This window comes from Microbacterium sp. LjRoot45 (assembly GCF_964253325.1).
In the GTDB taxonomy this organism is placed as follows: Bacteria; Actinomycetota; Actinomycetes; order Actinomycetales; family Microbacteriaceae; genus Microbacterium.
Genome location: NZ_CAXUQM020000001.1, coordinates 1,132,207 through 1,245,414, shown reverse-complemented (window position 1 = coordinate 1,245,414; position 113,208 = coordinate 1,132,207). Strand labels below are relative to the sequence as shown.

Below are 113,208 nucleotides of genomic sequence, written 5' to 3'. Positions count from 1 at the left end.
TCGAGGTGAGCTTCCACGACGTGACCGTCTTGCCGTCGCGTGACACCTTGACGGAGCCCGTGACCGGGATGGTCGCGCCCGTCGTGGTCGACGTCCGGACGGCGATCTTCGTCGCATCCTTGTAGCCGTCCTTCGACGGATAGATGGTGGCCAGCGAGACGGAGACCTTCGTCGCGGTGACCGCCGTGGTGCGGACGGTCAGCGGGACGGCAGCACTCGCGACCACGTCGGAGCCCGCACCCGTCACGAGCGCCCGCGCGGATCCGCTGCCTGCGGCGAGTTTGGAGCCGGTGACGGTCGCGGTGGCGGCGGAGCCGGTCGACGAGGCGACGCTGACGGTCTGCGTCTTACCACCCACCGACGCGACGACAGAACCGGTGAACGGAACCGCCAATGCCGTCTCATCCACCGCGACCACGGTGGCGGTCGTCTTGGGGCGGCCGCTTCCGGACCACGAGAAGATCGACGAGGCACCGAGCGACAGCGCGACGGATGCCGGGCGGCCCGAGCCGACGGTGAGCGCCACCGATACGGGGTCGCCGACGGCCGGTGTCGCCCGCACCGACAGGGTGCCGGCGGGGAGGTCGGTCACGGGCACCGCGATCGACGTGCTCAGCGCGTCCGCGGGGAGGGCGACGCTCTGCGTACGCAGGATGCCGATGCCGTCGGCGGCCAGCACGTCCACGGTGACGTCGGTGGCGACGTCGGAGGACAACGCCAGCGTCGCCTCGTCGCGGACGCCGTCGTCGTCGGGCAGGGTCAGCAGCGTGGACGGAGCACCGAGGATCAGCGTCGCGGTCTCGTCGACCGGCAGGGGCTCTTCCTCTCCGTCGACAGCAAGAGCGGGCGCGGCGGTGGCCACGAGGGCAAAGGACAGCAGGACCGCGCTCGCGCGCGACATCGCCGGCCTCATGGATTCGGGTTTCATGAGTTCCTCACAGGTAGATGAGAGAACTCTAATCTGGCATCGGCGGCAGAGAGAAGCCTTCGCGGAAAGAATCCCGCGGGACCGAATCAGGCGCGCACGAGTCCCCGATTGATCTGCCGCGCCCAGAACGGACCGCGGTAGATGAAGCCGGTGTATCCCTGAACGAGGTCTGCGCCCGCGTCGAGGCGATCCTGCACATCCCGCGCCGACTCCACTCCCCCGGCGGCGATGACGCAGAATCCAGGGGGCACAGCGCCTCGCACGATCCGCAGCACCTCCAGCGCGCGCTCCCGCAACGGCGCACCCGACAGGCCGCCGGCACCCGCCGCGTCGACCTTCGCGGCATCCGTCCGAAGCCCTTCGCGGGCCACCGTCGTGTTCGTGGCGACGAGTCCCGCCAGGCCGGCATCGACCGCGAGCCCGGCGATGGCCGACACCTCCTCGTCGGCGAGATCCGGTGCGATCTTGACCAGCAGAGGCGTCTCTCCCGCGGCTGCGCGCACGGCTTCGAGCAGAGGGCGGAGGGTCTCGACGGCCTGGAGTCCACGCAGACCGGGAGTATTCGGGGACGACACATTCACCACGAGGTAGTCCGCGACGGGCGCGACCAGCTCGGTGCTGCGTACGTAGTCGCCGACGGCATCCGCGACGTCGACGACACGACTCTTGCCGATGTTCGCCCCGATGATGGGGCGACGGGTTCGGCGGCGAGCCCGCGCCAGTCGATTCGCGGCCGACGCCGCACCCGCGTTGTTGAAGCCCATGCGGTTGATCAGCGCGCGGTCCTCCACGAGGCGGAAGAGTCGCGGGCGGGGGTTCCCGTCCTGCGGGATCGCCGTGACCGTGCCGATCTCGACGTGACCGAAGCCGAGCGCGTGCAGGCCCGAGATCATGACGGCGTTCTTGTCGAATCCGGCCGCCACGCCGAACGGCGAGTCGAAGACGAGCCCGAGCGCCTCGGTACGCAGGCGCGGATCAGGGCGCGTCATCGCTCGCACGGCCCAGGCGATGGGACGCCATCCGGAAACGCGGATGACCGGGATCACGAGGTGATGAGCGAACTCGGGGTCCATGCGCGCGAAGAACGTGCGGAAGATGAAGGGATACATCGGGACCAGCCTAGGACCCGCGCGAGGGACCCCTCGCGACGGGTGGCCGGGAGTAAGCGTCGTCAGTCGCCCGTCGATGCCGCAGCAGCATGATCGGCGCGCAACTGCGCGATCGACGACTCGAAGTCATCGAGCGAGTCGAACGCCTGGTACACGCTGGCGAAGCGCAGGTACGCGACTTCGTCGAGGTCGCGGAGAGGTCCGAGGATCGCGAGGCCGATCTCATTCGTGTCGATCTGGGATGATCCGGTCTGTCGCACGGCCTCCTCGACCGCCTGCGCGAGCACGGCGAGGTCGGAGTCGGTGACCGGGCGGCCCTGACAGGCCTTCCTCACCCCGGACATGACCTTCTCGCGGCTGAACGGCTCGATCACGCCGGAGCGCTTGATGACGTTGAGGCTGGCCGTCTCGATCGTCGAGAAGCGGCCTCCGCACTCGGGGCACTGACGGCGGCGGCGAATGCTCAAGCCGTCATCGCTCGTGCGGGAGTCGATGACGCGGGAGTCGGCGTGGCGGCAGAACGGGCAGTGCATGGTGACTCCAGACTACGTCGCGGACCGATCCGCGAAGCGCGCGGTGACCGCCTCGCCGTGGGCAGGCAGCGCCTCGGCATCCGCGAGCGCCACGATCCCGTCGTGAACGGCCTCGAGCGCGGCACGATCGTAGACGATGACCTGCTGCGGACGCAGGAACGTGGATGCCGAGAGCCCGGCGGCATACCTCGCCTGGCCCCCCGTGGGCAGCACGTGATTGCTTCCGGCGAGGTAGTCGCCGAGACTGACCGGTGAGTGCTCGCCCACGAAGACGGCGCCGGCGTTCACGAAGTCGTCCACCCGGGGGTCGGCGAGGTGCAGCTCGAGATGCTCCGGGGCGTAGGCGTTGCTGAAGGCGGTCGCCGCCTCGACATCGTCGACCAGTACGATCGCCGACTGCGGACCGATGAGTGCCTCGCGGATGCGCGCGGAGTGCCGAGTGGCTCCGGCACGCAACATGACCTCCGATGCGACCCTCTCGGCGAGAGCGGGAGATGTCGTCACGAGCACCGCCGCCGCCTGCTCGTCGTGTTCGGCCTGACTCACGAGGTCTGCCGCCACGAGGGTCGCGTCTGCCGAGGCGTCGGCGACGATGAGGATCTCCGTCGCGCCCGCCTCGGAGTCGGTGCCGACCATGCCCGCGACGACCCGCTTGGCCAGGGCGACGAAGTTGTTGCCCGGCCCCGAGATCACGTCGACCGCGTGGAGACCCAGCGAGGGCACGCCGTGGGCGTACGCGCCGATAGCACCGGCGCCGCCCATCGCATACACCTCGGAGACGCCGAGCAGCTTCGCCGCCGCCAGGATCACGGGGTGTACCCGTCCGCCGAAATCGCGCTGCGGCGGCGAGGCGAGTGCGACTTCCGACACGCCGGCAACCTGAGCGGGGACGACGTTCATCACGACGCTCGACGGATACACGGCCTTGCCACCGGGCACGTACACACCGACGCGCTGCACCGGACGCCACCGCTGCTCCACCCTGGCCCCTGGACCGAGCTCGGTGACCAGGGGCGGGGGAACCTGAGCCGCGGACGCGAGTCGGACGCGGGCGATGGCCTCCTCGAGCGCGCGTCTCACGTCGGGATCGAGCGATGACAGCGCTTCGTCGAGGTGGGCGGCCGGGACGCGGATGTCATGGCCTTCCGCGCCGTCGAAGCGCGCGGCCTGCTCGCGGAGGGCCTCCTCGCCTCGGACGGACACGTCGTGGACGATCTGAGCCGCCGTGTTCAGAGCCTCGTCCCGCGCGGCGGTGGCTCGAGGAACGGCGGCCAGAAGCTCGGCCGGCGAGAGGACGCGGCCGCGCAGATCGATCGTGCGAAGCATCCCTCCAGCGTACTGGCGACGCCGCGCCACCTCGGACGCGTTCGGCTCCCTCGTGGGCTCAGCCGCGAGTCACTCCCGAGACATCGGTGAGATAGCCGACGCGTCCATCCTCGTGGCGGATCACGAAACGATCGCCCCGATCCTCGATCACGAGCGCCCATGCCGTGGGTCCGACGGTGAAGACCGGGAAGCCGTTCTCGTCGACGACGTCACGTTCGACGGGAGAAAGAGCCCAGAACGCCTGGCTGGCCGCGGGGGCGGCGGCAGCCGGCTCCTCTTCGACGGCGAACGGGAACGCCGCGGTCGCGTCGTCGGACGCCGCCTCGACGCCGACCTGCTCGCCGACGGGTTCTGCGGCGCGCGGCGCATACGCCGGCTCCGGGGCCTCGCCGTAGGGAGATGCCTCGGGCGCGGCCGCTGCGGGGCGGGGACGGGGAGTGGTCGGCCGCGGCGTCACGGGTCGGACGGGACGCGCGTTGCGGTGCGCGAGCACCTGCTCTTCACGGAGGAAATCCTCGTCGAAGGGTCGGATGAAGGGAGCGAGCACCGTGAGGAACACGCCGGCGACCATGAGGAAGAACTCGAGCCACACGACCCAGCTGCTCAGCCAGAGTCCCGTCTGGATGCCGCGGGCCACGTTGGTCCAGAGCACTCCGAGCCAGACCACGGCCGAGACCGAGAAGGCCACCGACGCGAACTGATCGACCGCGAGCGAACCGACCCGTCGGATGCCGTCGGGCGAGAAACGCCGCAGCACGATGAGGAAGACCGCGACGGTCGGTACACCGATCGTCAGCACCCAGTCGATTCCCGAGCTCCACACCGAGCCCAGGTCGAGCAACGCTGAGGACCCCGGGCCGTCGACCCAGATCGAGAAGAAGGAGACGATGAAGGCGAGCAGCCACACACCGAGCAGCGACACTTCCCGAATCGTGAAAGGCCCGACCCCGTACTGGACGGAGCCTCGCTGGTCTGCGGGCGGAGCCGCCGTCTCCTGCGACGTGTGGTCGGCGAACGGGGTGGTGTCGTACTCGTCACTCACGAGGGTGTCCTTTCGGCGTCGGGAGATCGCTCCGGAAAGCCTACCCGCCTCACCCTCGCCTCACCCGAGCCTCACCCGAAGGACGATCTGGAGTGCGGAGAACGCCTCACCCCAGACACTGCGGCCCGAGCAGGCCCTTGAGCTCGCCGTACAGGTCCACGGTGATCGCCACCGGGTGCGGCACCTCGAAGACCTTCGCCACAGAACCCTTGTGAAGCTTGAGGGTCACTTCGGTGGCCCCCGGATGACGCCCCAGCACCTCCGCGAGTTGCGACACGGTCGATTCGGTGGCGCGGTGCTCAGGGATCATCAGCACGAGCGGACCGGAGGCGTCGACGGAACCCAGATCGGGCGCGAAAGCCGACTGCCCGTGCAGGTTCAAGCCGTCGTCGCGGCGCGACACACGTCCGCGGACGACGAGGATGGCATCCTGCTGCAGCATCGACTGGAACTCGGTGTAGGTCTTGCCCATGAACATGACCGTGACCTCGCCGTCGAAGTCTTCGATCGTGATCATGCCGTAGGGGTTGCCGCTCTGCTTCGCTACCCGGTGCTGGACGCTCGTGACGAGCCCGGCGACGATCACCTGGTCGCCATCCTGCACGTCCTCGGAGGCCAGGAGATCGTGGATCGAGGTCGAAGCGTGCTTCGCGAGCGGCATCTCAAGACCGGCGAGGGGATGATCGGAGACGTACAGCCCCAACATCTCCCGCTCGAAGGCGAGCTTGTCCTTCTTCGTCCACTCGGGGCGCGGCGGCACCTTCGGCGGGACCGCCTCTTCTGCGGCGTCGTACAGGCTGTCGAAGTCGAAACCGATCGCCCCCTGCGCCTCGTTCCGCTTGCGGTCGACGGCCGCTTCGGTGGCGTCTTCGTGGATCTCCAGAAGTGCGCGGCGCGTGTCGCCCATGGAGTCGAACGCGCCGGCCTTGATGAGCGACTCGACGGTGCGCTTGTTGGCCACGTGCATCGGCACTTTCGCGAGGAAGTCGTGGAACGACGTGAAGGCGCCGTCGCCCCGCGCCTGGACGATGCCGTCGACGACGTTGGACCCCACGTTGCGCACGGCACCGAGACCGAAGCGGATGTCCTCGCCGACGGCTGCGAAGTAGCGGATCGACTCCCCCACGTCGGGCGGCAGCACCCGGATGCCCATTCGGCGGCATTCGTTGAGGTACACAGCCATCTTGTCCTTGGAGTCACCCACGCTCGTCAGCAGCGCGGCCATGTACTCCGCGGGGTAGTGCGCCTTCAGGTACGCCGTCCAATACGACACCAACCCGTAGGCGGCGGAGTGCGCCTTGTTGAACGCGTAGTCGGAGAACGGGAGCAGGATGTCCCAGAGGGCCTTGATCGCGGCGTCTCCGAAGCCGCGCTCCTTCATGCCGCCCGAGAAGCCCTCGTACTGCTTGTCGAGCTCGGACTTCTTCTTCTTGCCCATCGCGCGCCGCAGGATGTCGGCTTGACCGAGCGAGAAGCCGGCGACCTTCTGCGCGATCGCCATGACCTGCTCCTGATAGATGATCAGGCCGTAGCTGATGTCGAGGATGTCGCGGAGAGGCTCCTCGAGCTCCGGATGGATCGGGGTCACCTCCTGCTGACCGTTCTTCCGCAGGGCGTAGTTGATGTGGGAGTTCGCCCCCATCGGCCCCGGGCGGTAGAGCGCGATGACGGCGGACACGTCTTCGAAGTTGTCGGGCTTCATGAGCCGCAGCAGCGATCGCATGGGGCCGCCGTCGAGCTGGAAGACCCCGAGGGTGTCACCGCGGGTGAGCAGTTCGTAGGCCGCGCGGTCGTCGAGGGCGAGGTGCTCGAGGTCGAGCTCCTCGCCACGGTTCATGCGGATGTTGTCGAGCGCGTCGGAGATGATCGTGAGGTTGCGAAGCCCCAGGAAGTCCATCTTGATGAGGCCGAGGGTCTCGCACGACGGATAGTCGAACTGCGTGACGATCTGACCGTCCTGCTCGCGTCGCATGATGGGGATGATGTCGAGCAGCGGCTCGCTCGACATGATCACGCCGGCCGCGTGGACGCCCCATTGCCGCTTCAGCCCCTCGAGTCCGAGGGCACGATCGAAGACGGTCTTCGCATCGGGATCGGTGTCGACCAGCGCGCGGAACTCGCTCGCTTCCTTGAAGCGAGGATGCTGAGCGTCGAACATGCCGCCCAGCTCCATGTCCTTGCCCATGACCGCCGGAGGCATCGCCTTCGTGAGCTTCTCGCCCATGCTGAAGGGGAAGCCGAGAACGCGACCGGCATCCTTCAGCGCCTGCTTGGACTTGATCGTTCCGTAGGTGACGATCTGCGCGACGCGTTCAGAGCCGTACTTCTCGGTGACGTAATCGATGACCTCGCCGCGGCGGCGGTCGTCGAAGTCGACGTCGAAGTCGGGCATCGAGACACGATCGGGGTTGAGGAAGCGCTCGAAGATGAGGCCGTGCTCGAGCGGATCGAGATCGGTGATCCGCATGGCGTACGCGACCATCGAACCGGCACCGGAACCACGGCCCGGCCCGACGCGGATGCCGTTGTCCTTCGCCCAGTTGATGAAGTCGGCGACGACGAGGAAGTAGCCGGGGAATCCCATCTGAAGGATGATCCCGGTCTCGTACTCGGCCTGAGCGCGAACCTTGTCGGGGATGCCCTCGGGGTAGCGGTAGTGCAGGCCCTTCTCGACCTCCTTGATCAGCCAGCTGTCCTCGGTTTCACCGTCGGGCACGGGGAAGCGCGGCATGTAGTTCGCCGAGGTGTTGAACTCGACGTTGCACCGCTCGGCGATCAGGAGCGTGTTGTCGCACGCCTCCGGGTGATCGCGGAAGAGCTGCCGCATCTCGGCCGCCGTCTTGATGTAGTAGCCGTCGCCGTCGAACTTGAAGCGGTTCGGGTCGTCGAGGGTCGACCCGGACTGCACGCACAGCAGGGCCGCATGGGCGTCGGCCTCGTGCTGGTGCGTGTAGTGGGAGTCGTTCGTGCCGACCAGCGGGATGCCGAGATCCTTCGCGAGGCGGATGAGGTCGGTCATCACGCGACGCTCGATCGACAGACCGTGGTCCATGATCTCGGCGAAGTAGTTGTCCTTGCCGAAGATGTCCTGGAACTCGGCCGCCGCCGCCCGGGCGGCGTCGTACTGCCCGAGTCGCAGCCGCGTCTGCACTTCTCCCGAGGGGCACCCGGTCGTCGCGATGAGTCCCTTGCCGTACGTCTGCAGCAGCTCACGGTCCATCCGCGGCTTGAAGTAGTAGCCCTCCATGCTCGAGAGCGAGCTCAGCCGGAAGAGGTTGTGCATGCCCTCCGTGCTCTCGCTCCACATCGTCATGTGGGTATAGGCGCCCGACCCCGAGACGTCGTCGCTCTTCTGATCGGGGGAACCCCACGCGACACGCGACTTGTCCGTGCGGTGCGTGCCCGGGGTGACGTATGCCTCCAGGCCGATGATCGGCTTGATCCCGGCCGACTGCGCTGCGCGGTAGAACTCGAACGCGGCGAAGGTGTTCCCGTGGTCGGTGACCGCGATCGCCGGCATCCCGTAGTCGGCTGCGGCCTGCGTCATCGCGCCGATTTTGGCGGCGCCGTCGAGCATCGAGTATTCGCTGTGGACATGCAGATGAACGAAGGAGTCGGTTGCCACGGATCGAGTCTACGTTCCTGCGCCGACATCGCTCCGGGAGCCCGGATCTAGGCTGGACGCCATGGGCACCCCCGAATTCGTCACCGCGCTGCGCGCACACGTCGGCCACGCACCGCTCCCCCTCGTCGGGGTCACGGCGGTCGTCTTCAAGGATGAGAGGGTGCTGCTGGGGCGCCGCGCGGACAACGGTGCGTGGCAGTGCGTCTCCGGGATCGTCGACCCGGGCGAAGAGCCCGCCGATGCCGCAGTCCGCGAGTGCCTCGAGGAGGCGGGCATCGTCGTGAAGGCGACGCGTCTGGCGCTCGTGCAGCAGCTGCCCCGCGTGACCTACGCCAACGGAGATCAGGTCGACTACCTCGATCTCGTGTTCCGCTGCGACTGGGTGTCGGGCGACCCTTATCCCGCCGATGGAGAGCTGACCGAGGTCGGCTGGTACGGCCTCGGCGAACTCGTCGATGTCGAGCAGTTCCACGTGCGCAAGATCGCGCTGGCCCTCGCCGAGGATGATCCTGCGGTGTTCACGGGCGGCCGTTGATCCCGGACCACGCGCCCTAGCGGAGATCCTTGCGCATGAGGAGCCGGGGGAAGCCGTTGATCACGGAGTCGGTCACCGTCTCGACGCGGAATCCCGCTCGCTCGAACAGCGCGCGCGTGCCGACGTAAGCCATCGTCAGATCGACCTTGCGCCCGTCGTTGTCCACCGGATATCCCTCGATCGCAGGGGCGCCCTGGCTCCGCGCGTACTCCACCGCCCCCGCCAGCAGCGCGTGGGAGATCCCGTGGCCGCGGTGACCCGGCCGCACCCGGATGCACCACACGCTCCACACGTCGAGGTCATCGATGTGAGGGATCTTGCGGTTCGTCGCGAACGTGGTGTCCGCGCGCGGGTGCACAGCAGCCCAGCCGACCACGACATCACCCTCGTACGCGAGGACACCGGGCGGACCCTCCCCGAGGAGCCGGCGCACGCGCTCCCCTCGAGCAGGTCCCGACAAGGCGCGATTCTCTGCTCCCGGAATCCGGTAGCTCAAGCACCAGCAGACGTTGGAGTTCGGGTTCTTCGGCCCCACCATCACCGCGACGTCGTCGAACTCCGTCGCCGGACGCACTTCGATGCTCATGTCGTCAGGATGCCGCGGACCACCGACATCCGACAACCGTCTCACTCGCCGCGCAGAACGTCCAACGCGTGCGCCAGGTCGGCGGGGTACGGCGAAACGTTGGTCGTCCACTCGCCGGTGACCGGGTGGGCGAAGGACAGCTGATGCGCGTGCAACCATTGGCGCGTGAGCCCCAGCCGGGCCGACAGCGTCGGGTCGGCACCATAGAGAGGATCGCCCGCGCACGGATGCCGGTGGGCGGCCATGTGCACGCGGATCTGGTGGGTACGGCCGGTCTCGAGGTGGATCTCGAGCAGTGACGCGCGAGGGAACGCCTCCAGCGTCTCGTAGTGCGTGACCGAGTCCTTGCCGTCGGGCGTGACGGCGAACTTCCACGAGTGGGACGGGTGGCGTCCGATGGGGGCGTCGATCGTGCCGCTGAGCGGATCCGGATGCCCCTGCACGACGGCGTGGTAGATCTTCTCGACCTCCCGCTCCTTGAAGGCACGCTTGAGAGCGGTGTAGGCGCGCTCGCTCTTGGCGACGACCATGAGCCCGCTCGTACCGACGTCGAGGCGGTGGACGATCCCCTGACGCTCGGCGGCGCCCGTCGTCGCGATGCGGAAGCCCGCCGCCTTGAGTGCGCCGAGGACCGTGGGCCCCTCCCAGCCGACGGAGGGGTGTGCGGCGACACCCGAGGGCTTGTCGATCACGACGATGTCATCGTCGTCGTACACGATGCCGAGGTCGGGCACGGCGAGGGGAACGATCTCCGGCTCGCGGCGCGGCTCCCACCGCACGTCGAGCCACCCACCGGCCCTCAGGCGGTCGGACTTGCCGAGATCACGTCCGTCGAGACTGACACCGCCGGCATCCGCCACTTCTGCCGCGAAGGTGCGGGAGAAGCCGAGCATCTTGGCGAGAGCGGCATCGACGCGCACCCCATCCAAACCGTCGGGTACAGGAAGAGAGCGGGCCTCCACGTCAGTCCCGTGGTCCGGCCGACGCATCCGCATCGAGCTCGTCGCCAGCACCCTCGCGGCGCGCCTCCCTGCTTCCGTCGAGTCGTCGGCCGAGCAGCACCAGGAGCGCGACGGCGATCATCATCGACACGATGAAGATATCGGCGACGTTGTAGATCGCGGGCATCATCCACGGCGTGTGGATGAAGTCGACGACGTGACCCACGGGAAAGCCCGGTGCGCGGAACAGCCGGTCGGTCAAGTTGCCGAGGATGCCCCCCAGCAGCAGACCGAGAACCACGGCCCACAGCAACGAGCGGACGCGACGGAGAGTGAGGAACACCACCGCGACCGCGGCGCCGGCCAGCACCAGCGTGAACACCCACGTGACGTTCTCGCCGAGCGAGAAAGCCGCACCGGGATTGAACGTCAGATAGAACTGCAAGAAGTCGCCCCACACGGGAACCGGTGTGCGTTCGGGAAGCGTGGCGAGTGCGAGATTCTTGGTGAACTGATCGGCCGTCAGCACCGCTCCCGCCAGCAGAACGACGAGAACGGTGGACAGCGCGGCGCGGCCCGCCGAGGATCTCTCCCCGGCGGGCCGCGAGTGCGAACCTGTCAAAGGCGCGGCCTAGAGACCGGCGGACGACACGGCGGACGCGCCCGAAGACGTGCCGGTGACATCGAGGTCGCGAAGCTTCTCCTCGATGAAGCCGCGCAGCTGCGTGCGGTAGTCACGCTCGAACGTGCGGAGCTCGCTGATGCGCGACTCGAGCGTGGCGCGCTCGCTCTCGAGGCGGGACAGTTCGTCGCGACCCTTGGCCTCGGCCTCCGCGACGATGGCCGCGGCCTGCGCCTGCGCCTCGGAGATGAGCTTGTCCTTCTGAGCCTGGCCCTCGGCCACGTGCTCGTCGTGCAGGCGCTGGGCCAGCTCGATGATGCCGGCGGACGCTGCCGCGGGGGCGGCGTCGGCGGCGGGAGCCTCGGCGACGACGGGCTCCGGAGCGGCCTCGACGACGGGCTCCTCAGCAACCGGCGCCGGAGCGGGCGCGGCCTCGGCGGGAGCCGAACCGGACTCGTACGCGGCAAGCTTCGCCTTGAGCTCTTCGTTCTCGGCGATGGTCTTGCGCCACTCGACGACGATCTCGTCGAGGAAGTCATCGACCTCGTCCGGGTCGAAGCCCTCCTTGAAACGGACGTGCTGGAACTGCTTGGTGACGACGTCTTCGGGAGTGAGAGCCATGGTTGTTGTCCTCATTTCAGAGCTTCACGACGGAGCCGTTACGGGGGACCCGCGGTCGGCGAGCCGTATCCGAACAGCATAGTGCGACCTCCACGAGGTCGCGAGAAAGGGTGATGTATGCGCAGTGGGCACCACGTCACGACCGCAGGATGACTCCGGTGATCGACAGGAGCACGAAGCAACACAGCATCGTGATCGGAAAAGCGAGATCGATCGCGATCGCGCCGAGCCGCAGCGGAGGAATGAACCGGCGGAAGAACCGCAGGGGCGGATCGGTGAGCGTGAAGACGACCTCTGCCACGACGAGGAGCGCGCCTTTCGGACGCCACTCGCGATTGAACAGCGGGATGTACTCGAGGATCACCCGGGCCAGCAAGACCAGGATGTACAGCACCAGCACCGTGTTCACGATGCCGGCGATGAGACGAACGGCCTCCACGACTACGGGACGAAGGGAGCGGCCTCGGGGTCGGCCTGCACCAGAGCGCCGTCACCGGACACCGCGATGTTCTCGGGCGAGAGCAGGAAGACCTTGCTCGTCACGCGCTCGATCCGTCCGAACAGTCCGAGCGACAGGCCGCTCGCGAAGTCGACGAGACGCCTCGCGTCGGCGTCGCTCATCTGCGACAGGTTGATGATGACCGGGATGCCGTCACGGAACGCCTCCGCGATCCCCTGAGCGTCGCGGTACTGCTTGGGGTGCACGGTCAGGATCTCGCTGACAGCACCAGCCGCGGGCTGGCGCACGACCGCAGGACGGTGCAGCGGAGTCACGGGCGCGGTCTTCTCGACCGGCTTCTCACGACGGGGGGTGGCAGCGGCAGCAGGCTGCTCCTCGTAGATCTCTTCCTCGTCGGCTAGGCCCAGGTAGACCATGGTCTTCTTCAGCGGATTCGACATCGCATTCCTCCGTTTGCTCGTCTGTTTCGAGGTTAACCGGGCACCGCGCGCGGACCCGTGATTGCCGTCCCGATCCGCAGGTGTGTCGCGCCCGCCGCGATCGCTTCGGCGAAATCGCCCGACATACCCGCCGAGATCCACCCGGCATCCGGGACGACCCCGCGTACCGCATCGGCCGCAGCGGCGAGCCGCGCGAACGCCTCCGCGGGAGCCTCGCTGAGCGGGGCGACCGCCATGACTCCGCGGACGCGAAGCGACGAGCACTGCGCGGCGATGTGCTCGGCCAAGGGGGCCATGGCATCCGGAGCGGCGCCCCCGCGCAGGGGATCGTCGGTGAGATTGACCTGCAGGAGCACGTCGAGCGGAATGGCCGCGTCGGGGTCGGCAGCGTGCAGAGCGTCGGCGAGGCGATCGCGATCGACGGAGTGGACCACGGATGCCGCCGCACGGATGGCGCGTGCCTTCTTGGTCTGCGCCTGCCCGATGAAGTGCCAGACGAGGCCGTCGAGCGGGGGCAGCGAGGCGCGCTTCGCCGTGAGCTCCTGCTGTCGGTTCTCGCCCACATCGCGCACCCCGAGCGCGTGCAGACTCGTCACCAGCTCGGCGGGGTGGAACTTCGTGACGACGATCCGTGTGAGCGCCGCCGGGTCGCGGCCCGCCGCCCTCGCCGCATCAGCGATGCGAGCGTCGAGGGCGGCGAGCCGCTCCGCGAGATCCACTTACTTCAGGAAGTCGGGGACGTCGAGATCGTCGTCGCCGAAGACCGACTCGTTCGAGGCCGACGCGACGGACACCGGCACCGCGGGCTTCTCGTCGACCTCGGCGAGGTCGCGCGCCGCCTCGTCGGCCGGCACCGCGGGGACGACCGGGGCGCTGAGCTGCGCAGCGATCGGCTCGATCCTCGTCTGAGGCTCGCCGCCGTCGAATCCGGCCGCGATGACCGTGACGCGCACCTCGTCGCCGAGCGTGTCGTCGATGACGGTTCCGAAGATGATGTTGGCCTCGGGGTGCGCCGCCTCCTTCACGAGCTGCGCCGCGTCGTTGATCTCGAAGATGCCGAGGTTCGAGCCGCCCTGGATCGACAGCAGGACGCCGTGTGCGCCCTCGATCGAGGCTTCCAGGAGCGGCGACTCGACGGCGAGCTCGGCGGCCTTGATGGCGCGATCCGCGCCCCGCGCGGAACCGATGCCCATGAGGGCGGAGCCGGCTCCCTGCATGACCGACTTCACGTCGGCGAAGTCGAGGTTGATGAGACCCGGCGTCGTGATGAGGTCGGTGATGCCCTGCACACCGGCGAGGAGCACCTGGTCGGCCGTCGCGAACGCCTCGATCATCGAGATGCCGCGGTCGCTGATCTCGAGGAGACGATCGTTCGGCACCACGATGAGGGTGTCGACCTCTTCCTTGAGCTTCGCGACGCCGGCCTCCGCCTGGCTCTGGCGGCGGCGCCCTTCGAAGGAGAACGGCTTCGTGACGACACCGATCGTGAGCGCTCCGATGGACTTCGCGATGCGAGCCACCACGGGTGCGCCACCGGTGCCGGTGCCGCCGCCCTCGCCCGCCGTCACGAACACCATGTCGGCTCCCGCGAGAGCCTCCTCGATCTCCTCGGCGTGGTCTTCGGCGGCGCGGCGACCCACCTCGGGGTCTGCGCCGGCACCGAGGCCGCGCGTCAGCTCGCGTCCCACGTCGAGCTTCACGTCGGCGTCGCTCATGAGCAGTGCCTGAGCGTCGGTGTTGACGGCGATGAACTCCACGCCGCGCAGACCGAGCTCGATCATCCGGTTGACGGCGTTCACGCCGCCGCCACCCACACCGACGACCTTGATCACCGCGAGGTAGTTCTGGTTCTGGCTCATGCCGGCCTCCGTATCGTCCCGAACCACGTCTCTCGACGTACTGTCTAAACCTTCAACCTCAACAAGAGGTTTAAAGAATTGCCGAGTATGCAATTCCCGATCTCGAAGGTAAGCGCGCAGAAGGCGCACACCCCCCAGGCGGCGGGCGTGTCGCGGATCGCGTGTCGGAAGTCGGCCGAATCAGCGCACGACGACGGCGCCGGGCGAGGACACGTCGTAGCGCGAGACCTTCGACGGCGGCCGGGAGACCATGATCGACGCCAGCACGACGGCCTTCCGAGCCGACTCCGAGGCATCGCCCCAGACGATGTCCGTGTCCGTCTTGCCGAGGGTCAGCGTGACGTCGTTGGCCGTCGTGGCGCGCATCGCGGTGACCTGATCCCGGATGTCGCTCGGCAGCGACCGGTAGACCGTCCCGAGCGCCGTGAACGCCTTCGACGATACGCCCGTCAGCCCGCCGGGGACCGTGATCGCGGGGAACCCGCCCGGACGCTTCGGCGTGGTGGCCAGAGCCACACCCGCGGCATCCACGAGCGTGTAGCCGGCGCGCGACTTCACGGTGCCGATGGGCGTGCGCTCCACGATCCGCACGACGAGCTCGTGCGGAGGGCGAGCCTCCAGCGTGTACGACTCGACCAGCGGGAACGCGACGAGCGCGGCCTTGACCTCACTCGAGTCCACGAGAGGCAACGGGCGGCCCACCTGACCCGCCAGCGCCGTAGCGACGTCATCCGCGGAGAGCTGGTCAGTCCCCACGACACGCACCCGCTCCACCGCCAGCAGAGGGCTGTACGCGGCCCCGACCGACCCGAGCACGAGAAGCAGGACGGCGGACAGCGACGCGATCCACACCGTCCGTCGATGCCGCTGCCTCGCCGTGAAGCGGCGCACTTCCGCGCGCAGCGCGCGACGCCGCGCGCGCGCCGCCGCCCACACGTCTCGCGCCTGAAGCGGCGTCGTGCCGTCGTCCTCCGCCCCGGAGTCCGACGGCGAGACCTCGTCGGTGGAGGGCTCGCGCGGCAGGGTCAACGGCAGGATCGGGGCCGTCTCCCCCTCCGCGTCGTGCGCCGTCACTCGATCGCCGGAGACGGCCACGGCATCCGCATCGTCGACGGGCCTCCCCGACGACGGAGCCACCGGCAACCGGACCTCGAGCTCTTCGCCGGACGTGCCTTCGTCTCGTGCGGGCGGCGGCGGGAGCGGCGACGGGCGGCGCACGGTCAGTCCTGCTCGGCGGGCGGTGACGACTCGAGGGCGTCGAGCACCTGCGGAATGATCAGGTACACGTTGCCGCAGCCGAGCGTGATCACGAAGTCGCCGTCTCGGGCCACGGATGCCGTGTAGTCCGCGGCCTGCTGCCAGTCGGCGACGAAGGCGACCTTCGAGGCATCGTCGAACGCCCCGGAGACGAGCTCGCCGGTCACGCCCGGCACGGGGTCTTCCCGCGCGCCGTAGACGTCGAGCACGACCGTGTGGTCGGCGCGCGACTCGAGCACCTCGGCGAACTCACGGAACATCTCCTGCGTGCGCGAGTAGGTGTGCGGCTGATGGACCGCGATGAGCCGGCCGTCGCCGACGACCGTGCGGGCGGCATCCAGCGCTGCGGCCACCTCCGTCGGGTGATGGGCGTAATCGTCGTACACGCTCACTCCCCGGGCCGAGCCGTGGAGTTCGAAGCGCCGGACCGTGCCGCCGAAGCCCTCGACGGCGCGCACAGCGGGCTCCAACGCGTACCCCAGGGTGAGCAGCACGGCAACGGCCCCCGCGGCATTGATGGCGTTGTGCGCGCCGGGCACCGCCAGCTGCGCGGCGACGCTCTCGGAGCCGCGGACGATCGTGAACGCCACGGGCCCGTCAGTGGTGATGTCCACGACGCGCACGTCGGCATCTTCCGCCTCACCGAAGCTCACCACCGTGCGGTGGGAGAGCGCGTCGGCAACCCGACGCGCCCCGGCGTCATCGGAGGAGATGACCACCGCCTCGCGGGCGGCATCGGCGAACCGCACGAAACCGTCGTAGAAGGCGTCCCGGCTGCCCCAATGGTCCAGGTGATCGGGGTCGACGTTCGTGATCAGTGCGATCGACGTGTCGTACAGGAGGAACGTGCCGTCGGACTCGTCGGCCTCGATGACGAACAACTCGTCGGAGCCGGTGGCGCTGGAGACGCCGAGATCGGCGATCACTCCCCCGTTGACGAAGGTCGGCGCGCTGCCCAGCGCACGAAGGACCGTGACGATCATGCCCGTCGAGGTGGTCTTGCCGTGCGCGCCCGCGACCGACACCAGTCGGCGACTCCCGATCAGCCACGACAGCGCCTGCGACCGGTGGATCACGGCGAGGCCGCGCTCCTTCGCCAGGACGAACTCGGGATTCTCCGGCCAGATCGCGCCGGTGTGGATCACGGTGTCGACATCGACCGGGAGGTGCGAGGCGTCGTGTCCGACGTAGACGGTCGCGCCCCGCGCGGCCAGCGCACGGAGGGCGGCGCTGTCAGCGCGATCGGAACCCGACACGCGGATGCCTCGGTCGAGGAACATGCCGGCGAGGCCGGACATGCCCGATCCGCCGATCCCGATGAAGTGGGCAGCGGTGATGTCCTCGGGAATCGGGAGGCTCAGGTCGGGTCGAATCATGGCCCGTCAAGTCTAGGTCGCGCGAGATGGGCGGTCGCTGCGGCACGCTGCGCGACCGACTCCCCGACGCGCGACACGGTCGCGGCTCCGGATGGTGCGCCGCGTCAGCGACCCAGGGCCGCGTCGATCATCGAGATGACGTTCTCGGTGCCGCGGAGCGTTCCCACGCCCGCCGCGCGATCGCGCATCCGTCCGAGGGCCTCCGGATCCCGCAGGAGGGGCACGACGCTGTCACGCAGCCGCTCCGCGCTGAAGTCGGCATCCGGGATCAGCTTCGCCGCCCCCGCGCGGACTGCGGCGGCGGCATTGAGCGCCTGCTCGCCGTTGCCGACGGCGTACGGAACGTACACCGCGGGGATGCCGAGAGCGCTGATCTCGCTCACCGTCGCCGCGCCGGCCCGCGAGACGATCGCGTCGGCGACCGCGAACGCGTCGGCCATCCGGTCGAGGTACGGCACGACGTGATAGTCGGGATGTCTCGGATCGACGATCTCGTTGCGCTCCCCCGCCGCGTGGAGGATCTGCCAGCCCGCGTCGGTCACCGCCGACCACCCGCCGGCCACAGCCTCGTTGATCCGCCGCGCTCCGAGCGACCCGCCGAAGACGAGGAGAACGGGGCGAGAGGGATCGAGGCCGAACGATGCGGCGGCCGCCTCCCGCCGTGCGGCGCGATCGAGGTCGACGATCTCGCGGCGCAACGGCATCCCCACCACCCTCGATCGGCGCAGCGGGGTGCCCTCGAACACGGTCCCCACGCCGGCAGCCGTGCGGGCGCCGAGGATGTTCGCGAGCCCCGGCTTGGCGTTGGCCTCGTGGACGACGAACGGGATGCGTTCGCGGCGTGCAGCGACATACGCGGGCGCGGACGCGTACCCCCCGAAGCCCACCAGCACGTCCACTCCGCGCTCACGGATGTGCCCGCGGACCTGCGCGATCGCGCGGCGGAAGCGGGCGGGGAACTGGGCCGCGGCGGCATCGGGCCGGCGCGGGAACGGCACCTTGTCGACGAAGAGGAGCTCGTAGCCCCGATCGGGCACGAGACGCGTCTCGAGGCCCTCGCGGGTTCCGAGCACGAGGACGTCCGCAGCCGGGTCGCGCCGTCGCAGGCCGTCGGCGACGGCGAGCAGCGGATTGACGTGACCGGCGGTGCCACCGCCGGCGAGGAGATAGGTCGGCGCGGAGTTCGGATCGCTCACCGGATCGAGCCTACCGGCCACCCGCCGCGGGACTCGTGCGATGGGCCGGTCGTGAGACGGTCACGGGCGTCTGCAGCGCGCGAGACTCCGGAAGCGTGCGGGCGAACGACAGCAGCACCCCGCAGGCCATGAGCACCGACAGGAGCGACGTGCCGCCCTGGGACATGAACGGCAGCGGGACACCCAGGACGGGGAACACCCGGAGCACGACCCCGATGTTGACGAGGGCCTGGCCGACGATCCACACCGTGATGCCGCCGGCCGCGATGCGGATGAACGGGTCGTGGGTCTTGCGGATGACGTGGAAGGCGCCCACCGCGAAGAGCGTGAACAGTCCGAGCACCACGATGCAGCCGATCAGCCCGAGCTCCTCGCCCACGATGGCGAAGATGTAGTCGTGTTCGGCGGCGGGAAGCCAGTCATACTTCTCTCGCGAGTTCCCGAGGCCGAGGCCGAAGATGCCGCCGCCGGCGAGACCCCAGACGCCGTGCAGCGCCTGGTAGCAGTCGCCCGTCGCCGCGAGATAGCAGTCGGACGAGTCCACGTTGAGGAAGCTCATGATGCGCCGCATGCGGTTGGGACTCGTGATCGCGAAGACGCCCGCCGCCACCACGACGCCCAGGAGAGGCAGGAGGAAGATGCGGAGCTTCACTCCCGAGAAGAACAGGCATCCGAGCAGCACGGCCATCAGCACCAGGCCGGTGCCCAGGTCTCCACTGCCGACCGCCACGAGCCCGATCACGAGCGCACCCACCGGCACCACCGGGATGAAGACGTGACGCCAGAGTCCGAGGAGCGTCTGCTTCCGGTACAGCACATAGGCGAGCCACAGTGCGAGGGTGAGCTTGAGGAACTCGGACGGCTGCATCTGCACACCGGCGATAGAGATCCAGTTCGTGTTCCCGTCGTTCTCGACGCCGAGGCCGGGCACGAAGACGAGCATCTGCAGGGCGATGGCGGCGATGAGCCCCGGCCACGCGATCCGCTTCCAGAACGAGACCGAGAAGCGGCTGAGCACGAACATGAGCGGCACCCCGAGCAGCGCGAACAGCGATTGCTTGAGAACGACCTCGAACGGGCTGTCCCCCCGGGCGACGGACGCCGCCATCGTCGCCGAGAGCACCATCACGAGACCGAAGAGAGTGAGAATCAGCGCCGTCGACGCGATGAGCAGGAATTCGCTCGGCACGGGGGCGAAGACGCGCCCCAGCGAGACACGCGCCGCGAACCCGTGGCCCTGAGGAGTGACGTCGTCAGGCCCCGGCGTGCGGGGTCGGTCGGTGGTGGTCATCACCGCTGCCCCTCTCGATCCGGTCTCGCACGGCGTCCGCGAAGCGCGTTCCCCGGTCGGCGTAGGACGCGAACTGATCGAAGGATGCCGCTGCCGGAGCCAGGAGGACCGTGTCTCCGTCACGCGCGACACTCGCCGCCAGTTCTACGGCCACCGCCATGACGTCTTCAGTCTGAGCGTGGTCGACCTCGAAGATCGGAACCGAGGGCGCGTGTCGTGCGAACGCCGCCACGATCTCCGCCCGATCCACGCCGATGACGACCGCCGCCTTCGCCCTGTTGCCGCGCGCGGCGACGAGGTCCGCGATGTCCACGCCCTTGAGCAGACCGCCCACGACCCACACCGCCCCCGGGTAGGCCGCGAGCGACGATGCCGCGGCGTGGGGGTTCGTCGCCTTGGAGTCGTCGACCCACGTGACACCGCCTGCCACCGCGACGACCTCGATGCGATGCGGATCCAGCCGGAACCTCTGCAGCGCATCGCGGATGTTCTCGGGGGCGACACCGAGAGACCGCGCCAATGCGGCGGCGGCGAGGATGTTCGCCACGACATGCGGAGCGCTCAGGCCGCGCTGGGCGAGCTCGGCGAGCGTCGTCAGCTCCAGCGCGCTGTGATGACGGTCGTCGTGGAACGCCCGGTCGACCAGGATCCCGTCGACGATGCCGAGATCGCTGGGCCCGGGTACGCCGAGATCGAAGCCGATCGCTCGGCATCCTTCGACGACCTCCGCCTCCTCGACCATCTCGCGCGTCGCCACGTCGGACTTGTTGTAGACGCACGCGATCCGCGTGTTCTCGTAGACGAGGGCTTTCGCATCACGGTACGCCGCGCGCGAGCCGTGCCACTCGAGATGGTCGTCGGCGAGGTTGAGGCAGACACTGGCGTGCGGCGAGAGTCGATCCGACCCGCGCTGCTGACCCAGGTACCACAGCTGATGGCTGGACACCTCGACGACGAGCACATCGAAGCCCGCCGGGTCTCGCACGGCATCCAGGACGGGGACGCCGATGTTCCCGCAGGGCGCCGCCCGCAGGCCGCTCTCGGCGAGCATCGTGGCAGTCAGCTGCGTCGTCGTGGTCTTGCCGTTGGTGCCGGTGATCAGCACCCAGTCGGCGGGGTTTCCGTCGGCGCGGGTCACCTTGTCGCGCACACGCCAGGCGAGTTCGATGTCGCCCCAGAGCGCCGCGCCGCCGGAGGTGGCCCACGAGATGACCGGATGATGCGGGGGGAACCCCGGCGAAGCCACCACGACATCGGGCGTGAAGGCGAGGAGCTCGGCCGGCACCGCGGCGAGCGAGCCGGTCCACAGGCGCGCACCGATGACCGGCAGCAGCCGGGCGTACTCCTCGTCGGCCGATTCGGTCACGACCAGGACGTCCGCCCCGAGCTCCGCGAGGGTGTCGGCGACGGAGAAGCCGGTGACGGACAGGCCGAGCACGGCCACCCGCAGCCCCTTCCAGTCGGCGTGCCAGCTGGTGAGGGTGTCCAGACGCGAGCCGCTCATAGCGCGGCGAGCCAGGCGACGTAGAACAGGCCGACGCCGGTGACGGCGAGCATGCCCGCGATGATCCACATCCGCACGACGATCGTGATCTCGGGCCAACCGCGCATCTCGAGGTGATGGTGGAAGGGACTCATCAGGAAGAGCCGCTTCCCGCCGGTCGCCTTGAAGTAGTAGCGCTGCAGAATCACCGACCCGGGACCGATGATGAAGACGCCCGCGATGATGACCGCGAGGATCTCGGTGCGCGAGAGCACGGCCATCGCGACGACGACGCCGCCGATGGACATGGAGCCCACGTCGCCCATGAACACCTTCGCCTTCGGCGCGTTCCACCAGAGGAACCCGACGAGCGCGCCCACGAACGATGCGGCGATGATCGTGAGCCCCATCGGATCGCGCGTCGGGTAGCACGCGTTCGCGTACGCGTCGACGAGAGCAGTCGTGTGACAGCGCTGCTGGAACTGCCAGAACGTGACGAGGCTGTAGGCGGAGACGGTGAAGATGCCGGCACCCGTCGCCAGTCCGTCGAGCCCGTCGGTGAGGTTCGTCGCGTTCGACCACGCCACCGACATGAAGGTGATCCAGACGAGGTAGAGGATCCAGCCGATCACCGCGCCGAGCGCCATGAAGGACAGCGCCGGGATGTCGCGGAAGAAGGAGACGTAGGGAGAGGCAGGGGTCTCGCCGTACGAGTTGGGGAAGTTCAGCGCCAGCACGGCGAACGGCACGGCCACCGCGATCTGTCCGACCACCTTGCGCCACCCCGACAGCCCGAGGCTGCGCTGTTGACGGACCTTCATGAAGTCGTCGATGAAGCCCACGGCGCCGAGCCCGACCATCATCCAGATGACGAGCAGCCCGGAAGTCGTGGGAGGGGTTCCACCCGCGTAGCTGCCCACGAAGTACCCCACGAGGGAGCCCACGATGAAGACGATTCCGCCCATCGTCGGCGTGCCGCGCTTGGTGTGGTGGTTCGGGTTGTGCTGGTCTTCGGGCGTGCGGATGACCTGACCCCAGCCCAGCTTCTCGAAGAGCCGGATGAACAACGGTGTCAGGAACAGGGTGAATGCGAGCGAGATCGTCGCAGCAGCCAGCAGGGATCTCACGAGAACGATTCTCCCAGACGATCGCCCAGATGACGGAGTCCCGCCGAATTCGACGACTTCACCAGTACGCGGTCTCCGTCGCGCAGCTCGTCCACGAGGTAGTCGTACGCCTCGTCGGCGGTTTCGAAGAAGACCGCTTCGCCGTCCCAGGACCCCTCCCCGATCGCGGCGAGATACAGGCGGCGTGCGGCGGTACCCACCACGACGATGCGCTCGAAGCGCAACCGCACCGCGAGAAGGCCGACACGGTCGTGCTCCTCGCCCGCGTACTCGCCGAGCTCGCTCATCGCGCCCAGGACGGCGACTTTGCGCTGCCCCGGTTCGGCGATCTGGGCGATCGTACGCAGGGCGGCGGCCATCGAGTCCGGGCTCGCGTTGTACGCGTCGTTGATGATCCGCACGCGGTCGGAGCCGAGCGGCTGCATGCGCCAGCGCTCCGCGATCTCGAGCGTCTCAACCCGCGAGACCGCGTCCGGGATCGACACTCCGAGGCTCTCGGCGACGGTGATCGCGGCCAGCGCGTTCATCACGTGGTGCTCTCCCAGCACGCGGAGCCGGAGCGGGGTCCGTTCGCCGCCGACGACGATCGTGCAGGTGGTGCCGGATGCCGTGACCTCGACGTCCTCGGCGCGCACCTCCGCCGCGCGAGAGCGCCCGAACCAGCGAACGGCGACACCCCGCTCCGCGGCGATCTCCGCCATCGCCGCCACCCGCGGGTCGTCGGCGTTCAGCACGGCGACACCGCCCGGGCGAACGGATGCCACGAGCTCCGACTTCGCCTTCTGCGTCTCCTCGACGCCACCGAAGCCGCCGGCGTGGGCGAGCCCCACCATCAGTACGGCGCCGACGTCGGGGTGGACCAGGCCCGCGAGCTCGGCGATGCGGCCGATGCGGGAAGCGCCGAACTCGCTCACGAGGTAGCGCGTGCTCTCCGTCACCCGCAGCATCGTGACGGGCGCGCCCACCTCGTTGTTGAAGGAGTCTCGCGGAGCGACGGTCTCACCCTCGTCCTGCAGGATGCGCGCGAGCATGTTCTTGGTGGTCGTCTTGCCGTTCGACCCGGTGATGCCGACGATCTGCAGCGGGCCGACAGCGCGGACACGCGCGATCACCTCGCGCGCCAGGTCGGCAAGGGCCTGAACGGCATCCGCGACGACGATCTGCGTCACCGGCACGTCGACCGTCCGCTCGACGAGGGCGACGACGGCGCCGGATGCCACGGCGGCATCCACGAAGTGGTGACCGTCGGTGATCTCACCGGGCTTGGCCACGAAGACCCCGCCCGGGCCCATCGCGCGCGAGTCGGTGTCGACGACGCCGGAGACGATCGTCTCGCCCGTGTCGTCACCGTGGGTGTGCAGTGTCCCCGAGACGGTGTGTGCCATCTCAGCGAGCGTCATCCGGATCATGGCGTGGCTCTCCTCGTGCGCGCTCGCGTCACTGGGTCAACGGAAGCAGGGGGGTCTCCGACTCGGAGGGCATGATCCGGTAGTGCTTCAGCACCTGGGTCATCGCCTTCTTGAACACCGAGCGGTTGGCCGACGACATGCGCTGCTTCTTGGGCTCGTCGAAGACCGTCAATACAACGTACTGCGGATCCTCCGCGGGGGCGTACCCGACCAGCGACGTGAAATACAGGTTCTTCTTGTACCCGCCCTTGCCGTCGCTGATCTGCGCCGTACCCGTCTTGCCCGCCATGCGGTATCCGTCGATCCGGATGTCGTCGGCGAGCGTGCCCTGCGCGAAGACGTTCTCGAGCATCAGGCTCACCTCGTCGGCGGTCGACTCCTTGATGACGCGAACGGGTTCGGGGAGATCGGGCGTGACGACCGTGCCATCGGACTTCGTGCACGACTCCACCAGCTGGGCCGGCATGCGGACGCCGCCGTTGGCGATCGTCTGATAGACGCTCGCCACCTGCGTGGCGGTGACCGTGAACGCCTGACCGAACGTCGTCGTGTAGAACGTCTGGTTGTCCCAGTCCTGCGGCTCGAGCGAGAAGCCGGTGTGGGGCTCCCCCGACCAATTCAAAGCCGTCTTCTGCCCCACGCCGAACTTCGTCAGATAGTCGTAGCGTGTCTGCGCGTCGACGAGCGACCCGAACTCGCTCATCGCGACGTTCGACGAGCGGACGAGGCCGCCGGTCAAGGTCATCTGCTCCGTCGCATGCTGCTCGGAGTCGTTGATGACGGCGCCGTTGTCGAACACCTTGCGCGACGGGACGAGCACCGACGAGAGGTGGGTCGCACCGCCCTTCTCGATGACCGTCGCCGCCGTCACGGGCTTGTAGGTCGATCCCGGCTCGTACGAGAACCGCGCGAGCCGCGAGCCGCGATCGGCCGAGTCCGAGGCGCCGGGATCGTTGGGGTCGACGGCATCCGTCTCGGCGAACGCGCGGATCTTCCCGGTCGCGACCTCCATGACGATGATGCCGCCCCAGTCGGCGCCGTAGCGCGTGGACTCCTCCGAGATGAGCTGCTGCATGTACCACTGCAGGTCGCTGTCGATCGTGAGTTGCAGCGTGCCGCCGTCGACGGCCGGCTTCTCGGTCTCGGTTCCGGGGATGATGACCCCGTCCCGGCCTCGCAGATAGCGCAGTTCGCCCGACGTCGCCTGCAGGCACGAGTTCTGCAACTGCTCCACGCCCTCGAGCGCATCGCCGTCGGAGTTCAGGAAGCCGAGCACGTTGCCGGCGACGGCCCCGTCCGGATAGGTGCGAGAAGGGACCGCTTCGAAAGTGAGGAACGGCAGACCGAGTGCCGCGAGCTCCCGATAGGTCTCGGTCGACACGTAGCGCTTGACACGTGCCCACCGCGAACCGGGGTCGGCCGCGACGGCATCCTCGACGATGGCGATGACATCGTCGACGGACTGACCCGTGACGGGCGCGATACGCGCGGCGAGCTCGGGCCACGCGATCATCTCGGGCTTCCCGTCGGCACCGCGGACGACCTTGCCCGCCGCGTCGGTCTTCTTGAGTCCCTGGGCGGCGAGCTGCGGGTCGATGTTCACGTCGTAGACGAGCGTGCTCGTCGCCAGCACACTGCCGTCGGTGTCGACGATGTCTCCGCGCGTGCCCTGCAACGGAATCTTCGTGCCGTTGGCGAGCTTCGACTGCTCGGCGATGTGGTCGCTCGCGTTCACGATCTGGATGTCGACGAGTCGCACGACGAACCCGCCGATGACGGCCAGCACGACCATCAACGCGATCACAGTGCGGCGGCGGGGGCTGCGGGTGGCGCGTGTCGTCATGGTGTCAGTGCGTCTTCGGGGTCGGGAGCGCGTCGGCGACGGCGGGGGGTACGGGTGAGTTGACGACCTGCTCGCCGCCGGAGGCAGCGCCGGCGCCGAGGCTCACGTCGGGGTCGGTCACGAGAGGCTTGTCCTCGACGAGAGAGTTGGGGACAGCCGGCTTCTTCAGCGCGTCGATGCTCGAGGCCGCCGTGGCTGCGGAGCCCTTGCCCATCACCGCACCGTCGCTCAGCCGCAGGTAGCGGGGCGCGGCACCCGTGACCATGCCGAGGTCCGCCGCGTTGGCGGCGAGGTACTGCGGCGAGCTGAGTCCCGCGACATCGTCTTGGAGGATCTGCTTCTGCCACTCCGCTTCGCGCTGCTGCGCCGTGAGCTCCTTGAGCTCGTACGACCCCTGCGTCGTGAGGATCGACAGCCCCATCTGCGCGCCCGCGATGGCGAGGGCGCCCGCCACCGCCAGCAGGCCGTACATCAACTTCGGTCGTCGGGCGGGGGCCGGGAGGTCGACGGCGTGCAGCCGGCGGTCCTCCGTCGTGCGAGGGGCGGGCGCGGACAGCGGGTGCACGGACACGAACGGGTCGAGGTCGAGCGCGGTGGTGCTCATGCGTCCTCCCTGATTCGCTCCGCCGCACGCAGACGCACGGGGGTCGCCCGCGGGTTGCGCGCGCGTTCTTCTTCCGACGCCAGCTCGGCGCCGCGCACGAGGAGACGGAACCGCGGCGCATGCTCCGGAAGCTCGAACGGCAGCCCGGCCGGAGCGGTCGAGGATGTGGCATCCACGAAGGCACGCTTGACGAGACGGTCCTCCAGCGACTGGTACGACATGACGACGATCCGGCCACCCACGGGCAGAAGTCCCATGGCGGCGGGGATGGCGGTGTCGAGGACGGCGAGTTCCCGGTTCACCTCGATGCGCAGAGCCTGGAAGACCCGCTTGGCCGGGTGCCCGGAGCGCTCGCGCTGCACCGCGGCGGGCGTGGCAGCGACGAGGACATCGACCAGCTGGGCCGAACGTGTCAACGGCGCCTCCTGGCGGGCGGCGATGATCGCGCGCGCATAGCGCCCCGCGAGCTTCTCCTCGCCGAAGCGCTCGAAGATGCGGCGGAGGTCTCCCTCGCCGTAGGTGGCGACGATGTCCGCGGCGGTGGTTCCCGTCGTCTGATCCATCCGCATGTCGAGGGGTGCGTCCTGCGAGTACGCGAAACCACGCTCCGCCTCATCGAGCTGAAGCGAGGAGACACCCAGATCGAAGAGGATGCCGTCGACGCGATCCCGGCCCGTCGAGGCGACCGCCTCGACGATCCCGTCGTACACGGTGTGCACGAGCGTGACGCGGTCGCCGAAACGAGCGAGCCGCTCCCCCGCGATCCGAAGGGCGTCGGTGTCGCGATCGAGACCGATGAGGTGCACGTGCGGGAACCGCTCGAGGAGCGCCTCCGAGTGCCCGCCCATGCCTTCGGTGGCGTCGACCAGCACCGCGTCGTCTCGCTCGAGGGCAGGTGCCAGCAACTCGACGCAACGGTCGAGCATCACGGGGGTGTGGATGTCGCGGAGGTTCATGATGTGCGGCCGGGTGATCCGGGGTCCTGATCCCCATCCGCCCCGACCTGACACCGGGGAAGTGTGTCAGGGCGTGCGGCTGGGAGTCAGGATCACGGCTCAGAAGAGACCGGGGATCACCTCCTGCTCCATGTCCGAGTAGGCGTCTTCGTTGCCCTGGGAGTAGGCCTCCCAAGCTTCGGCATCCCAGATCTCCGCGTGCGCGCCGACGCCGGTCACGACGAGCTCACGCCCGAGGTTCGCGTACGTGCGCAGGTGCGGCGGGACGGTGATGCGGCTTTGGCTGTCGGGCTTCTCGTCGCTCGCTCCCGAGAGGAACATGCGCTGGAAGTCGCGGGCCTGCTTGTTGGTGAGCGGCGCCTCGCGGATGCGCTCGTAGATGCGCTCGAACTCCTTGGTGCTGAAGACGTAGAGGCAGCGCTCCTGCCCGCGGGTGACGACGACACCGTCGCCCAGATCGGTGCGGAACTTCGCGGGAAGGATGACGCGACCTTTGTCGTCGAGCTTCGGGGTGTAGGTGCCCAACAACATCGCACGCCACCCCCTTCTCTGCCCGGCCGCCTGAAGTTGTCGCCACTTTACTCCACTTTCCTCCACTTCACTATGAGAAATGCGGCATTGCCTCCCCCAGCGCTCCCCCAACGCAAAAAAGCACCGACCCGAAGGTCGGTGCTTTTTGGTATGTGCGGGGCGCTACCCCATGGCGTTACTCACTCGCGGTCTTGACGGCGGTCCCAACGATCGTTCATCCGATCCATGAAGGAGCCTCCCGCGGCGGCGCGGGGGGATGTGCCCGGAGCCGTCTTGCGGGTGCCTTCGGAACGGCGAGTGCCGGCCCCTCCCCGAGTGGGCGTGACCGCCAGGACGACACCGGCCACCATGAGGAGGAACGCGATGACGCCGACGACGATGAGCGAGGTCGAGACTCCGACGACCAACCCGGCGAGACCGAGGAGGACGAGGACGCTGCCGTAGACGATGTTGCGATAGCTGAGCGACTGACCCTCACGGGGCGCGCTGACGACATCGGCGTCGTTGCGCATGAGATGGCGTTCCATCTCGTCCAGCAGACGCTGCTCCTGTTCTGACAGTGGCATGCATCCCCCTCTTGAGGTGTCGAGTGCTCCAAGTGTACGCGGGAGCGTCGGAACTAGGCTAGGCCCGTGAGACCTTCCGCAGACATGATCGCGTCAGTTTCCCAGCGGATGGAGAGGTTCGTCGAGGAGCGCCTCGCAGACGCCGGTGATCTCGGGGCCGACGCCGTGGCGTTCACTCGCGCGGCGGCATCGACCCTCGACGGAGGCAAGCGACTGCGCGCACGTTTCTGCCTCACGGGGTGGCAGGCCGTCGCCGACGCGGAGAGCGGAGGTCGGGACGCTGACCATGACGGAGTCATCGCTGCCGCCGGCGCTCTGGAGATCTTCCATGCCGCAGCTCTCGTGCACGACGACATCATCGACAACTCGGATACCCGGCGAGGCCGCCCCGCCGCACATCGCGCGCTCGAGCAGCACCACACCGACGCCGGCTGGTCGGCGAACCCCGCCACGTTCGGCCGCTCGGCAGCGATCCTCTTGGGTGACCTGCTCGTCGCGTGGAGCGACGACCTCCTGGAGGGAGGGCTTCGCCAAGCGCCCCATGCCGCGGCCGCTCGCGTCGAGTACGCGCGCATGCGTCGGGACGTCACGCTCGGTCAGTACCTCGACATCGTGGAGGAAGTGGCTGCCGCAACGGTCCCCAATGCGGACCACGCCGACCGCGCACTGCGCGTCGCGACCTACAAGTCCGCCCGTTACAGCGTTCAACAGCCTCTCCTCATCGGTGCGGCTCTCGCCGGAGCGGATGCCGCTCAGCTTGCCGCCCTGGAGGCGTTCGGGCTGCCGGTCGGGCTCGCGTTCCAGCTCCGCGACGACGTGCTGGGCGTGTTCGGCGACACCGCCGTAACCGGCAAGCCTTCCGGTGACGATCTGCGCGAGGGCAAGCGCACCCTTCTCATCGCCTACGCCCGCGAGGCTCTCCCCCAGGGAGCGAGGCGCGCGATGGACGAACTCTTGGGCGATCCGGACCTCGACGACGAGCAGGTCGCGTTCCTGCAGCGAACGATCACCGATTCGGGCGCGCTCGCACGCGTGGAGGATCTCATCGCCGACTACGCAACGGAAGCCGACCGCGCGCTGCGCGCCGTCCACCTCGACAACGCCGCGGTGGGTTCGCTCCGCGACCTTGCGCGAGCCGCGGTGGCGCGAGCGTCCTGAGGGCGGTCCCGGATCAGGCGAGCGCCTGAGCGACCCGCCGCACTTCGCTCTTGCGGCCGGCGCGGAGCGCCTCGATGGGGGCCATCCCGATGGACTCCTCGGTCGCCATCAGCCAGTCGATCGCCTCGTCGTCGGAGAACCCGGCATCCTGCAGCACGATCACCGTGCCGCGCAGAGTGGTGACGGGCCGCCCGTCGAGGAGGAACGCCGCGGGAACCCGGAAGGCGCCATCACGACGCGAGCCGATCAGCTGCTTGTCGTCGAGAAGCCGACGGACGCGCCCGAGCGGCTCGCCGGTCAGCTCGACGAGGTCGGGAAGCGACAACCACTCGGTCGGAAAGGAGGAATGAGGTGCACCGGTCACGCCTCCACTATTCCACTCCCGCCCCGCTGTGACGCGCGTGCCGAGACCCGGAACGCGCAGCCTCGACGGCTCGTTGTTCACATCTTTCACTTCAGTCACTCTGGTTGACACCTGTTTACTTCCGTGGCACGGTGTCGGAGGTCGACTCAGAGGGGGAACTCGTGAGACACAAGCCCGTATTCACCGCCACCGCGCCCGTCGCGGTGATCGGAACGATCGCGCTGTCGTTGACGGCAGCCCCCGCCCACGCGGGCGCGACGACCGAACGCGACGCGCCGGGGTCGATGACCCCGTCCCTCACCGCGCGCGATGCCGCCGCCGCTCGCACGGCTGCCGTGCTCGCTGCCGCACAGGAGTACGCCGCCGCACGCAAGCGTGCCACGCACACCGTGGTGCGCGGAGACACGATCAGCGGCATCGCCGCACGCCACGGCCTGCGCACGGCCGACGTGCTGGCTTGGAACGACCTGGGCTGGAAGTCGATCATCCACCCCGGCGATGTCATCCGGCTCTCCGCCTCGAGCACCGCCGCCACCGCCCAGCGCACGTCCAACACCTCGGCCGCACCAACGTCATCGGGATCAGAATCGTCGAGCGGAACACGCACGCATACGGTCGTTCGCGGCGACACGCTCTGGACCATCGCGCAGCGCTCGGGCATCAGCCTCGCGCGCCTGCTGCGAGCCAACGACCTCACCTCGGCCTCGATCATCTACCCCGGCGAAAAGCTCCGCATCCCGGGCGCGGGGACGTCTGCATCCGCCGACACGGCGACGTCGTCCTCGAAGAAATCACGCAGCGACGGCGGAAAGAAGGCCGCGGCATCCAGCGCCACGGTAAGCCTGGATGCCGAGCAGATCCGCGGTGTGAAGACGATCATCACGATCGGCCGCGACCTCGGCGTCCCCAAGAAGGGCATCGCGATCGCGCTCGCGACGGCGATGGTCGAGTCGTGGATCCGCAACGTCGACTACGGCACCCACGACTCTCTCGGACTCTTCCAACAGCGGCCGAGCATGGGTTGGGGCACCGCCGAGCAGGTGCAAGACCCCCATCACGCGACGCGTGCCTTCTTCGGCGGCAACAGCGACCCGAACGGCACGGCGACGCGAGGGCTCCTCGACATCGACGGGTGGCGCGACATGGAGTTCGGTGCTGCCGCGCAAGCCGTGCAGGTGTCGGCATTCCCGCACCGTTACGGTCAGTGGGAAGAGCAGGCCTACGCCTGGATCGAGGCCTACGGCTGACCGTCCTCCCGCCGCGCGCCCGGTGGTCGTGCCACGGATTCCGGCTGCGTAACGGTGTCGCGATGAGGGTGAGCCGCTCCCCGGGCGCACCGTCCGCGCTCCGTAGACTCGTCGCGTGAGCACGAACCCGCAGACCGACCCGCTGATCGGCCGTTTGGTCGACGGCCGGTACCGGGTGCGTGCTCGCATCGCGCGTGGCGGAATGGCGACCGTCTACGTCGCCACCGACCTGCGCCTCGAGCGTCGCGTCGCGCTCAAGGTGATGCACGGACACCTCTCCGACGACACCGTCTTCCAGAGCCGCTTCATCCAGGAGGCACGCGCGGCCGCGCGGCTGGCCGACCCGCACGTCGTGAACGTGTTCGACCAGGGCCAGGACGGCGAGATGGCGTACCTCGTCATGGAGTACCTGCCCGGCATCACGCTGCGCGAGCTTCTGCGCGAGCAGCGTCGGCTCAGCATCCCGCAGACGATCACCATCATGGATGCCGTCCTGTCCGGGCTCGCGGCGGCCCACCGCGCGGGCATCGTCCATCGCGATGTGAAGCCCGAGAACGTGCTGCTCGCCGAGGACGGGCGCATCAAGATCGGCGACTTCGGGCTCGCCCGAGCGACGAGCGCCAACACGGCGACGGGTCAGATGCTCCTGGGGACGATCGCCTACCTCGCCCCCGAGCTCGTCACCCGCGGCACCGCCGATGCCCGCAGCGACATCTACGCGCTCGGCATCATGCTGTACGAGATGCTCACGGGAGAGCAGCCGTACAAGGGCGAGCAGCCCATGCAGATCGCGTATCAGCATGCGACCGACTCCGTGCCGCGGCCCAGCGCGAAGAACCCCGGAGTGCCCGAGCCGCTCGACGAACTCGTGCTGTGGGCCACGGAGCGCCAGCCGGACGACCGCCCCGACGATGCGCGCGCGATGCTCGATCGCCTGCGAGAGATCGAGAAGGAGCTCGGCGTTCACCCGCACGTCGTGCGTCCTGCGCCAGCCGGGATCGTCGTCGGAGACTCCGGCGTCGACTCCGGCGAACTGACGAAGGTCCTCCCGGGCACCTTCACCGCTCCCGTCGTCTCTGAAGAGGTCGACAACGCGACGAAGCTGCGACGCCGCGCCCGACGCAACAGCGCGAAGGGCGCCTGGCTCCTGATCCTCGTGCTGCTGATGGCCGGCGCGGCCGGTGGCACCGGTTGGTGGTTCGGATCCGGCCCGGGATCGCTCGTCGCCGTTCCCGGCCTCGCCGGAGCGACGTTCTCGGACGCGGAGTCGACCTTGGCGGACCTCGACCTCGTGGCGGTGAAGGGTGGGGAGCACTCGCTCGACGTCGCGGAGGGCCGCACGATCCGCACCGACCCTGGCGAGGGCACCCGTCTCCCGAAGAGTGCGGACGTCGAGGTGATCCTCTCGCTGGGTCCGGCGACCGCCACTCTCCCCGCCCTGCAGGACCGCACCGTCGACGAGGTCACCGCGTTGCTGGCCGACGCGAACATCGAGGTGACGGCATCCGACCCGTACTTCACGTCGTTCGGCGAGAACCGGGTCGTGCGGGTCTATGTGACCCAGAGCGAGGATGCCGAGCCCATCGCGTGCGCCGACGGATGCGAGGTGCTCGAGGGTTCGACCGCCGAGATCCGCTACTCGCTCGGACCGGTGCCCGACGTGGTCGGCGACAAGATCGCCGACGCGGAGGCGACTCTGAAGGACGTGGGACTCGATGTCGACACCGTCGAGGACTTCAGCGACTCCGTCGACGAGGGTCGCGTCATCCGTATGCGCGAGCGCGAAGGCGGGGGTTCCTTCCGTCCCGGTGAGACGGTGACCCTCGTCGTGTCGAAGGGCCCCCAGCTGTTCGAGGTGCCGAGCGTCGTCGGGATGACGCGCGACGGGGCGGTGCAGACACTGCGCGACGCAGGGTTCGAGGTCGCCGGCGTCGTCTTCCCCTGGAACATCGCTATCAACGACCTCACCGAGGTCGTCGGTCAGGATCCGAGCGCGGGCTCGTTGCAGCGCGCCGGCACCACGGTGACGATTTCGATCGACGTCCGCGAGGACTGATCGATCCGCGAAGCGGATCGGCCTCAGCGCTTCTCGAGCTCCTCGGCGACCAGGAACGCGAGCTCGAGCGACTGCATGTGGTTCAGACGCGGGTCGCACAGGCTCTCGTAGCGCGTCGCCAGCGTCGCCTCGTCGATCATCTCCGAACCGCCCAGGCACTCCGTGACGTCGTCGCCGGTGAGCTCGACGTGGATGCCACCCGGGAACGTTCCGACGGCGCGGTGGGCCTCGAAGAACCCGCGCACCTCGTCGACGACGTCGTCGAAACGACGCGTCTTGTAGCCGGTCGGCGTCGTGATGCCGTTGCCGTGCATCGGATCGGTCACCCACAGCGGGGTCGCCCCGGCATCCTTCACGGCCTCCAGCAGCGGCGGCAGCGCGTCGCGGATCTTGCCCGCGCCCATCCGGGTGATGAACGTGAGCCGTCCGGGCTCGCGCTCCGGATCGAGCTTGTCGATGAGCGCGAGGGCTGTGTCGGTCGAGGTCGTGGGGCCGAGCTTCACGCCGATCGGGTTGCGGATCTTCGAGAAGTAGTCGACGTGTGCGCCGTCGAGATCACGCGTGCGCTCCCCGATCCACAGGAAGTGCGCCGACGTGTTGTACGGCGTGTGCGTGCGCGAATCGATGCGCGTCATGGGTCGCTCGTAGTCCATGAGCAGACCCTCGTGGCCCGTGTAGAACTCGACGCCGCGGAGCTCGTCGAAGTTCGCCCCCGCCGCTTCCATGAACTTGATGGCGCGATCGATCTCGCTCGCGAGGCGCTCGTACCGAACGTTCGCGGGGTTCTTCGCGAAGCCCTGGTTCCAGCTGTGCACTTCGCGAAGGTCGGCGAAGCCACCCTGCGTGAAGGCCCGGATGAGGTTCAGGGTGGACGCCGCCGTGTGGTAGCCCTTCAGCAGGCGGCGCGGGTCGGCGGCGCGGGAGGCCTCGGTGAAGTCGTAGCCGTTGACGATGTCGCCGCGGTATGCCGGCAGCGTCACGTCGCCGCGCGTCTCGGTGTCGCTCGATCGCGGCTTCGCGAACTGACCGGCCATCCGGCCCATCTTCACGACCGGCATCGACGCGCCGTAGGTCAGGACGACCGCCATCTGCAGCACCGTCTTGATGCGGTTGCGGATCTGCTCCGCCGTCGCTCCGGCGAAGGTCTCCGCACAGTCGCCGCCCTGCAGCAGGAATGCGCGACCGCTCGCGGCACGCGCGAGCCGGTCCCGCAGGTTGTCCACTTCACCGGCGAACACCAACGGCGGGAGTGTGGCGATCTCGGCGGAGACGGCGGCGACCGCATCGAGGTCGTTCCAGAGGGGCTGCTGCTTGATGGGAAGCGAACGCCACGAGTCGAGGGCGTCGAGCGGTGCGGGCATCCGTTCAGTCTAGTGGCGCGGGGTGACGCCTCGGATCGATGTGACGCTCCCGGGAACGCCCGCTCACGTCACGCTCGGGACGCGGTCCTTCACCGTGGAGGCGTACACGTCGTCGTACTCCTGCTCCCCCAGCCGCTGCAGCGCGACCATGATCTCGTCGGTCACCGAGCGCAGCACGTAGCGGTCGCTCTCCATCCCCTGGAAACGCCGGAAATCGAGCGGCTCCCCGATCACCATGCCCACCCGTCCGATGCGGGGAATGGAACGACCGATGGGCATGATCGTCCCGGTGTCGACCATGACGACGGGGATGACCGGCACTCGCGCCTCCAGGGCCATTCGCGCGAGGCCCGTGCGTCCTCGGTACAGCTTGCCGTCGGGGCTGCGCGTCCCCTCCGGGTAGATCCCGAGAAGATCACCCCGACCCAGCACCTGCAGTCCCGTGTTGAGCGAGTCTTCGGATGCCTTGCCGCCCGTGCGGTCGATCGGGATCTGCCCCGTCGCCTTCATGAACATGCGCGTGGCCCAGCCTTTGATCCCTTTGCCGGTGAAGTAGTCGCTCTTGGCGAGGAACGACATGGGCCGGTCGATCATCAGCGGGAGGAAGATCGAGTCGCTCACCGAGAGGTGATTGCTCGCGAGGATGGCGGCGCCCGACGACGGGATGTTGCTGCGGCCCACGATCCATGGCCGGAAGATCGCCTTGACGATCGGCCCGATGACCACGTACTTCATGAACCAGTAGAACATCGTCAGCCCCGGATCCTCGCGAGGTCTGCCACACCGATGAGCCCGGCGTCGTTGCCGAGCGTCGCGATCGCGAAGCTCGCGACCGGCCGGTCGCCGTAGCCGGGGAGCGAGGTCTCATACGCGAGGCGGACGGGCGCGAGGAGCGCATCGCCCAGGTCGGCCACTCCGCCCCCGATGACGAACAGTTCGGGGTCCAAGACCGCCTGAAACTCACCGCACGCCTCACCGAGGGCCGTCGCCACCCGGTTGAGAGCCTCGAGAGCCCCCGGGTCCGCCGCCGTCACGAGGCGCGCCATGTCCGCTCCGTGGACGATTCCACGTTCGTCCTGCGCCGCCGCCATCGCGGCGCCGATACCACCGGCATCCGCGATGTCGGCGATCTCCCGCTGCAGCGCGCGTCCCGACGCGTACTGCTCCAGGCATCCGTTCTGCCCGCAGCCGCAGGGACGCCCGCCGCGGATGAAGCGGATGTGCCCCAACTCGCCGCCGATGCCGTTGCCGCCGACCAGCAGCTTGCCGTCGATGATGACCGCTCCTCCGACGCCGGTGCCGAGCGTGAGCATGACGAGATTGGCGCACCCCTGACCGGCACCGAAGCGGTACTCGCCCCAGCCGGCTGCGTTCGCGTCGTTCTCCAGCGTCACCGAGCGGCCGATTCGGGCCTCCAGCTCGGCTCGCAAGGGCTCGTCGTGCCAGTCGATGTTGGGTGCGTGGACGATCACCGAACGGGTGGCGTCGATGAAGCCGGCCGCGGCGACACCGACCGTGCGCACGTCGTGGCGGGAGGCGAGGTCGAGCACCATCGCGGCGACGGCGTCGGCGAGCTCGGCGGGCGCCTCGGGTGTCACGACGCGAAGTCGTTCGACGATCGAGCCGTCTTCCGCGACGACGCCCCCGGCGATCTTCGTCCCGCCGATATCGATGCCGACGCTGTGCACGCTGCTCCTCCCACGCCGGCGCGGCGCGCGCGGCATCCGCAGAAGTCTAGTCCGCTCCCTTCGCCGCACGCGGGCCGGTGGACCGGGTATTGCCACCGGCTAGACTCAGTGCCAACCCGTCACTTCCGACGCTGTACCGGTACCGAAGGAGTTGCCGCCCATGAGCGCCGTCCAATTCGAAGTCCCCGCGGTCGTCCCCGCCGACCCTCAGGCCAACGTCAGCGACCTGTTGGTCGAGCGCGTCAAGGCCACGCCATCGCTCGCTCTGTTCGCCGTACCCGAGGGCGACGGCTGGCGCGACATCACCGCCGCCGAGTTCCAGCGCGAGGTGGTCGCCCTGGCCAAGGGCTTCGCCGCCGTCGGCGTACAGCCGGGCGACAAGGTGGGTTTCATCGCCCGCACGACGTACGAGTGGACACTCGTCGACTTCGCCCTCTTCTTCGCCGGGGCCGTCATGGTGCCCATCTACGAGACCAGCTCCGCATCGCAGGTCAGTTGGATCCTCTCCGACTCCGGCGCCGTGGCCGTCATCGCGGAGTCCGCCGATCACGCCAGCCGCGTCGCGGAGATCCGCTCGGAGGTACCGCTCGTCCGGGACGTCTGGACGATGGCCTCGGGCGACCTCGACGAGTTGCGCGCGAAGGGCACGGACGTATCGGACGATGAGATCGAGCGGCGACGCAACCTCGCCGTCGGCGCAGACATCGCGACCCTCATCTACACGTCCGGCTCGACCGGACGCCCGAAGGGCTGCGTGCTGACCCACAGCAACTTCGTCGAGCTCTCCCGGAACTCGGCGAAGGCACTGTCGGAGGTCGTGAACACCCCGGGCGCCTCGACGCTGCTGTTCATCACGACGGCTCACGTCTTCGCACGGTTCATCTCGATCCTCGACATCCACGCGGGAGTGAAGACGGGCCACCAGCCCGATACGAAGCAGCTCCTCCCCGCGCTCGGCTCGTTCCAGCCCACGTTCCTGCTGGCCGTCCCGCGCGTCTTCGAGAAGGTCTACAACTCGGCGGAGCAGAAGGCCGAAGCCGGCGGCAAGGGCAAGATCTTCCGCGCCGCCGCCCACACCGCGATCGAGCACTCGCGGCTCCTCCAGGAGGGGAAGAAGGTTCCGCTGGGCACGAAGATCAAGTTCGCCCTCTTCGACAAGCTCGTGTACAGCAAGCTGCGCGCCGCCATGGGCGGTCGCGTCACGTATGCGGTCTCGGGGTCGGCACCGCTCGGAGCCCGCCTGGGTCACTTCTTCCACAGCCTCGGCGTGACGATCCTCGAAGGCTACGGCCTCACCGAGACGACAGCCCCCGCCACCGTCAACCTCGCGAAGAAGTCGAAGATCGGCACGGTCGGTCCGGTGCTCCCCGGTGTCGGCGTGCGCCTGGCCGACGACGGCGAGATCGAGGTGCGCGGCATCAACGTCTTCAAGGAGTACTGGCGCAATCCCGAAGCCACCGCCGACGCTTTCGACGACGGCTGGTTCAAGACGGGCGACATCGGGTCGTTCGACGAGGAGGGCTTCCTCACGATCACCGGTCGCAAGAAGGAGATCATCGTCACCGCGGGCGGAAAGAACGTCGCGCCGGCCGCCCTGGAGGACCCGATCCGCGCGAACCCGATCGTCGGTCAGGTCGTCGTCGTCGGAGACCAGAAGCCCTTCATCTCCGCGCTGGTCACCCTCGACCCGGAGATGCTGCCGGCGTGGCTGAGCAACAACGAGCTTCCGGCCGACATGTCGCTGGCGGATGCGGCGAAGAACCCGAAGGTGCGCGCAGAGGTGCAGCGTGCGATCGACATCGCCAACAAGGGGGTCTCGCGCGCCGAGTCCATCCGCAAGTTCGAGATCCTCGATTCGGAGTGGACCGAGGCCAGCGGCCACCTCACCCCGAAGATGAGCATCAAGCGCAACGTCATCATGAGCGACTTCGCGAAGCAGATCGAGGACCTCTACGCGGTTCCGGTGACCACGACGAACGTGTCGCTCGGCTGATCGGGGGCGCGGGTCCGACGGGTGTCAGAACCAGTCGGACTCGCGCACCTCGCGCATCGCGACCTTGCGCGTGGCGGGGTCGAGCCGTTCGAGATAGAGCATGCCGTCGAGGTGGTCGGTCTCGTGCTGCAGCGCCTGTGCGAACAGACCGTCGCCCTCCAGCACGAGTTCGTTGCCGTCGAGGTCGATGCCCACGACCTTTGCATGCGGGTAACGGATAGCGTCGTGCCAGAGTCCCGGCACCGAGAGGCATCCTTCGCCTGTCGGCTGCGGCTCACCCGACAGCTCGACGATGACCGGGTTGAGCACATAGCCGATGACGCCGTCGACGTTGTAGCTGAAAGCGCGAACGCCGACCCCGATCTGCGGCGCGGCCACCCCCGCGCGTCCCGGGAGCTCCACGGTGTCGAGCAGATCCTGGACGAGCGCTCGCACCCCGTCGTCGATCGATTCCACGGGTGCGGAGGGGGCGCGCAGCACGGGGTCGCCGAAGAGGCGAATGGGACGGACGGCCATCAGGCGGATGCCAGGATGCGCAGGCCCTCGACGACCGTCGCGGCCAGTTCGCGTGCCGCCTGACGGGTCGCGGGCTGCAGGTCACGGAAGGAGACGGCGCTGCCCGCGGCCAGGTGCGGGTCGTACGGCATCCGCACGACCGTGCGCACCCGGGTGCCGAAGTGCGCTTCCAGTTCCGACGCGCGCACGAGCGGCGTGCCGGGTCGGGCGGTGTTGAGTACCACCACCGCGTTGCGAACCTGGTCTTCGTAGCCGTTCGTCTCGAGCCACGTGAGCGTCTCGGATGCCAGCCGCGCCTCGTCGACGCTGAGCCCCGCCACCACGACGAGCACATCGGCGAGCTGGAGGGTGGCCTCCATCACCGAGTGCACGATGCCGGTGCCCGTGTCGGTGAGGACGATCGAGTAGTAATGGGCGGCGACGGATGCAACGTCGTGATAATCGCGGTCGTTGAACGCCTCGGACACGCGCGGATCGGCGTCGGACGCGAGCACGTCGAGTCGCGTCTCGTCGCGGGCCACGATGGAGGAGAGATCGTTGAAGCCGACCACTTCCCCGCGCACGCGCACGAGATCACGGACGGTCTTGCCGCTGACGCGGCCGATGCGATCGGCGAGCGTGCCGCGATCGGGGTTGGCGTCGATCGCGATGACGCGGTCGTCGCGCGCATCGGCCAGGGCCATACCCAGGAGCGTGGAGACGGTCGTCTTTCCGACGCCTCCCTTGCGGGAGAGGATCGGCACGAACTTGGCTCCGCCTCCCAACGGCGCTGCGATGCGGCGGTCGAGCTCCTTGCGGGCGCGGGCACGCTTGCCGTCTCCCAGGTTCACCCGGTGGCCCGTGACCGAATACACGAAGTGCTGCCACCCGCCCTCGGGCTCGGGGCGCACGACGTGAGCGGGGTCGAGCAGGCGATCGGCGGTGAGAAGATCGGAGCTCTCGCGTCCGCCCTCGAACTCGCCCAACCGGCGTGACTGCAGGGGAACATCCGCCGTACGGGTGTGGACCCGCTCGACGGCGTGCTTGGCGTCGTGGTCGCCGAGGTGATGCGCTTCGCGTCGGCTGATCGGCTGCGGTCCCGTGCCGGCGTCGACGACGAGCTCCGCATCGACGGTGTCCTCCGGGTGGTTGCTCGGCCGGTCGCCGAGCAGGTCGTCGGCCTCCGCGAGCAGCTCCTCCTCGGTCAGGAGATCGTCCTCGTCGGCCGTCAGGGACGGCAGGTCGACGTCGACCTGCGCGGTCGAACCGCCGATCAGGCCGATACCGGCGGTGTCGATGCTGCCTGCGGTCAGCACCCCGTTTTCGAGCTCGTCGGGCGTCTCGTCTTTGCGCTCAGGCGTCACTGCTGTTCACTCCAGATAGATCCCCAGGTCGCGGGTGCATGTCGCGGCCCAGGGTGCAAGGCTACTCGGCGGGCCGCAGGACGACCAAAAGATCACCCGCTTCGACCTGCGCCGTCGTGGGGATCACCACCCGCTCCACGACCCCGTCGACGGGTGCAGCGATGGCCGCTTCCATCTTCATCGCCTCGATGGAGGCGACGGGCTGTCCCGCGCTGACAGCGTCGCCGACGGCGATCTTGAGGGTCACGACGCCCGAGAACGGTGCCGCCACCTGTCCCGGTCGTGATGTATCCGCCTTCTCTGCCTGTCGGCCTTCGACGGCGATGCTGCGGTCGCGCACGAACACCGGGCGAAGTTGCCCATTGAGCGTCGTCATGACCGTGCGCATGCCCTTGTCGTCGGCCGCGCCGATCGCCTCGAGGCCGACGTAGAGCTGCACGCCGCGTTCGATCTCGACGACGTGCTCGGTTCCCGGGGTGAGGCCGTACAGGTAGTCGGCCGTCTCGAGCACGCTCAAGTCGCCGTAGGCCGCCTTGACCTCGCGGTAGGTCTTCGTGGGCGCGGGAAACAGCAGTTCGTTGAGCGTGCGACGACGGGTCGCGGAATCCGCGGCCAGCGCCGTCTGGTGGGCGGCCGAGATCTCGGTCACCCCGATCTTCACCTCACGCCCGCGCAGCACCTTCGTGCGGAAGGGCTCCGGCCACCCGCCGGGGAGATCTCCGAGCTCGCCGGCCATGAAGCCCACGACCGAATCGGGCACGTCGTACTTCTCCGGGTTCGCCGCGAAGTCCGCGGGGTCTGCCTTGACCGCCGCGAGGTGGAGCGCGAGATCACCGACGACCTTCGACGACGGCGTCACCTTCGGCACACGGCCGAGGATGTCGTTGGCCGCCGCGTACATGTCCTCGATGAGCTCGAAGTCGTCCGCGAGTCCGAGCGCGATGGCCTGCTGTCGGAGGTTCGACAGCTGTCCGCCGGGGATCTCGTGCGTGTACACGCGGCCGGTGGGACCCGGCAGCCCCGACTCGAACGGGTGGTAGAGGTGGCGCATCGCCTCCCAATACGGTTCGAGGTCTGCCACGGCGGGCAGGTTCAGCCCGGTGTCACGGTCGGTGTGGGCAAGAGCGGCGACCAGCGCCGACAGCGACGGCTGGCTGGTCGTTCCCGCCATCGGAGCGGCCGCGGCATCCACGGCATCCGCGCCCGCGGCGCTCGCCGCCAGCAGGGTCGCGAGCTGCCCACCCGCGGTGTCGTGCGTGTGCACATGGACCGGAAGGTCGAACCGGTCCCGCAGAGCGGTGACGAGCGTCGCGGCCGCACCGGGGCGCAGCAGTCCCGCCATGTCCTTGATGGCGAGGATGTGCGCGCCGGCCTCGACGATCTGCTCCGCGAGTCGGAGGTAGTAGTCGAGCGTGTACAGATTCTCGGTGGGATCGAGGAGATCGCCCGTGTAGCAGAGCGCGACCTCCGCGACGGAGGTGCCGGTCGACAGCACCGCGTCGATCGCGGGGCGCATCTGGGAGACGTCGTTGAGAGCATCGAAGATGCGGAAGATGTCGACGCCGGATGCCGCGGCCTCTCGGACGAAGGCATCCGTCACGGCGGTCGGGTACGGGGTGTAGCCCACCGTGTTGCGTCCGCGGAGCAGCATCTGAATGGCGACGTTCGGGAGAGCCTCCCGCAGCGCGTCGAGTCGTTCCCACGGGTCCTCACCCAGGAAACGGAGGGCCACATCGTACGTGGCACCGCCCCAGGCCTCGACCGAAAGCAGCTGAGGCGTGAGTCGCGCGACGTACGGCGCGACCGTCACGAGGTCGCGTGTGCGCACCCGGGTCGCCAGGAGGGACTGGTGTGCGTCGCGGAAGGTCGTCTCGGTGACGGCGAGAGCCGTCTGAGCACGCAGGGCTGCGGCGAAACCCTCCGGGCCGAGCTGCTGGAGACGCTGGCGCGACCCGGCCTGCGGCTCACCGGACAGCGCGATCGCGGGCAGCTTGGACGCCGGTGTGATCGAGATCGGATTCTCGCCGTGCGGCTTGTTGACCGTCACATCGGCCAGCCACGCCATGATCTTCGATCCGCGGTCCTTCGATTCCCGTCCCTTGAGCAGCTGAGGACGCTCGTCGATGAACGCCGTGCTCAGATCGCCGACCACGAAGGCGGGGTCGTCCAGCACCTGCTGGAGGAAGGGGATGTTGGTCGACACCCCGCGGATGCGGAACTCCGCCAGCGCTCGCCGCGACCGAACGACGGCGGCCTCGAAGTCGCGCCCGCGACAGGTGAGCTTCGCGAGCATCGAGTCGAAGTGCGGGCTGACCTGCGAGCCCGCCGCCGTGGTGCCGCCATCGAGACGGATGCCGGCACCGCCGGGCGAGCGGTACGTCGTGATCTTGCCGGTGTCGGGGCGGAAGCCCTGGGTCGGGTCTTCCGTGGTGATGCGGCATTGGAGCGCGGCTCCGCGGAGACGGATCTGCTCCTGACGGAGTCCCAGATCCTCGAGGGTCTCCCCCGCCGCGATCCGCATCTGAGACTGCACGAGGTCGACGTCGGTGACTTCCTCGGTGACGGTGTGCTCCACCTGGATGCGCGGGTTCATCTCGATGAAGACGACCTCGCCGGTGCGCGGGCCGGCCGTCTCGAGCAGGAACTCGACGGTGCCCGCATTCTGATAGCCGATCGACTTCGCGAACGCCACGGCGTGATGGTGCAGGGACTCGCGGATGTCATCGGAGAGGTTGGGCGCGGGCGCGATCTCGATCACCTTCTGGTGACGTCGCTGCACGGAGCAGTCGCGCTCGAAAAGGTGGACCGTGTTGCCGGTGGCGTCGGCGAGGATCTGCACCTCGACGTGCCGCGGGCGCTGGACGGCCTGCTCGAGGAACACGCGGGCGTCGCCGAAGGCGCTGTCCGCTTCCCGCATCGCTTCGGCCAGCGCGGGCGCCAGCTGCTCCGGCGTCTCCACGCGCCGCATCCCCCGTCCGCCGCCGCCGGCGACGGCCTTCACGAAGATCGGGAAGCCGATCTCTGGCGCCTGCGCGACGAGCGCGTCCACATCGTCGGACGCGGGCGTCGAGCGCAGCACGGGCACGCCGGCCGCGATGGCGTGCTCCTTCGCCGTGACCTTGTTGCCGGCCATCTCCAGTACGCGCGAGGGCGGGCCGATGAAGGCGATCCCCGCGGCGGCAGCCTCGGCGGCGAGTTCGGGGTTCTCGGACAGGAAGCCGTACCCGGGGTAGATGGCATCCGCACCGCTCTCCCTGGCGACCCGGATGATCTCCGACACGTCGAGGTACGCGCGGACGGGGTGACCCTTCGTGCCGATCTCGTAGGCTTCATCGGCCTTCAGGCGGTGCAGGGAGTAGCGGTCTTCGTACGGGTAGACGGCGACGGTGCGAGCACCGAGTTCGAAGGCGGCACGGAAAGCGCGGATGGCGATCTCTCCGCGGTTCGCGACCAGGATCTTTCGGAACATGCTCACCTCACGTGGGATGACCGGGGCGTTCACGTCATCGGACGCCGGATGCCGGGAGGCGCCGGAGCGCCTGAGTGTCCTCACAGCCTAGGGGACGGTAACGTAGTGCCTCGTGCACGTACTCTCCGTCAGCTCTCTCAAGGGCGGGGTCGGCAAGACGACGGTGACCCTCGGACTCGCCTCGGCGGCGTTCGCCCGAGGCGTCCGTACCCTCGTCGTCGACCTCGACCCGCAGTCCGACGTGTCGACGGGGATGGACATCCAGGTCGCAGGTCGACTGAACATCGCCGACGTGTTGGCGAACCCGAAGGAGAAGGTCGTCCGCCAGGCGATCACCTCCAGCGGCTGGGCGAAGGTGCATCCCGGCACGATCGACGTCATGATCGGCAGCCCGTCCGCCATCAACTTCGACGGTCCGCACCCGAGCGTGCGCGACGTCTGGAAGCTGGAGGAGGCGCTGGCGACGATCGAGGCCGATTACGACCTCGTCCTCGTGGACTGCGCCCCCTCGCTGAACGCACTGACCCGCACCGCCTGGGCCGCCAGTGACCGCGTCATCGTCGTTACCGAGCCGGGTCTGTTCTCGGTTGCCGCGGCCGACCGCGCGCTCCGCGCCATCGAAGAGATCCGACGCGGACTCTCGCCGCGGCTTCAGCCGCTGGGCATCGTGGTCAATCGCGTTCGACCGCAGTCGATCGAGCACCAGTTCCGCATCAAGGAACTCCGCGACATGTTCGGCCCCCTCGTGCTCTCCCCTCAGCTGCCCGAGCGCACCTCGCTTCAGCAGGCGCAGGGCGCCGCGAAGCCGCTCCACATCTGGCCGGGAGATTCCGCTCAGGAACTCGCGGGCGATTTCGACGCGCTCCTCGACCGGGTCATGCGCACGGGCCGCATTCCCGCTGCCGGCGAAGCGCGCGCGTAGCGCTTCACGTCGGCGGCGACGCTCCGACGCTCGCCGAATCGGGCCTCGGGACGAGGCCACCGGATCGCGTGAAGGTCAGGCGGACCGCACGGCTCGTCGCGCCGCCAACTCATCGACGGGATCGGGTGCCTGCGGGTCGAACTCCAGGAGCGTCGACTCGACCTCGTGGAGAACCTTGCCCACCGCGATGCCGAACACGCCCTGTCCGCGGCTGACGAGGTCGATGACCTCGTCGTTCGACGTGCACAGGTAGACCGAGGCGCCGTCGCTCATGAGGGTGGTGCCCGCGAGATCACGGATGCCGGCAGCCCGGAGCTGCTCGACCGCCGTGCGGATCTGCTGCAGGGAGATGCCGGTGTCGAGAAGTCGCTTGACGAGCTTGAGCACGAGGATGTCGCGGAAACCGTACAGGCGCTGCGATCCCGAACCCGACGCGCCCCGGACCGTGGGCTCCACGAGTTCCGTGCGCGCCCAGTAGTCGAGCTGACGGTACGTGATGCCCGCCGCGCGGGCGGCGACCGCCCCGCGGTATCCGACTTCGTCGTCCATCTGCGGGAGGCCGTCGGTGAACAGCAGGTCAGTCATGAACTGCGGCTCGCCGATCGCGTCATGCGCGGTCATTTCGCCTCCTACATCGGGTTGTCAGTTCCACGCTAGATGAGGGATGCTCACCCGGCAACGACATCCGGCCGTGTCGCCTCGGCGTGTCGCGCTGCGGTCAGGGGGTCAGTCGCTCGAGCGCCGTCTGCAGAATGCCGGCGCGAAGCTCGTCGAGTCGACGCACGAGCTCGGGCGCCAGCTCGTGCGCGCGGCCGCGAGAAGCGGGATCCGACTTGCGCAGAAGGGGCGCCAGCGCGTTCTCCACGAGCGCGACGTCGCGCTCCGCCGCCTGCCGCAGACTGCGGAGGTGGCGCGGCTGGATGCCGTGCGCGTCGAGTGCGGTGAGTGAGCGCAGCATCGACAGCGCCCTGTCATCGAAGCTGTCGCCGGCGGGGATGAGACCGGCGCTGATCGCATCGGTGAGGAGACTCGCCGACGCGCCCGAGGCGGTCAGCATCTCGTCGCGCCGGTGCCGGCGCGCAGTCTGCACGATCGACGCGGGCATGGACGAGAGATCGCCGGAGGGGTCGTCGAGATATTCGCGGATGCGAGCGAGAGGGATGCCGTAGTCGCGCTGCATCGTGAGCGTGGTGCGCAGTCGCTCGACATCGACGGGCGAGAACTTGCGGTACCCCGACTCGGTGCGAACGGGCGTGACGATCCCTTGAACTTCGAGATAGCGGAGCTTGCTCGCGCTGAGCAGGGGGAATTCGGGGGTGAGTCGCGCTAGCACCTGGCCGATGCTGAGGTGACCCGCGGACGTCGAACGTCCGCGGGGAGCAGTCGCAGGGCTCACCCGGCCGACTCGCGATCGGCCGGCGAGGCGAAGAAGTTGAGACGGAACTTGCCGATGCGCAGTTCCGCGCCGTTCGTCAGGACCGCACGATCGACGCGCTCTCCGTTGACGTACGTACCGTTCAGCGAACGCTGGTCGACGAGTTCGAACGTCGCACCGGTGCGCGTGATCTCGGCGTGACGACGCGACACCGTCACGTCGTCGAAGAAGATGTCGGCCTCCGGATGGCGGCCCACCGTCGTCACGTCGTTGTCGAGGAGGTAGCGCGCGCCCGCCGTGGGGCCGGACCTCACCAGCAGCATCGCGGAGCGCGACGGAAGCGCGGAGATCGCTTCGAGTTCGACCTCGCTGAGATCACTTCCGAAGGGGATGAAGGACAGATCCGAGTCGTGCCCGAACGTCTGTGTCGTGTCAGATGACACACGCTGCGGCGACTCGGCTTCTCGCCGGATCTCGTCGGGGCGACGGTTCTCGTCCACGATTTCCTCCTCCTGATTCACCCTAACGGATCACCGTGCTCACGGGAGAGCAGATCCGGGCACCGAACCGCCCCGGGCATGGGCGATCGGATTGTTTCCCCGCGTTTCTTCGGCTGCGACGGGGCGACGGGTGTTCGCCTAGCCTGTCGGAAACCGCGCCCCACGACAAGGAGTTCCCGTGTACGCCTCGCACGACCGCCTCACGCCCGCACCGGTGCGTCAGGATGCCCCGTGCATGTGCGCCCACGGCGGAGCGTGCTCCTCGTTCGCTCCCGGGCACGCCGTCCACCTGATCCAGGCACGGCTCGTATCGGCGACGCCGGCGCAGTGGGAGGACGCGATCGTCACGACGGTGGAACGGAGCGCCGGCCGGATCGTGCTGCACCGACTGGAGGACGGTGCCGACGTAGAGCTGTGGAATGGCGCCGGCATCGTGGATGCCGTCGTTCCCGGGAGCCCCGTCGCCTACCACCCGCGCCACCACGCGGTCCACGCGGCCGGACGAGTGTTCAACGTCGCACCGCTGGCGTGAGCAGCAGCTGCGCCGAGGACACGGGTCACCCCGCGGACACGGCATCTTTCATCGCCATGCACGCGTCCATGCACGCCTGACAGGCGTCGGCGCACATCTTGCACACAGGGCTCATGTCCGCGTGCATCATGCACATGTCCATGCAGGCCTGACACATCGCGATGCAGGCGTCGAGCATCGCCATCATCACGGGCGGTGTCATGCCGGACATCCGCATCATGGCGCGCATCATCGTGTTGCACATGTCGGCGCAGTTGGAGCAGGCCGGCGCGCAGTCCATGGGACGGCCGTCCATCATCTGGGCGGAGCACACCGTGCACGCCTGCTCGCACGCTGCGCAGGCATCCATGCACGCCTGCATCAGCGCCATGTCGAGGTCGGGCATGCCCTCCATCGACATCATCTCCGGCGTCATGGCATCCCGCATCATGGCGTCCATTCGACACCCCTCTCCCCTCGACGGCGCGCCCGGACGGCGCGCACCTGCCGCCATGGTAGGCCCGCGTGCGCTCCGGCGACAGGGCTCGCAGCGCTCGGCTTCGGTAGGCTGGATCGGGTGACCGTCGAGCGCCTCCGTCCCCGTGTCCTCGCCATCTTCAGCGCCCTCGCCGCCTTGCTTCTCGTCGGTGTCGCGGCGCCCGCGTCGGCCCACGACGAACTCGTCGGATCCGATCCTGCCGCGGACGCGGTCGTCGAGACCCTGCCCGATGCGCTCACTCTGACGTTCAGCGGCGTGCTCCTTTCGGGCGACGGTGCGACGGAGGTCGTCGTGACGGATGCCACGGGCACCGACCTCACGGCGGGTGAGCCCGTCCTCGACGGGGTGCGCGTCTCGCAGCCCCTCTCGGGCGACGCCTCCGGCACCGTCGAGGTCGCATGGCGAGTGGTGTCCAGCGACGGCCACCCGATCTCGGGCGAGTTCGCCTTCTCGGTCGGCGCCCCGTCCTCCCCCGGCGACGGTGCGACGCCCGCCCCGTCGTTGCCGTCCGAGGGCTCCGGCGACGGACTGCTTCCGGTGTGGATCGGGATCGGCGTGATCGCCGTGGCGGGAGCCGTGGTCGCCTTCGCCGTGACGAGGAGACGCCCCTCCCGCGAGGACTAGGCTGGAGGCATGCCTCATTACAACGTCGTCGTCCTCGGTGCCGGCCCTGGTGGGTATGTCGCAGCGGTCCGGTCCGCGCAGCTCGGACTGTCCACCGCCATCATCGAAGAGAAGTACTGGGGCGGCGTCTGCCTCAACGTCGGCTGCATCCCCTCGAAGGCGCTGCTGAAGAACGCCGAGATCGCCCACACGCTCAAGCACAAGGCCGAGTTCTTCGGCATCTCGGGCGAGTTCTCGCTCGACTACGGCGTCGCCTGGGACCGCAGCCGCGACGTGGCCGATGGCCGGGTCAAGGGCATCCACTACCTGATGAAGAAGAACAAGGTCACGGAGTACGAGGGTCGCGGCTCGTTCACCGGCCCCAAGGCGATCTCGGTGACCAAGAGCGACGGTCAGGTCGAGGAGGTCACGTTCGACAACGTGATCATCTCCACCGGCTCGACCGTGCGCCTCCTTCCCGGCGTCACACTGAGCGAGAACGTCGTCACGTACGAGGAGCAGATCCTCTCGCGCGAGCTCCCGGGCTCGATCGTGATCGTCGGAGCGGGTGCCATCGGCATGGAGTTCGCGTACGTCATGTCGAACTACGGCGTGAAGGTGACGATCATCGAGTTCCTCGATCGTGCCCTCCCCAACGAAGACGCCGACGTCTCGAAGGAGATCGCACGTCAGTACAAGAACTACGGCATCGACCTCCTCGTCTCGACGAAGGTGGAGTCGGTGGTCGACGCGGGCGACAAGGTCACCGTCACGTACACCGACAACAAGAGCGGCACCCAGGGCTCCATCGAGGCCGACAAGGTGCTCATGTCGATCGGCTTCGCACCGCGTGTCGAGGGCTTCGGTCTCGAGAACACGGGCGTCGAGCTCACCGATCGTGGCGCCATCGCGATCGACGACTTCATGCGGACGAACGTCGAGGGCATCTACGCCATCGGCGACGTGACCGCGAAGCTCCAGCTGGCCCATGTCGCCGAAGCCCAGGGTGTCGTGGCCGCCGAGACCATCGGCGGCGCAGAGACGATGGCGCTCGGCGACTACCGGATGATGCCGCGGGCAACCTTCTGCTCGCCGCAGGTCGCGTCGTTCGGGTACACCGAGGCGCAGTACAAGGAAACCGGTCGCGAGTACAAGGTCGCCACGTTCCCCTTCATGGCGAACGGCAAGGCGCACGGCCTCGGCGAGCCCGTCGGCTTCGTCAAGCTCATCGCCGACGCCGAGCACCTCGAGCTCGTCGGTGGCCACCTGATCGGCCCGGATGTGTCGGAGCTGCTCCCCGAGTTGACCCTCGCGCAGAAGTGGGACCTCACGGCGCTGGAACTCGCGCGCAACGTCCACACGCACCCCACGCTGTCCGAGGCGCTGCAAGAGGCCTTCCACGGCCTCGCGGGCCACATGATCAACTTCTGATCGATCGCCCTCTGACCAGGTTGCATTTGACTGCATAGGTCGACGGAGTACGCTGAGCCTCCACCACTGACGCCGCCCCGACGAAGCCGGGGGCGGCGTCAGTGCCGTTCTGAGGGATGCCGAGGGCGGCGTCAGAACCCGAGCGCTCGACCCAACTTCGAACCGGATGCCGAGACCGAACCGCCGACAGCCGACACGAGTGCGTCCGCGGCGGCGAAGAGCGCGTCTCGCCCCTCGTCGTCGGCGGGGGCGGCGGGCCCGAGCTCGAGCTCCCACTCGCGCCAGCGCGTCTCGACTCCCCGACGCACGTCGGTCGCCGAGACCCGATCGTCGACGAACTCCGCGACGAGGTCGCCCCGCGCGTTCCGCAGCGCGTATGCCGTGCGCTCGTTGCGTATCCGCGCGACCGTCGAGAGCTCACCGACGGCGCCGAAGCCGTGTTCAGCCGCAAGCGTCGCCGTTACGGCATCCGGCACGATGATTTCTGCATCGGTCGACGCATCGTCGAGCGGCCACCTCGCCTCGTGTTTGCCTTCGGGCGTGGCGTGCTTGATGTGCCAACCTTCGTCGGGGCCGCCCGTCCGGCGCCGCAGGGCGACGGCCGCACGTCCGAGCCGGCCGTCGTCGGTGTCGAGGTAGCGCGCATCGAGCGCCCTGCGCTCCGGTGCGCCGACCGTCGTCACCCCCGCAAGCTCACGCCAGTCGGGGATCGGCGTCTCGTCGCCGACGTCGTACTTCCGCTCGATCTCGAGCGTGCGCTCAGCGTCGCCGCCGGTCACTCGTCTCGGCTGTCGGGGTCGGGATCGATGTCGTCCTGAGCCTCGAGGTAGTGGAAATCGGACGACGTGGGACCGTCGCCCTCACCCGTGTTCTCGGGAGCGCCGCCGCGTTCGTAGACCACCTGGGTCTCGCTGTAGGGAAGGATCAGACGATCCTCCGCCGCGTCGTCGATCGGGATGACCTGCCCGTCGAGCGGGCCTCCGTGCAAGCGTGCAATGGCCATGATGACCTCCCTTTCCGCGTCGACTCCAGCCTAGTCCGGGGCCACGACAGCCCGCGCTTCCGGCTCAGTGCGTCGGGAAGCCGAGACTGATCTGGCTCTCGCTCGGCTCGGGCCATCTCGTGGTGATCACCTTGCGACGCGTGTAGAACGCGAAGGCCTCGGGGCCGTACATGTGCGTATCGCCGAACAGCGAGTCCTTCCACCCACCGAAGGAGTAGGCCCCGATCGGAACCGGTATCGGCACATTGACGCCGACCATTCCCACCTCGATGTCGAACCCGAACTGCCGCGCAGTCTTCCCGTCACGAGTGAACACCGCCGTGCCGTTGGCGTAGCGGCTGGCGTTGACGAGGTCGACGGCCGCCGCGTAGTCGGCGACGCGGACGATCGAGAGCACGGGGCCGAAGATCTCCTCGTCGTACACGCGCATTCCCGGTCGCACGCGGTCCACCAGAGAGGGCCCGATGAAGTGGCCGTCGCCGGGAAGGCTCCCCTGACGACCGTCGACGACGAGGTCGGCCCCTTCCGCCGTCGCGCCCGCCACGAAGCCGGTCACGCGATCGAGCGCGTCACGCGAGATGAGCGGGCCCATCGCGGTGGCGGGGTCACGCCCGTCGCCGACGACGAGACCGGGCAGCCGCTCGGCGATCCGCGCGACGAGGTCGTCGGCGACGTCGCCGACGGCCACCACGACCGAGATCGCCATGCAGCGCTCCCCCGCCGAACCGTAGGCGGCCGAGACGGCGGCGTCGGCCGCGGCATCCAGGTCGGCGTCCGGCATGACGATCATGTGGTTCTTCGCGCCGCCGAGGGCCTGCACACGCTTGCCTGCAGCGGCTGCGCGCTCGTAGATGTGGCGGGCGATCGCGGTGGAGCCCACGAAGGACACCGCCCGGATCACGGGATCGTCGAGGATGGCATCCACCGCCTCGCGGTCGCCGTGCACGACGTTCAGGATGCCGTCGGGCACCCCGGCCTCACGGAACGCGTCGGCGAGCCACACCGCGGCGGAGGGATCGCGCTCGCTGGGCTTGAGGATGACCGCGTTCCCCGCGGCGATCGCGGTCGTCACCATCCACAGGGGCACCATCGCGGGGAAGTTGAACGGGGTGATGCAGGCGACGACACCGACCGGCTGCCGGAGCTGATACACGTCCAGACCCGCGGAGACCTGCTCCGAGTGGTCTCCCTTGAGATGGTGCATGAGCCCCGTGCAGAACTCGACGTTCTCGAGTCCGCGCGCGACCTCGCCGAGCGCGTCGTCGACGGTCTTGCCGTGCTCGGCCGTGATGATCCGCGCGAGCTCCTCGGCCCGCGAGGAGATGATCTCGCGGAGGCGGAACATGATCTGCTGGCGACGACCGAGCCCGGTCTCCCGCCACGCGCGCTGGGCCCGTTGAGCGATCAGCGCTGCCTCGTGGACCCGCTCGGCCGAAGCCCACACGACCTCGCCCGTCTGCCTTCCCGTGGCGGGATCGAAGACGGGCCCGACCCGCTCGGCGTCGAGAATGCGTTCGCCGCCGATGACGTGCGGGATGAGGACGAGGTCGAGGGCCGTGGTCATGAGAGCTCCTGGGCGGGGTCGGGGGACGATGACGGATGCCATCCGGGTATGGTGCCGTCGGGGGAAGGGAATCGGGCGACGAGAGTGCAGTCCCTGCCTCCGAGGCCGTCCGCGGCGAGTTGCTCCAGCTGCGACTGCGCCAGCTCGGCGGCCGGCAGCCGGAGTCCTGCCGCGGTCCCGGCGGCGACGGCGAGCGAGCAGTCCTTGAGGGCGAGATCGACCGAGAACGATGCCTCGAAGTCGCGGTTGGCCGCCGCGGTCTCGACGACCCCCGGGACCGGGTACCAGGTGCGCACCGCCCACGACGATCCGGAGGAGGCGCTGGCGACCTCCCAGAACACCCGCGAGTCGAGGCCGAGGCGTGCGGCGAGTTGAGCTCCCTCGGCCATCGCCATCACGTTCACGAACAGCATCATGTTGTTCGCGAGCTTGGCGGCGATCCCGGCCCCCGCGCCGCCGCAGCGGACGACGGCTCCGGCCATCGGTGCGACGAGACCGGCGGCGCGCTCGACGGCATCCGGCTCACCGCCCAGCATGAAGGTGAGCGTGTGGGCGGCGGCACCGGCGGTTCCTCCGGAGATCGGCGCGTCGACGAAGGCGAGGCCGCGCGCGGCGGCTTCGAGATGACACCAGGCGGTGGTCTCGACGTCGACGGTCGACGTGTCCAGGAGCAGCGTGCCGTGCGCGCTGCGCGCCAGGATGCCGTCCTCTCCTCCGTAGACGGCGCGCACGTGCTCGGGGCGCGGCAACGACGTGACGCAGGCGTCGGCGCCCTGCACCGCCTCGGCCGCGGAGTCAGCGATCTCCACGCCCTGCGCCGCGGCAGCCTCGGTCGCGCGGGGATCGAGATCGACCCCGACGACCCGATGACCGGCGGCGACGAGATGTCCGCTCATGGGCAAGCCCATGTGTCCGAGCCCTATCCACGCGATCGTCGCCATCGCCGCTCCCTTCCTCGCGAGCAATCGGCACGGAAGGCCGATGCGAGTCACGGTACGCGTGCGACAGGTTGCGTTCAACGCACAGAGGCGAGCGAGTTTGCACCGCAACTGTGCATTCCTGCACACTCGAGGGATGCCTGTCGCCGACGAACCGCCGCTCGACGCGCTGATGACGTTCCTCGCCGTCGCGCGACGCGGGCGCTACACCGCCGCGGCGGACGCCCTCGGTCTGAACCACTCCACCGTGTCCCGTCGGATCGCAGCACTCGAACGCACGGTCGGCGTGCGCCTCCTCGTTCGTTCCGCGGCCGGGTGGGACGTCACAGAGGAGGGCCAGCGCGTCGTCGCGATCGCCGAACGCGTCGAGGCATCGCTGCGAGACCTCTCGGGCGGCGACCGAGCGGTCCCGTCCGACACGAGCGCCGGCGGCGAGCACAGCGGCGGCCTGCGCGGCGCGGTGCGCATCGCGGCGCCCGAGGCTTTCACAGCCCACGTCCTGGCACCCGCCCTGACCAACCTGCGTCGGACCCATCCCTCCCTCACCGTCGAACTGGTGGCCGTGACGCAGCGCGCGCGCCAGCATCGCTCCGGTGTGGACCTCGAGATCGTCGCCGGCCGCCCCGAGGTCTTCCGGGCGTTCGCGACGCCGATCTTCGACTACTCGCTCCGTCTCTATGCATCTCGCGACTACCTCTGCGGGCACGGCGCCCCCTCCGACGTCGGCGGGCTCGCCCGGCATCCGCTCGTCTTCTACATCGAGTCGGCCCTCCAGGTCGACGAGCTGGACCGGGCGCTCCACGCGCTTCCCGACTCCCCCCCTTCGCTGCGCTCGACGAGCGTTTTCGCGCACCTCGAGGCCACCGCCGCGGGCGCCGGGATCGGGCTCCTGCCGGACTTCGTCGCCGACCGGGACGACCGGCTCGTGCCCGTACTGTCCGATGCGTGGGAGCATCGACTGTCGTACTGGGCCGTCGCCCGCGACGAAGGCGCGAGGAATCCCGTCGTCGCCGCGACCCTCGCCGCGATCCAGGACCAGATCACGAACCGGGAGGAGGAGCGATGAAGCCGTTCCTCCTGCTGGCCACCCGCGCCGAGGACGGTCCCGCGGACGAGGAGTACGCGCTGTTCCGGCGGTTCGCAGGCCTATCCGAGGACGAGCTGGTGCGGGTGCGGATGGAGGCCACCCCGCTCGGACATCTCGACCTCGACGACTGGTCCGGAATCTTCGTCGGCGGCGGACCCTTCAACGCGTCCGACCCGCTGGAGCGTAAGTCGCCGGCGCAGCGTCGCGTCGAAGCGGAGTTCGACACGCTGCTCGATGAGGTCGTCGGCCGCGACTTCCCCTTCCTGGGGGCCTGCTACGGCATCGGCACGCTCGGCGCCCATCAGGGCGCCGTCATCGACCGCACCTACGGCGAGCCCATCAGCGTCGTCGATCTGAGGCGCACGCCCGCCGGCGCCGCCGACCCTCTCCTGGCGGGGATCCCGGACGAGTTCACCGCCTTCGTCGGGCACAAGGAGGCCATTTCGGCACTCCCCCGTTCGGCCACACTCCTGGTGAGCGGCGCCGCCTGCCCTGTGCAGATGTTCCGCGTGGGCGACAACGTGTACGCGACGCAGTTCCACCCCGAACTCGACGTGGACGGCATCGTCACGCGCATCCATGCCTACGCCGATCACGGCTACTTCGCGGCGGACGAACTCGACCTCACCCTCGCAGCCGTGCGGCGGATGCCGGTGACCCACACGGGCAGCATCCTCCGGTCGTTCGTCGAACGGTACGCGCGCTGACCGCGATCAGATGACCGGCGGCGTGTGCCAGATGCGTTCGATGTAGTCGCGCATCGACCGGTCGGAGGAGAAGAACCCCGAGCGGGCGATGTTGAGGATCGCCGATCGCGTCCAGCCCTCCTCGTCCTGGTACGCCGCGTCGACCTTCGCCTGCGCGGCGATGTAGGACGAGTAGTCGGCCAGCACCATGAATCGGTCGTCGTACAGGAGGTTGGAGACGACCGGTTCGAACACACTCCGGTCGCCGCCGGAGAAGGCACCCGACGCGATGAGATCCATGGCCCGGCGCAGGTTGTCGTCGGCCTGGTAGAAGTCCGCGGGCTTGTACCCGCGCGCCCACAGTGCCTCGACCTCCGGCTCGCTCATGCCGAACAGGAAGAAGTTGTCGTCGCCGACCAACTGGCGGATCTCGACGTTCGCGCCGTCGTCGGTCCCGATCGTGAGAGCGCCGTTCAGGGCGAACTTCATATTTCCGGTTCCCGATGCCTCCTTTCCGGCGAGCGAGATCTGCTCGGACAGGTCGGCGGCGGGGATGACGCGCTCCGCGAGCGTCACGTTGTAGTTCGGCGGGAAGAGGACCTTCAGGCGTCCCTCCACCCGGGGATCGGCGTTGACGACCGAGCCCACGGCGTTGATGAGGTGGATGATCCGCTTCGCCATGACGTAGCCGGGCGCGGCCTTCGCGCCGAAGATGAACGTGCGCGGCTGGACGTCGGCGGCGGCGACCCGGCCCGACACGATCGCCTCGTAGGAGGTGACGATGTGGAGCAGCTTCAGCATCTGCCGCTTGTACTCGTGAAGGCGCTTGACCATGACGTCGAGCATGTGCCCGTCGCTCACGTCGAAGCCGTCGCGCGCGTGCAGCACCTGCGACAGGCGCCGCTTGTTGGCCGCCTTCACCTCGCGGAAGCTCGCCCGGAAGTCCGGGTCCTCGGCATACGCCTCGAGCTCGCGCAGCCGCTCGAGGTCGGTGATCCAGCCCGCGCCCAGGGCGTCGGTGATGAGGCTGGAGAGCTCGGGATTGGCGAGCCTCACGAACCGTCGCGGCGTGATGCCGTTGGTGACGTTGGTGAACTTCCCCGGGAAGAACTCGTCGAAGTCGGGGAGCACCTTCTCGCGGAGCAGCTGGGAGTGGAGCTCGGCGACGCCGTTGACCTTCGCGCCCGCCACCGTCGCCAGGAACGCCATCCGCACCGAGCGGTACGGCACCTCGCCGATGATCGACATGTTCCGGATGCGCATCTCGTCGTCGCCGAACCGCTCCCGCACCTCGGCGAGGAACTCGTCGTTGATGCGGTAGATGATCTCCAGGTGGCGCGGCAGCAGGCGTCCGAGGAGCTCGACGGACCAGACCTCCAGCGCTTCAGGGAGCAGCGTGTGGCACGTATACGCGAAGCACTCACGCGTGATCGACCACGCGACATCCCAGTCGAGCTTCTTCTCGTCGACGAGCACGCGCATCATCTCGGGCACACCGATGACGGGGTGGGTGTCGTTGAGCTGGAAGATCACGCGATCGGCGAGCTTGGTCATGTCGAAGCCGTCGACCAGTTGGTGCTCGAAGAAGTCCGCGATCGAGGCGGCGACGAAGAAGTACTGCTGCTGGAGGCGCAGCTCCTTGCCCTGGGGCGTCGAGTCCTCCGGGTACAGAACCTTCGAGATGTTCTCGGCGAACGTCTGCGCGCGTACCGCCTCCTCGTAATCGCCGGAGTTGAAGACGCGGAGGTCGAACGAGTTGGTCGCCTTGGCGCTCCACAGTCGGAGCGTGTTGACGCGTCCGTTCTGATAGCCGGGGACCATGTAGTTGTAGGGCACAGCCTGGACATTCCAGCCGGGAATCCAGCGCGAGCGCAGAACACCGTCGTCGTCGTAGGTCTCCGTGTGTCCGCCGAACGAGATCGTCTGCGCGGCCTCGGGGTGCGGGAACTCCCACGGCGAGCCCATCGACAGCCAGGCGTCGGGCTGCTCCACCTGCTGCTCGTCGACGAACGTCTGACGGAAGATGCCGTACTCGTAGCGGATGCCGTAGCCGATGTTGGGCACACCGAGCGTCGCGAGAGAGTCGATGAAGCAGGCCGCCAGCCTGCCGAGACCGCCGTTGCCGAGCCCCGGCTCGACCTCCTCCGCACGCAGCTGGTCGATGTCGATGCCACAGGATGCCATCGCCTCGCGCGCGATGTCGGCGAGCCCGGATGCCAGGAGGTTGTTGTCCAGCTGGCGCCCGAGGAGGTACTCGGCGCTCAGGTAGCAGACGCCCTTGGCCTGCTGCTCGCGCTGCCGGCGCTGATCCTCGAGCCAACGCGCCATGAGGTAGTCGCGCACCGTCATCGCGAAGGCGAAGTAGCGATCGTTGGCGTTGGCGGCCGACAGGGCGACGCCTCGCTCGTAGTTCAGATTGCGCAGGAACTGCCGGACGAAGCCGTCAACGGTGCTCGCGGGCCCCGTGACGGGGGCGAGGGCGAGCGGGTGGGTGACGGACAGCGCTGCAGCGGAGGTCTCGATCTCGGGCACGATACGAAGGTACACACTCGGCGGGCCCGCTGTGACCGCTCTCAGGTGGCGGTAATACGACTTTCACATCCGCGACGTCGTTCGCATAGCGGATAGCGCCCTCACGCGCGGCCGCCTCCGCCGCGTGTCAGGAGGATCGCTCCGCCGCCAGGGCCTCCCGTGCGGACGCGAGCTCCGACGCCGCCACGGCGACGGCATCCTCCGCGGTCTGCACTTTTCGTTCCGCGAACGTCCGGGCGCCGTGTCGGACACGGAGCCGATCGGCGTCTTCGGTCGCGGACTCCACGACGTATGCACCGGCGATGAGGATCACCTGAGAGGAGAGATTCACCCACAGGAGAAGGGCGATGAGCGCTCCGAACGTGACGAGGAGCGGGTTCGACGTCGCTCCCCCGACGAACAGGCCGGAGAGCGTCTGCAGGACGGTGAGGCCCGCCGCACCGATGAGCGCGCCCACCCAGAAGGCCCGTGCGGGGGCGACGATGCCGGAGAGCATGCGGAACACCACGAACAGCACGATCGCATCGAGCGCGAACGTCACGGCGATGGCGACCACGCGGGTTCCGATCGCGACCGCGGGATGGTCGTCGGACCAGCCGAACCACGCCGCCACCGTGCCGACCCCCGCCGTGCCGAGCACCGTCACCGAGGCGGACACCGCCAGCGCGACGCCCACACCGAGCGCCAGCAGGAGGTTGCGCAGGATGACCCAGATCCACAGGACGTCGTCGAGCGGGCGGTCGGCGATCGTGTGGAGCGCGGTCCGGAGCGATCCGATCGCACCGATGGCGGCGCCGATCAAGCCGACGAGGGACACCGCACCGGCGATGGTCAGTCCGGCGGGGGCGCTGATGGCATCCGCGTCGATGAGTCCGCCGGGTCCGACGAGGCCGGGAATGGCCTGATCGACCGCATCCACGAGCGCGGCCCAGGCGGCGGGGTTCCCCGCAAGCCAGAGGGCGGCGAACGAGAAGCCGAGCAGCACGCCGGCGAAGATGCTGAACAGCGCCCGATACGTCACGCTGTCGGCGAGCATGGGACCGCGGTGCTCGCTGTAGCGCAGGAACGCGCGGACCGGTCTGCGGGCGAGAGCCCATGCGATGAGGCGAGCGACGTCCATCGAGTCAGGATATCGAGGGCACCCCCGACGCCTCGCGGGGTTGACAGCCGCGGGACATCCCCTACGCGCCAGTCACACCAGCCACAGGAATATTCTTCTTTCACACCGACACCGGGGCGTCGTAGGATACAGGCGGGGAGAGGATGCGCCGTGAAGGGACTCGCGGAAAGCCTCGTGCAATCTGGGGCTGTCAGTGCAGACGACATGTGGGACGCCGTCGCCGAATTCGGCGAGGGTCCCGAACTTCGTCGACGGCTCGTCGAGTCTCAGCTGATCTCGCAGACCCAGCTCGCGCAGGGCATCGCCCGCCAGCTCGGACTGAAGTTCGTCGACCTGCCCGAAGCGGAGCTGACCGCTGAGGTCATCGCCGCCGTTCCCCCCACCCTCTGCCGCCGCTATCAGATCATCCCGATCGAGCGCGGTCGCCGCAGCCTCACGATCGGCATGGTCGACCCGACCGATCTCATCGCGATCGACGACATCGCCACGGCGACGGAGCTGAACGTGCGCCCGGTCGTCGTGGCGGCCGACGCGCTCGAGACGGCCTTCTCCCGCTTCCTCCGCTCCGACGAGGAACTCATTGACCTCTCGGAGCAGATCGGCGAGATCGCGGCCGCCGACGGGTCGAGCGGCACCGAGTCTATCGAGGAGCAAGTCGACGACGCCCCCGTGGTGCGGTTCGTGAACCTCCTCATCGCCCAGGCCATCAACGACCGGGCCAGCGACATCCACATCGAGCCTGGCGAGAAGAACCTCACCGTCCGCTACCGCATCGACGGCGTGCTGCACGAGATGCAGCGCGCCGACCGAGCGATCCAAGACGGCGTCATCTCGCGGCTGAAGATCATGGCATCCGTCGACATCGCAGAGCGGCGCAAGCCTCAGGACGGCCGCCTGTCCGTGCACCACGACGGGAGGCAGATCGACCTGCGTCTCGCGACACTGCCGACGGTGTGGGGCGAGAAGATCGTCATGCGCATCCTCGACAGCTCGGCACAGTCGCTGACCATGTCGGACCTCCGCTTCTCGATCCGCAACGAGCAGCGGTTCCGCGCGGCGATCACGCGCCCGCACGGCATGGTTCTCGTCACCGGCCCGACGGGCTCCGGCAAGTCGACGACGCTGTACACGGCCCTCAACACGGTCGCCAACCCTCGGATCAACGTCATCACGGTCGAAGATCCCGTCGAGTACCGGATCGCGGGGATCAACCAGGTGCAGGTGAATGCCCGCGCCGGCATGACCTTCCAAGCGGCGCTCCGCTCGATCCTGCGATCCGACCCCGATGTCGTGCTCGTGGGTGAGATCCGCGACGAGGAGACCGCGACGATCTCCATCGAGGCGGCCCTCACGGGACACCTCGTGCTGTCGACGCTGCACACCAACGACGCCCCCAGCGCCCTGACGCGTCTCGTCGAAGTCGGCTGCGAGCCGTACCTCGTCGGCACGGCGCTGTCGGCCGTCGTCGCACAGCGCCTCGCGAGGCGACTCTGCATGAAATGCCGCGAGGCGTATACAGAGACACGCGAGGTTCTCTCCTCGGTGAAGTTCCCTCACAACCCGCTCGATCCGCCCGTGCTCTACCGCGCGGTGGGATGCCAGGAGTGCTCCGGCACCGGCTACCGCGGCCGGGTGGCGCTGCACGAGGTCATGGAGGTGACCGAGAAGCTCGAGCAGCTCGTCGTCACACACGCCACGGGAACCGAACTGCGGTCGACGGCACTGGAGGAGGGCATGATCTCCCTCCGGGAAGACGGCTTCAGCAAGGTCGCCGAAGGCATCACGACCATCGAAGAGGTCATGCGGGTCTCGCTCTGACCCCTCCTCGCCGGGGGGAAAGAGCAGGGCGCGCGTCCCTCCCCAGTTCCGCGCGCCCTGCCGTCTGTGACGGAGTCAGCCGGATTGTCCGAGCTCTCCGTAAATCGAGAAGATCGGCAGGTACAGCGAGATGACCATGCCGCCGATGATGATGCCGATGCCGACGATGAGGATGGGTTCGATGGCGGAGGTGAGCTGCTCGGTCGCGGTCTGCACCTCGCCCTCGTAGAAGTCGGCGATGCTGGCCAGCATGTCGGGCAGCGTGCCCGACTCCTCGCCCACCGCCGCCATCTGAGCGACCATCGGCGGGAAAACCCCGGCCTTGGCCAGCGGGGCGGAGAAGGACTTCCCCTGCTTGACGGACTCCTGAACGGCTCGGACGGCCTCTTCGATCTTGTGGTTGTTCGCCGCTGAACCGACGATCGCGAGCGCCTGCACGAGCGGCACGCCCGCCTTCAGCATCATCGAGAGCCCGCGGCTGAACCGCGCGACGGCGATCTTGGTCGCGAGCGGACCGAAGATCGGCAGCCGCAACTTCAGGGGATCGACCACCTTACGGACCGCCTCCTCGTTACGGTTCTTCATCCACCACAGCCATCCGACGACGCCGACGACCAGCATGAGGGGGAAGATCCAGAACATGTTGTTCGAGATGGAGACGATGATCTGGGTGGGCAGCGGCAGCTCCGACCCCAGGTTCTTGAACATCCCCTCGAAGATCGGCACCACGAAGGTCACCATGGCGATCACGCCGAGGATCGCGATGCTGAGGACGATCAGCGGGTACGTCGTCGCCGACTTGATCTTGTCCTGCAGCTCCGCCTCGTTCTTGTACGTGTCGGCGACCGTCGTGAGGGCCTGGCCGAGGAAGCCGCCCGACTCGCCGACCCTCACCATGCTCACCATGAGGGGCGGGAACACGTCGGGATGCTGTCCGAGGGCGGCGGAGAAGGCACTCCCCGACTCCACGGCGCCGTGCACCTTGACGAGCGCGTCGCGCAGCATCCGGTCTTCCGACTGATCGATGAGGATCGAGAGGGTGCGCATGAGCGGGAGACCAGCGTTGATGAGGCCGGCCATCTGCTTGGCGAAGACGGCGAGCGTCGCGACCTTCACGCGCTTGACGAAACCCGGAAGCGAGATCTCGCGGTTGAGCCCGGTCTTCGACGTGAGAGCCACCTCGAGCGGCGTCAGCCCCTGGGCGCGGAGCTTGGCGGCCACCGCGGTGTCGCTGGACGCTTCGATGGTGCCCTTGACGACGCCGCCGCCGGTCGCATCGACGGCACGGTAGGTGTATTCCTCGATGAGCGACATCAGTTGCCCCAACCGACCGACGAGCGCTCCGATGCGTGCATCGTCCACGCCTCCGCGTCGTAGTCCACCGGGCGCACGCGGGTGTCGTCAAACGACTTCGGGTCTTCCGCGATCTCGCGCGCCAGAGCGAGCGAGATCGACCCGTCCGCGACGAGCCGCTGCAGGTCCTGGTCCAGCGTGTGCATGCCCAGCGAACCGCCCGCCTGCAGCATCGAGTAGATCTGGCTCACCTCCCCCTCGCGGATGAGGTTCGCGATCGCCGGCGTGTTCACGAGCACTTCGGTGGCGATCACCCGTCCTTCCGACTGCGCGCGCGGAAGCAGCGTCTGGGTGATGATCCCCCGGAGCGTGTCACCCAGCTGGGTGCGCACCTGATTCTGCTGATCCGACGGGAAGGCATCGACGATGCGGTTGATCGACTTCGCCGCGCTCTGGGTGTGCAGCGTCGACATGACGAGGTGGCCGGTCTCGGCCGCAGTCAGGGCCGTCGAGATCGATTCCGGATCGCGGAGCTCACCGATGAGGATGATGTCCGGGTCCTGGCGGAGCACGCGTCGGAGCGCTTCGGAGAAGGATGCCGTGTCGCTGCCGATCTCGCGCTGGTGGATGAGTGCGCGCTTGCTCGTGTGCTGGAACTCCACCGGGTCTTCGACGGTCACGATGTGCGCGGGTTTGGTGCGGTTGACGACGTCGATCATCGACGCGAGCGTCGTGGACTTGCCGGAGCCTGTCGGTCCCGTCACGAGCACCAGTCCACGCGGCTTCATGACGAGATCGGCCGCGACGCGGGGCACACCCAGTTCGTCGAAGCTCTTGATGCGGTCCGGGATGAAGCGGAGCGCGACGGCGACCTGGCCGAGCTGGCGGAAGATGTTGACGCGGAATCGTGCGACATCGGGCACGGTGATCGAGAGGTCGACTTCGCCCGAGGTGCGGAACTCCGCGACCTGGTCGTTGGACAGGATGCCGCCGATGGCGGACTCGAGCCAGTTCGTCGACGTGGGCTGCTCGTAGCCGGGGATGGTCTCCAGGTCGCCGTCCACGCGCATCTGCGGCGGGTGGTTCGCGGTGAGGTGCACATCCGACGCGCGCGACCGGGCGGCGACGGCGAGCAGGCCCTGCAGGGGGGCGACATTCTGAGTCATGAGGCATCCTCTGTCTGGAAGAACGCGAGCGCGGACACGACGACTTTCCCGTCCGCGAAGTTCACATCGATGATCGAGACGAGCCGCGGCCCCTCGCGGAGACCGTCGACGAACGCCGAGACCCGCTTCGCGGTGGACGTGAGGGTCTCCTCGTCGACCTCCGTGCTGTCCTCGACGTCGGTGCCCTCGTCGCCTCCGCCGAGGAACGGCAAGGTCATGTCGAGGGTGATCGTGAGGAGCACCTGCTGCTGGGGAGTGAGCTCCGTCGCGGGTGCCTCCGGCTCCGCCGCCGGAGCGGACTCGCCGTCGCCGCCGTCGCCGTCGGTCGCGGCGGGGGTCGGCGAGGCGGCGGTGTCGGCCGGCTCCTCCTCCGCGGCGACCGCGACGCCTTCCTCGTCGATGACATCGCGCGCCACCCACGACTCTGCGGGCTCGGCGGCGATCGACTCGACGCGGGCATCGACCCGTTCGGCCGAGCGGGCGATCAGGGCGTGCACCTCGTCGAGGCGCGGGGCGCTGGCGATCTCGGTCCGCAGCGTGGCGAGGTCTTCGTCGACCGCGGCGATCTCCTCCTCGGCAGCGGACAGGCGGGCGATCTGCTGCTCGTAGGTCGAGTTGCTCTGCTCGACGGTGCGCTTCTCACTGTCGATCGCGAGCGACCCGCTGTAGAACGGGAGCGCGACCAAGACCACACCGGCCACGAGGAGGATCACGACGACAAGCGTGCCGGCGAGGTTGACGAGTTGCTTGCTGGCGTTCATCCGTCGCTCTCCCCCGCGAAGGCGCCCGTGTAGACGGATTGGTCGAGGGCGACCCTCACCACGTGGTGATAGCTGTTCTCCTCGAAGCTCTGCGTCCAGCCATCGGCGTCGAGCACACCCGGCAGCGCACGGATGGAACGGATGAGCGGCGCCATGTCGCGGGGGTCTCCCCCGGTCAGGAGCAGATCTCCCTGCAGCCCGATCTCCGCGGCGGGGTCATCGCCCTGAAGCAGACCGCCGGGCGAGAGGTCCCAGCCCTCGAAGAACAGCCCGTCCGGCAGCGCCCGGGTGAACTCGGCGATGACGGGGGCCCACGCGATGTCCGTTCCCATCGCGCGGCTGCGGAAGTCGGTGAGATCGGTCTGCAGTGCGAGCTTGGTGCGGACGGGCTGGAGGCCTGCCAACTCGGTGAGGAGCCCGCTGGTACGGGCGTTCTCCGCATCGAGCCGCTGCTGCGCGGCGGCTTGGAGCGTATAGGCGCCGGCGCTGACGACGGCGATGACGAGCAGGGTCGCGGCGAGCACCCACACCCACTGGCGCAGGAGCGTCGCGCGCTGGCGCCGTTCGATCGCGGCGCGGGGCATGAGGTTGACGCGCGGAGCGCCGCCGAGCGCCATGGCAGGTGTCGCGGAACGCAGTGCCATCAGCGTGCACCCCCCAGCGCGAGCCCGACCGTCGGGACGAGATCGAAGTCGACGTCGCCGACCGGAGCGGCGATCTTGGTCTCCACGACGCTGGACAGCCCCACCGGGTGCACCGGCATCGGGAGGCTCGCCGCGAGAGACGCGACGATGCCGTCGACGGCCACCCCGGCACCGCTGACGAGCACGCGAGTCACGGGGGCGTCGGCCGATCGGTCGGCGTAGAAGCGGAGGGTGCTCCCCAGCCGTGCCACGACGTCGCGCACGTCGGCCTCGCTCATCGTGAGAGTGCGGCCCGTCCCGCGCGACGCGGCGCGTCGGCGCATGGGGGCGTCGCCGGGGGGAACGGTCTCGAGCATCTCCTCGACGACGGGGGCCGTGGCATCCGTGTCGGTCTGGGCTGCCGCCCGCGCGCGCACGGCCTCGGTCACGATCTCGGTCGGGATGATGCGCACGAACCGCGGCACGCCGTCCTGGACCACGACGACGTAGGTCGTATGGTCACCGAGGTGGAGAGCGGCGACGGTCTCGCCCGCCGCGGCCACCGCCGTGACGGCGCGAGCGAGCGCGAACGGCGCGAGGTCGACCACGTCGACGGTGAGCTTCGCCTTCGTGACGGCCGAGACGAGCTCGTCGACGGTCTCGGCGACCGCCGCGACGAGCAGCCCCGACACCTGGTCGCCCTGCTGCGAGATCGGGTAGAAGTCGAGCACGGCCTGCTCCGCAGGCACGGGAAGCAGGTCCTGCACCTGGAACGGCAGCGCCTGGGCGAGAAGGTCGGGGCGCATCGCCTGCATCGTGTAGTCGCGAACGAGGATGCGGCGGCTTCCGATGCCGAGCACGACGTTCTTGCTCTTGATGCCCGCCCGCGTCCACAGCTGACGCAGCGCCAGCACGACGGCATCCGTGTCGAACACCTCGGAGTCTTTCGCGGCGCCAGGAGGGAGCGGGACCGAACCGAACGCAACCACGCGCGGGCTGCGCCCGACGGTCACCTCCGCCGCTCGGACCCCCTCCTCGGTGATCTCGAGCCCGACGATCGTCTTCGCCATGCTCTCTTCCTTTCTCTCCGCCGCCGGCTCAGCCGATGACGAGCATTCCCACGTACCAACGAGCGACGGTTTCGCCCGCGAAGATTCCCACCCAGGCGCCCGCGAGCATCCACGGGCCGAACGGTATGGCGGTCTTGCGCCCCGCCCGCCGCGTGAAGAGGAGGACGACGGCCATGAGCCCTCCGAGCACGAACGCCGCGAAGGCGCCGACCACGAGAGTTCCCCACCCGAGCCACCCGAGCGCGATGCCGAGCACCCCGGCGAGCTTGACGTCGCCCCCGCCCATGCCGCCCGGGCGCGTCAGCCGGAGCACGGCGTAGAAGGCGAACAGGGCGATGCCTCCGATCGCAGCGCGCAGCAGCGACTCCCAGGGGGCGCCGAACACGCAGGACGCCGTGAAGAGCGCCGCGAGCACCGCGTAGGCCGGAAGCACGATCACGTTCGGCAGTCGACGGGTGTCGGCGTCGATGAGGGCCAGCGCGATGCTGATGGCCGTCAGGTACAGGAAGGCGACCGTCTGGAGGATCGTCGCCGGCCAGGGCGCGGTCGCCGAGCCGAGCGATGCCCACACGACAGCCAAGAACGCGAGACCGGTCGCGAGCTCGATCAGCGGGTACCGCGCGGAGATCGCCGCGCCGCACGACGCGCAGCGTCCCCGCAAAAGCAGCCACGACACGAGCGGCACGTTCTGCCAGGGACGCACCGGGGCGTCGCAGGACGGGCAGCGGCTCTCGCGGGTGAGCGGGATGCCGGCCGGCACGCGGTAGACGACCACGTTGAGGAACGAGCCGATGACGAGGCCCAGGAGGGCCGCGAAGACGAGCAGGAAGACGGTGAGGGCGGGAGTCAGAGTGGACATCAGTTGATGGTCTCGTAAGGGACGTCTCGCGATGAGATCAATCCACCGATGCCGCCGCTGCCCGAAGAGCCGCTCTCGCTGATGCCCATGCCGGGGACCCCGATGGGGTCGGCGGTGAAGGTGAGTCCGCCGCCGTAGCTCCAGCCGCCGCCGTAGAACGAGCCGTTCCACTTGTCCTGCAGTCCGTAAGCGCCGCCGGCGACACTGATCTTGCACGGCGAGTAGGCCATCGCCTTCACCGTGAGGTCGGTGACGGTGCCGTTGATGAGGAGTTCGCCGTACCCCGATCCGCACGTGGGCGCGGCGTCGGTGGGCGTGGGGTCCTCCGTCATCACCCAGAACTTGGGCTTGCCGGCGACGCCGGTTCCCGCCTTCACGGTGAGCCCGGAGAGGTCGAACTTCTTGGCGAGCAGCACGACGTTGGTCTTGATGCCCACCGTGGGCTTGCTCCCGTTGTTGCTGCTCAGGGTGGAGCAGGCGCGCGCGTCGATGACGACGGGGCTCGTGTACGTCTGCAGCGACGTCCACGCCGCGCCGGGCGAGCTGTTGAAGCCGTTGCACGTGTCGCTCGCCGTGCCCGAGGTCTTCAGGGTGACCACCTGATAGCCGGGCCAGTCGGAGGTCTTGAACTTGTACTCGAACCAGCCGGGAAGCGTGGGCGCCGTGGGCCCGGCGACCGTCGTCGGGCGCACGGTGCCGCCGACGATCGTTCCGCTCTGCATCGAGAGCGTGCGGGCGGACGGCATCGTGAGACTTCCGTTGATGCGCACGTTGCCGAGCTGCACGTTGCCGTTGGCGATGACGGAGCCCGCGACCTGCTTGCCCTCCCAGCCGAAGGAGATCTCGCCGTTGGTGTGCAGGCTCCCCTTGAGGGTGCCGCGCACGGTGCTCGAGCCGGTTCCCGAGGTCGCGACGTTGCCCTCGATCGTGTCGCTGCCGCAGCACATGTCGAGGACGCCCGCGGCGGAGGTGACCGTGCCCTTGATCGTGCAGCCGCCGTTCGCACTGACGGTGCCGCGGGCCGTGATGTTCCCCGGGATGAGTGACTGGCAGGTGAACGAAGCCTGCGGCACGACGATGTTGAGCAGCCTGCCGTCGGCGGACGTCTTCACTTCGGAGGTGAAGGTGACGTTGCCGCTCCCGAAGAAGACCATGTCTCCGCCGGAGCTGGCGGCGGGAGTCTGCGCGTAGACGGACTGGACGGCTGTGCGTGCGCCGTTCACGGCGGAGTTCACGCGCACCGTCGCAAAACCGGAGCCGCAGGTGACGGCGTAGTCGTATTGGAGCGAGCCGGTGCCGTCGACCGCCACGTTGTGACCGGTGGCACCGCAGGCGACCTCGCCGCGCTTGAGGCTCGCGACGACCTCGGCGAGCCCGGCGTCGGCGGTGACACGCGACTGCGATTGGCTGCGGGTGTCGACGACGATTCCGGTCGTGTTGGTCACGATGGTCGCGAGGGCGAGACCGCCGATGGTGAGGACGAGCATCACGACGAGCACCGCGACGAGCGAGGAGCCCTCGTCGCTGCGCAGCAGACGCTGAAGCCGGCTCAGCATGTCGGTGCGCTTCCCTGGATGACGACCTGCGCGGTGACGGCGTCCGACAGGCGGACGGTCTGGCCGCCCGCGGCGACGTCGAGACCGATCGTCAGGCGCTTCTGCGCCTCGACGCTGCCGGTCCCCTGCTGGAAACCCGCCCCCGAACCGAGGATGCCGGTGAGTCCGGTGGCGAGGGGGTTGCGGCCGGTGACGATGTTGGCGGGCCGCGCGGTGGCGCCGACGCTGTAATAGAGGGAGCCGCCGGAGAGCTTCCAGGCGCGGCACTCCCACGTGAGGGTCGAGGAGACCTGCGCGACGGTCGCGTCGACCCGTGTGCCGCTCTCGCTCACCCGGATGGTCGCGGCGTGGCGGATCGACGTGTGAAGCTGCGAGGAGACGACGTTGGCGCGGCCCGTCGCGGTGTCGCGGGCGGTGGCCTGCTCCTGCGCCTGGAGTCCGTTGACGAACATGAGCGCGAGGAACCCGACGAACATGCCGGCGATGACGATGGTGACGATGAGTTCGATCATGGTCACTCCTCCTTCATCTCTCCGGAACGTGTGGGGGGTCATCAGGGCGCTCCGACCGGAAGGCGCGTGACGAGACGCACGACGGTGTCGCCGTCGGAATCGGTGACCGTCACGGTGACGGGCACGGAAGCGGGGTAGCCGGCGGACGTCGCCGGGCAGGGGTTCACCGCGACGGCGGCGGTGGTGCCGTCCGGGCCGGCGATGCCGGTGCGGGCCTGCGTGCGGAGCGAGGCGCAACTCGTCGTCGCGGAGTCCGCGGGGAAGGCGGTCTTGATGGGGGCGAGCTGGGCGTTCGCGAAGGCGGTGGCGGTGGCGAGATCGCGGTTCGACACGCTGACGCGGGTCGCTCCGACGAGGAGCGGCAGCACCGCCAGGGCGAGCATGGCCAGGAGGAACAGGGAGATGAGCACCTCGACGAGGCTGAATCCCTCGTCGGTGGAACGCTGGAACATGTCACCTCCGGGAGGACGAGGTGGGGTGTGGGGAGATGCCGCGAGGCCGGCCCGTTCGGGCGGACCGGCCTCGCGTCAGTGCAGCTGGTTAGCAGCCGGGGCCGGACTCGGACGCGGTGTCGCCGGGGCCCGTGACGGTGATGCAGAACTCGTCGAGGCTGGCGCCGTCTTCGACGGCGAACGTGTACGTTCCGCCGTCGGAGAGGTTCGTGAAGTCGTCGGCCTCGACCGCCAGGCCGTCATTCGCGATCGATGCCGCCGCCTGAGTGGCTGCATTCGCGGCGACGGAGTCCTGCGCGGACTGCTCGGCCTGGCCCTGCAGACCCAGGAAGACCGGGATCGCGACGGCGGCGAGGATGCCGAGGATGACCACGACGACGATAAGTTCGATGAGCGAGAAGCCCTCGTCACCGTTCTCCTCGCGGCGGGCCTTCTCAGCCTGGACAATGTTGCGGATAGTGCGCATGTGCGTGCCTTCTCCTAGGGGGGTGAACAGGTTTCACCGGCACGGTAGGAGTGCACTTCGGGGGGAAGGTGCACAACTGGGGGGAATCTCGGAATCCGGGGGGAGAACTCCGAGACTTGTGCCGGGTTGGATTGAGAGGCCCGCCGCGAGGACGTTTCTCCCTCTCCGACACCAATCATTAGAGGTCTCTCATGTTGTTGTCAATGAGAAATCTGGGAGAAATGTGAATTCTGTGTTTTGTGTGACGGATGTGACGAAACTTGTGCAAGGGATTCCGTGGGGTCCGGATCAGGCGTCGAGCACCTCGAGGACCACCCCGATGACATCCCCCTCGGCGACGCCCTCGGCATCCCTCACGGAGCGCTTCAACGGCAGCACGTAGGCCCCCTCGTCACCCGCCGGGAAGATCGACGTGCGCCAGGTCGTCGACCCCACCGCCGCGCGCACCGCGACCGCACCGAAACCCCTCGGAATCCGCGGAATCTCGCGGATTTCTTCCGACAGTTCGACCGGCAGCGCGACGAAGAACCAGGCCTCCGCGCGGGCGTCCCAGCGGTAGACGGATGCCGTGAAATCAACCCTCATAGTCCGAGACTATCGACCGGGTTCGCACCCTTTCCGATGGTCTATCGGCACGCCGTCTCACGCCGTTAGACGACGTGTTCCGAGCCCTCGCGCGATGCCCTCGACAAGCTCCCGCAGGGGATCTTCGATCGCCGTGAAACGCCTCGACGCGAGAGCGAAAAAATCTTCTCCGACCCGAGAATCGTCGCGTGGAGGCTGCTCCGAAGATGAGAAATCGGCTCGTCGACCCCGTTAGGGGTCACCACTGAGGGTGGATCTCGGCCCTCAGGTAGCGGTCGTAGACGTCGACGACGGCGGCGTCGAAGGCCGTGAGGTCCACTTCCGACTCCCCCGCCTTCGCGTTGGCCACGGCCTGCGCGACGCTGCGCGCACCGGGGATGACGCTCGTGATGCCGGGGCGGGAGGCGATCCAGGCGAGAGTCGCCGCCGGGAGGGTGAGCCCCTCGGGGAGCGCCCGCTCGAGTTCCGAAACGGCCTGGAGACCCGTCTCGTAGTCCACGCCCGAGAACGTCTCGCCCTTGTCGAAAGCTTCGCCGTGCCGGTTGTAGGAGCGGTGGTCGTCGGCCGCGAACCGCGTCGACGCCGAGTACTTCCCGCTGAGGAGCCCGGATGCCAGCGGCACCCGCGCGAACACAGCCACCCCGGCGCGCTCCGCGGCGGGCAGCACCTCGTCGAGCGGCTTCAGGCGGAACGGGTTCACGATGATCTGCACATTCGTCACGTGCGGGCGCGAGATGGCCGACAGCGCCTGCGCGACCGTCTCCACCGACACACCGTAGGCGGCGATGTCGCCGCGCGCGACGAGCGCGTCCAGAGCGTCGTAGGTGGCATCCGCGTCGATGACGGCCGACGGCGGGCAGTGCAGCTGCACCAGGTCGAGCGTGTCGACGCGGAGATTGCGACGCGAACGCTCGGTCCACGCGGCGAAGTTCTCGGGGGTGTAGTTCTCGGGCTCCTGCGGCAGTCGGCGGCCCATCTTGGTGGCGACCGTGATGCCGTGGTCCGGCCGCTCTGAAAGGAAGTCGCCGATGAGCGACTCGCTGCGGCCGTCGCCGTAGACGTCGGCCGTGTCGAACAGGGTCACCCCCGCGTCGACCGATGCCGCGAGCACCGCGCGGGCGTCCGACTCGGAGACGTCGCCCCAGTCGGCTCCCAGCTGCCAGGTGCCGAGACCGATGGCGGAGACGGTGCGACCGGTGGAGCCGAGGCGACGCTGCTGCATGCTCCCAGCCTAGAAGACGCGGCGCCGTTCGCCTCGGAGGTGAGCGCGTCGCGCACATACGGGGCTCACGAACGAAACAGCGAGGGCCGGGTATGCTCCCCCGGCCCTCGCTGCGGCTCCGATCAGGCGCTCGCCTTGGCGCGTCCCTTCGTCTTGGCGGTCTTGATCGTGCCGGTCACTGCGTCGCTCTCGGCGTGCGCACCCGTTCGCTGGGCACGCACCTCGTCGAACGACGTTCCGTAGTAGGCCGCTTCCATGAGCGTTTTCATGTCGGCGATCATCGGCATCCGCGGGTTCGCCGGCGCGCACTGGTCGCCGTAGGCCGCCATGGCGAGGTCGTGCAGACCCGCGATGAAGGCCGTCTCGTCGACACCCTGCTGCTGGAACGAGCGCTCGATGCCGACGCGGTCACGCAGCTCCTCGACGGCGCGGGCGTAGCTCTCGACGCCCTCCTCCGGCGTGGAGGCCGGCAGCCCGAGGTGGGCGGCGATCTCCTGGAAGCGCTCCGGGGCGATGTACCGCTCGTACTTCGGCCAGCTCGTCAGCTTCGTGGGGATGCGCCCGTTGTAGCGGATGACGTGCGGGAGGTAGACGGCGTTCGTGCGCCCGTGGATCAGGTGATAGGTCGCGCCCGTCACGTGGGCCATGGCGTGCACGATCCCGAGGAACGCATTGCCGAAGGCCATGCCCGCGATGGATGCCGCGTTGTGCATCTTCTCCCGGGCCTTCAGCTCCGCGGCATCCGTCGAGTTCGGCTGCGCCTTCGCGCTCTTCTCGATGTTCTCGAAGATCAGCTTGATCGCGTGGAGGCACAGACCGTCGGTGTAGTCGTTCGCGTAGACCGACACGTACGCCTCGGTGGCGTGCGTGAGAGCGTCGAATCCGGCGTCGGCGACGAGGAAGCCCGGGAGCACCTTGGTGAGCTCCGGGTCGATGATCGCGACCGACGGGGTGAGCGCGTAGTCGGCGAGCGGGTACTTCATCCCCGACTCGTCGTCGGTGATCACCGCGAACGGCGTCATCTCGGAGCCGGTGCCCGACGTGGTCGGGATGCACACGAGCTTGGCGAGCTTGCCCATCTCCGGGAAGGTGAAGGCGCGCTTGCGGACGTCGAAGAACTTCTCGCGCATGTCGGAGAACTCGATGCCCGGGTTCTCGTACAGCAGCCACATGACCTTCGAGGCGTCCATCGGGGAGCCACCGCCGAGCGCGATGATCGTGTCGGGCTGGAACTGGCGCATCGCCTCGGCACCGGCGCGCACCTCCGACACCTTCGGCTCGGGACGCACCTGGTTGAGCAGCTGCACCTGCACGCGGTTCTCGCGGCGGTTCAGCACGTCCATGATCTTGTCGACGTAGCCGAGCTTGGTCATGGTCTCGTCGGTGACGATCGTGACGCGCTCGACACCGCGCATGTCGGCGAGATAGCGGATCGCGTGGGGCTCGAAGTAGGTCTTGGCGGGGATCTTGAACCACTGCAGGTTGTTGTTCCGACGCCCGATGCGCTTGACGTTCAAGAGGTTCACCGCCGAGACGTTGTTGGAGACCGAGTTGTGTCCGTAGGAGCCGCAGCCGAGGGTCAGCGAGGGCATGAAGGCGTTGTAGATGTCACCGATGCCGCCGAGGGCCGACGGGCTGTTCTCGATGATGCGCACGGCCCGGACGACCTCGCCGAACTTGGCGATCACGGCCTGGTCGTTGGAGTGGATCGCGCCCGAGTGCCCGAGACCGTCGAAGTCGACCATCTGGCGGGCGAGGTCGATACCCTCCTCGGGGGTCGCCGCGCGGAGCACCGCGAGCACGGGGGCGAGCTTCTCGCGCGTGAGCGGCTCGTGGGGTCCGACCCCGGAGACGTCGGCGAGGATGATCGAGGTGTCCTCCGGAACGGTGAACCCTGCCTGCTCGGCGATCCACTGGGGCGACTGGCCCACCACACGCGGGTTGAGCTTCGCGTCGGCACAGTTCACGCTGTCGGCGGCGACACCGAAGATGAACTCCTCGAGCATCTTCTTCTCGGCCGGCGTGGCCCGGTAGGCGTGGAGACGGGCGAACTCGGCGAGGGCTTCCTCGGCGATCGGCTCGTCGAGGATGACGGCCTGCTCGCTCGCGCACACCATGCCCATGTCGAACGACTTCGACAGGACGATGTCGTTGACGGCGCGACCCACCTTGGCGGTGCGCTCGATGAAGGCGGGGACGTTGCCCGCACCGACGCCGAGAGCCGGCTTGCCGCAGGAGTACGCGGCCCGCACCATGGCGTTGCCGCCGGTCGCGAGGATGAGAGCGACGCCCGGGTGGTTCATGAGCTCGCCGGAGGCCTCCATGGAGGGCTCTTCGATCCACTGGATGCAGTTCGCGGGGGCGCCGGCGGCGACGGCCGCGTCACGCACGATGCGCGCCGCCTCGACGGAGCACTTCTGGGCCGACGGGTGGAAGCCGAAGACGATGGGGTTGCGCGTCTTCAGGGCGATGAGCGACTTGAAGATCGCGGTCGAGGTGGGGTTCGTGACGGGGGTCAGCGCGCAGACGACACCGACGGGGTCGGCGATCTCGGTGATGCCGGTGAGCTCGTCGTGCGAGATCACGCCCACCGTCTTCTGGTTGATGATCGAGTTGGTCACGTGCTCGCAGGCGAACATGTTCTTCACGGCCTTGTCCTCGAACAGACCGCGACCGGTCTCCTCGACGGCCATGACGGCGAGATCGCCGTGGTGATGGAGCGCGGCCACAGACGCCTTGCGGACGATGTGGTCGACCTGCTCCTGGGTGAATGATGCGTACTCCGCCAGGGCGACCTGCGCCCGTTCGACCAGAGCATCGATCGACGTTGACATTGTGGGTCTCCTACCCGGCGCAGATGCTGCATCCGCACCCTTGCTGATTCGGTCGGGATGGTTCCCCGCCCTTGTGATCTCATTATCACGCGTGTGGTCTGACCACACAAGAGCGTAAGGGGTGTGAATAAATCGGATGCCGCGGCATCCGGTTATCCACGTCGATCGCGCGGGCGGGCGCGGGCGCTGCGGATCACACTGAGGTCATGGCGAAGGTTCCGCTCTACTACTACTCGTCCTCATCGAATCTGACCGGGCGGTTCGCGGAGAGCCTGGCGCGCACCGACGCGCGCCCCGTGTTCAATCTCGCCGACCCCAAAGTGCGTCGCACCGAAGCTCCCGGACCGTGGGTGCTCCTCACCCCGTCATACAAGGCCGGCAACGCGAACGAGGTGACGCTGCCCGCGGGAGTGCGGAGCTTCCTGAAGTCGCCGATGAATCGCCGGCGGCTCATCGGGATCATCGGCTCCGGCAACCGGAACTTCGGCATCTACTACCAGGCGGCGGCGCGACGGCTCGCTCAGCGGTCGGGCCGCCCGATCCTCTTCGAGTTCGAGCTGTCGGGAACGAGAGAAGACGTCGAGCGGTGCGCCGCGATCATGGCGGAATTGGATGCCGCGTTGAACGCCATTTGACCCTCACACTGTGTCATGGTCGACAGTGATCGACATCATGTACACCATCGGAGAGTTCGCCGCCCTGGGACGGGTGAGCGTGCGGATGCTGCGTCACTACGACGCCATCGGCCTGCTCGCACCGGCGCAGGTCGACGCGCGCACCGGCTACCGCCTCTATGCGATCGACCAGCTGCCGCTGCTGCTGCGCATCGCGGAGTTGCGGGAGTTGGGCGTCGGGCTGGAACGTATCGCGGTGCTTGCCGGGGCGGAAGACCCGGATGCCGCGTTGCGCTCCGTGCTGGTCGAGCGCCACCGCGACCTCGTGGCATCCGTCACCGAGGACCGGCAGCGCATCGCCCGGATCGAGCGGCGTCTTCGCCTTCTGGAAGGAACCACCATGTCGGATGTCATCTACACCTCCCTGTCCCCCGTCACCGTTTACGCCGCGCACGGCGTCGCGCAGGGGATGGGGAACGAGAACATCGGCCCGCTGATCGGCCCGCTGATCGGGCGGCTCGATGCGGCGCTGGAGGCCGCGGGGCGCCCGCTGATCGAGCCCGGCATCTTCTGGTACGACGCGCAGAACGAGGACGGCGTCGGCGTACACGTGTCGTACGTCGCGGAGGCCGAGCCGGTGGCCGGCGAAGGCTACGACGTCGTCGAGCTGCCGGGGTTCGAGACGGCCGCCACCCTGCAGCATCGCGGCGACATGAGCGGCATCGGCGAGGCGTGGTCGCGGCTCATGGAGCAGATCGTCGCCGACGGCTACCAGGTCGTCGGCGCCTGCCGCGAGGTGTATCTGGAGGCCGACGGCCACGTGCCCGGGCCCGACTGGCTCACCGAGCTCCAGGCACCGGTCGCGCGCGCCTGATCGCCCGCCCCCGCCGGTCCCGCTGACTCACGTCGCCGCCGCATCGTCCTCGTCTTCGGTAGGACGCGCGGCGGCGATGTGCGCGATCGGACGCCACACGAGGAGCAGGGTGAGGGCGGCCCCGACGAACGCGAACCACCACGGCGCCGTGAGACCCCACACCTGCGCGATCACGCCACCGAGCGCCTGCCCGATCACGAGGCCGCCGAACACGCCGACCATGTTGACCGAGGCGATGCGTCCCTGGAGCTCGTGGGGCACCAGGCGCTGACGCACCGTCGTGGAGATGGTGCCCCACACGAACGCATACGCGCCGAAGGCGAACATGATGACGAACGCGACCGCGCCCGATGTCGTGAGGGCGAAGGCGAGGTGCATGAGCACTTCCGCACTCAGACACACGCGCATGAGGAACCGGAACGAGAAGCGGCGTTCGAGCCAGCCGAAGCTCAGCGTCGACAGCAGGCCGCCGATCGCCGACGCCGTCGTCAGGGCGCCGTAGCCGACCGGCCCCATCTGCAGGTAGTCGGTCGCGTACAGCACGAGCACGCCCCAGGGCGCGGCCCACGTGATGTTGAACGTCAGGATGATGATCACGAGGGTGCGCACGGGCGGGTTGCGCCAGAGCCAGCGCATGCCCTCGAGGATGTCGGTGTGCACGGCGGTGCGAGGGGCGTCGGCATCCCTTTTCGGCGCCCGTGTGGTCGCGATGCGGGAGATGAGGACCACGGCCAGCGCGACACACACCGCTTGTGCGACGAACGGCCAGAACGACCCGAGCGCGAAGAGGAAGGCTCCCAGCGGCGGCCCGCCGAACTGGTTCGCGACGAGGAACCCCGCCTGTAGGCGCGCGTTGCCGATCCCGAGGTCCTTCTTCTTGACCATCATCGGGAGGAGGGTGCTGCTGGTCGTGTCGACGAACACCTCCGCGCAGCCGTAGACGAACGCCACGACGAGCACGATCCAGATGGTGGCGACACCCGTCACGAGGAACGCGCACAGCGCCACGAGCACGAGGGCCCGGATGCCGTTGGCCACCATGATCAGCACGCGTCGGTCGACTCGGTCTGCGATCGCGCCGGCGTGCAGTCCGAACAGGAGCCACGGCAGGAACTGCAGCACGGCCCCGGATGCCACGAGCACCGGCGAGTCGGTCATCGACGCGATGAGCAGCGGCGAGGCGGCGAGCGCGATCCCGTCGCCGACGTTGCTGGTCCAGGACGCGGAGAGCAGCCACCGGAAGTCTCGTCCCAGTCGCCGCGGCGCGACCCACTCTCCGATGCTCACCGGTCGAGCCTAGGCCACCCCTCGGACGCGACGTGGAAGGGTCGTCGATTTGCGCTGCGGATACCCCCGGGCGTATTCTCATTATACCCCAGGGGGTATCAAGACGAGGAGAAGCCGCATCATGTGCAGCAGAGTGACGTGTGAGACGTGTGGAAAAGCGACGTGGGCCGGGTGCGGTCAGCACGTCGAGCAGGCCCTGGCGGGTGTCGCGGCGGCCGACCGCTGCCCCGGCCACGACGAGAGCGCCTCGCGATGAGGATCGTCGTCGTCGGCGGGGTCGCCGGGGGAATGAGCTGCGCGGCACGCGCGCGCCGTCTCGACGAGAGCGCGGAGATCATCGTGCTCGAGCGCGGCGCTCACGTCTCGTTCGCGAACTGCGGTCTGCCGTACTTCGTCGGCGGTGAGATCACCGACGAGCAGAAGCTCCTCGTCCAGACGCCCGCGTCGCTGCGGGCCGCGCTCGCGCTCGACGTGCGTACGGGAAGCGACGTCGTGGCGGTCGACACCGACGCGAGGCAGGTGACGGTGCGCACGGCCGACGGCGAGAGCGCGCTCTCCTACGACGCCCTCGTCCTCTCCCCCGGTGCGACCGCTCTCCGCCCGCCCCTCCCGGGACTCGACTCCCCCCGCGTCCGCACCCTCCGCACGGTGGACGACGCCGTCGCCCTCCGCGACCGTGTGCACGACGGCGCACGGCGCGCCGTGGTGCTCGGCGCCGGCTTCATCGGCCTGGAAGCGGCCGAGGCGCTCGCGGGCCAGGGTCTCGAGGTCACAGTCGTCGAGCTGGCGGCCCACGTGCTGCCGCCGCTGGAAACCGAGCTCGCCTCCCTCGTCGCGCAGGAACTCGGGCGGCTCGGCATCGACGTGCACGCGGGCGTCGGCGCCGCCGCCATCGAACCCGGTGACGATGCCGACACGGTCGTCCTCACCGACGGCAGCCGCATCCCGGCCGACCTCGTCGTGCTCTCGGTGGGCGTCCGCCCCGACACGGCACCGTTCGAGGCCGCCGGCATCGTGTGCGAACGCGGTGCGATCGTCGTCGACGCCCACGGCCGCACCTCCGCGCCGGGCGTGTGGGCGGTCGGCGACGCCACCGTCTCGGTCGACGCGGTCACCGGCATCCGTCGCCCCGTCGCCCTCGCCGGACCGGCGAACCGGGCCGGGCGTCTCGTCGCCGACGACATCCTGCGCCCGGGCGCGGCCCGCGCGGTGCCCCGCCCGATCGGCACCGCGATCGTGCGGGTCGGCGAGCTCGCCGCAGCGCTCGCGGGCGCGAACCGTTCCTCGCTCGATGCGGCCGGCATCCCGTACCGCACGCTCCACCTGCACCCCAACCAGCACGCGGGGTACTTCCCCGGCGCAGCCCAGATCCACCTCGTCGTGCACGTCCGCACCGGCGACGGGCTTCTCCTCGGGGCACAGGCGGTGGGCACCGAGGGTGTCGACAAGCGCATCGACGTGCTCGCGACGGCGCTTCGTGCGGGAATGACCGTCACCGACCTCATCGACCTCGATCTCGCCTACGCGCCGCCCTACGGACAGGCGAAGGATGCCGTGAACCTCACGGGCATGGTCGGCGAGAACGTGCTGTCGGGGGCGCTCGCCCTCTGGTACGCCGAGGAGCTCGACGACCTGGCGGGCCGCGCGCTGATCCTCGACGTCCGCACTGCGGGCGAGTACGCCACCGGCGCGATCCCCGGGTCGCTGCACATCCCTCACACGGAGCTGCGCGAGCGCCTCGACGAGGTGCGCGACGCGGCGGCGGGTCGTCCTGTCCGGGTCACGTGCCAGTCGGGGGTGCGTTCGGCGATCGCCCACCGCGTGCTCACGCAGGCGGGGTTCGACTCCGCGTCGCTCTCCGGAGGCATGCTCACACTTCGCGCGTGGCTCGGCGAGCGCCAGTCCGACGTGCTCACCGCACCTTCCGTGCTGCAGGATGCCTGATCCGCAGCGCCCCACCCGCCCCACCGACAGCGACACCGAACGGGAGTGATCTCATGACCATGACAGACGCCGACGCACAGAAGCGCATCCTCAACCGCCTGCGCCGCGCGCGGGGACAGCTCGATGCCGTCATCGCCGCCGTAGAGAACGAACGCCCCTGCCGCGAGATCGTGACGCAGCTCTCCGCGGTGTCCAGCGCCCTCGACCGCGCCGGCTTCGCGATCGTCTCGACCGCGATGAAGGACTGCATCAGCGACCCCGACGCCGCACTCGAGAATGACGGCATCACAACGGAGGAGCTCGAGAAGCTCTTCCTCATGCTCGCCTGACCGACCCGACGACCGAAAGCGAGACGAACGATGTGTTACGCCACGACCTGCCGGAAGTGCGGCAAGACGACCTGGTCCGGCTGCGGACAGCACGTGGACCAAGTGATGCGCCGCGTACCCGTAGCTCAGCGCTGCGCCGGACACAGCGCCGAGCCCTCCACCGGGTTCTTCGCGCGACTGTTCGGCCACTGATCCGAGGCAGGGGGCCCGTGCAGCGGAAGCCGGGTCTTCCACCCAGTGGCAGAAACCGTGCGGGAGTCGTCCGTCGGGCGCTCGCCCGTGGCATCCGCGGCCTTCCACACTGGGACCATGCACCTCGCGGACTACTCCCCTCCCGACACGCTCGCCGCCCGCGGCGCGCTCGAGATCGCTCGTGAGTATCAGACGGCATCGCTGACGAATCACGCGCTGCGCTCGTGGCTGTGGGCCGAGGCCTTCGCCGCCGTCGAGGGCTTCCACGACATCGACCACGAGCTGCTCTACGTCGCCGCCCTGCTCCACGATCTGGGCATCACGCCCGCGTTCGACAACCACACGCTGTCGTACGAGGATGCCGGCGGACATGCGGCCACAGTCCTGACCGCCGGCGCCGGGTGGTCCGCCGCCCGACGTCGCCGGGTGCACGAGGTCATCGTGCGGCACAACTGGCCGAGCGTGGACCCCGCGATGGATGTCGAGGGCTACCTGCTCGAAATCGCCACCGGGCTCGACATCTCCGGCGCGCGACCCGACGCCCTCCCCGAAGGGTTCCGCCGCGAGGTGCTGACGGCCCACCCCCGCGGTGCGCTCGCCGCCGAGTTCGGTGCGTGCGTCGTGGACCAGGCCGCGCGCAAGCCCGACACGCAGGCGCGGCGCCTCGTCGACGGCGGGCTCGTGGCCAAGCTGGCCGCGAACCCCCTCGAACGGCTCTGATCCGTCGCGTCCGAGCGGGTTCGCGGCTGGGCTACGCGACTACGCGGGGCTGCTCAGCTGAATGAGGTTGCCGCACGTGTCATCCAGCACGGCGGTGATGACCGGTCCCATCTCGGTCGGCTCCTGGGTGAAGCGCACCCCCTCACTCACGAGACGCGCGTGGCTGCCCCGCACATCGTCGACGGCGAACGATGCCGCCGGGATGCCGTCGTCCACCAGAGCGGCGGTGAAGGTCTTCGCCGCGGGGTGCTGGTCGGGCTCGAGAAGGAGCTCGGGACCGTCGGGAGCGTCGGGCGAGACGACCGTCAGCCACCGGAACTCCCCCAGCGGCACATCATGCTTGGTCACGAAGCCCAGCTTCTCGGTGTAGAAGTCGAGCGCCTTCGACTGGTCGTCGACGAACACGCTCGTCAGGTTGATGCGGATGCTCATGGGTCATTCCTTCGGTTCGATGTGCCAGCGTTCGGTGATGGCACGCAGCGGTTCCGTGTTCAGGTGCAGGAGCTTCGTCCGCCCGGCGCGCTCCGAACGGACCAGGCCAGCGTCCTCCAAGACGCCGAGGTGCTGGGAGATCGCCTGTCGGGTGGATGCGACACCATGCCGCATCGCGAGTCGCCCGCACAGCTCGAACAGGCTCTGCCCGTCGCGCTCCGACAACTCATCGAGGATGAGCCGTCGCGTCGCGTCCGCGAGTGCCTGATAGACGTCTCCCACGAGGGCAGTTTATGCAAGTGATGACTTGCATATCAAGAGGTGGGGGCGAGCGGCCGAGATCCGCGATCAGACTACGCTCAGATGCCCGCCCAGCGTTGCAGCAAAGATGACCATCCCTATGGTGACAGCGCCGATTGCCACAACAACCTCAGGAAGGAGAGCCATCGTCGCGTTCCGTGGCGCCGGGCCATCCGGGGCTTCCGATGCGAGGGCGTGGCGACGACGTCGAAGCCAGAAGGCACCACCCGCCGCGATCAGACCACCTACGAGCCCGACAGTCCAGAGAATCCACACCGGCGCGTACTCCGACAGCACGATGAGAGCGCGGAAGTTCTCGGGGAGCGGCGCACCGCGCAAGAGGCTCACCCCGAAGATGAGCAGCACTCCGGCCAAGAGGACCTGCACCACCACGAGCACAATCACGTATCCGCCACCAGAACCCGCCGGGATGATCCCGGCGCGCTCGGCATTGCGCGCCCACTGCACCCTACGGAGAAACACCAGCAGCGCGGAGCACATCACGAGAAGGGCACCGACGAGCGCCACAACGCCGATCACGATCACTCGCTCTCCCCCTGCTTCGCCGCGGTCGTGCCGCACTGATTCGGATCATTCGGGCCGGGCGGTGCAGTCACCTTTCACGGTAGCCCCCGACGTCGTAAGCCACTCATTCTCCTGCCATCGCGTGAGGCTATCCGCGTGGAGTGTCGCCTCTACGCCGTTCAGGTTGCGACGCGACTCTCCGGTATTGAAGAACACATAGGTCGGATGGTCCGAAACGACGATAGGCGTCGACGCTTCCACGGTGACCCCCGCGGGCGGCTGACTGATGGATACCTCCGCCCCGTGTTCGAGAGTGAAGTCACCAGTACCGGCGAGCGCTCGGACGTGCTCATTCGCATCATCCTGAACACGAAAGCTGATCCTCAACGCGCGCATCGGCGCCGTCGTCGGCCCGCACCACCGAAACACGACCTCCCCGTCCTGGACCGTCATCTGCAGCGGGTCAACGTTAGGCCTCATGGGAACGCAGCCCGCCAGCGCGATGACGCCGACGATGGCGAAGGTACCCACGACTGACTTCGGTCTCACCCCTACTCTTTTCCAGGTCATGCGAGATGCCGGAGTGCGGGCGTGTTCAGCTTTCACCGACTGCCCCAAAAGTAGCGATCGCGCCCAAGACGACTGCGACGCTAAGGACCGCGGTCGCGACGTTCCATCCGAGCGCGGCTTTCCGTGACCCTTCGACCCAGTACGACATCCCGACACCAAAGGTCACGATGACCAACGCTGCGAGGCTCGCCACTCCTCCGACCCTCGCGACGGGGCGGGCGACGTCGCCACCTACGACCACGATCACATAGACCGCGAGGACAGTCACAAGCGACGTGATCGCGAACGCAACGCCACCGACTCCGGTGACGGATTCCCATGCGGCTGCTCCTCTCTTGGCGCGCGAAATCCGCGCCAATTGGGATGTGACGTCCTCCGGAATCGCTACGTGGTCGGGGAGGAGACACAGACGCCGCAGAGACTCCTCATCAGCACCGATCGCGATGACGTGACGCAGGAAGACCGCCCGCTCCTCTGAGCTGGCGTACGGCATGCCGAACTCATACCGTCCTGCCTGATCGAGGTGTCCGGCGTCACGGTACATCTGCGCGAGAGCGCGCCTCAGCTCGTTGTCGCTCGGATCCTCGGCGAGCCGGTCGCGTAGCAGGCGGGCGCCGTTTCTGAGGTACCCAGACCTGGCGAGATCTTGAGCTCGCTCGATGATGGGTTCGGTTTGTGTCATTTCAATCGGTCTCGCCCTCCCGACGCAGATCACTCCCCCAAACGGATCTGGCTTGAACGCCCAGTATGTTCGTCGAGGCGCTCAGACGACAATCGACGTGGGCCAGCCGACATGCCGCGGTCTTCGTCGCAAGCCCACCCGACGCCTTCCGCATAGCTCAGAACGAGGCCTTCTCACACTCGACGCAAGCGATTCAGCTGGTCGACTACGCTTTGTCCTCCCTCCACCGTGACGCCTCGCGGCCGCCACGTGCTGCGCAGCTCGTCGAGAAGGTACATCGCGGCATACCCGCGGCTCGGCACGCTCACGACGAGCTTCGGGGCATCTCCGTAGATGGTGGGGGTCAGCTCTTGACGGAAGGAAGCGTCCTCGAGGGAAGTCTGAGCAACCTGACGCAATCGTCGCAGCCCTTCCCAATAGGAAACCGACTCCGACGTGAACACAGCCGCGAGAAGCCGCGGGAACTTGCTGAGGCTTGAGAGATCGATCAGTTCACCCACATCAGCTGGGTCGAGATTGAACGGCACCACAACCGCGTCCGGATAGCGACGACGCAACTCGGGAAGGCTCGCCGACACCCTCCAGCCGTACCAAAGAAGAACGCCCAACACGACGAGGATGCCGGGCACGATCGAGAGCAGGATCACATCGAGAGCAGCAAGGCCGGAGGATTCCCGTCCCGAGCTTGCGACCCACAAGCGAGCGACAAGCGCCGCCGACACCAAAGCGAGTGCGAGGACTATGCCCCAGCGACGAGGGCGCATCATGTCGTTCCCATTTCGGTCGAACGCGAACTACAGAAGCAACAGAGCTGACGTGACACTGACCAAACCGCCGCCCACAAGCGCGACGCCAATCCACCGTGTACGTCGCCTGGGCCGCTCACTCCGTCGCTCCGAAGCGACGAGGAGGAGCGCTAGTCCGGCGCCGACCGCGACCGCCCCACCAGACGCAAAGATGGCTGCGCCGGGGGACAGCTTCCACAAGCGAGGAAGGATGTTAGCGATGATCAAGAGGCATATAGGCACACCCATTACCGCTACAAACAGCAGATTCCCCGGCGTGGAGTTCTTGGCGACGTCTTCCCTGCCGAGCAGCCGCGGCGTGCCCGCTCGAATGTGGGATGCCATCAGCCTCGATACTTCTACACGAAAGGGCGTAGCGACGCCAAAGAAGCCCACGAGCAAGAAGACAACAGTGTTTCCGAACAACAGCTCGAAAGGCGGGTCGCTCACCATGACGTGCCCTCCGCTTGCTGCCTCAGACAGGGTCATCCACGACTCCCATCTCACTTCGGATGCCAAGGCCGACGCAAGCGCACTCTTGGCGCTGCGCAAGTCCAACCGCTCTCATGTTCTCAACCCATGCTCCCAGCAAGCCTTGTCCACACTCTCCGCTCGGGCGGGTCGAAGCACCCGAACCCGGTCGCGACCCGCCTCCGCCGACGTCAGTCGTCTACCAAGCGCCATCGCCCGCGGCTCGCGTAAGGTTCGCCATCCCAGACGAACTCGCGAGTTCCGGTGCTACTGCCGATGCGAATGGCCGCGTCCCACCCAGCGCGGGTCAAGGGCAAGCTCGCGATCAGGAAGGATCACCTCGATGTAGCCGCTGAGGACAAGTTCGGAGATCACCCCCGTGCCGAGTGAGCGACGCAACGCTTGGTCATGAACCTGCAGCGATCGTTCGATCAGCTCATCGACATCCTGCACGCTCAACGGGACCTCGCTGGCCTGCACGAGAGCGCGCGCCATAAGCGCAGACACCTCACCGGGCGGCGCCTCAACTCCCGTGTCGATCTCCGGATCAGGCTCGCCGTACGTTTCGTCGCCAACCCGCGACAAATAGATCCATCTCACCCTGTCATGTGGGGTGATTACGCGCTCGCGACGAATCTCCTGAACGCACTCCACATTGACGGCAGACCCCACCAGCATCTCGAAATCGCCGACCGTTTCGTCCACGTCTTCCTGGTCCCGCTCGCTGACCTCCGTCAGCTGGAACCGAAGTCGAACATGGTAGCCATCCACCTCCACCCCGTAGGCGAGCGTGTGAACCGGGATGTGTCCAAGCACCGCAGTGGTCGCCTGCGCCACGATGTAGTTCTCCCAGACCGGAGCCCTGCGGGGGTTGCGAGAGGTGGGGTATTTCATGGCGTCCAGTTCGGGTTGTCGGGGGCTACGCTCACGCGCTGAGTCCCCATAATGCGGAAAACGTTTGTCGCCTGATCGAGGTAGCCATTCCGATTATTAAGGTTGTAGCCGGTGACGAAAGGTACTCGACTCTCGAAGTGATCCACTTCGCAGCGTCCTCTGACCGGCACCGCGATCACGCGTCGGCGGACGGGTACCCCAAGACCACCGCAGATACGAAGAAGGGCACCGGCTCGCTGCCAGTGCCCTTCTTGCATTTCGACCGTATTTCCAACGGCCCTAACCGTCGACCTTGTTTACCTCTGTTCCACAAATTCGGAAACAGGGGTCACGACGGCCGCGATGCGCCGAATCCTGCGCGATTCCGCGGATGTTCGAACCCCTGGCGAGACCACCGCTACGCGACGGAAGTGGACGCGCCTGAGCGATGAAGCCCGCGCTGCGGTGATCGAGCGATACGAAGCGGGCGAAACGACGACGGCCCTCGCGCAGGCGTATGGCGTCGCCAAGTCCACGATCCTCGGCATCCTGCGGGCGAACAGTGTGGTCGTGCGACGGCAGCCACTGACGGCGGAGCAGGTGAGTGAAGCGGCCCGGCTGTACAACTCCGGGCTGTCGCTATCGCAGGTCGCGGCGCGATTGAAAGTGAACCAGGAAACGATGCGCGTGGCGATCGTCGCCAATGGCATAATCCTCCGGCCGCCGAGCGGCGGGAGTTGAGCCCGCTGAACGAGACTCATCGCGTGTACTGCTTGATTCGAGCGTGCCACGCCTTGAGCCAGGTGACTTCGCCGCAAAGCTCGTCAACTGTGGGCGCGACGTAGTTCTCTTCGGGCGCGTTGTCGTGTCGTGCCGCCCAGCTCGAAGTCTTCGCGTACGCGGCTTGGAACTCGTCATGATCGCCCTGCGTGAACTTCGGCAGGATCTTGAGCATGGTCGGGCGTACTTCGTTCGTTCCTCGATCGACGAGTTCGTTCACGATATGCAGATTGACGGCACGCTCAAGTGTCTCGGACAGTCGACCCGCGATCTGAGCGGTTCGCTCTGTGTAATCGTCCTCCGACAGACTCTCGCGCTCCTTCTTAAGCTGCGCGAGGTCTGCCTCAAGCTTGCTGATGCGCTCGGGAATGTCCTTCGCGGCCCAAGGGAGTTGGTCAACGATGAGACCGGGCTGAGCGCCACCCAGACGCTGAATCGACCGTGTTGTCGTGGCGATCGACTTACTCTTTGCCGCCTTGACCAGTGCGTGCACGAACGTGATCTCGTGTGTGAAGACAATCACCTGTCGCTGACTTGCCAGCTCCACCAGGCGCTGAGCGACCTTTGACCGCCGCTCGGCGTCGAGCGACGAGACCGGATCGTCAAAGACAACGCTTGAGAGCGATTTGTCGAGTTCCACTTCAGTGAGAAATCCCGCCAGGCCGAGCGCCGTCTGCTCTCCTTCACTAAGCACCTGATCGACGCCGGCGTTGCGTCGCGATCCCAGCAGACTCGGCTGATGTTCGAGCGCGGAGTTGCGGCCACGTCCGGTTCGATTGAGGGTGACTCGGCGCAGTTCGAGGCGCTCGGTTTCTCGCGTGAAGTGATCCCGAACTTCCGCTGTGACGTATGTCTCGGTCAGCTCTCCACGCTTCGTTGTGATCGCGTTCGTCGCGGTGAGCCGGCGAACGTCTTCAATCATCTTGCGTTCGGCGAGTCGCGTCACCTCAGTCTCGACGGCCAACTTTGCTTCGCTGAGCGTCTTGGCGTCCTGCAACTCGACGACCTTCTTGCTCGTCGTGCTGAGCGTTTGAGCGAATGTCGACGCGTCGATCTCTCGCGCCCTCGTCGTCAGCGCTTGTGCTCGCGTGCCGGCCTGGGCGCTGATCGAGGCTGTGAGCGCAAGGAGATCGGCACCTTCCTTCCCATCGAGCCAGGCAACCGCCGCTGCTGCAGCGCGCGTCCCTACTTCAAACCAGTCGAGCACTGACTGGACGTCTTCGCCAGCGTCCTGCAGTCGATTGATCGCGGCAGAAACCGCGACTGGCAGAGTTTGAAGTTCGACGAAGTGGTCTCGGAACATCGCAAGTGCCTTGGCGACCGTGTCCGCGTCACGTGACGTTGTGTCCGTGACGAACGCCTCGAATCGAGTGAGCCGGTCGGTGGCCTGTTCGTTCAAGGGCTGCTGGCAGAGAACGCAAACTGCGTCCTCGCCTGTCACTGGAAAGTCATGATCGTGGTAGGCGTCGGTGAGAGAGAACTTACGCGCCGCTTCCCACAGCGCCCGCCACGCCTCTGAGCCGACGCTAGAAAGGGGCTCGGTGTCGAAGGTTCGAGCGGATGCGATGCGGGCGGCTTCCTGGAGCTGAATGGACCTCTGCTGCAGCTCTCTAAGTTCGCGCTGCTCACTATCACCCAGGGCGGCTTCCACCGCCTTGGCGTGCGCTTCGACCGTCGACCAGTCACGCCCGAGGGACGTGAGGCGATCCTTCTCCTTGTTGGGGTCGCTCCCCTTAAGCCGAGCCTCCTCCGCGAGCTGCTTCGCAAGCTGCGTGTCGTGATCGTCGGCCAGGTTGGTAGCTTCTGCGATCAACTCCTTGGAGGTCGTGGCTGAGATTCCTGACAGGAACGTCGACGCCCGGGTTCCTGGGTGGAGCACCGGTAGTTGCGGTCGCTCAGTCTGGTTTGCCCCAAGGCGGCGACTGAGTTCAGCAGCGACCGCTTCGCAAGCATCGGACAGTTGGTCCAGGATTGTGAGCGCCGAAGGTCGGTAATTGGCCTCCGAGGCGGTCGTGACGTACGCGTCACCGCAGTCCTCGTCGTAGAAGCGAATTCGGGACAACTCGGTGCTCTGGGGCTCACCGAGATTCCACGTCTCGGCATTGGCTCCAACCTGGTAATCGAGCTTCGCCGTCTGCGCAGTGTCAACGTCCGAGAAGACGTCACCGAGGAGCTGCGCATCTTTCACGCGAGCCGTGACCGCTTCGCGTATGAGCCGAGCGTAGCCCGACTTGCCGCTGGCGTTGTTGCCGAAGGCGATCGTAAGGCCCGCGGCACCAAATGAGAGCGTTTGACCTCCAGTGAGCGCATTGACGCCCCTGACATCCGATACCTGAACAAGGCTGACAGGATCGCCTGCCGCCGTCGAGCCAGGAATGTCAGCGGCTTCGACGTTCACGGCAACCGGGTACGTTCCCGCGATCAGTTGGTCCGCAATGTTGGATACGTCCTCAGCTGACAACGTCTCGTTGCGGCAGAAGCGGGCAACGACGTCCTTCTGCCAGTGGGGCCGCGCCGCCAGGAAACTCGCAAGATCCTCATTGAGAGTCACTACTCTCCTCCTGAACTCAGTCCGAAGAACCGCTCGAAGAACAACCCAAGCTTCTCGATCACGCGCTGCTTCTTCTCTCCGTGGCCGCCATCGGCCGAGAACCGGGAGGCGGGCGGAAGCACCTTGGTGATCGCTGTCCCGGTCGTGCGGAGCGCACCGTCGCGGAACGCGATCTCGATAAATGCGCGAGTGGCGTCGGCGCGGAGCCGCTCGTCCTCGATGATGGCCTCGAGCTCGGCCTCGCGCTTGGCCGCGATAAACGCCTGCCACTCCTCGTCGATAGCACCGTCGACCGAGACGGAGTCGACGAAGGCTTCGATGAGGTCCTTCTTGTTGCGCAGTGTCGGGCTGGCGTCGACGGCGCGGGAGATCTCGGCGCGGATCTCCTTGTCCTCGCCATCGCCGTGCTGGCTGCGGTACTTCTGCACGAGCATCAGGATGTAGTCGACGTTGATCTCGACCTGCTTGATCAACTCGATCTCGAACACGACGTCGTCGTTGATGAGTTCCTTATCCGTGTCCTTGACCTTGCGGAACTCCGCGTACAGGTCGAGGTAGACGCTGCGGTAGTCCTGGCCCTGGCGCTCGGTGAGAATCTGGTTCCCGGCGAAGTCATCGAACGATGTCAGGATGTTCTCGAGCCGCAGGATCTGCCCGAACAGCTGGATGAACTCCTTCTGCGCAGCCTCTCCGATGATCTGGTGCCCGAGTGGGAAGGATGCCAGCAGCTCGTTGACCTTCTCGGAGTACTCACCGTAGTAGTCACCGTACGGCTTGAGCAGCACGACACCGCGGGCGTCCTTATTGCCGAACAACTCGAGGGCGGCGTTGGTCTCCTCTTCAAGGTCACGGAAGGCGACGATGTTGCCGTACGTCTTGACCGAGTTGAGTATGCGGTTGGTGCGCGAGTACGCCTGGATCAGGCCGTGCGCCCGCAGATTCTTGTCTACGAAGAGCGTGTTGAGAGTCGTGGCGTCGAAGCCGGTGAGGAACATGTTGACCACGATGACGAGGTCGAGCTCCCGGTTCTTCAGCCGCTGCGAGAGGTCTTTGTAGTAGTTCTGGAACTTGTCGGCGCTGGTGTCGTAGCTCGTGCCGAAGATGTCGTTGTAGTCCTGGATTGCGTCTTCGAGGAAGCTGCGCGCATCAGTGCTCAGCGCATCGGTGTCGAAGGCTTCGTCGTCGAGGATGCCGTCGTCGCTGGCGTCGTTCGCGCCGTAGGAGTAGATCAGGCCGATCTTCAGGCGCCGATCCGCAGGCAGGGCTTCCTGCTGGATCTGGAAGTGGTTGTAGTAGCGACGCGCCGCATCGATCGAGGCCGTCGCGAAGATGGCGTTGAAGCCACGCACGCGCTTACGCTCACGCACCGCCTCGGCCTGACGGCGGGCGCGTGTCGACTCGGCGACGTTCGTCACGACTGAGTGCTCGTAGCTCGAAGATCGCTTGGTCTTCTGATCGAAGTGCTCCAGGGTGTACTTCACGACCTGGCTGATGCGCTCCGGCGCCAGCAGTGCCTTCTCAGTGTCGATGGCCGACACCTGCTTGTCGACGATGGTGCCGACCTTGACGGTGTTGACGTAGTCGATCCGGAACGGCAGGACGTTCTTGTCGGTGATGGCATCGACAATCGTGTACGTGTGCAGCTTCTCCCCGAACGCCTGCTCGGTGGTCTTGAGCTGCGGGTTTCCGCCCGTACCGGCGTTGACCGCGAAAATCGGGGTGCCGGTGAAGCCGAAGAGGTTGTAGCGCTTGAACGCGCGTGTGATGTCGGTGTGCATGTCGCCGAACTGCGAGCGGTGGCACTCGTCGAAAATAATCACGACGTGGTCGTTCGTGATCGCGTGACCCTTGTTGGCCTTGATGAACGTTGAGAGCTTCTGGATCGTTGTGATGATGATCCGCGCGTTCGAGTCCTCGAGCTGCTTCTTCAGGACCGCGGTTGACGTGTTCGAGTTGGCCGCGCCCTTCTCGAAGCGGTCGTACTCGCGCATCGTCTGGTAGTCGAGGTCCTTGCGGTCTACGACGAACAGCACCTTGTCGACGCTCGGCAGCTTCGATGCCAGCTGCGCCGTCTTGAAGCTCGTCAGGGTCTTCCCGGAACCGGTGGTGTGCCAGACGTAGCCGCCTGCGGCGACGGTGCCGAGCTGCTTGTAGTTGGTGGCGATGTCGATGCGTTGCAGGATTCGCTCGGTTGCGACGATCTGGTACGGGCGCATCACCAGCAGGAGCCGGTCTGCGGTGAGCACGCAGTAGCGGGTGAGGATGTTCAGCAGCGTGTGCTTGGCGAAGAATGTCTTCGCGAATGAGGTCAGGTCGGTGATTGGCTTGTTCTGCGCGTCCGCCCACCACGACGTGAACTCGAACGAGTTCGACGTCTTGCGCCCCTTGGTCTGCTTCTTGCCCTCGCTGATGTGCTGAGTGCGGGTCGTGTTCGAGTAGTACTTGGTCAGCGTGCCGTTGCTGATCACGAACAGCTGCACGTACTCGAACAGACCAGAGCTGGCCCAGAAGCTGTCGCGCTGGTAGCGGTTGATCTGATTGAACGCCTCGCGGATGTCGACACCGCGGCGCTTGAGTTCGATGTGCACCATCGGGAGGCCGTTGACGAGCACCGTCACGTCATAGCGGTTCGCGTAGTTTGCGCCGCCCTCGGCCTGGCCGATCTCGTATTGATTGATGACCTGAAGTCGGTTGTTGTGGACGTTCTGCTTGTCCAGCAGTGTGATGTTCTTCGTCGAACCGTCGTCCCGCTTCAGAAGCTGGACGTGGTCCTCCTGGATGCGCACGGTCTTCTCGACGATGCCGTCGTTCTTGCCCGCGATCCTGTTGTCGAAGAAGTCCGCCCACTCTGCGTCGGAGAAGGTGATGTGGTTCAGCGCCTCCAGCTGGGTGCGCAGGTTCGTCACGAGCTGCGCCTCAGAGGTGACCGGCATGTACTCGTAGGCCTGGGACTCCAGGAGGCGGATCAGCTCCTGCTCAAGCGCCGACTCCGACTGGTATGCGGCCGACGCGTGGGCGTCTGGAATGTACTCCGCGACGACGGTGGACTCGGCCGAAACGGCGATCGGATCGTACTTGCGTGGAATGGCTTCACTCATGCGGCCGCCTCCGGGAACGCAAAGAGCTGGTCACGGTAGTGCGCGTACTGCTTGCGACGTGCGAGAAGTTCCGCAGGCAGACCGACACTCAGGTCATTGACGAGCGCGTCGAACTTGTCGAGAAGTTCAACCACGCGAGCCTGCACGACCTTCGGAGGTAGCGGAACTTCGACCGACCGCACGATCTCGGCATTGAGGTTCTTCACGGTGCCAGCGCCCGCCCGACGCGCGAACTCATCCTGCACAGGCGCCGAGCGGAGCAGGTAGTAGAGGTAGTCCGAAATGTAGGAGTCCTCGAAGGCGCTGATCGCAAGCCAGCCGTCGTGGATAGACCCTTCGATCCTCGAGATGTACGGCCTGCCGAAACTCATCGAATTCGACAGAACGAAGTCGCCGGGATGGACGCGACGAGACTTTGCGGCGCCTGCCGGACTAACTCGTTGTGCTGTCCCGGTGATGTACTTTCCACGCGCCGGAACGTCGCCGATCTTGATCCACGGCACGCCATCCGCGCCATCGGTGATGAAGTTCTGAATCGGGCGGGGCGAGGCGCCCCGCACGATCGTCGCCACGTCGCCGAAGCGAACACGCGGCACTTCGTCGTTGGCTTCCAGTAGCACCCCGGCGTAGTAGTCATACTGGCGCCGTCGAGCTTCCAGCTCCGCTTCCAGCTCCGCTTCCAGCCGGGTGAACTTATCCAAGACTCCCACGATCTCGCGCTGCACCTCGATAGGCGGCACGGGAAGTCGCACCTTCGCCAGCTGCCGTGCCGAAACGTCGATGACTTTCGTACCGGTAGCGAGCCCACGCTTTTGCACGGAGAAGGACTCGGACTGGAACCAATATGCGAGGTACTTGGGGTCGAGGTCGTGCTGAATCACTGTGGCGTGGCCGCCGGTGACGATCGGCTCGGTACCGAGCCAGGCAACGGCTTTTCCGACGTCCTCGACGTTCTCGCTGGTGTTGGTGATGATGATGTCACCCGGCTGCGCCTTCGCAAGCTTCAGGGCTGTCTCCGGTGCCACGAATGAGATCGTTTCGGTCGCCCAGACGCCGTACCTCGTATAGATCTGGCCGTAGTGGATGGCGCCAACGCCTTCATCAACGAGATCGGTCTTAGGCATGCCGTTGCCGCGAACGAATCGCGCGATGTCGCCGAGTGTGCGGAACTCCACGCCGTTGGGCGCGTGTGCGGCGATCAAGTCATCCACACGACTCACTGCGAACCCTCCAGGTCCGCGACGATCTCGTCAATTGAGATTCGCAGCTCAGTCTGTCGCGCGACGATCTCGGCAATCTTTTCGTTGAGTGCCGTGATGTCGACTACCTCGCGGGTGTCTTCCTCCTCGACGTACGACGAGACAGAGATGTTGTAGTTGTTGGCCGCGATGTCCTCGTTCGTGACGAGCTTCGCGAAGTGCTTCTCGTCTTCCCGCACGTCGAGCGCCATCAGAATGTTCTGCTGGTTGTCCGGCGTCAGCTTGTTCTTGTTGCCGACACGCTTGAACTCGTCCGACGCGTTGATAAACAGCACCGAGTTATCGGTCTTGGACTTCCTGAGCACGATGATGCAGGTCGCGATAGTGGTGCCGAAGAAGAGATCTGCAGGCAGATGGATCACGGCATCGACGTAGTTGTTGTCGATGAGGTACTTGCGGATCTTCTGCTCTGCTCCCCCGCGGTAGAGCACGCCAGGGAACTCAACGATGGCCGCCGTGCCGTTCACGGCGAGCCAACTCAGGATGTGCATCGTAAAGGCGAGGTCGGCCTTGGACTTCGGTGCGAGCACACCAGCCGGCGCGAAGCGCTCGTCGTTGATCAGGAGCGGGTTGGCGTCGCCCTCCCATTTGATGGAGTAGGGCGGATTAGAAACGATCGCTTCGAACGGCTCGTCGTCCCAGTGCTGCGGGTCGAGCAACGTGTCGCCATGCGCGATGTCGAACTTCTCGTAGTTGACATCGTGCAAAAACATGTTGATCCGCGCGAGGTTGTAGGTGGTCAGGTTGATTTCCTGACCGAAGAAGCCGCCGACGTTCTCGCGACCAAGTACCTTCGCGAACTTGAGCAGCAGAGAGCCCGATCCGGCAGCGGGGTCGTAGACTTTGTTGACGCGCTTCTTGCCCATGACCGTGATGCGGGCGAGCACCTCGGAGACTTCCTGCGGGGTGTAATACTCACCACCAGACTTGCCGGCCTGAGAGGCATACATCTGCATGAGGTACTCGTACGCGTCACCGAACAGGTCGATCGAATTGTCCTCGAAGTTGCCGAGCGGCAGGTCGCCGATCGCATCAAGCAGCTTCACGAGCTTCTCGTTGCGCTTGGCGACGGTGTTACCGAGCTTCGAGCTGTTCACGTCGAGGTCATCGAAGAGCCCCTTGAGGTCGTCCTCGCTGTCGGTCCCGACCGCCGAGCCTTCGATGTTCTTGAAGACGCGCTCGAGCGTCTCATTCAAGTTCTCATCCTTGGCCGCGCGACGACGCACATTCTGGAAGAGCTCGGAGGGCAGGACATAGAAGCCCTTCTCGGATACCGTCTCCTTGCGTCCGAACTCCGCCTGGGCATCGGGCAGTCGAGCGTAGTCAAAGTCAGTCTCGCCAGCCTCATGCTCGCCCTTGTTGATGTAGGCGGTGAGGTTCTCGGAGATGAAGCGGTAGAAGAGCATGCCGAGCACGTAGCTCTTGAAGTCCCAGCCGTCGACCGACCCACGCAGGTCGTTCGCGATCCGCCAGATGGTCTTGTGTAGCTCTGCGCGCTGGGATTCTTTGGTGGTCGGCGTCATTGACTTGTACTTCTCCTCGCGCCCAGTTCGGCGCACTTTATGTTGATGACCTCGGGTGCACCAAGGCTACTGGCGCGCGACGACATGGCCGGGCTGACAGCACCGCTTCGAGGCAAGGCCGACGCGTGGGAGCAGGCTCAAACCACGTGGCAGCGTCTGAGGATAATTGTATATCTATCAGGGATTTTCGTAAACGCCAAGCATCCACGCACCTAGAGCGCGGAGTTGGCTGGCACAGTGCGCGGGGCCTCGCGGTGATCAAAGACGAGGCGAGGCGAAGGGCGGACAACCAGGTCATGGGCCTCGTCCGCAATCTCGCGCACTGACTGGAAGTTCTTGGCCACGGTTGCCCACCTGAGGTATGCGATGTCATCGACTCGGCGCAGCGTCGAGGTGACTCCGGCCGACAGTTGAGCACTGAGGACCTTTCGTTGGCCTGCGAGATGGGCTAGGACCCAGGCCGCAACCAGTTGCGCATTGTCCACCGGCCGGTGCCGTCCGACGAGTGCCATCTCGATGCTGTTCGTGAATTGCTGGAGCCCGAACGCACGTGCTTCTCCGGACTTCTTGATGACGTGCGTTGGATGGGGCGTAACGACATCGGGCCACCACCGGTCGAGTGGGCGCGCAGGCTGGCGGGGGATCGCGCGCTTGAGATCCGAGTACGCGCCGGGCGAGTAGAGCCACTCGAGAAAGCCCTGCGCGTTCCGGAGACCTGCACGCCCGGGGGTGTCGACGCGTCCACGAATGCCGAGTGCGTATAGCACGTGCACCGAACGGTCGCTCGCCTGCCGGAGTCGCAACTCGGTGGCTTGACGAATGTCGGTGTCGACGATCGCGGCGGCGTAGCTGCCTGATGAGTGGTGTTCGCGCTCCTCGACGCTCAGCGGTTGAACCAACCCAGCAAGTCGCTCCTGCAGGTCGCCTTCGATATCGGCGATGATCTGGTTGATCTCCTCGTCAGGTAGGCGGCCGAGGACCGCAGTTCGAAGATCCCGACGAAGACGGGTAACGGAGTATCTCTCGGTGATCTGCTTGTCACTCGCTCGACGCACGAAAGTATCCTTCAGATCCTCGTGGCGGAGCGACTCGGTCGTATGGAACTTATGCTCCGCGTTTGCCTTGCACACCCGGCGACGGGTGGTAGAGCGGCCGTCAACAGCAAGCCGTGTATCGATGATGTTTGAGTCGGAGATGACGCCGTCGGCGCCGCAGCTCGGGCAGTACAAATCCTCGTCCCCCTAGTGCCTGGTGGGCAGGATTCTAGTGATCGCAGGCGATCTCCGATCACGGGCACACCACATGTTGGCAGCTCCGACCGAGATCTCTAGTCGCTGGCCACGCCCTCGCTAGGGATTCGTTGCCGACCGGTGGACGGCGGCGCACACTTGCGGCACAACCGCACGCAAGGAGGATGCCATGCTTACTCGGCTCGCAAGTGACCCCCCGGTGATCGCGCTTCTCGACGTGTTCGAGCGTGTTCGTACGCGCTTGGAACTTGGCGGTCATAGGTTCCCAACAACCTCCGACATCCTCATCACGTCTCAGAGCCTGATCGCGGCCGGAGCCGAGTTTTCCGATGTTGTGGTCGCTGCGCAGCAGGACTGGTTCCGCCGCGGACAAACGGGGTGCGTATTCGCTCGCATCGCCGCGCTGAAGCACACCGATGGCGCTTGGCCGTACCTGGTTGTCGACAACGAGACGACCCCGGAATACTTGGACAGTCGCGTGACCGAGCTGTGCGACGGCGACGGCATTCAGGTCGCCAGTATCGTGTTTCCACAGTGCTCATCGCTTTCGGACTTCGTCAAGGTCGTCGGCGAGCTCGTCCACACCACGACATTCTGGTGCGAGGGCTTGAAGGTCCTGGGGACCAGCGCGATCCTCAAGATCCGGCGCCCGATCAGCCCCGGTGTCGAAGCGTGGGTCATGGCATTCGGCCCGGACCCCTCGCTCCCGGCAACGCGCCGAGCGCCGTTCTATGAGCTGGCCCTCCGAGTCAAGTCGAAGCGAGGTGATGAGTATCGTCGCCTCAATCAGGATCCGTCCGTCGCCCATCTGGCGGATTTCCCGCTCACGATGCCGCCGCGACACTGGGACGATCGCTGGGACACCACCAAGCGCCGCACCGCGGCGATTCTTGGGCATGTTCCGGATCAAGTGTCGGCGGCGCGGTCAACACTGACGGTTCCGGTGGAGCTGCTTGACAAGTTTGGGCACGTCCCGCACAGTGTGCCCCAGACATGAGTGACCTACGACTCGACGACTTCTGGCAGGCGCTGGACGAACTGAACGGTTCGTCCAGCGCCTGCTCTCTCTATGACTCTTCAACCCCCGCGTCGCAGCTCCGGCGGCGCAACCTGAGTCGATACTTGGAGCTCATGGCCGCGAGGATGCCGAGTACGCTCCTGGTTGGTGAAGCGCCTGGCTACAGGGGAACGGCGGTTACTGGCGTCCCATTCATGAGTGTGCGCGAGATCACGTCCGCACCCGGTCTAGTGAGCGGCGCAGCTGATGGTGACGACTACGAGGTGCCCGACGAGCCCCCGTTCGTCCGCGAAGCAACGTCTCAGGCGATGTGGTCGACGCTTGCTGAAGACGCGGAGCTTCCGCTGTTGTGGGCCGCCTTTCCGCTTCATCCGCATGAGCCCGGGCATCCCTTCACGAATCGTCGGCCAACGCCAACAGAGATTCGCGCTGGTCTCTCCGTGACGCTCGCCCTTGTGCATGCATTCAAGATCGAACGAGTTATCGCTGTCGGCCGTGTCGCCCAGGCGGTCCTAGCACCGCATTTTCCTGCAATTCCATACGTCCGCCATCCGGCTCGGGGTGGCGTCGCTCAGTTCCGGTCCCAGCTTCGAGATTTGCGCGAGGAGCAATTGCGTTCGTGAGTGCCCGGTGCTGAATGATTGAGGGCGGCGACCGCGCCGGACGAGAACTCGGAGGTTCTCAAGTCCGGGCAGTCGCCGCCCTGTTGTCAGGCCGCGGATGGCGGACTGACGTTGGTTGACGCGATCTCGTCGTGGAGCACTGGCACTACACGGGTGTCTTCCGCGGCCGTCCAGCGCTCCAGGGTGACCATCGCCCAGACGAGCGCCTCGAAGTAGTCCGCGTACGTCCTCTGGTTGCGGTACCACTTCGGGTCACCGACAGTCCGCACTTCAACGCGCCACTCCCCCGGGTGGGCGAGCATGGCGACCACTTCGCTCGGGACATCGGCGCTGTCGCCGCTCCGGTCGGGCAGCCCCGTGATGAGCGCCGGGCCGACGAGCATGGCCCTCTGGCGAGCTTCGGGCACGAAGTACCACCAGAGGAATGTCGCCCGAGGATTGAAGGGGAGATTGAGCATCAGCCCCTCCTCGTGGACGTACACCGTCACGCCGAGCGCCGGGACGTCGACCGGCTCGATCGAGCCGCCCACCACGGACTGGTAGTCCTCGAGCGCGTCGACGTCGCACTCCTTGATCGGCTCGCCCTCGGTGGTCGGGATGACGAGCGCCTTCACCATGACCGGTCACCTCCGAAGAGGGGAAGCTCGGCGATGTGAATCGGTGGCTCGCTCCGAACTCGGAACCGAGCTCCGGGACGCATCGTGGCCTCGAAAAGCAGACACCAGAGGGCGGCGTCGAAGACGCTGTCGAAGCGCGCGAACGAGTCGCACCAGGAGCTGCGGTCGTACGGGCGGACCTGCACCACGAAGTTGTCGCGGTGAAAGATCTGCTCGACGACCACCTCCGGGATGTCGCCCTCGCGCTCCCGGTCGCCGACGCCCGTCAGGACGACGTCGCCGAGGATGACCGGGTGGGCCGTCGGATGTGCACTGTGGAGCCACCAGAACGCAGTGGCCCGGGTGTTCAGCGGACCGTGGGTCCGACGTTCGGCCTCGTTCATGTAGATGGTCACGCCGATGGACGGGATCTCGATGAGATCCAGCCAGCCGTCGACCGCCTCCTGGAACGCGCCAAGGTCGGCGAGCTCTACGAGGGCAGGGCGCTGCTCTGTGTCGTGCGGGATGACGATGCTGCGCACCATTCGTCCCACCTCCTTACTGTTGTCGCGGCCGAGAACCCCTCTCGGGTTCTCTTCCGAAGCCGCGGGGCAGCAACGAGGAACTGACCATGTCGGTGGTCACCAGAAGACTCCGACTCATGCCGACCTGCACGAAGACGCGCTATCGCGACCGGATCGCGGCGTTGCTGGTGCTGGCTCAGATTCAGAACCAAGACAAGCTTCGCGTCCGAAGCAGGAAGCGCGCGTCTACTTCTGCGACGACTGCCGTGGTTGGCATCTCACGTCGCGCAAGCGCTGGCGTTGATGGTGTACCGACTGTCCGGGACGAGCGCGATGAAGCGCCCAGTCCCGAACAGCCGGATCTCCCTGCATGCCGAACTGCGGTCAGGCGGAACCCGACGACCGGCGCGGCGTCTTGCCGCCGCTCGCACCGCCGAAGATGGCCTCGATCGCGCTCTGCTTGGTCTTGGCTTCGCGCTCGATCTCGGCGCGCACCGTCTCGGCGCGCTCGAGCACCTTCGGGTCGGACTTGCTGGTCTCGACCCACGACTCGAGGGCGAGGCGGATCTCTTCGGTGACGGTGCGGTCGTTGAGCTGGGCGAGCACGTCCAGCTGCGCCCGCAGGCCATCGGTGATACGAACGGCGAGCGTCCGCAACGGACCGAGTGCCGAGGCCGGCACGTCGGCAGGGGTGTTCTCACTCATGGTGAGCCTCCTCATCGGAAGCGACGGACGATCCCCGGTTGGGATCATCTACGCCGCACGCCGACGAGGAGCGAGGCCGATTATGCACCGCCTGTTCGCGGGGTCAATCTTCCGATCGCGAGCGTTGTCAATTCCGCAACGGCGGGCGACGCCAGGCAGCTGTGCTGTCTAGTGATCGCCCAGGCGGGCGTATGCCTCACGGAAGCCCGCGACGAACTGATCACGCACGTTGCCGAGCGGAAAGCTCAGGGCGCGGGTGTGAAGCAATGGCAGCCCAGCTTCGCGCAGCGGCAGCGCGAGCGCATCGAAGACATCGCTGCTGCAGAGAATGATGCCGTCCGGGTTGAGGGCGCGGGCGCGCTCGATGCAGCCTGGGACGTTCTCGCGAAGTATCGCCTTGCGCTGCTTCTTGCTTGATACATCGTTGACGGGGTAGGGAACCAGATCGATCAGGAAGACGCCGTCGGCCTGCAGCCGTCGCAGCCATGGGCGCTTGTCGTGCGAGCGCTTCTCCAGCCCACGGAGGTCGTACAGAGCCTCGACGACGCCACGGTAGAGGTTGTCGTAGCCGAGATGGTCGGCGTAGAAGAAGTTCCGCGGCCGAGTGCCGCCGTGGTCGGTCGGCGCGCTCTCGCCAATCAGGAGCAGGCGGACATGCTCGGGCTGATACTGGGCGCGCAGTTCGGCATACCAAGCGTCCTCGATCTCGTTCACCACTGCGGAAGCCCCTCGTGCCACTCGTGGTCTGGCGGTAGGCCGACGCGTTCCGTGAGCGCAAGGTCTCGGAAGCCCGAGGGCAGCAGAACCGGGGCGGCGCTCTGGTCAACTTCGAGCAGGTCCCAGCGGTCCTCGTAGTCGGCAAAGGTCCGAAGGAGCACCCGAGAGCGCTCGACCGGCGCATTCCGCTTTCCAGGGAGCGCATCGGGATGGGTGAGCCAGTTCATGTGCTCGATCCAAGCCGCCGCCGCGACGTGGACGCGGGGCACCACAAAACTGCGGGGATGGTCGCGGAGATCGTGAGGGATTGCGACCATGACGAAGTACTCCCGCTCGTGCAGGCTCGGTGCCTGCGACTTTGAGCCGAGCGGCCAGCTGATCGAGTCCATCTTGGCGCCGCGCGCTGCCTTCACCTGGACTTCGACGAGGCGACGCTCAGTGCCATCTGCGAGCACCGCGAGGATGTCGGTGCGTTCGAGTCCGTCCCGGGTGAGGGCCGGTGCCCAGCCGCGTCGAGCCAGCTCGGCGGCGACATGGTGTTCGCCGATCGTCTTCGTCTGCTTCGTATCGACCACGATCTGAGGCTATCGATGCGGCCGGACACCGATCGGCGCCGCTCCCTGCAGACATACGAAGAGGGCGCCCGCGAACTTGGGACGCCCTCTGCGTATGGCCTAGAAGCGGATCCTGTCGGGCTTGAGCGTGATCTTCGTGCCGTCGCTGATCAGCTGCGCCCACTCGGTCAGCTCGGGGTCGGTGATCTTGCCGTCGTAGCGCGCGAACAGGCGCTGCAGTGCGGGCTTGATCTCCTCGATCGGGCGACCGGTATACGTGGCGCTCATGCGCTCGAGCTCCCGGTTCTGCTCACGCGCCATCTGATCGATGCCCTTCTGGGCCTCGCGCTGAACCTCGCGCATGAATGCGTTCTTGTCGAACTTGAACGAACTGCTCATCTGGTGAACTGCCTCTCCGCTCGTGGGAGCGGGTAGCGAAGCAGTCGGAGCACCTGGAGCGGTATCGCGTCGCGTGAAGTGCTGGTAGGGAGGGCCGACCAGCAGGTGATCGACCCTCCCCGGTGCTCAGCCCTTGCCGAGCGTCGAGCCGGCCTTCGACTTGGCGGTCTTGCTCGACGAGTCGGACGCAAGCGTCCGTCCCGCCTTGCTGAGTGCCGCCTTCGAGGGCTTTCCGGACGACCGTGACGACGACTTCGCCATCAGGTACTCCTTCCGCTTCTTGAGTTGAAGCAGATCTCTCGAGGACCGGCTCACCGGGTCGCGAAGAGGCCATCTGAGCCTCTAGAGTCGAGTAGTCCGTCCAAGACACTCAGCCCCGATCTGCTGCGATTCGAGCCTTGCGCCGAACCAGTCGGTCGGGGCTTTTCTCGCACTCCATAGCCTACCGCGCACCGCCGACAGGCGGCCAGCTGTGGCTTTGGGGTCCCGTTTGGGTACCGAACCTTATGCACAAGCGTTTCGGGCGCTAGGGGCGCCCCTGGGGGCCTTCTAGGCCCGGATTTCCGGTCTAGTCGACCAAATCGATACTTACAGCCGTGTAATTCTCCACAGGCAACGGATGCTTCGACGAGCTATCCACAGTCCGATGTTGTGGAAACTGCGTCAAGCGGTCGCTATCCAGGTCGCCGCCCAAAACAACAAAGCGCGGATCATCGCCAGAGACTCACTCGAGCGCTGGAATTTCTCTCGGTGGTCAGCCTCGCGCCGAGCCCTGGGGTCTTGAGCATCGTCCCCGTTTGCCAGATGGGCCACACCGGCATCACCCAGAACACCTCGATAACGAACTCGTCGTCGCCGGGACTTGCGGGCGGTAGCAAGGGGATGTTGTCGAAGCGCTCCTGCGCTGTCGCGAAGAACTCGCTCGTCTCGGAGTCGTGGAGCACGAAGTCGCGCTCCTGGTACTCCCCGTTGATGTGCACGTGCGGTCGGCGCCACTGGGATCCGTGCAGGACATCGACTATCACTCCGGCAACGACAAGTCCGTCCATCTCGCTGACGACGATCTTCCCCCAGGGCCGCTCGATCGTGAGTGTGTCCCGCAGGATGTAGCTCAGCTTCTCGGCACCGCGGTCGCTCCGCCGAAGCCCGGTGCGCTGTTCGACGTGATGTTCCTCTGCGTAGACCTTGAGACGCGCATCGAGCGTGTCGCCTGGCGTCTGGAACCCGCTGGTGTCGAAGTAGGCGCGGATATCGCTCTCGGTATCGGCGCCGTGACGAACAAGCGCATCGAGCATCGCCCCGTACGCACGCTCGATGCTTCCGCGACCGACGACGTCGGTAAGCATCTCAGACATGGCCATCCGCTCCATACCAAACTCACCTGGGCCGCGACGCAATTGCCGCAGTTCGGCGAGAATCTCGCGCCGAAGCGGATCATCCTTCATCCCGCCATCGTGTCAGTTTCGTGTCAGTGACGCTGTTTCCTCCGTACACGAGCCTGGAATTACCAACTCCCCATCCGCAGGGAGCTACCTCCAGGAGGCAGAAGATGACCGCATCCGAACTGCTCCCCACCACGGGGAGCGCCATGAGCCCGCAGGGGTTCTCTTCGTTGTCGCTGGGCATCCAGCGGCAGACCCGCCGCGAGGTGGAGCGAGTGCAGTCCCGCGCCATCGTCGCCAAGCTCACCGAGGACGGCCGCGCGTTCGTGACGCACACCGCGCTCGAGCACGTCGGTGCCCTGACGGCGCTGGAGCAGCACCTCATCACGGTCGCACCGCTCGGCGAAGCCCGCTACCGCGAGATCGTCGACAGCTACACGCTGGGCGCCTCTGCAGCGATTCGGCGGTGGCAGTGATGGCCACCACGACCCAGGGCGCCTTCGACCGCCTGGTCGACGTGTCGGCCGAGACGATCCAGTGGGCGCGTGACCTTGTGGTCGCGGTCCGGAACTCCTTCGGCGAGCGTCGTCGGGCGCGCATCGAGGCCGAGCTCGACCGCAAGCAGGAAGAGCTGCGCCGCACCGTGCTCCAGCTGGCCAATGCGCTCGGCATGGAAGCGCACGAGGCGCGCAAGGCGCTCATCCGCGAGTCCTTCCTCGCCTCGGGGAGCACGCCGAACGAGTCGTCGGACTCGTGATCTGAACCGCGCGGCGGCGCGGGCGATGACCACCCGGCGTCCGCGTCGCCGCATCAACTGCTCGTCAGCGTCCCGGTCGTTGTGGTTTTCGCAACGACCGCGACCGGAATATTGACGACTCGTTCTCGGACGCGCATAACCAGTCCTCGCCATCGCTCGCACCCTTTGCTGCGGGCTGGAGAAAGGAGTTCCTTGACATGACCAAACTGACCCCGGGCGCCGCCGCGGCGTCCACGCACAAGAAGTACGCCGTGATCTACGCCGATCCGCCCTGGGATATCGCCCAGGCCGGCGCCCGCGGCGCCATCAACCACTACGACCTGATGACCTTAGACCGCATCAAGCAGATGCCGGTCGCCGAGCTCGCCGCTGAGAACGCGACGCTGCTGCTGTGGACGACCAATGCCGCACTGCCTGGAGCACTGGAGGTTATGAAGGCATGGGGCTTCACCTATAAGACGAACGCCGTCTGGGACAAGTACTACATGGGCCTCGGGAACTACTTCCGCGGCTCCCACGAGATCCTGCTGCACGGCGTGCGCGGCCGGGCACCGTTCAAGTTCCGCGGCCAGCGCTCGACACTGCTCTTCCCACGGCAGGCGCACAGCCAGAAGCCCGAAGAAATGATCCCCCTGATCGAGCGCGTCCTCGACGGCCCGTACCTCGAGCTGTTTGCGCGGCAGCGTCCGAACAGCCACGCGGACTGGTCGGTGTGGGGGAACGAGATCGACTGCGACATCACGATCCCGGGGTATCCGGTGCCGAGCGACTTCACCAGAGCCGGCGCAGATGGAGGGGTCGGTGATGACTGATGCCCGACGACACCCCCGCGCCCACGCCGATGCGCTTCTTCCGCGCCTGCCTGCTCATTCTCGGCGGCATCGTCGCTCTCTGGCTCGCCTTGGAGCTACTCGCGCAGTTCTGGGGCTGGGTCCTCCTGATCGTCGGCATCGCTCTCGTCTGGTGGTGCGCGGTCATCGTGTACCGCTACTGGTGGGGTCGACGGTTCTAAGCATGAGCGAGTTCACCTCTGTCGGGTCGTTGTGGAATGGACAACGGCGCTTGAAAACGCTTGACAAATCGAGCGTTCGAGTTCGTAATAGGCGCCATTGTGCTCATTCGGCTTATGGCTATGAGCGATCCCAACGTCCTTCCGCGACCGTGACGCGAACCAATCAGCCCTTCATGGGCAGCGGTGGGAAGGAGGTTGTCTCATGACCCGACACACCCGCGGCCGTCGCCGCTACCGGAAGAGCGTGGACCGGCGCGTCCAGGTGTTCTCCGAGTCCAACAGCGATACGCGCACCGAGCGGATCGCTCGCATCATCACCAGCGCCGGTCTCGAACAAGCTCGCCTCGAAGCCGCAGCTCGCGCCGAGTACTTCGAACGTGACAAAGGAGGCGACCATGCCTGACTTGGTCTTCACACGTCTGCATCTGCCGCGCCCACTCGGCGCCGACAGCGTGGCTCAGCTGATGACGCGCCTGATGAGCGCCGACGCTCCACGACCGCTCGTCTTCGAGGTACACGCCAGCGCGGACGGCGTGACGCATCTCGTCGGCTACCCGTCCGCGGCCGCACCGCGCCTCAAGCGCCTCCTTCGGGGCCACCTTCCAGGCCTCGCCCTTGAGCCCGCCACACGGCCGGACGTGGCCGCTGTCAGCCGGGTCGTGGCGCACCCCGCCATCCTGCCGCTCGCCGACACCGACCCGGAGCAGGTCACGTCGGCGATATACCTCGCACTCGCGGCACGACGAGGCGAGGAGCACGTTGCGCTGCAGCTCGTCCTGGGACGTACGCAAGCGGCGCATTCGGTCTCAGCGAAGTCGGCCGACCCGATGCAGCCACTCGCGTCCCTCGTGTTCGAAGGTGTCCGCGCCGTGGAGCCTGAGACGCGCCGTCGGCTTCAACTGCGAGCTGGCCAGCCCACGACCGCAGTGACGCTCCGGATCGGGGTCACGGCTGGCACCCAGAAGCGAACCGGCGCGCTCGTCTGGGAAGTGTTCGGTGCCCTCCAGCTACTGCAGAGTCCCGGACTTCGGCTCAGCCTCAACTACGACTCGTCGAGCCGCTGGCGCGCGGCAACCGCTCGCGCCGCGTTTCGGCTTTCACCGGACGAGCTGACGTCGATGCTGGCCTGGCCGCTCGGCGAGCGCGACTATCCCGGCATCGCCGGCACCCATCCGCGTCGCTTGCCGGTGCCCGAGATCGTCAGCGCGACGTCGTCGGTATTCGCGACCGGTACCGCACCGGGTCCGGAGCGTCTGATCGGGATGGATCCGGCCAGTCGGCTGCAGCACCTGGTGGCGACCGGGCCAACGGGCTCGGGCAAGTCCACCGTGCTGGAGCACCTCATCCTCTCCGACATCGAGGCTGGTCGGGCCTGCGTAGTCGTCGAGCCCAAGGCGCAACTGGTCGACAGCATCCTCGATCGCATCGCCCCCGAGCATGCGCAGCGCGTTGTCGTGCTGGACGCTGCCGACACGATGCCGGTGGGCTTCAACCCGCTCGACATCGGCGACCGCGATCCGGACGTCGTGGTCGACGGCATCATCGCCGCCCTCGCCGCCGTCTTCGAGGAAGGGTGGGGACCACGCACCGAGTACCTGATCCACGGTGCGCTCCTATCGCTCGCCCGGGCTGGGCAACGGACCATCGATCCGTACACGCTCATCGATCTGCCACGCCTCCTCACGGACGCTGCCTTCCGACGCCCAGTGATCGCCGCGATGCAGGACGACGCGACGCTGGCCTCCTTCTGGGCCGAGTTTGAGGAACTCAGCCCCGCCCAACGCGCTGCCATGATCGCTGCACCTCTGAACAAGCTTCGCAAGATCCTGTTGCGCGCACCGCTGGTTCTCGTGCTCGGGCAGGCACGACCGCGCTTCCGGCTCCGCGACGTCTTCCGCGAGCGCAGCGTCGTCCTGGTACCGCTGAACGATGCGCTGATCGGGACCGGTGCGGCCAAGCTGCTCGGCAGCCTGATCGTCGCCGAGATCTGGAACGCGACGCTGGAGCGTGCCCGCGAGAAGGACCCGACGAAGCGGCCGGGGATGGTGTTCATCGACGAGGTGCAGAACTACCTGCACCTGCCGACCTCGATCGCCGACGCCCTCGCGACCTCACGTTCCTATGGCGTCGCCTGGCATCTGGCACACCAGTACCGAGGCCAGCTTCCACCCGCCATGCGGGCGGCGCTCGATACGAATGCGCGCAGCAAGATCTGCTTCGCCGTCGGCCCGGACGACGCCCGCGATCTCGCCCGGATGGCCCCCCAACTGTCTGCCGGCGACTTCCAGGCGCTGCCTCGCTTCGAGATCTACGCCCACCTGGTTGCCGGGAGCGTGCCAGCCGGATGGTGCTCGGGGCGCACCCTTCCACCGCGCCCAGCGCTCGGTACCCGCGACGATGTCCGCCAGCGCAGCCGAGATCGCTACGGCGCCCTGCCGCCGACCACCTCCGAAGTCGCAGCAACCCCGTCACCAGAGGACCAGGCGGACCGCCCGACGCACCAGAAGGCGAGGCGCGCATGATCGCTCGGCACGCCCTCAACCACTGGATCGCCCTGTCCGCTCGACGCTCCGTCCGCTGTTCACTTCACGACGAACACCCGCCGCCACGTTCGGCCCCGTTCCGGCGAACATCGGCCGGTGCGGGCGCGGACTGCCTCCGCGTTGCAGGACACTTCACCCCAGTCCGGAGGGCAGCCTCGTGATGGCCGCTGTTCGTCATCTCGACCTCGAGGAGCACCTCACTGAGCGCGACGTTCGCATCCTCGAGGATCTGGAACGCTTTCGACTTCTCACCACTCGACAGCTACAGCGACTGCACTTCCCGGCGGCACCCCTGGGTCCACATGTCACCGCGAGCGGTGCGACGCGAGGGACGACCCGCGTGCTGAACCGACTCGAAGCCCGCGGTGCAATCACGCGGCTGGCCCGGCGTATCGGCGGCATCAAGCACGGCTCAGCCGTCACGATCTGGCAGCTCGGGCCAGCGGGCGACCGCTACCTTCGTGCCCGACGCGGCGAACCGCGGAGGCGGCGCTACGACGAGCCAGGTCTCACATTCGTCGCTCACACCCTCGCCGTCGCCGACATCGCGGTCAGTCTGCTTGAGCAGGCACACGCCCAAGGCTTCGAACTCCTCGAACTCGAACTCGAGCCGGCCAGCTGGCGCAGCTTCAACAGCAGCGGCGCCTCCGTGATCACGCTCAAGCCCGACCTCCTGGTCGTCACTGCCGACGCCAGCACCGAGACGCACTCGTTCATCGAGGTCGACCGCGCCACCGAGCATCTGCCCGCCGTACTTCGAAAGTGCCAGACCTACCAGCGCCACCAACGCACGGGCATCGAACAACAGGCGCGGGAGCTGTACCCGGCCGTCGTCTGGATCGTCCCCACCATCGACCGCGCCCAGAAGATCCGCGAGGCCATCGCAGCTGATCGCGGACTCGAGCCGGGCATGTTCACCATCATCACCGGCGAGCAGACACTCGCCACGCTGGCCCCGTACGGGCCGTCATCATCATTCACCCCGAAAGGAGGAATCACATGAACTCATCAACCATCCCCGTCGCGCCGACTGGCGCCGAAAACAACGACCTGCGCACCAAGCCCAAGTTCCCGAAATGGATGCGCACCATCGACCAGACCGAGCACGCACACTTCATCATCGATGCCTGGCTCACGCTCGACCCGAACAGTCGCGATGCCTTCCTGGCGCAGCTCATCGCGGCCACCATTCACGATGGCCCCGGCAGCGCACTCGAGCGCTTCGCCGGAACCGGCATCCTCGACGCCGAAGCGGCGCTCGCTGAACTCAACGACGTCACCGTCCCGATCGAGCGAGAGCCCTGGCTCGACGCGCTCGGGCGCTACATCATCACCGCGGGGAAGCGCTCATGAGCGAGCACGAGCCCACTGTCACACCCGAAATGCGTCTCGCACCTGAACGCATGTCACCCGACTGGCGTCGACTCGAAGTCGCCTCCCACCGCTTCGAACATCCCATCGCGAACGGCATCGCAGCCGCACTCGCGGAACACCGGGAAGTCGACCACGACACCGCCCGCTGCATCGCCCACGCGCTCGGGCGCGCGCTCGGACGAGAGTCCGCCCTCGCCGAGTTCGGGAGGACGGGCGAGAGCACCTACCTCGATCTTCGCGAGGAATACCTACGCCTCTACACCGACGAGGACGCCACCGCCGAGGTCAAAGAACTCATCGACTGGTTCGGTACGTACCTCATCGACAAGATGGGAACCGGCTCCGGGCGGACGTATCAGAACGAGCATCTGCCACCCAAGCTCGACCGTCTCCTGGTGCGTACCACTCTCACCACCAGCGGTAGGCCCGTCACGGTGCATGTCCCCGCCAGCCTCGACGCCGCCGGGATGGAGCAACTGATCGTCCGTCTCGAAGAGTGCGACGAGTTCTTCGGTCCCGCATTCAGAGCGTTCCTGGCGCTGCCGGATGTGAACGCCGCCGCGGCGGATCTGCTCGACAGCTTCCAGGAGAACTACGTCGGCAGTTTCAACTCCATCGATGACGCGGTCTACGCGCTCAGTCCACTCGAGGACTGGGAGATCGAGCTCGGCAACTGGGCTGATGATCACAGCCTGCCCGCTGACGCCGTCCACCTGAACATCGACTACGTCATCGAACGCACCCGCGACGTCTATGACTTCGTCGAGGAGGGGGGCATGCTCTATGCCTTCAACAAGTAGCAGTGACCCACCCCGCAGACGAGGGCGCCCACGCGCAGACCGGCGCATCGACATCACACCCGTCTGGCGTGCGCGACCCGATCCGCGTCGGCTCGCTCGCGTACTCCTCGGCCTCGTCGTTCACCTAGAACAGCCAACGAAAGAGCCCCAGACACAAGAAGGGAAGGGCCATGGACGAGCGCCCTGAGCGAGGTGAAAACTACATCGCCGACGCGACCCCGGTCGACGGCGGTGTAGGTGCCGGGAAAGCCGCCAAAGGACTGGACTTCCCGGCCGAGAAGAGCGTAAATCCGGAGGACCTAACCGAAGGAGGGCCTCATATGTACCAAGAAGGCGAGGAAGCGGCAGCCACCCTGGCAAAGCCGAATCTCACATCAGTCGCAGGGCTTGAACACCTATTCAAGGGCGACGACACGATGCACGTCCCGCTCCGCACGGGCGTGGCAATCAGCTATCTGCGCGTCTCCACGACGCGCCAGCTCAACACCGCAGCCGACCTCGACGAGGACGGCAACAGCATCGCCACTCAGCGCGAGTGGGCGATCCGCAAGGCGAAGGAGCTCGGCGTGCCGATCCTTCGCGAGTTCGTCGAACCGGGCCAGTCCGCGCAGACCATCGACAAGCGGCCGGAGTTCAAGAAGCTCCTCCGCTTCGTCGATGCCAATCCGGATGTGCGCTACGTCGTGATCTACATGCGCTCGCGCGTCTTCCGCAACCACCTCGACGCCGCCATCACCAAGCGCCAGCTGCGCGACAAGGGCGTCGAGCTCATCTCGGCCAAGGAGAACTTCGGCGACGGGTACATGGGCGACGCGATGGAGGCCATCACCGACGTCGTCAACGAACTCCAGGTCCGCATGAGCGGCGAGGACATCCGCATCAAGATGGCCCACAAGGTCGAACGGGGCGGCAGCGTTGGGCGGGCCAAGCTCGGCTACCTGAATGTGCGCAAGGACTTCGACGGACGACTCGTCAACACGATCGACGTCGACCCCGTCCGCGCACCACTCATCATCTGGGCCTTCGAGCAGTACGCCACGAACCAGTTCTCGATCACGCAGCTTCAGATGATGCTCGAAGACCAGGGCCTGACCACGCGGCAATCGAGCAAACGTGCCGCCAAGCCGCTGTCGAGCAGCCAGCTCGCCATGATCCTGCGCGACCCGTACTACACCGGAGTCATCCGCTACAAGGGGAAGCTCCACCCGGGCAGGCACACGCCCCTCATCTCGAAGGAGCTCTTCCTCGCGGTGCAGAAGATCCTCGACGGACGAAACCGCAAGGGCGACCGCGACCGGATCCACTTCCACTTCCTCCGCGGCCTGCTGTACTGCGCCGAATGCAAGTCGGAGGGGCGCACGAGTCGACTCGTCTACAGCCAGAACAAGGGGCACGGCGGCACATACGAGTACTACGTCTGCACCGCGAAGCAGCGCGGTCACTGCTCGATGCCGTCGGCGCGACTGGACGAACTCGAGGACGAAGTGGCGCGACGGGTAGCGGCCGAACGCTTCGATGCTGACGACATCGCGTCCGTTCGTGAGGAAGTTCGACGCGCCCTCGTCGAACTCCAGGCCGCGGATCAGGAGGAGAAGGACGCCCTGCGCACCCAGCTGAAGAAGCTCGAAGCCCAGGAGGAGCGACTCATCGAACTCGCCGCCGACGGAACGATCGCGGTCGAGAAGCTGCGCCAACGCCTCGAGTACGTCACGCTCCAGAAGGGCGCCATCACCGAGAAGCTCACCCGGACGGTCGAACGAATCCGGCACGGCGTCGACAAGGCCTTCGCGTTCGTCGACCTCCTCGAAGATCCCGCCGCGCTCTACAAGCAGCTGCCCGACAACGTCCGCCGCGAGCTGCTCACCGCGTTCTTCACGCGACTCGACGTCCAGGTCACCGACCGCGAGGTGAGCATCGGCGTCGAACGCACCGAACTCAACGCCGGCCTGCACGACTGGCGCGCCCAGCACCGCCTCAGCGCCTCGGCCCACACACCGGCCAAAGAAAAGAGAGCCTCCCGCATTCCTGCGGAAGACTCTCTTTCGGACCCATACCCGCTTACTCAGTCCAAAGGTTTGAATAAGCCTGTATTGGTCGGGATGACAGGATTTGAACCTGCGACCCCTTGACCCCCAGTCAAGTGCGCTACCAAGCTGCGCCACATCCCGGTCCGTCATCCGCACGCGGACAACTCCCCCATCTTACCCGTTCGCGCGACGACCCGCGAACCGAGCAGCGGGTGTCGGCACCCCGCGGTAGCGTCTGGCCATGTCAGAGATCGAGATCGTGCCGGCATCCGTGGCTCGCTTCGACGACGTCGAACATGCACTCACCGGCGGAGGCGACGGTGGTTCGTGCTGGTGCCAGTGGTGGATGCTGCGCGCGAGAGACTTCGAGGCCACCTCGAACGACGAGAAGCGCGAACTCCTCCGGCGCGATCTCGAGGCGGAGCCCGCGTCGGCACTCGTCGCGTACATCGATGGCGCGCCGGGCGGGTGGGTGAAGGTGTCCTCGCGTCCCGAGCAGCCGCGGCTCGCGCGCACGCGGAATCTCCAGCAGTCGCCCGAACCGTTCGACGACCCGTCGGTCTGGGCGATCACCTGCTTCGTCGTGAGGAACGAGCATCGCAGGCAGGGAGTATCGGAACGCCTGCTCGACGCCGCGATCGACCACGCGCGCGCACATGGGGCGCGGGTGATCGAGGGCTACCCCGTCGACACCGAGGTCGCCCGCACGTCGTCGAACGCCCTGTTCCACGGCGCGATGTCCACGTTCGCCGCGGCCGGCTTCACGGAGGTCGCCCGCCCGACGCCCAGCCGACCGATCGTGTCGCTCACCCTCACCTGAGCCGCCGTACGATGGGCTCACCCGCCCGCAGTGGCGCAACCCGAGAGCACGAGATGACGCAGCAGCGCACCCTGGCATCCCGCTTGGAGGCCACGCGCTGGTGGGGCTTCTGGCTGTACGGAGCGGTCGCCGTCGCGCACGTCGCCGCTATCGCTTTCGGATTCGACGCGATCGAGTATCCGACCAAGCTCATGCTTATGCCTGCACTCGCCCTGGCGGCGATGTGGGCGCTCCGCGGGAGCAGCCTCGACCGAGCGGCGACGATCCTGTACCTCGCGCTGGCCTTCTCCTGGCTCGGCGACGGGGCCGCCTCGTTCTTCCCCTACCTCGACGACGAACTCCCCGCGATGCTCGCCTGCTTCGGGCTCGCCCACCTCGCCTACATCGCACTCTTCGCGTTCCGGGTTCGCGAACGTGCCATCCCGCCATGGACACTCGTCTATGCCGCATGGTGGGGAGTGATGATCGCCGTCCTCTGGCCCCACCTCGGTGCGCTCCTCGTGCCGGTCATCATCTACGGCGCGGTGCTCGCCGGCACCGCTGTGCTCGCCACCCGCGGCAGCCGCATCACCGCAGTCGGCGGCGCCCTGTTCCTGGCATCCGACACCCTGCTGGCCCTGCGCCTGTTCTTGCCGGGTGTTTCCGTCGACGCCACCGGCCCGTGGATCATGGCGACCTACGCCGCCGGTCAGGGCCTTCTCGTGCTCGGGATCGTGCTTCTGCTGCGGCGAGGCCTGCGATGAGCGACACTGCGCGCGTCGACGCCTGGCTCTGGGCCGTCCGCGTCTACAAGACGCGATCCGCTGCCACCACCGCGTGTCGAGCCGGCCATGTTCGCGTGAACGGCGAGAAGGCCAAGGCCGCGCAAGCGGTGCGGATTGGTGACGAGCTCCGCGTGCGGATCGCCGGCTTCGACCGCATCCTCGTCGTGCGTCAGCTGCTCACCAAGAGGGTGGGAGCGCCGCTGGCTGCCGTCGCGGCGGAGGACCGCACCCCCGCACGTGAACCGGTCGCGATGCTCGCCGTCCGCGACCGCGGAGCCGGACGCCCGACCAAGCGCGAGCGCCGCGACATCGACCGCCTGCGCGGCCGCGAATAGCCGGCGTAGCCCGAGATCGCTTGGCAGCCATCCAGCGTCGCTCGATGAGCTCAGCCCGAGCGCTGCTCCCACGGGGAGTTATTCACAGGGCGGCGACAGACGCAGTCTGCCCGCGGTAGCGTCTACTTTCATAAATGAACGCTCACACATGAGCGACACTCGAGTACAACGACCAAGCGGCGCGGACGCCCGCGCACATCCCGACGCAGAGACCGACGCAGAGACCGACGATCACATGAGAAGAATGTTCAGCCTCCAGGCCGGCCGCGCACTGTTCGGGAGTGTGACCCGCACTCTCATCGTCGTGGGAGTGCTCGCGGCCTACTACCTGCTGGCGATGTGGGTAGCGCCCTTCATTCCGTGGTGGGCCATCACCGCCGCGGGCCTCGTCATCCTGGCCGGGCTGATCTACGTGGGTTCGGTGTGGCTCGACCGAGACATCATGCGCGAAACCACAGAGGATCCACCGGCGTAGCCAGGCGTCAGCCCAGGTCGCGCAGCCACGACACGGACCGCACCGACACACCCCGGATGCCGTCGGCACGCGCCGCCAGTCCACGGTCGCTCGTGACGACGGTCACGGCCCGCCCGGCCGCGCTGAGCCGCTCCGTCTCGCCCACGATGGCGTCGTCGCCGGCGGCCGGCGCGAGCACGACCGACAGGCCCTCGACGTCGGACGCGACGGCATCCTTCGCGGCACCCTCGAGCACCACCGACACCTCGGGGAACCAGACGCGCTCGCTCATGCCCAGCGCCTCCCCCGGCACGCCGACGGTCCGCAGGTCCGCCAGCCGTCGCAGGAGTCGCTCGGCGGCACCGGCGCGATCCTTCCACCACCCGTCGGGCACCGAGCCGACGACGTTCGCCGCGTCGATCACGAGCGCAGGGCGCACCGACAGGAGCGGGCGCAGGCGCCGCCACGACGCGGCGAACCCGGGGTGCAGCGGGTAAGAATCGACGGCGTCGACCGGCACCCACGCGAGCTCGCGGCTCTCGGGGTCGCTGATGACGGGCTCGAACGGGCGGACGACGTCGGCTACGACGGTGCTGTAGGTCCAGATGCCCGCATCGAAGACGCTGATGAGGCGCAGGGCCACGGCATCCGCGGGCACACCGGCTTCCTCGGCCGATTCACGCAACGCACCCTCGCACGCGGACTCGCCCTCGTGACGCGCACCGCCCGGGAGGGCCCACGTATCACCGTGGTGACTCCAGGAGACCCGGTGCTGAAGGAGCACGGCACCCTCGGCATCCGCTCGCGGGTCGAGCGCGAGAAGTCCCGCGGCGCCGTACCGACCCCAGTACTGGGTGCCATCGTCTGCCACCACCCACGCGTCACCGGAATCGCGCGGACCATGCGGCCGGCGCGGTTCTCCGGGGGCGGGCGGGACGATCGTCACTCCCCCACCCTGTCACACCCGCCCACCCGACCGCCCCGGGCACGACATCGGCGGACGCGAATCGGCGAACGAAACGCGCGACACGCCACATCTGTGCTCGACAGCGCAATCCACCACTACATATGGTGGTCAGACCACATCGGCGGGTTGCCCGCTGCTCGTCTTCTCAGAGAGGAACCCCCATGCCGTCCCCCCGTACCGTCACCGTCGCCGAAACCATCGACGAGTACCTCTCGCGCGCCGACTGGCGCGTCAACGCCAACGCGAACCAGGGCTACTCGCTCGGCGGCATGATCCTCAACTCCGCCGGCAAAGTCGTCGCCAACTACTGGCTCGACGAGGTGTACGCC

The 113,208-nt window shown here is 67.4% G+C and carries 114 protein-coding genes, 1 tRNA gene and 1 pseudogene (2 of these 116 cut by a window edge); 36 read left to right on the top strand and 80 right to left on the bottom strand.

The genetic code is table 11. The annotated features are described in order from the left end of the window. The 6 genes from ACSQ18_RS05845 to dnaE all read right to left on the bottom strand — a co-directional run. A protein-coding gene (locus tag ACSQ18_RS05845; RefSeq protein WP_436036205.1) for a hypothetical protein crosses the window boundary here: on the bottom strand, positions 1-901 show its 5' portion. Its footprint begins 590 nt before the window's first position; the window shows 901 of its 1,491 coding nt (coding positions 1-901); it begins with the start codon at positions 899-901; its stop codon lies beyond the left edge, outside the window. A 113-nt stretch (positions 902-1,014) separates the two neighbouring features. After that, entirely contained in the window at positions 1,015-2,037 is a 1,023-nt protein-coding gene (locus tag ACSQ18_RS05840) for a quinone-dependent dihydroorotate dehydrogenase (protein ID WP_436036204.1), read from the bottom strand. Positions 2,038-2,099: 62 nt separating this feature from the next. Continuing rightward, positions 2,100-2,570, bottom strand: a complete 471-nt coding sequence (gene nrdR, locus ACSQ18_RS05835; RefSeq protein WP_436036203.1) for a transcriptional regulator NrdR — start codon at positions 2,568-2,570, stop codon at positions 2,100-2,102. A 12-nt stretch (positions 2,571-2,582) separates the two neighbouring features. Continuing rightward, entirely contained in the window at positions 2,583-3,896 is a 1,314-nt protein-coding gene (gene hisD / locus ACSQ18_RS05830) for a histidinol dehydrogenase (RefSeq protein WP_436036201.1), read from the bottom strand. A gap of 58 nt (positions 3,897-3,954) precedes the next feature. Then, positions 3,955-4,938, bottom strand: a complete 984-nt coding sequence (locus tag ACSQ18_RS05825; RefSeq protein ID WP_436036200.1) for a hypothetical protein — start codon at positions 4,936-4,938, stop codon at positions 3,955-3,957. 106 nt (positions 4,939-5,044) lie between these two features. Then, positions 5,045-8,515 carry a DNA polymerase III subunit alpha gene (dnaE, locus tag ACSQ18_RS05820; protein ID WP_436038390.1) on the bottom strand — a complete coding sequence of 1,157 codons (3,471 nt, stop codon included), beginning with the start codon at positions 8,513-8,515 and terminating at the stop codon, positions 5,045-5,047. 109 nt (positions 8,516-8,624) lie between these two features. On the opposite strand from dnaE, the gene ACSQ18_RS05815 reads away from it, so the two are divergent. Beyond that, positions 8,625-9,098, top strand: coding sequence for an NUDIX hydrolase (locus ACSQ18_RS05815; protein WP_436036199.1), 474 nt, complete (start codon positions 8,625-8,627; stop codon positions 9,096-9,098). A gap of 16 nt (positions 9,099-9,114) precedes the next feature. Here the strand turns inward: ACSQ18_RS05815 and ACSQ18_RS05810 are convergent, their stop codons facing one another. The 20 genes from ACSQ18_RS05810 to ACSQ18_RS05715 form a co-directional block, all read right to left on the bottom strand. After that, positions 9,115-9,684, bottom strand: a complete 570-nt coding sequence (locus ACSQ18_RS05810; RefSeq protein WP_436036198.1) for an N-acetyltransferase family protein — start codon at positions 9,682-9,684, stop codon at positions 9,115-9,117. Positions 9,685-9,725: 41 nt separating this feature from the next. Then, the gene (locus tag ACSQ18_RS05805; RefSeq protein WP_436036197.1) at positions 9,726-10,646 is read right to left on the bottom strand and encodes an RluA family pseudouridine synthase; all 921 of its coding nucleotides are present in this window, start codon (positions 10,644-10,646) and stop codon (positions 9,726-9,728) included. A gap of 1 nt (position 10,647) precedes the next feature. Next, entirely contained in the window at positions 10,648-11,247 is a 600-nt protein-coding gene (locus tag ACSQ18_RS05800) for a signal peptidase II (protein ID WP_436036196.1), read from the bottom strand. Positions 11,248-11,256: 9 nt separating this feature from the next. Beyond that, positions 11,257-11,868: a DivIVA domain-containing protein gene (locus ACSQ18_RS05795; protein WP_436036195.1), complete on the bottom strand. Its 612-nt coding sequence runs from the start codon at positions 11,866-11,868 to the stop codon at positions 11,257-11,259. Positions 11,869-12,004: 136 nt separating this feature from the next. Further along, positions 12,005-12,307, bottom strand: coding sequence for a YggT family protein (locus tag ACSQ18_RS05790; RefSeq protein ID WP_144807649.1), 303 nt, complete (start codon positions 12,305-12,307; stop codon positions 12,005-12,007). 2 nt (positions 12,308-12,309) lie between these two features. Continuing rightward, positions 12,310-12,768, bottom strand: a complete 459-nt coding sequence (locus tag ACSQ18_RS05785; RefSeq protein WP_436036194.1) for a cell division protein SepF — start codon at positions 12,766-12,768, stop codon at positions 12,310-12,312. Positions 12,769-12,800: 32 nt separating this feature from the next. Next, a complete protein-coding gene (locus tag ACSQ18_RS05780) occupies positions 12,801-13,487 on the bottom strand; it encodes a YggS family pyridoxal phosphate-dependent enzyme (protein ID WP_436036193.1) in 687 nt (228 codons plus the stop codon). Then, positions 13,488-14,627 (bottom strand): cell division protein FtsZ, encoded by a 1,140-nt coding sequence (ftsZ, locus tag ACSQ18_RS05775; protein WP_436036192.1) that lies wholly within the window; start codon positions 14,625-14,627, stop codon positions 13,488-13,490. It abuts the gene before it with no gap. 180 nt (positions 14,628-14,807) lie between these two features. Further along, positions 14,808-15,845: an FtsQ-type POTRA domain-containing protein gene (locus ACSQ18_RS05770; RefSeq protein ID WP_436036191.1), complete on the bottom strand. Its 1,038-nt coding sequence runs from the start codon at positions 15,843-15,845 to the stop codon at positions 14,808-14,810. A 2-nt stretch (positions 15,846-15,847) separates the two neighbouring features. Then, a complete protein-coding gene (murC, locus tag ACSQ18_RS05765; protein ID WP_436036190.1) occupies positions 15,848-17,260 on the bottom strand; it encodes a UDP-N-acetylmuramate--L-alanine ligase in 1,413 nt (470 codons plus the stop codon). Positions 17,261-17,364: 104 nt separating this feature from the next. After that, complete coding sequence (locus ACSQ18_RS05760; RefSeq protein WP_436036189.1) at positions 17,365-18,456, bottom strand: UDP-N-acetylglucosamine--N-acetylmuramyl-(pentapeptide) pyrophosphoryl-undecaprenol N-acetylglucosamine transferase; 1,092 nt, start codon at positions 18,454-18,456, stop codon at positions 17,365-17,367. Between the two features lie 10 nt (positions 18,457-18,466). After that, positions 18,467-19,747 (bottom strand): putative lipid II flippase FtsW, encoded by a 1,281-nt coding sequence (ftsW, locus tag ACSQ18_RS05755; protein ID WP_436036188.1) that lies wholly within the window; start codon positions 19,745-19,747, stop codon positions 18,467-18,469. Next, positions 19,710-21,251 (bottom strand): UDP-N-acetylmuramoyl-L-alanine--D-glutamate ligase, encoded by a 1,542-nt coding sequence (gene murD, locus ACSQ18_RS05750; protein ID WP_436036187.1) that lies wholly within the window; start codon positions 21,249-21,251, stop codon positions 19,710-19,712. Before murD ends, ftsW begins: the two co-directional genes overlap by 38 nt. Continuing rightward, positions 21,248-22,357 (bottom strand): phospho-N-acetylmuramoyl-pentapeptide-transferase, encoded by a 1,110-nt coding sequence (gene mraY / locus ACSQ18_RS05745; protein ID WP_436036186.1) that lies wholly within the window; start codon positions 22,355-22,357, stop codon positions 21,248-21,250. Before mraY ends, murD begins: the two co-directional genes overlap by 4 nt. Further along, the gene (locus tag ACSQ18_RS05740; protein ID WP_436036185.1) at positions 22,354-23,766 is read right to left on the bottom strand and encodes a UDP-N-acetylmuramoyl-tripeptide--D-alanyl-D-alanine ligase; all 1,413 of its coding nucleotides are present in this window, start codon (positions 23,764-23,766) and stop codon (positions 22,354-22,356) included. The genes mraY and ACSQ18_RS05740 overlap by 4 nt, the downstream gene beginning before the upstream one ends. A 28-nt stretch (positions 23,767-23,794) precedes the next feature. Then, positions 23,795-25,609 (bottom strand): peptidoglycan D,D-transpeptidase FtsI family protein, encoded by a 1,815-nt coding sequence (locus tag ACSQ18_RS05735; RefSeq protein WP_436036184.1) that lies wholly within the window; start codon positions 25,607-25,609, stop codon positions 23,795-23,797. A gap of 4 nt (positions 25,610-25,613) precedes the next feature. Next, positions 25,614-26,213: a hypothetical protein gene (locus ACSQ18_RS05730; protein WP_436036183.1), complete on the bottom strand. Its 600-nt coding sequence runs from the start codon at positions 26,211-26,213 to the stop codon at positions 25,614-25,616. Next, the gene (gene rsmH, locus ACSQ18_RS05725; RefSeq protein ID WP_436036182.1) at positions 26,210-27,169 is read right to left on the bottom strand and encodes a 16S rRNA (cytosine(1402)-N(4))-methyltransferase RsmH; all 960 of its coding nucleotides are present in this window, start codon (positions 27,167-27,169) and stop codon (positions 26,210-26,212) included. Before rsmH ends, ACSQ18_RS05730 begins: the two co-directional genes overlap by 4 nt. Before the next feature lie 99 nt (positions 27,170-27,268). Next, on the bottom strand, positions 27,269-27,700 hold the full coding sequence (mraZ, locus tag ACSQ18_RS05720; RefSeq protein WP_144807635.1) for a division/cell wall cluster transcriptional repressor MraZ: 432 nt from the start codon (positions 27,698-27,700) through the stop codon (positions 27,269-27,271). A 179-nt stretch (positions 27,701-27,879) separates the two neighbouring features. Further along, complete coding sequence (locus tag ACSQ18_RS05715; protein ID WP_436036181.1) at positions 27,880-28,266, bottom strand: DUF3040 domain-containing protein; 387 nt, start codon at positions 28,264-28,266, stop codon at positions 27,880-27,882. Between the two features lie 66 nt (positions 28,267-28,332). On the opposite strand from ACSQ18_RS05715, the gene ACSQ18_RS05710 reads away from it, so the two are divergent. After that, on the top strand, positions 28,333-29,424 hold the full coding sequence (locus tag ACSQ18_RS05710) for a polyprenyl synthetase family protein (protein WP_436036180.1): 1,092 nt from the start codon (positions 28,333-28,335) through the stop codon (positions 29,422-29,424). 13 nt (positions 29,425-29,437) lie between these two features. On the opposite strand, the gene ACSQ18_RS05705 is transcribed toward ACSQ18_RS05710, so the two are convergent. Next, positions 29,438-29,788 (bottom strand): Rv2175c family DNA-binding protein, encoded by a 351-nt coding sequence (locus tag ACSQ18_RS05705; protein ID WP_436036179.1) that lies wholly within the window; start codon positions 29,786-29,788, stop codon positions 29,438-29,440. A 161-nt stretch (positions 29,789-29,949) separates the two neighbouring features. Between ACSQ18_RS05705 and ACSQ18_RS05700 the strand changes: the two genes are divergently transcribed. Both ACSQ18_RS05700 and pknB read left to right on the top strand, forming a co-directional pair. Continuing rightward, a complete protein-coding gene (locus ACSQ18_RS05700; protein ID WP_436036178.1) occupies positions 29,950-31,035 on the top strand; it encodes a LysM peptidoglycan-binding domain-containing protein in 1,086 nt (361 codons plus the stop codon). Positions 31,036-31,150: 115 nt separating this feature from the next. After that, complete coding sequence (gene pknB, locus ACSQ18_RS05695) at positions 31,151-33,091, top strand: Stk1 family PASTA domain-containing Ser/Thr kinase (RefSeq protein ID WP_436036177.1); 1,941 nt, start codon at positions 31,151-31,153, stop codon at positions 33,089-33,091. A 23-nt stretch (positions 33,092-33,114) separates the two neighbouring features. On the opposite strand, the gene ACSQ18_RS05690 is transcribed toward pknB, so the two are convergent. From ACSQ18_RS05690 to ACSQ18_RS05680, 3 genes are all read right to left on the bottom strand, one after another. Then, positions 33,115-34,452 (bottom strand): class II 3-deoxy-7-phosphoheptulonate synthase, encoded by a 1,338-nt coding sequence (locus tag ACSQ18_RS05690; RefSeq protein WP_436036176.1) that lies wholly within the window; start codon positions 34,450-34,452, stop codon positions 33,115-33,117. Positions 34,453-34,515: 63 nt separating this feature from the next. Then, positions 34,516-35,202: a lysophospholipid acyltransferase family protein gene (locus ACSQ18_RS05685; RefSeq protein ID WP_436036175.1), complete on the bottom strand. Its 687-nt coding sequence runs from the start codon at positions 35,200-35,202 to the stop codon at positions 34,516-34,518. Positions 35,203-35,204: 2 nt separating this feature from the next. Then, positions 35,205-36,140 carry an ROK family protein gene (locus tag ACSQ18_RS05680; RefSeq protein WP_436036174.1) on the bottom strand — a complete coding sequence of 312 codons (936 nt, stop codon included), beginning with the start codon at positions 36,138-36,140 and terminating at the stop codon, positions 35,205-35,207. Positions 36,141-36,300: 160 nt separating this feature from the next. On the opposite strand from ACSQ18_RS05680, the gene ACSQ18_RS05675 reads away from it, so the two are divergent. Next, a complete protein-coding gene (locus ACSQ18_RS05675) occupies positions 36,301-38,133 on the top strand; it encodes an AMP-dependent synthetase/ligase (RefSeq protein ID WP_436036173.1) in 1,833 nt (610 codons plus the stop codon). A 24-nt stretch (positions 38,134-38,157) separates the two neighbouring features. On the opposite strand, the gene ACSQ18_RS05670 is transcribed toward ACSQ18_RS05675, so the two are convergent. The 3 genes from ACSQ18_RS05670 to ACSQ18_RS05660 form a co-directional block, all read right to left on the bottom strand. Further along, positions 38,158-38,649 (bottom strand): peptide deformylase, encoded by a 492-nt coding sequence (locus tag ACSQ18_RS05670; RefSeq protein ID WP_436036172.1) that lies wholly within the window; start codon positions 38,647-38,649, stop codon positions 38,158-38,160. Beyond that, entirely contained in the window at positions 38,649-39,992 is a 1,344-nt protein-coding gene (locus ACSQ18_RS05665; RefSeq protein ID WP_436036171.1) for a MinD/ParA family ATP-binding protein, read from the bottom strand. The genes ACSQ18_RS05670 and ACSQ18_RS05665 overlap by 1 nt, the downstream gene beginning before the upstream one ends. A 61-nt stretch (positions 39,993-40,053) precedes the next feature. Continuing rightward, positions 40,054-43,461, bottom strand: a complete 3,408-nt coding sequence (locus tag ACSQ18_RS05660) for a pyruvate carboxylase (protein ID WP_436036170.1) — start codon at positions 43,459-43,461, stop codon at positions 40,054-40,056. Between the two features lie 112 nt (positions 43,462-43,573). Between ACSQ18_RS05660 and ACSQ18_RS05655 the strand changes: the two genes are divergently transcribed. Continuing rightward, complete coding sequence (locus ACSQ18_RS05655) at positions 43,574-44,383, top strand: ParA family protein (RefSeq protein ID WP_436036169.1); 810 nt, start codon at positions 43,574-43,576, stop codon at positions 44,381-44,383. 75 nt (positions 44,384-44,458) lie between these two features. Here ACSQ18_RS05655 and ACSQ18_RS05650 read toward each other — a convergent pair whose 3' ends face one another. The 3 genes from ACSQ18_RS05650 to ACSQ18_RS05640 all read right to left on the bottom strand — a co-directional run bounded on the left by ACSQ18_RS05650 (position 44,459) and on the right by ACSQ18_RS05640 (position 46,258). Further along, entirely contained in the window at positions 44,459-45,004 is a 546-nt protein-coding gene (locus ACSQ18_RS05650; RefSeq protein WP_144807624.1) for a MerR family transcriptional regulator, read from the bottom strand. Between the two features lie 97 nt (positions 45,005-45,101). Beyond that, positions 45,102-45,779 carry a transcriptional regulator FtsR gene (gene ftsR, locus ACSQ18_RS05645; protein WP_436036168.1) on the bottom strand — a complete coding sequence of 226 codons (678 nt, stop codon included), beginning with the start codon at positions 45,777-45,779 and terminating at the stop codon, positions 45,102-45,104. Further along, positions 45,776-46,258, bottom strand: coding sequence for an FHA domain-containing protein (locus ACSQ18_RS05640; RefSeq protein WP_144807622.1), 483 nt, complete (start codon positions 46,256-46,258; stop codon positions 45,776-45,778). The genes ftsR and ACSQ18_RS05640 overlap by 4 nt, the downstream gene beginning before the upstream one ends. A gap of 178 nt (positions 46,259-46,436) precedes the next feature. Between ACSQ18_RS05640 and ACSQ18_RS05635 the strand changes: the two genes are divergently transcribed. Further along, positions 46,437-46,790 (top strand): hypothetical protein, encoded by a 354-nt coding sequence (locus tag ACSQ18_RS05635; RefSeq protein WP_436036167.1) that lies wholly within the window; start codon positions 46,437-46,439, stop codon positions 46,788-46,790. A gap of 25 nt (positions 46,791-46,815) precedes the next feature. Here the strand turns inward: ACSQ18_RS05635 and ACSQ18_RS05630 are convergent, their stop codons facing one another. Then, on the bottom strand, positions 46,816-47,229 hold the full coding sequence (locus ACSQ18_RS05630) for a hypothetical protein (RefSeq protein ID WP_436036166.1): 414 nt from the start codon (positions 47,227-47,229) through the stop codon (positions 46,816-46,818). Positions 47,230-47,346: 117 nt separating this feature from the next. Here ACSQ18_RS05630 and ACSQ18_RS05625 point away from each other — a divergent pair, with 117 nt between their 5' ends. Further along, on the top strand, positions 47,347-47,892 hold the full coding sequence (locus tag ACSQ18_RS05625) for a copper resistance CopC family protein (protein ID WP_436036165.1): 546 nt from the start codon (positions 47,347-47,349) through the stop codon (positions 47,890-47,892). Between the two features lie 9 nt (positions 47,893-47,901). Further along, the gene (gene lpdA / locus ACSQ18_RS05620; RefSeq protein WP_436036164.1) at positions 47,902-49,302 is read left to right on the top strand and encodes a dihydrolipoyl dehydrogenase; all 1,401 of its coding nucleotides are present in this window, start codon (positions 47,902-47,904) and stop codon (positions 49,300-49,302) included. A 131-nt stretch (positions 49,303-49,433) separates the two neighbouring features. On the opposite strand, the gene ACSQ18_RS05615 is transcribed toward lpdA, so the two are convergent. From ACSQ18_RS05615 to ACSQ18_RS05600, 4 genes are all read right to left on the bottom strand, one after another. Continuing rightward, positions 49,434-50,081, bottom strand: a complete 648-nt coding sequence (locus ACSQ18_RS05615; protein ID WP_436036163.1) for a CYTH domain-containing protein — start codon at positions 50,079-50,081, stop codon at positions 49,434-49,436. After that, positions 50,078-50,305 (bottom strand): response regulator, encoded by a 228-nt coding sequence (locus tag ACSQ18_RS05610; protein WP_436036162.1) that lies wholly within the window; start codon positions 50,303-50,305, stop codon positions 50,078-50,080. Before ACSQ18_RS05610 ends, ACSQ18_RS05615 begins: the two co-directional genes overlap by 4 nt. Before the next feature lie 64 nt (positions 50,306-50,369). After that, positions 50,370-51,869 carry a CoA-acylating methylmalonate-semialdehyde dehydrogenase gene (locus ACSQ18_RS05605; protein WP_436036161.1) on the bottom strand — a complete coding sequence of 500 codons (1,500 nt, stop codon included), beginning with the start codon at positions 51,867-51,869 and terminating at the stop codon, positions 50,370-50,372. Beyond that, entirely contained in the window at positions 51,866-52,810 is a 945-nt protein-coding gene (locus tag ACSQ18_RS05600) for an NAD(P)-dependent oxidoreductase (RefSeq protein ID WP_436036160.1), read from the bottom strand. The genes ACSQ18_RS05605 and ACSQ18_RS05600 overlap by 4 nt, the downstream gene beginning before the upstream one ends. 133 nt (positions 52,811-52,943) lie before the next feature. Between ACSQ18_RS05600 and ACSQ18_RS05595 the strand changes: the two genes are divergently transcribed. Further along, on the top strand, positions 52,944-53,873 hold the full coding sequence (locus ACSQ18_RS05595) for a LysR family transcriptional regulator (protein ID WP_436036159.1): 930 nt from the start codon (positions 52,944-52,946) through the stop codon (positions 53,871-53,873). After that, positions 53,870-54,601: a glutamine amidotransferase gene (locus ACSQ18_RS05590; protein ID WP_436036158.1), complete on the top strand. Its 732-nt coding sequence runs from the start codon at positions 53,870-53,872 to the stop codon at positions 54,599-54,601. Before ACSQ18_RS05595 ends, ACSQ18_RS05590 begins: the two co-directional genes overlap by 4 nt. Before the next feature lie 6 nt (positions 54,602-54,607). On the opposite strand, the gene ACSQ18_RS05585 is transcribed toward ACSQ18_RS05590, so the two are convergent. Beyond that, positions 54,608-57,082, bottom strand: a complete 2,475-nt coding sequence (locus tag ACSQ18_RS05585) for a glycogen/starch/alpha-glucan phosphorylase (protein ID WP_436038389.1) — start codon at positions 57,080-57,082, stop codon at positions 54,608-54,610. 157 nt (positions 57,083-57,239) lie between these two features. After that, entirely contained in the window at positions 57,240-58,232 is a 993-nt protein-coding gene (locus tag ACSQ18_RS05580) for a YihY/virulence factor BrkB family protein (protein ID WP_436036157.1), read from the bottom strand. 150 nt (positions 58,233-58,382) lie between these two features. Between ACSQ18_RS05580 and ACSQ18_RS05575 the strand changes: the two genes are divergently transcribed. After that, on the top strand, positions 58,383-60,050 hold the full coding sequence (locus ACSQ18_RS05575; RefSeq protein ID WP_436036156.1) for a GspE/PulE family protein: 1,668 nt from the start codon (positions 58,383-58,385) through the stop codon (positions 60,048-60,050). A 75-nt stretch (positions 60,051-60,125) separates the two neighbouring features. Here the strand turns inward: ACSQ18_RS05575 and ACSQ18_RS05570 are convergent, their stop codons facing one another. From ACSQ18_RS05570 to adhE, 13 genes are all read right to left on the bottom strand, one after another. Further along, entirely contained in the window at positions 60,126-61,412 is a 1,287-nt protein-coding gene (locus tag ACSQ18_RS05570; RefSeq protein WP_436036154.1) for a type II secretion system F family protein, read from the bottom strand. Further along, on the bottom strand, positions 61,364-62,509 hold the full coding sequence (locus ACSQ18_RS05565) for a type IV pilus twitching motility protein PilT (protein ID WP_436036153.1): 1,146 nt from the start codon (positions 62,507-62,509) through the stop codon (positions 61,364-61,366). Before ACSQ18_RS05565 ends, ACSQ18_RS05570 begins: the two co-directional genes overlap by 49 nt. Further along, complete coding sequence (locus ACSQ18_RS05560) at positions 62,506-63,270, bottom strand: hypothetical protein (RefSeq protein ID WP_436036152.1); 765 nt, start codon at positions 63,268-63,270, stop codon at positions 62,506-62,508. Before ACSQ18_RS05560 ends, ACSQ18_RS05565 begins: the two co-directional genes overlap by 4 nt. Continuing rightward, positions 63,267-63,914 carry a PilN domain-containing protein gene (locus ACSQ18_RS05555; RefSeq protein WP_436036151.1) on the bottom strand — a complete coding sequence of 216 codons (648 nt, stop codon included), beginning with the start codon at positions 63,912-63,914 and terminating at the stop codon, positions 63,267-63,269. Before ACSQ18_RS05555 ends, ACSQ18_RS05560 begins: the two co-directional genes overlap by 4 nt. After that, complete coding sequence (gene pilM / locus ACSQ18_RS05550) at positions 63,914-64,963, bottom strand: pilus assembly protein PilM (RefSeq protein ID WP_436036150.1); 1,050 nt, start codon at positions 64,961-64,963, stop codon at positions 63,914-63,916. Before pilM ends, ACSQ18_RS05555 begins: the two co-directional genes overlap by 1 nt. Before the next feature lie 28 nt (positions 64,964-64,991). Continuing rightward, the gene (locus ACSQ18_RS05545) at positions 64,992-65,822 is read right to left on the bottom strand and encodes a prepilin peptidase (RefSeq protein ID WP_436036149.1); all 831 of its coding nucleotides are present in this window, start codon (positions 65,820-65,822) and stop codon (positions 64,992-64,994) included. After that, on the bottom strand, positions 65,822-67,378 hold the full coding sequence (locus ACSQ18_RS05540) for a hypothetical protein (RefSeq protein WP_436036148.1): 1,557 nt from the start codon (positions 67,376-67,378) through the stop codon (positions 65,822-65,824). Before ACSQ18_RS05540 ends, ACSQ18_RS05545 begins: the two co-directional genes overlap by 1 nt. Next, on the bottom strand, positions 67,372-67,890 hold the full coding sequence (locus ACSQ18_RS05535; RefSeq protein ID WP_436036147.1) for a hypothetical protein: 519 nt from the start codon (positions 67,888-67,890) through the stop codon (positions 67,372-67,374). The genes ACSQ18_RS05540 and ACSQ18_RS05535 overlap by 7 nt, the downstream gene beginning before the upstream one ends. 41 nt (positions 67,891-67,931) lie before the next feature. Continuing rightward, positions 67,932-68,342, bottom strand: coding sequence for a prepilin-type N-terminal cleavage/methylation domain-containing protein (locus tag ACSQ18_RS05530; protein ID WP_436036146.1), 411 nt, complete (start codon positions 68,340-68,342; stop codon positions 67,932-67,934). An 88-nt stretch (positions 68,343-68,430) separates the two neighbouring features. Further along, entirely contained in the window at positions 68,431-68,808 is a 378-nt protein-coding gene (locus ACSQ18_RS05525; RefSeq protein WP_436036145.1) for a type IV pilin protein, read from the bottom strand. 288 nt (positions 68,809-69,096) lie between these two features. Further along, positions 69,097-69,393 (bottom strand): DUF1905 domain-containing protein, encoded by a 297-nt coding sequence (locus ACSQ18_RS05520; protein ID WP_436036144.1) that lies wholly within the window; start codon positions 69,391-69,393, stop codon positions 69,097-69,099. 238 nt (positions 69,394-69,631) lie between these two features. Then, positions 69,632-70,615 carry an aldo/keto reductase gene (locus ACSQ18_RS05515; RefSeq protein ID WP_436036143.1) on the bottom strand — a complete coding sequence of 328 codons (984 nt, stop codon included), beginning with the start codon at positions 70,613-70,615 and terminating at the stop codon, positions 69,632-69,634. A gap of 122 nt (positions 70,616-70,737) precedes the next feature. Further along, the gene (adhE, locus tag ACSQ18_RS05510; protein ID WP_436036142.1) at positions 70,738-73,449 is read right to left on the bottom strand and encodes a bifunctional acetaldehyde-CoA/alcohol dehydrogenase; all 2,712 of its coding nucleotides are present in this window, start codon (positions 73,447-73,449) and stop codon (positions 70,738-70,740) included. A gap of 206 nt (positions 73,450-73,655) precedes the next feature. Here adhE and nrdI point away from each other — a divergent pair, with 206 nt between their 5' ends. Then, on the top strand, positions 73,656-74,084 hold the full coding sequence (gene nrdI / locus ACSQ18_RS05505) for a class Ib ribonucleoside-diphosphate reductase assembly flavoprotein NrdI (RefSeq protein ID WP_144807598.1): 429 nt from the start codon (positions 73,656-73,658) through the stop codon (positions 74,082-74,084). A 10-nt stretch (positions 74,085-74,094) separates the two neighbouring features. Next, on the top strand, positions 74,095-74,937 hold the full coding sequence (locus ACSQ18_RS05500; protein WP_436036141.1) for a MerR family transcriptional regulator: 843 nt from the start codon (positions 74,095-74,097) through the stop codon (positions 74,935-74,937). A gap of 27 nt (positions 74,938-74,964) precedes the next feature. Here ACSQ18_RS05500 and ACSQ18_RS05495 read toward each other — a convergent pair whose 3' ends face one another. Beyond that, a complete protein-coding gene (locus ACSQ18_RS05495; RefSeq protein WP_436036140.1) occupies positions 74,965-76,224 on the bottom strand; it encodes an MFS transporter in 1,260 nt (419 codons plus the stop codon). A 252-nt stretch (positions 76,225-76,476) separates the two neighbouring features. Between ACSQ18_RS05495 and ACSQ18_RS05490 the strand changes: the two genes are divergently transcribed. The 3 genes from ACSQ18_RS05490 to ACSQ18_RS05480 all read left to right on the top strand — a co-directional run bounded on the left by ACSQ18_RS05490 (position 76,477) and on the right by ACSQ18_RS05480 (position 79,409). Beyond that, positions 76,477-78,168, top strand: coding sequence for an FAD-dependent oxidoreductase (locus ACSQ18_RS05490; RefSeq protein WP_436036139.1), 1,692 nt, complete (start codon positions 76,477-76,479; stop codon positions 78,166-78,168). A gap of 53 nt (positions 78,169-78,221) precedes the next feature. Then, complete coding sequence (locus ACSQ18_RS05485; protein WP_301039751.1) at positions 78,222-78,497, top strand: metal-sensitive transcriptional regulator; 276 nt, start codon at positions 78,222-78,224, stop codon at positions 78,495-78,497. 309 nt (positions 78,498-78,806) lie between these two features. Continuing rightward, a complete protein-coding gene (locus ACSQ18_RS05480; RefSeq protein WP_436036137.1) occupies positions 78,807-79,409 on the top strand; it encodes an HD domain-containing protein in 603 nt (200 codons plus the stop codon). Positions 79,410-79,448: 39 nt separating this feature from the next. On the opposite strand, the gene ACSQ18_RS05475 is transcribed toward ACSQ18_RS05480, so the two are convergent. The 7 genes from ACSQ18_RS05475 to ACSQ18_RS05445 all read right to left on the bottom strand — a co-directional run bounded on the left by ACSQ18_RS05475 (position 79,449) and on the right by ACSQ18_RS05445 (position 84,011). Then, positions 79,449-79,841, bottom strand: coding sequence for a VOC family protein (locus ACSQ18_RS05475; protein WP_436036136.1), 393 nt, complete (start codon positions 79,839-79,841; stop codon positions 79,449-79,451). Between the two features lie 3 nt (positions 79,842-79,844). Then, on the bottom strand, positions 79,845-80,123 hold the full coding sequence (locus tag ACSQ18_RS05470) for an ArsR/SmtB family transcription factor (RefSeq protein WP_436036134.1): 279 nt from the start codon (positions 80,121-80,123) through the stop codon (positions 79,845-79,847). A gap of 66 nt (positions 80,124-80,189) precedes the next feature. Beyond that, on the bottom strand, positions 80,190-80,687 hold the full coding sequence (locus ACSQ18_RS05465) for a hypothetical protein (RefSeq protein ID WP_436036133.1): 498 nt from the start codon (positions 80,685-80,687) through the stop codon (positions 80,190-80,192). A 45-nt stretch (positions 80,688-80,732) separates the two neighbouring features. Further along, positions 80,733-81,197 (bottom strand): hypothetical protein, encoded by a 465-nt coding sequence (locus ACSQ18_RS05460; RefSeq protein ID WP_436036131.1) that lies wholly within the window; start codon positions 81,195-81,197, stop codon positions 80,733-80,735. 64 nt (positions 81,198-81,261) lie between these two features. Next, positions 81,262-81,918, bottom strand: a complete 657-nt coding sequence (locus tag ACSQ18_RS05455; protein WP_436036130.1) for a hypothetical protein — start codon at positions 81,916-81,918, stop codon at positions 81,262-81,264. A gap of 173 nt (positions 81,919-82,091) precedes the next feature. Beyond that, positions 82,092-82,685, bottom strand: coding sequence for a hypothetical protein (locus ACSQ18_RS05450; RefSeq protein WP_436036129.1), 594 nt, complete (start codon positions 82,683-82,685; stop codon positions 82,092-82,094). A 756-nt stretch (positions 82,686-83,441) separates the two neighbouring features. Continuing rightward, the gene (locus ACSQ18_RS05445) at positions 83,442-84,011 is read right to left on the bottom strand and encodes a hypothetical protein (RefSeq protein ID WP_436036128.1); all 570 of its coding nucleotides are present in this window, start codon (positions 84,009-84,011) and stop codon (positions 83,442-83,444) included. Positions 84,012-84,410: 399 nt separating this feature from the next. On the opposite strand from ACSQ18_RS05445, the gene ACSQ18_RS05440 reads away from it, so the two are divergent. Next, positions 84,411-84,788, top strand: coding sequence for a hypothetical protein (locus ACSQ18_RS05440; protein WP_167253837.1), 378 nt, complete (start codon positions 84,411-84,413; stop codon positions 84,786-84,788). Positions 84,789-84,804: 16 nt separating this feature from the next. Here ACSQ18_RS05440 and ACSQ18_RS05435 read toward each other — a convergent pair whose 3' ends face one another. The 6 genes and pseudogenes from ACSQ18_RS05435 to ACSQ18_RS05410 form a co-directional block, all read right to left on the bottom strand. Further along, the gene (locus ACSQ18_RS05435; RefSeq protein ID WP_167253835.1) at positions 84,805-87,378 is read right to left on the bottom strand and encodes an AAA family ATPase; all 2,574 of its coding nucleotides are present in this window, start codon (positions 87,376-87,378) and stop codon (positions 84,805-84,807) included. Next, complete coding sequence (locus tag ACSQ18_RS05430; RefSeq protein WP_436036127.1) at positions 87,378-90,476, bottom strand: type I restriction endonuclease subunit R; 3,099 nt, start codon at positions 90,474-90,476, stop codon at positions 87,378-87,380. Before ACSQ18_RS05430 ends, ACSQ18_RS05435 begins: the two co-directional genes overlap by 1 nt. After that, a complete protein-coding gene (locus ACSQ18_RS05425; protein WP_436036125.1) occupies positions 90,473-91,696 on the bottom strand; it encodes a restriction endonuclease subunit S in 1,224 nt (407 codons plus the stop codon). Before ACSQ18_RS05425 ends, ACSQ18_RS05430 begins: the two co-directional genes overlap by 4 nt. After that, on the bottom strand, positions 91,693-93,258 hold the full coding sequence (locus ACSQ18_RS05420) for a type I restriction-modification system subunit M (protein WP_436036124.1): 1,566 nt from the start codon (positions 93,256-93,258) through the stop codon (positions 91,693-91,695). Before ACSQ18_RS05420 ends, ACSQ18_RS05425 begins: the two co-directional genes overlap by 4 nt. A gap of 212 nt (positions 93,259-93,470) precedes the next feature. Next, positions 93,471-94,313: a hypothetical protein gene (locus ACSQ18_RS05415; RefSeq protein ID WP_208323546.1), complete on the bottom strand. Its 843-nt coding sequence runs from the start codon at positions 94,311-94,313 to the stop codon at positions 93,471-93,473. A 45-nt stretch (positions 94,314-94,358) separates the two neighbouring features. Beyond that, a pseudogene (locus ACSQ18_RS05410) lies at positions 94,359-94,487 on the bottom strand (NrdR family transcriptional regulator); the annotation flags it as partial. Positions 94,488-94,677: 190 nt separating this feature from the next. Here ACSQ18_RS05410 and ACSQ18_RS05405 point away from each other — a divergent pair. Then, positions 94,678-95,505, top strand: coding sequence for a hypothetical protein (locus ACSQ18_RS05405; RefSeq protein ID WP_167253827.1), 828 nt, complete (start codon positions 94,678-94,680; stop codon positions 95,503-95,505). Between the two features lie 215 nt (positions 95,506-95,720). Continuing rightward, the gene (locus ACSQ18_RS05400; RefSeq protein WP_208323545.1) at positions 95,721-96,149 is read left to right on the top strand and encodes a uracil-DNA glycosylase; all 429 of its coding nucleotides are present in this window, start codon (positions 95,721-95,723) and stop codon (positions 96,147-96,149) included. An 86-nt stretch (positions 96,150-96,235) separates the two neighbouring features. On the opposite strand, the gene ACSQ18_RS05395 is transcribed toward ACSQ18_RS05400, so the two are convergent. The 8 genes from ACSQ18_RS05395 to ACSQ18_RS05360 form a co-directional block, all read right to left on the bottom strand. Continuing rightward, positions 96,236-96,766, bottom strand: coding sequence for a DUF3846 domain-containing protein (locus ACSQ18_RS05395; protein WP_167253823.1), 531 nt, complete (start codon positions 96,764-96,766; stop codon positions 96,236-96,238). After that, a complete protein-coding gene (locus ACSQ18_RS05390; RefSeq protein ID WP_167253821.1) occupies positions 96,760-97,290 on the bottom strand; it encodes a DUF3846 domain-containing protein in 531 nt (176 codons plus the stop codon). Before ACSQ18_RS05390 ends, ACSQ18_RS05395 begins: the two co-directional genes overlap by 7 nt. Before the next feature lie 363 nt (positions 97,291-97,653). Beyond that, positions 97,654-97,974, bottom strand: coding sequence for a DNA-binding protein (locus ACSQ18_RS05385; protein WP_167253819.1), 321 nt, complete (start codon positions 97,972-97,974; stop codon positions 97,654-97,656). Between the two features lie 168 nt (positions 97,975-98,142). Beyond that, positions 98,143-98,691 (bottom strand): hypothetical protein, encoded by a 549-nt coding sequence (locus ACSQ18_RS05380; protein ID WP_167253817.1) that lies wholly within the window; start codon positions 98,689-98,691, stop codon positions 98,143-98,145. Then, the gene (locus ACSQ18_RS05375; RefSeq protein ID WP_347878392.1) at positions 98,685-99,266 is read right to left on the bottom strand and encodes a hypothetical protein; all 582 of its coding nucleotides are present in this window, start codon (positions 99,264-99,266) and stop codon (positions 98,685-98,687) included. The genes ACSQ18_RS05380 and ACSQ18_RS05375 overlap by 7 nt, the downstream gene beginning before the upstream one ends. A 99-nt stretch (positions 99,267-99,365) precedes the next feature. Next, positions 99,366-99,644, bottom strand: coding sequence for a hypothetical protein (locus ACSQ18_RS05370; protein ID WP_243844744.1), 279 nt, complete (start codon positions 99,642-99,644; stop codon positions 99,366-99,368). A 126-nt stretch (positions 99,645-99,770) separates the two neighbouring features. Continuing rightward, a complete protein-coding gene (locus tag ACSQ18_RS05365; protein WP_269747796.1) occupies positions 99,771-99,905 on the bottom strand; it encodes a hypothetical protein in 135 nt (44 codons plus the stop codon). A 449-nt stretch (positions 99,906-100,354) separates the two neighbouring features. Continuing rightward, a complete protein-coding gene (locus ACSQ18_RS05360; protein ID WP_436036123.1) occupies positions 100,355-101,089 on the bottom strand; it encodes a hypothetical protein in 735 nt (244 codons plus the stop codon). A gap of 104 nt (positions 101,090-101,193) precedes the next feature. Here ACSQ18_RS05360 and ACSQ18_RS05355 point away from each other — a divergent pair, with 104 nt between their 5' ends. The 11 genes from ACSQ18_RS05355 (at position 101,194) to ACSQ18_RS05305 (ending at position 109,641) form a co-directional block, all read left to right on the top strand. Then, the gene (locus ACSQ18_RS05355; RefSeq protein WP_167253813.1) at positions 101,194-101,502 is read left to right on the top strand and encodes a hypothetical protein; all 309 of its coding nucleotides are present in this window, start codon (positions 101,194-101,196) and stop codon (positions 101,500-101,502) included. After that, entirely contained in the window at positions 101,502-101,783 is a 282-nt protein-coding gene (locus ACSQ18_RS05350) for a hypothetical protein (protein WP_167253811.1), read from the top strand. The genes ACSQ18_RS05355 and ACSQ18_RS05350 overlap by 1 nt, the downstream gene beginning before the upstream one ends. A 197-nt stretch (positions 101,784-101,980) precedes the next feature. Then, positions 101,981-102,595, top strand: a complete 615-nt coding sequence (locus tag ACSQ18_RS05345) for an MT-A70 family methyltransferase (protein WP_167253809.1) — start codon at positions 101,981-101,983, stop codon at positions 102,593-102,595. Then, entirely contained in the window at positions 102,595-102,795 is a 201-nt protein-coding gene (locus ACSQ18_RS05340; RefSeq protein WP_167253807.1) for a hypothetical protein, read from the top strand. Before ACSQ18_RS05345 ends, ACSQ18_RS05340 begins: the two co-directional genes overlap by 1 nt. A 202-nt stretch (positions 102,796-102,997) precedes the next feature. Further along, complete coding sequence (locus ACSQ18_RS05335; protein WP_167253806.1) at positions 102,998-103,198, top strand: hypothetical protein; 201 nt, start codon at positions 102,998-103,000, stop codon at positions 103,196-103,198. Next, positions 103,191-105,317: a type IV secretory system conjugative DNA transfer family protein gene (locus ACSQ18_RS05330; RefSeq protein WP_167253803.1), complete on the top strand. Its 2,127-nt coding sequence runs from the start codon at positions 103,191-103,193 to the stop codon at positions 105,315-105,317. The genes ACSQ18_RS05335 and ACSQ18_RS05330 overlap by 8 nt, the downstream gene beginning before the upstream one ends. 181 nt (positions 105,318-105,498) lie before the next feature. Next, positions 105,499-106,341: a replication-relaxation family protein gene (locus tag ACSQ18_RS05325; protein ID WP_167253801.1), complete on the top strand. Its 843-nt coding sequence runs from the start codon at positions 105,499-105,501 to the stop codon at positions 106,339-106,341. After that, the gene (locus ACSQ18_RS05320) at positions 106,338-106,691 is read left to right on the top strand and encodes a hypothetical protein (protein ID WP_167253799.1); all 354 of its coding nucleotides are present in this window, start codon (positions 106,338-106,340) and stop codon (positions 106,689-106,691) included. Before ACSQ18_RS05325 ends, ACSQ18_RS05320 begins: the two co-directional genes overlap by 4 nt. After that, entirely contained in the window at positions 106,688-107,512 is an 825-nt protein-coding gene (locus ACSQ18_RS05315; protein WP_167253797.1) for a hypothetical protein, read from the top strand. Before ACSQ18_RS05320 ends, ACSQ18_RS05315 begins: the two co-directional genes overlap by 4 nt. A 2-nt stretch (positions 107,513-107,514) precedes the next feature. Continuing rightward, a complete protein-coding gene (locus ACSQ18_RS05310) occupies positions 107,515-107,640 on the top strand; it encodes a hypothetical protein (protein ID WP_279587979.1) in 126 nt (41 codons plus the stop codon). A gap of 288 nt (positions 107,641-107,928) precedes the next feature. Beyond that, a complete protein-coding gene (locus tag ACSQ18_RS05305) occupies positions 107,929-109,641 on the top strand; it encodes a recombinase family protein (protein ID WP_436036122.1) in 1,713 nt (570 codons plus the stop codon). Here ACSQ18_RS05305 and ACSQ18_RS05300 read toward each other — a convergent pair. Continuing rightward, a tRNA-Pro gene (locus ACSQ18_RS05300) sits at positions 109,604-109,680 on the bottom strand. The genes ACSQ18_RS05305 and ACSQ18_RS05300 overlap by 38 nt on opposite strands. A 100-nt stretch (positions 109,681-109,780) precedes the next feature. On the opposite strand from ACSQ18_RS05300, the gene ACSQ18_RS05295 reads away from it, so the two are divergent. From ACSQ18_RS05295 to ACSQ18_RS05280, 4 genes are all read left to right on the top strand, one after another. Next, entirely contained in the window at positions 109,781-110,359 is a 579-nt protein-coding gene (locus ACSQ18_RS05295) for a GNAT family N-acetyltransferase (protein WP_436036121.1), read from the top strand. A 53-nt stretch (positions 110,360-110,412) separates the two neighbouring features. Further along, positions 110,413-111,102: a lysoplasmalogenase family protein gene (locus ACSQ18_RS05290; RefSeq protein ID WP_436036120.1), complete on the top strand. Its 690-nt coding sequence runs from the start codon at positions 110,413-110,415 to the stop codon at positions 111,100-111,102. After that, positions 111,099-111,458: an RNA-binding S4 domain-containing protein gene (locus ACSQ18_RS05285; protein ID WP_436036119.1), complete on the top strand. Its 360-nt coding sequence runs from the start codon at positions 111,099-111,101 to the stop codon at positions 111,456-111,458. The genes ACSQ18_RS05290 and ACSQ18_RS05285 overlap by 4 nt, the downstream gene beginning before the upstream one ends. Positions 111,459-111,693: 235 nt before the next feature. Continuing rightward, positions 111,694-111,933, top strand: coding sequence for a hypothetical protein (locus tag ACSQ18_RS05280; protein WP_436036118.1), 240 nt, complete (start codon positions 111,694-111,696; stop codon positions 111,931-111,933). 7 nt (positions 111,934-111,940) lie between these two features. On the opposite strand, the gene ACSQ18_RS05275 is transcribed toward ACSQ18_RS05280, so the two are convergent. Next, positions 111,941-112,858 (bottom strand): NUDIX hydrolase, encoded by a 918-nt coding sequence (locus ACSQ18_RS05275; RefSeq protein ID WP_436036117.1) that lies wholly within the window; start codon positions 112,856-112,858, stop codon positions 111,941-111,943. A 182-nt stretch (positions 112,859-113,040) separates the two neighbouring features. On the opposite strand from ACSQ18_RS05275, the gene ACSQ18_RS05270 reads away from it, so the two are divergent. Continuing rightward, positions 113,041-113,208, top strand: the 5' end (the start) of a protein-coding gene (locus tag ACSQ18_RS05270) for a ribonucleoside triphosphate reductase (protein WP_436036115.1). The gene runs 1,665 nt beyond the window's last position; only the first 168 of its 1,833 coding nucleotides appear in the window; its start codon is at positions 113,041-113,043; its stop codon lies beyond the right edge, outside the window.

Excerpts from the sequence above, each read along its gene's own strand:
- ACSQ18_RS05840 (WP_436036204.1), bottom strand. The coding sequence starts at position 2,037 with ATGTATCCCTTCATCTTCCGCACGTTCTTCGCGCGCATGGACCCCGAG.
- nrdR (WP_436036203.1), bottom strand. The coding sequence starts at position 2,570 with ATGCACTGCCCGTTCTGCCGCCACGCCGACTCCCGCGTCATCGACTCC.
- hisD (WP_436036201.1), bottom strand. The coding sequence starts at position 3,896 with ATGCTTCGCACGATCGATCTGCGCGGCCGCGTCCTCTCGCCGGCCGAG.
- dnaE (WP_436038390.1), bottom strand. The coding sequence starts at position 8,515 with ATGCTCGACGGCGCCGCCAAAATCGGCGCGATGACGCAGGCCGCAGCC.
- ACSQ18_RS05815 (WP_436036199.1), top strand. The coding sequence starts at position 8,625 with ATGGGCACCCCCGAATTCGTCACCGCGCTGCGCGCACACGTCGGCCAC.
- ACSQ18_RS05810 (WP_436036198.1), bottom strand. The coding sequence starts at position 9,684 with ATGAGCATCGAAGTGCGTCCGGCGACGGAGTTCGACGACGTCGCGGTG.
- ACSQ18_RS05795 (WP_436036195.1), bottom strand. The coding sequence starts at position 11,868 with ATGGCTCTCACTCCCGAAGACGTCGTCACCAAGCAGTTCCAGCACGTC.
- ACSQ18_RS05785 (WP_436036194.1), bottom strand. The coding sequence starts at position 12,768 with ATGTCGAATCCGCTGAAGAAGACCATGGTCTACCTGGGCCTAGCCGAC.
- ftsZ (WP_436036192.1), bottom strand. The coding sequence starts at position 14,627 with ATGAGCCAGAACCAGAACTACCTCGCGGTGATCAAGGTCGTCGGTGTG.
- murC (WP_436036190.1), bottom strand. The coding sequence starts at position 17,260 with ATGATTCGACCCGACCTGAGCCTCCCGATTCCCGAGGACATCACCGCT.
- ftsW (WP_436036188.1), bottom strand. The coding sequence starts at position 19,747 with ATGACCACCACCGACCGACCCCGCACGCCGGGGCCTGACGACGTCACT.
- murD (WP_436036187.1), bottom strand. The coding sequence starts at position 21,251 with ATGAGCGGCTCGCGTCTGGACACCCTCACCAGCTGGCACGCCGACTGG.
- ACSQ18_RS05740 (WP_436036185.1), bottom strand. The coding sequence starts at position 23,766 with ATGATCCGGATGACGCTCGCTGAGATGGCACACACCGTCTCGGGGACA.
- ACSQ18_RS05735 (WP_436036184.1), bottom strand. The coding sequence starts at position 25,609 with ATGACGACACGCGCCACCCGCAGCCCCCGCCGCCGCACTGTGATCGCG.
- ACSQ18_RS05730 (WP_436036183.1), bottom strand. The coding sequence starts at position 26,213 with ATGAGCACCACCGCGCTCGACCTCGACCCGTTCGTGTCCGTGCACCCG.
- rsmH (WP_436036182.1), bottom strand. The coding sequence starts at position 27,169 with ATGAACCTCCGCGACATCCACACCCCCGTGATGCTCGACCGTTGCGTC.
- mraZ (WP_144807635.1), bottom strand. The coding sequence starts at position 27,700 with ATGTTGTTGGGCACCTACACCCCGAAGCTCGACGACAAAGGTCGCGTC.
- ACSQ18_RS05715 (WP_436036181.1), bottom strand. The coding sequence starts at position 28,266 with ATGCCACTGTCAGAACAGGAGCAGCGTCTGCTGGACGAGATGGAACGC.
- ACSQ18_RS05690 (WP_436036176.1), bottom strand. The coding sequence starts at position 34,452 with ATGCCCGCACCGCTCGACGCCCTCGACTCGTGGCGTTCGCTTCCCATC.
- ACSQ18_RS05685 (WP_436036175.1), bottom strand. The coding sequence starts at position 35,202 with ATGTTCTACTGGTTCATGAAGTACGTGGTCATCGGGCCGATCGTCAAG.
- ACSQ18_RS05675 (WP_436036173.1), top strand. The coding sequence starts at position 36,301 with ATGAGCGCCGTCCAATTCGAAGTCCCCGCGGTCGTCCCCGCCGACCCT.
- ACSQ18_RS05670 (WP_436036172.1), bottom strand. The coding sequence starts at position 38,649 with ATGGCCGTCCGTCCCATTCGCCTCTTCGGCGACCCCGTGCTGCGCGCC.
- ACSQ18_RS05660 (WP_436036170.1), bottom strand. The coding sequence starts at position 43,461 with ATGTTCCGAAAGATCCTGGTCGCGAACCGCGGAGAGATCGCCATCCGC.
- ACSQ18_RS05650 (WP_144807624.1), bottom strand. The coding sequence starts at position 45,004 with ATGACCGCGCATGACGCGATCGGCGAGCCGCAGTTCATGACTGACCTG.
- ACSQ18_RS05630 (WP_436036166.1), bottom strand. The coding sequence starts at position 47,229 with ATGGACGCCATGATGCGGGATGCCATGACGCCGGAGATGATGTCGATG.
- lpdA (WP_436036164.1), top strand. The coding sequence starts at position 47,902 with ATGCCTCATTACAACGTCGTCGTCCTCGGTGCCGGCCCTGGTGGGTAT.
- ACSQ18_RS05610 (WP_436036162.1), bottom strand. The coding sequence starts at position 50,305 with ATGGCCATTGCACGCTTGCACGGAGGCCCGCTCGACGGGCAGGTCATC.
- ACSQ18_RS05605 (WP_436036161.1), bottom strand. The coding sequence starts at position 51,869 with ATGACCACGGCCCTCGACCTCGTCCTCATCCCGCACGTCATCGGCGGC.
- ACSQ18_RS05600 (WP_436036160.1), bottom strand. The coding sequence starts at position 52,810 with ATGGCGACGATCGCGTGGATAGGGCTCGGACACATGGGCTTGCCCATG.
- ACSQ18_RS05595 (WP_436036159.1), top strand. The coding sequence starts at position 52,944 with ATGCCTGTCGCCGACGAACCGCCGCTCGACGCGCTGATGACGTTCCTC.
- ACSQ18_RS05590 (WP_436036158.1), top strand. The coding sequence starts at position 53,870 with ATGAAGCCGTTCCTCCTGCTGGCCACCCGCGCCGAGGACGGTCCCGCG.
- ACSQ18_RS05580 (WP_436036157.1), bottom strand. The coding sequence starts at position 58,232 with ATGGACGTCGCTCGCCTCATCGCATGGGCTCTCGCCCGCAGACCGGTC.
- ACSQ18_RS05565 (WP_436036153.1), bottom strand. The coding sequence starts at position 62,509 with ATGACTCAGAATGTCGCCCCCCTGCAGGGCCTGCTCGCCGTCGCCGCC.
- ACSQ18_RS05560 (WP_436036152.1), bottom strand. The coding sequence starts at position 63,270 with ATGAACGCCAGCAAGCAACTCGTCAACCTCGCCGGCACGCTTGTCGTC.
- ACSQ18_RS05555 (WP_436036151.1), bottom strand. The coding sequence starts at position 63,914 with ATGGCACTGCGTTCCGCGACACCTGCCATGGCGCTCGGCGGCGCTCCG.
- pilM (WP_436036150.1), bottom strand. The coding sequence starts at position 64,963 with ATGGCGAAGACGATCGTCGGGCTCGAGATCACCGAGGAGGGGGTCCGA.
- ACSQ18_RS05545 (WP_436036149.1), bottom strand. The coding sequence starts at position 65,822 with ATGTCCACTCTGACTCCCGCCCTCACCGTCTTCCTGCTCGTCTTCGCG.
- ACSQ18_RS05540 (WP_436036148.1), bottom strand. The coding sequence starts at position 67,378 with ATGCTGAGCCGGCTTCAGCGTCTGCTGCGCAGCGACGAGGGCTCCTCG.
- ACSQ18_RS05535 (WP_436036147.1), bottom strand. The coding sequence starts at position 67,890 with ATGATCGAACTCATCGTCACCATCGTCATCGCCGGCATGTTCGTCGGG.
- ACSQ18_RS05530 (WP_436036146.1), bottom strand. The coding sequence starts at position 68,342 with ATGTTCCAGCGTTCCACCGACGAGGGATTCAGCCTCGTCGAGGTGCTC.
- ACSQ18_RS05525 (WP_436036145.1), bottom strand. The coding sequence starts at position 68,808 with ATGCGCACTATCCGCAACATTGTCCAGGCTGAGAAGGCCCGCCGCGAG.
- ACSQ18_RS05520 (WP_436036144.1), bottom strand. The coding sequence starts at position 69,393 with ATGAGGGTTGATTTCACGGCATCCGTCTACCGCTGGGACGCCCGCGCG.
- ACSQ18_RS05515 (WP_436036143.1), bottom strand. The coding sequence starts at position 70,615 with ATGCAGCAGCGTCGCCTCGGCTCCACCGGTCGCACCGTCTCCGCCATC.
- adhE (WP_436036142.1), bottom strand. The coding sequence starts at position 73,449 with ATGTCAACGTCGATCGATGCTCTGGTCGAACGGGCGCAGGTCGCCCTG.
- nrdI (WP_144807598.1), top strand. The coding sequence starts at position 73,656 with ATGGCGAAGGTTCCGCTCTACTACTACTCGTCCTCATCGAATCTGACC.
- ACSQ18_RS05490 (WP_436036139.1), top strand. The coding sequence starts at position 76,477 with ATGAGGATCGTCGTCGTCGGCGGGGTCGCCGGGGGAATGAGCTGCGCG.
- ACSQ18_RS05485 (WP_301039751.1), top strand. The coding sequence starts at position 78,222 with ATGACCATGACAGACGCCGACGCACAGAAGCGCATCCTCAACCGCCTG.
- ACSQ18_RS05480 (WP_436036137.1), top strand. The coding sequence starts at position 78,807 with ATGCACCTCGCGGACTACTCCCCTCCCGACACGCTCGCCGCCCGCGGC.
- ACSQ18_RS05475 (WP_436036136.1), bottom strand. The coding sequence starts at position 79,841 with ATGAGCATCCGCATCAACCTGACGAGCGTGTTCGTCGACGACCAGTCG.
- ACSQ18_RS05455 (WP_436036130.1), bottom strand. The coding sequence starts at position 81,918 with ATGACACAAACCGAACCCATCATCGAGCGAGCTCAAGATCTCGCCAGG.
- ACSQ18_RS05450 (WP_436036129.1), bottom strand. The coding sequence starts at position 82,685 with ATGATGCGCCCTCGTCGCTGGGGCATAGTCCTCGCACTCGCTTTGGTG.
- ACSQ18_RS05440 (WP_167253837.1), top strand. The coding sequence starts at position 84,411 with ATGCGCCGAATCCTGCGCGATTCCGCGGATGTTCGAACCCCTGGCGAG.
- ACSQ18_RS05430 (WP_436036127.1), bottom strand. The coding sequence starts at position 90,476 with ATGAGTGAAGCCATTCCACGCAAGTACGATCCGATCGCCGTTTCGGCC.
- ACSQ18_RS05420 (WP_436036124.1), bottom strand. The coding sequence starts at position 93,258 with ATGACGCCGACCACCAAAGAATCCCAGCGCGCAGAGCTACACAAGACC.
- ACSQ18_RS05405 (WP_167253827.1), top strand. The coding sequence starts at position 94,678 with ATGCTTACTCGGCTCGCAAGTGACCCCCCGGTGATCGCGCTTCTCGAC.
- ACSQ18_RS05400 (WP_208323545.1), top strand. The coding sequence starts at position 95,721 with ATGAGTGTGCGCGAGATCACGTCCGCACCCGGTCTAGTGAGCGGCGCA.
- ACSQ18_RS05395 (WP_167253823.1), bottom strand. The coding sequence starts at position 96,766 with ATGGTGAAGGCGCTCGTCATCCCGACCACCGAGGGCGAGCCGATCAAG.
- ACSQ18_RS05390 (WP_167253821.1), bottom strand. The coding sequence starts at position 97,290 with ATGGTGCGCAGCATCGTCATCCCGCACGACACAGAGCAGCGCCCTGCC.
- ACSQ18_RS05385 (WP_167253819.1), bottom strand. The coding sequence starts at position 97,974 with ATGAGTGAGAACACCCCTGCCGACGTGCCGGCCTCGGCACTCGGTCCG.
- ACSQ18_RS05370 (WP_243844744.1), bottom strand. The coding sequence starts at position 99,644 with ATGAGCAGTTCGTTCAAGTTCGACAAGAACGCATTCATGCGCGAGGTT.
- ACSQ18_RS05365 (WP_269747796.1), bottom strand. The coding sequence starts at position 99,905 with ATGGCGAAGTCGTCGTCACGGTCGTCCGGAAAGCCCTCGAAGGCGGCA.
- ACSQ18_RS05360 (WP_436036123.1), bottom strand. The coding sequence starts at position 101,089 with ATGAAGGATGATCCGCTTCGGCGCGAGATTCTCGCCGAACTGCGGCAA.
- ACSQ18_RS05355 (WP_167253813.1), top strand. The coding sequence starts at position 101,194 with ATGACCGCATCCGAACTGCTCCCCACCACGGGGAGCGCCATGAGCCCG.
- ACSQ18_RS05350 (WP_167253811.1), top strand. The coding sequence starts at position 101,502 with ATGGCCACCACGACCCAGGGCGCCTTCGACCGCCTGGTCGACGTGTCG.
- ACSQ18_RS05345 (WP_167253809.1), top strand. The coding sequence starts at position 101,981 with ATGACCAAACTGACCCCGGGCGCCGCCGCGGCGTCCACGCACAAGAAG.
- ACSQ18_RS05340 (WP_167253807.1), top strand. The coding sequence starts at position 102,595 with ATGCCCGACGACACCCCCGCGCCCACGCCGATGCGCTTCTTCCGCGCC.
- ACSQ18_RS05335 (WP_167253806.1), top strand. The coding sequence starts at position 102,998 with ATGACCCGACACACCCGCGGCCGTCGCCGCTACCGGAAGAGCGTGGAC.
- ACSQ18_RS05330 (WP_167253803.1), top strand. The coding sequence starts at position 103,191 with ATGCCTGACTTGGTCTTCACACGTCTGCATCTGCCGCGCCCACTCGGC.
- ACSQ18_RS05325 (WP_167253801.1), top strand. The coding sequence starts at position 105,499 with ATGGCCGCTGTTCGTCATCTCGACCTCGAGGAGCACCTCACTGAGCGC.
- ACSQ18_RS05320 (WP_167253799.1), top strand. The coding sequence starts at position 106,338 with ATGAACTCATCAACCATCCCCGTCGCGCCGACTGGCGCCGAAAACAAC.
- ACSQ18_RS05315 (WP_167253797.1), top strand. The coding sequence starts at position 106,688 with ATGAGCGAGCACGAGCCCACTGTCACACCCGAAATGCGTCTCGCACCT.
- ACSQ18_RS05305 (WP_436036122.1), top strand. The coding sequence starts at position 107,929 with ATGCACGTCCCGCTCCGCACGGGCGTGGCAATCAGCTATCTGCGCGTC.
- ACSQ18_RS05295 (WP_436036121.1), top strand. The coding sequence starts at position 109,781 with ATGTCAGAGATCGAGATCGTGCCGGCATCCGTGGCTCGCTTCGACGAC.
- ACSQ18_RS05290 (WP_436036120.1), top strand. The coding sequence starts at position 110,413 with ATGACGCAGCAGCGCACCCTGGCATCCCGCTTGGAGGCCACGCGCTGG.
- ACSQ18_RS05285 (WP_436036119.1), top strand. The coding sequence starts at position 111,099 with ATGAGCGACACTGCGCGCGTCGACGCCTGGCTCTGGGCCGTCCGCGTC.
- ACSQ18_RS05280 (WP_436036118.1), top strand. The coding sequence starts at position 111,694 with ATGAGAAGAATGTTCAGCCTCCAGGCCGGCCGCGCACTGTTCGGGAGT.